Source organism: Jeotgalibacillus soli, assembly GCF_000829435.1.
GTDB lineage: Bacteria > Bacillota > Bacilli > Bacillales > Jeotgalibacillaceae > Jeotgalibacillus > Jeotgalibacillus soli.
Genome location: NZ_JXRP01000020.1, coordinates 1 through 115,343, shown reverse-complemented (window position 1 = coordinate 115,343; position 115,343 = coordinate 1). Strand labels below are relative to the sequence as shown.

Below are 115,343 nucleotides of genomic sequence, written 5' to 3'. Positions count from 1 at the left end.
AATGAGCTTCAAAAATATTCAGATGAGATTATTCAAGATGGATTAGGGAGTATTTTTGGCTTGAAAAAGGGTCCGCAGGATGGTCCAGTTGTCATGGCTGCAGGTCATATGGACGAAGTAGGGTTCATGGTTACGGGCATCACTGAAAACGGCATGCTGCGCTTTCAAACGCTTGGCGGCTGGTGGAGCCAGGTGCTTCTTGCCCAGCGCGTTGAAATTATCACAGAAAAGGGATCAGTGATGGGTGTGATTGGCTCGATTCCTCCGCATTTGCTTAGTGAAGAAAAACGAGCAAAGCCGATGGATATTAAAAATATGCTCATTGATATTGGGGCAGATGATCGAAGCGACGCTGTATCAATCGGCATTAAGCCTGGGCAGCAGGTGGTTCCGATCTGTCCATTTACACCAATGGCGAATGAAAAGAAAATTCTTGCAAAGGCATGGGACAATCGTTATGGCTGCGGTTTATCCATTGAGCTGTTAAAGGAGCTGCAGGGAGAAACGTTAGGCAATACATTATATAGCGGGGCGACCGTACAGGAAGAAGTGGGCCTAAGAGGAGCACAGACGGCAGCAAATCTTATAAAACCAGATATTTTCTTTGCGATGGATGCAAGTCCCGCAAATGACATGTCCGGTGACAAAAATGAATTTGGCCAGCTTGGACAGGGTACCCTTCTTCGAATTCTGGACCGAAGCATGGTAACGCACCGCGGAATGAGAGAATTTATACTGGATACAGCTGAATCAAACAACATTCCTTACCAATATTTTGTTTCACAAGGCGGTACGGATGCCGGCCGTGTTCATATGTCCAATGAAGGGGTTCCTAGTGCAGTGGTGGGCATTTGCTCACGCTATATTCATACACACGCATCCATGATTCATATTGAAGACTATGCAGCGGCGAAAGAACTGCTTGTGAAGCTGGTAAAAGCAAGCGACCGTTCTACGGTTGAATCTATTCGTCAGCAATCATAAGGTGAGAAAATGGATCATGTAGTTCATATTGCTGTTGGGACCCATAATAAAGCAAAGATTCAAGCAGTGAAGGAAGCTTTTTCTGCTTCTCCTGAGTATTCAGTTCATATTGAGGGCATGAGTGTTGCTTCTGGAGTAGCGGAACAGCCTTTTTCTGATGAAGAGACCATAAGCGGCGCTATTCATCGTGCGAGAGCAGCAAAGGATGCTTTACAAGCGTCTATAGGCATTGGTCTTGAGGGAGGAGTGACGGATACTTCTGCTGGCTTGTTTATCTGCAATTGGGGAGCGCTTCTTGATAGAAATGATGAACCCTTTGTGGCGGGCGGCGCGCGTATTTTATTGCCGCAAGCCATTGCAGATCGTCTGCGTAATGGAGAAGAGCTCGGTCCGGTGATGGATGACGTTCGTCAGCGGCAAAATATACGCCATCATGAAGGAGCGGTTGGGATCTTTACAAATGGTCGAATTAACCGTATTCAAATGTTTACTCATGTTGTCCAGTTGTTAATTGGACAATGGGAATTTCGGAACAAATAAAAGAATCGGCACCTTCAATTGTTGCGGTGCCGATTCTTTTTATTCCTCTTCAAAAATATAGGATATTACTTGGAGTGCTTGTTCAGTTGTTTCGACTGTTACGTTTGCTTTTCTAGAGAGTTCTTTTAAAGCATGGTGCAGCTTTTCAGGTCGAACAAGAATGAGCGGCTTATTCAGTGTGATGGCTGTGCTTGCATCCATTGCCGTATTCCATTGTTTGTATTTTTCTCCAAAAAGTGCGATAACTACATCAGACTTTTGCATCAGCACCTGTGTACGCAAATTATTCATTGCAGAAGCTGCATCGTCTTTAAATATAGTATTGGGCTGATTTCCGAGAATTTCTTCTCCAATGTTATCAGAGCGTTCGTGGTTTTCCATGGGCCCTACAAAGTTCAAATGAAAGGGCAGGGAATTAGCCTGTTCTTTTATTGTTTGCCGCCAATTACTGTGAATTTCACCTGCTAAATAAATGATTAGCTCCATTATAATACCTCCTTTAAAAAGTTTAATTATTGGTAGTATAGCACTTAGTAGAGTCAAACTTAAAAAACCACGTCTATTAAAAGGGTTGTCAAATTGATGGATGTACAGGTATCATGAAATCTGAACGTTCTTTCATAATTTAGGGGGAAGTATCATGAAGAAAGCAAGTCTTTTTCCAGTGTTTCTACTATTGTGTACATTCTTGTTTGCATGCAGTACGACAATCGAAGATGAAAAAGAGAAAACATTGGAAGAGGTTGAACAGCTATTTACTGATGAACCGAAGCGAACAAATGAAGATACTGAAGCATTATCGCTGCGATTGCCTTTTGGTGTATCCATGGTGGAAGAATCAGATCACAATATCATTCTTGAAAAAAGCAATGCTACGTTTGTGCTGTTTCACCATTTCAATGAACAAGCAGGAAATGATGTAATTTATACGATGACAGTGAATCATGTAGATGATCCATGGCTTATTAATGAAACGTTTGAAGAGGATGACCGTTTCGGCTATGTACTCGTTCGTCAAATGGATGAAGAGCATTATGAGCTAGTGACAGGAATCAATCATGCGAAAATAACAACCATCTCGGATCTTGATTCATTATCCAGTAATGCAAAATGGATGATGGAAACGGTTAGCTCTGTAAAATGGGAAGATACAACAGAATAATTTCTAAATAAAAAGCTATGTTAAAATTTTCGCACAGCGTTGATTGTAGCGGGTGTGCGAGACTCCTGCGTGCTGCAATCAACAGACCTGTTTAACGAAGCTAAATAAAAAAAGTTTTCAAACTATGAAAACTTTTTTTTATTGTTTACTTTTTTGTCACCTGTCTTTACGCTAGTAATATTGACTGCGATGAGGAGGATCATTCGATGAATTGGCTTAAAAAAAAAGGAATTGCACCGTCTCTAAAATCTTATTTCATTGACGCACTCAGTTTTATGGCTTTAGGACTTTTTGGCTCTTTAATTATTGGTTTGATTATTAAAACACTTGGGGAGCAAATTGAAATTTTCTTTTCAATTAATATGGGGTTTTTTATTGAAATGGGAACTTTATCAATGAGTTTAATGGGTCCGGCAATTGGTGTCGCAATTGCATATGGATTGAAGGCACCGCCGCTTGTATTATTTGCGGCAGCTGTAACAGGGGCGGCCGGAGCAGCTCTTGGCGGTCCTGCTGGAGCTTATATCGCAGCTCTTATTTCAACAGAGATCGGAAAAATGGTTAGTCAATCTACAAGGGTGGATATTATCATCACACCGTTTGTGACAATTGCTGCAGGCTACGGTGTTGCAGCATTCATTGGACCATATATGGCAGAATTTATGACCATGTTTGGCAGCTGGATTGGCTGGGCGACAGAACAGCAACCGGTTGTGATGGGGATGCTCGTTGCCGCGCTTATGGGGCTGGCTTTGACAGCACCCATTTCCAGTCTGGCGATTGCGTTAATGCTCGATTTAAACGGTGTCGCTGCAGGTGCCGCAACCATTGGATGCAGTGCTCAAATGGTTGGCTTTGCCGTGGCGAGCTACCGCGAAAATAAATTTGGCGGGCTGATCGCTCAAGGGATTGGCACGTCCATGCTGCAGGTTCCCAACATATTACGAAATCCGCTTATCTTAATCCCGCCTACGTTAGCCGGTATGTTATTAGCTCCAATTGGTACAACGATCTGGGCAATGGAAAATAATGCTGCTGGAGCAGGAATGGGGACGAGTGGATTAGTTGGTCAAATTATGACCTTTCAAACGATGGGATTCACAATGGATGTTTTAATTAAGATGGCCGTGTTGCATTTCATTGGACCGGCAGTCATTACACTGTTACTATCTTCTTATATGAGAAAAATAGGCTTGATTAAAAATGGCCAAATGCTTATTCATACAGGAGGAAAGTAAATCATGAAAAACCTTGAATCAGTCGAACAGTTTCATTCATTTAAAAATGAAGGTAACTATGTTTTTATGTTCTCTGCAGGCTGGTGTCCAGATTGCCGTGTAATCGAACCATTTATGCCGGAAGTTGAAAAAAAATTTTCCAACTATACATTTATTCATGTGGACCGTGATGAATTTTTAGATCTTTGCATTGAACTGAATGTATTTGGTATCCCAAGCTTTTTGGCCTACCATAGCGGTGAAGAGGCCGGTCGATTTGTCAGCAAGGATCGTAAAACGCAAGAGGAAATTGAAGCGTTTATGACTAAACTGCCAGCCTAATTTCTTCTATTTAAAATAATCATTTATGGGGAATAGCAATGACCTGGCCGAGGGGAAAAGGTTAACCTTTAGGACCAGGTCATTTTCATGTACAATAGAGTCGGAGATATTTCAGGACACTCCTGGTCAGGAGGAAAAAAATGAGTAAAAAAATGAATATGGATTCGATAAAAATGAAGCGATTATTAGAGGAGAGGCTAAGCGCTCCTAATCGCAAAATCAGCTATGATAAGAAAAAAGATCAGCTTCGTTTTGAAAATAGTGACACGGGCAAAGGGATAGAGGTATCAGTCCCAAGCATCATCGGCAAGTGGAGTAATAAGAAGGATGAAGCAATTGATGAAGTTGTGTATTATGTAGAGGAAGCTCTTTCGGTTATGGGGACAGAGACAGTGGTTGAAGCCCCTGAGAAGCAAGTATTTCCTGTTATTCGTTCGACATCCTTTCCTTCAGAAGCACAAGAAGGCATACCATTTATTTTTGATGACCACACGGCGGAAACAAGAATTTATTACGCTGTTGACCTTGGTACAACCTATCGCCTTATTGATACTGCTTTTCTTGAAAAACAAAAGTGGACAAAGGTCCAGGTTAAAGAGATGGCCTTATTTAATGTACGCTCACTCTCTACGAGGGTAAAAGCGGATGAAGTTGCCGGAAACGTCTTTTATTTCTTAAATTCAAACGATGGCTACGATGCAAGCCGCATCTTAAACGAATCATTTTTACAGGAAATAAATGCGAAAGTCGAAGGGGAAATGACGATAGCAGTTCCTCATCAGGATGTATTAATTATTGGGGATATCCGCAATGAAACAGGCTATGATATTTTAGCCCAAATGGCCATGGAGTTCTTTGCGAATGGTAAAGTCCCGATCACGGCACTATCGTTTATTTATGAAGATGGAGAGCTTGAACCTGTCTTTATCCTTGGTAAAAATAAAAGAAGAGAATAAGGAGAATAAAGAATGAACGTATTTTACAACCGTCAAGGCGTAGGTGATACGCTGTTAATTACACTTCAGGGTGTCAGCTTTGAACAGCGCACGTTTGAAAGAAAAGGTGATGTGGCAAAAATTATCAACAGTGAAACACGCGAAGCAGCGGGATATAACCTATTTAATGCATCAAATTATCTTGATCTTAGTGAAAATGGTGTTGTTAGCATGGATGAAGATCGTTTGACAAAAATCAATGAAGCGCTGCATCAAAATGGATTTGATGATGTCATTAACGCTGATTTTTCACCTAAATTTGTAGTGGGCTATGTCAAGTCAATGGAGAAGCATCCAAATGCGGACAAACTGAATGTATGTCAGGTTGATGTTGGACAAGAAATAGTACAAATTGTTTGTGGTGCGCCGAATATTGCTGCGGATCAAAAGGTGGTTGTGGCGAAGGTAGGTGCGGTGATGCCAAGCGGTCTGCTTATAAAAGATGCAGAACTAAGAGGCGTTGCATCCAGCGGAATGATCTGTTCGGCAAGAGAACTTGCGCTGCCAAATGCGCCGCAAGAAAAAGGAATTTTAATACTTGAGGATTCTTTTGAAGCAGGGGATGCATTTCCTCTTTCATAAAAGGTTTATTATGATAGGTTGCTCCGTTTATTTCTTATTAAAAATGGGAAATAAGAGGGGCAGTCTTTTTTTATGGGTGAATTCATTCCCTGGACCATATAACCATTTCACGGTTTTTACTCGATATTACATAAAAAACTGATAAAATGAAGAGGAACATACAGAAATGAGTGATTATAATGAGTTGGATTAAAAAAGCATTGGCTTTTTTAAAAACGGAAGATGAAACAAAAGATGAGCCTAAACCATTACAGCAAAAACCTGTACCCGTACATAGAAAAAGTGATTTGGATACGAAAATGATCTATCACTACCCTAAAGTAGAATTTCGATTTCCGCTAATTCCTGATGAACGACTAGATCAAGAGCAAGATCAAAAGGAAGATCCAAAGCCAAAGTATACAAAGGAACGGCAAGAAAGCACCAAGCCTAAAAATCATACGCATTCGAATGAAAGTCACACTAAAACAAAAGACAAACCGTCCTATAAACCACAGATGTCTAATCGTCCATTTACACCGACTGAGGTGCCATCGCCTATATACGGCTTTAACCGGCCAAAGCCAAATACAGTGGAAAATTCAGTAGATCGGATAGAAAAAGTTGAATATGAATTAACAAGCAATTCTACTAAAAAAGTATATACCCAATTTGGAGGAATTACCTCTCTCGTAAGTATAGATGAGCTTTCACATAAGCAGTCAGCAGAGCAAGAAACGGATCACCCGATTCAATTTAGCAAGGATAATGGAAATGTGACAGAGCAAGAAGCCGTTTCCGCTTATAATAATTTAACTATAACTAAAAATGATAAAGAAAGCTTTTTAGAGAACATTGCTTCTGATCAGGATCAATTAGCAGTAAAAATCGAACAGCCTGAAATTGAGCAAAAAATAAATGTGATTCGAATGAGCGAGTATGAAGGAAATACGACTGAGCAAATAGTATTGAAAGAAGAAGTCAATTCACTTGTTGAAGTTTCCTCTCTCTTAAAAAATGAATCTAAGAAAAAAGATCTCATGCAGGGTATTTCTGTTGGTGAGGATAAGGCAACTGAGAAGAAAACGGGTCAACCATCTATTTTACAGTCATTGAGTCAAAGTGATGTAATCAATGATCAACAAACGCTATCTCAGGATGAAGCCAACCAAGCTCCAGAAGTAATTTCGATTCGAACTCAAGAACTAGTCGAAGAAGAAACTTTATTACAAATCGTTCCATTCAAAGAGACTGAGTCAGAAGAAATGCCGATTGCAGTGGAGGGATTGATGTCTCCATCAACAGAAGTCGAACAATTTAGTGGAAAAATGGATGCTTCTGATGATTTACAGACAATACAAATTGACCAGAATAGTAATAGCGATCAAAATGATGAAGGTTTAATAGAGGAAATTGCAGAAGCGAGTATTAAAGAAGAGCAGCGAATAGAACCAGAACAAGTTGCCGAGCGAAAGCCAAGACAAATTCCGTTCAATGTGATGATGCTAAAGCAGGATCGTCGGAATTTGAAAAAAACTGACGTGTCTCCTAAGAGAGTAAATCAATCGGAACAAATCAAGGCATCTGTTTCCGACAGCATAGAGCCGCCTGCTGTAACACTCATTTCAGGGGAGGAAGAGCCTCCTTATTATGCTTTTCCATCTATGAACCTGTTGAACGCGCCGGTGCATGCAGAGCCTGATCATCACTGGTTGGAGGAACAGGCTGAACTGCTAAATGAAACATTGTTTCACTTTAACGTAAATGCAAAGGTGAAACATGTTACACAAGGGCCTTCTGTAACCCGTTTTGAGCTGTTGCCTGAAAAAGGTGTAAAGGTCAGTAAAATTACGAGCCTGACGGATGATATTAAGCTAAGTCTTGCTGCTCGTGATATTCGCATGGAGGCTCCTATTCCAGGTAAGAATGCCATTGGAATTGAGATCCCGAATCCGATGAGCCGTCCAGTTGGGATAAAGGAAATTTTGGATCATCCATCCTTTAAGGAGTCAACGGCTACATTACCGGTTGCACTTGGTCTTGATATTGAAGGAAACCCCGTGGTAACGGATATTGGCAAAATGCCTCACGGATTGATCGCTGGTGCCACAGGCTCGGGGAAAAGCGTTTGTATAAACTCAATACTGGTGAGTCTGCTTTATCATTCAACACCTGACGAATTAAGGCTGCTTCTAATCGATCCGAAGATGGTTGAGCTTGCTCCATATAATCATATTCCTCATCTTGTCAGTCCTGTAATAACAAATGTAAAGGCTGCGACCGCTGCATTAAAATGGGCGGTGGAGGAAATGGAAAGACGTTATCAGCTTTTTGCCCACGCGGGTGTTCGTGATATTGGACGCTACAATCAAAAAGCGACTGAAGCACGCCAATTTGCTCAAAAGCTGCCTTATCTGGTTATCGTAATCGATGAATTAGCAGATTTAATGATGATGTCACCGGCAGATGTGGAAGAAGCGATCTGCAGGATTGCTCAAAAAGCCCGTGCATGCGGTATTCATTTGCTTATTGCCACACAGCGTCCTTCCGTTGATGTGATCACGGGTCTCATCAAAGCGAATGTACCGACACGAGTGGCTTTTGCTGTGAGCTCCCAAGTGGATTCACGTACAATTATTGATACTTCTGGTGCCGATCGTTTATTAGGAAGAGGGGACATGCTATTTTTAGGAAATGGGGCTTCCAAGCCTGTTCGTCTTCAAGGAACCTTTGTGTCAGATGAGGAAATCGACGCAGTTGTTTCGCATGTCAGACAAGAACGAGAGGTCAAGTATCTTTTCCATCAGGAAGAGCTTTTGGCGAAGGTAGAACTTCAGGATGAGGAAGATGAGCTCCTCTTAGAAGCCTGTGAATTTGTTATGTCACAAGGTGGAGCATCTACCTCTTTGCTGCAGCGTAAATTTCGAATTGGCTACAACAGGGCGGCACGACTGATTGATATGATGGAACAGCAAGGGTGGATTTCAGAGGCAAAAGGAAGTAAACCAAGAGATGTTTTAATGACATCAGATGAATTACAATCCATGCAGGAGACAGGGACAAGCCTTTAAGCAGCACAAATGGCTCTGCCTTGAATTATTTCATTTTGTCCAAGTAAGATTTCATGATATAATCAAAAAATATTTGTGTACAAAAGATGTTCATTACACACTATCATCTGCCTATCATATAATGCAAACAGACAGAGAATCGTTGGAGGTTCAATTATGACAAGTTATCATTTTGTTGGAATTAAGGGTTCTGGTATGAGCTCTCTTGCACAGATCCTTCATGATATGAATTTTGAAGTACAAGGTTCAGACATAGAAAAGCGTTTTTTTACTCAAACCGCTCTTGAAGAGAGAGGAATAAAGATCTTACCCTTTGATCGAAATAATATTCGTCCGGGACTTACGATCATTGCCGGCAATGCGTTTCCTGATACACATGAAGAAATTGATGAGGCAATAAAACAAGGCCTCGAGGTAATACGATATCACAAATTTCTTGGTGCCTTCATGCAGCGCTATATTTCCATTGGGATTTCTGGTGCTCATGGAAAGACATCCACCACTGGGTTGCTTGCCCATGTTATGCAGGGTGGAGACCGTACATCCTATTTAATTGGGGACGGTACGGGTCAAGGTGTAGAAGGCAGTAAATATTTTGTTTTTGAGGCATGTGAATATCGCCGACATTTTCTGTCCTACTCTCCTGACTATGCAATTATGACAAACATTGATTTTGATCATCCAGATTATTTTACGGATATTGATGATGTTTTTTCTGCTTTTCAAGAAATGGCCATGCAGGTCAATAAAGGGATCATTGCATGCGGTGATGATGAACAGCTTCAAAAGATACAGGCAAAAGTGCCCGTATTATTTTATGGTTTTAATGAAGAGAACGATTTTCAAGCCCGCAATGTTGTGACAGGTACGGATGGAACAACATTTGATGTGCATGTACGCAATGAATATTATGCGACGTTTTCCATTCCAATGTTTGGCGATCATACAATTTTAAATTCATTGGCTGTTATTGCTCTTTGTCACTATGAAGGCTTTAGCACGGACATCATTCAGGCGCAGCTTAAGACCTTTACAGGCGTGAAAAGACGCTTTACAGAAAAAGTGGTGAGTAAGCAGGTATTAATTGATGATTATGCTCATCACCCGACAGAAATTAGAGCAACGCTTGATTCAGCTGCTAAGAAATATCCAAACCGGGAAATCGTGGCCATCTTTCAGCCGCATACATTTTCAAGGACACAAGCGTTTTTAGAAGAATTTGCAGATTGTTTGAAAATGGCTGATAAAGTGTATTTATGCGACATTTTCGGATCTGCTCGTGAGAATCACGGTAAGCTGTCGATTCGTGATCTGCAGGACAAAATTGATGGGGCAGAATTATTAAATCCTGAGGATCCATCAGCGCTTGCTCAGCATTCAAATGCAGTTCTTATCTTTATGGGTGCTGGAGATGTTCAAAAATTCCAGGAATCCTATGAGCAATGGCTATTGTTAAAAAGTGAATAAAATAAAAGAGGCAGCCTAGGTCTAGGCTGCCTCTTTTGATACTTATTTCAGATTTTCTGGATTTAGTACTTCAAGCTCTGACAACACAAAACGTCCATCTTTACGAATTAAAACGTCATCAAAGTAAATTTCTCCTCCGCCATACTCCGGACGCTGAATGCAGACCATATCCCAGTGAATAGTTGAATCATTTCCGTTTGATGCCTCTTCATAGCATTGGCCTGGCGTGAAGTGGAAGCTGCCATCAATCTTTTCATCGAAAAGTATATCCTGCATTGGATGCAGGATATAGGGGTTAACACCGATAGCGAATTCTCCTACATAACGTGCTCCTTCATCTGTATCAAATACACGATTTATTCGCTCTGTATCATTTGCGGCTGCATTGACAATTTTCCCATTTTCAAATGTCAGAGATACATGCTCAAAGGTAAAGCCCTGGTAGGGTGATGGCGTGTTGTATGTAATGGTGCCATTAACTGAATCACGTACTGGCGCAGTAAATACTTCTCCGTCAGGAATATTTTTATTTCCTGCACACTTAATGGACGGAATATCTTTGATTGAAAAGGATAAATCGGTGCCTTCTCCTACCAGTCTTACTTTATCTGTACGGTCCATCAGCGAGACGAGCGAATCCATCGCTTTGTCCATTTTTCCATAATCCAAGTTGCAGACATCAAAATAGAAGTCTTCAAAGGCTTCAGTACTCATTTTAGCGAGCTGAGCCATCGAAGAGGATGGGTAGCGCAATACACACCATTTTGTTTTTGGTACTCGAATATCACGATGCACCTTTTTACCGATTGTCGAACCATGAATATTCATTTTGTTTGCAGGGACGTCAGCATGTTCGTTTATGTTATCGCCAGCACGCAAACCGATATAAGCATCCATTTTACTCATTACCTGTGCTTCAAAATCAGCGATCAAGCTGAAATGATCTTCCGTAGCCCCAAGCAATAAAGCACGCTCTATCTGATGATCCTTTAACGAAACAAAAGGCTTACCTCCTGCATCATAAGCGGCTTTGACAAGAGCGTTCACAAGCTCGCGCTGCAAACCAAAGTTTTCAATTAAAACTTTTTCTCCCGGCTGCAGATCAACTGAGTAATTAATCAAGTTATATGCAAGCTTTTCAATTCGTGGATCTTTCATTAAAAAATCCCCTTTCATTTTGCATTATGTACCTTTTTTATTGTACATGATTTAAGTGAATTTATAAAAAACAATATTGAGATTATTCATTTTGAAATAAAGGAGTTTTCGTGTATCATATCGAAATATGAGGTTATGCGTTTAATAAGTATTTCTAAAGGGTAAATTCATTATATGAAATTATAGAAGGGAGTCGAGCTTATGGAAATTATTTTGTATATTAGTGCAGCTCTTGCAGCAATTGGATTTCTAATCCTGTGCATCAGTCTTGCAGCAACATTGAAATCATTGCGTACAACACTGGATAATGTTGCTGGAACGGTGGATGGTCTGCAAAAGCAACTGGACGGTGTTACGAAGGAGACAACAGATTTATTACATAAAACCAATAATCTTGCTGAAGATATTCAAGACAAGTCAGAAAAACTAAACTCTGTTGTTGATGCGGTTAAGGGTGTTGGAACAAATGTACAGCAGCTTAATCACTCAATTGGTAAAATCACTCATTCTATCAGCCGATCTGTTGAAAATAATGAAGAAAAAATTGCTCAAGTGGTGCAATGGAGTAATGTAGCCATGGAAATTCGTGATAAGTGGAAGGCGCGCAAAGCAAAGGAAACAACATCCTATCCAGAACCGCAGAGAGCGCTGCCTCCAGTGGAATAGTTGGGGAGTCTTTATATTAATAGAGAACAAAAAAATGTTTATAATATAGAGGAGGAAATGTAGTGGCTCAAATCGATAAGCAAGAAACAACGACAAGTACAAGGGATTTTGTTTTAGGAGCATTAATAGGAGGAGCGGTTGGTGCAGCAACTGCACTATTTTTAGCACCGAAATCAGGTAAAGAGTTTAGAGATGATCTAACTTTACAGGCAGAACTGCTGAAGGAACGCTCAGCAGAGTGGAAAGAGCAAGCAATTGATAAAAGTTCAGAGCTTGCGAATGCGGCAAAAGAAAAGACAGCTGTGTTGTCACAAACTGTTCAAGATCAGTCTTCTGGTCTTGTTGAAAAGGTTAAATCTATTAAAGGAGAGGCGGCGACTCCAGCACTAGAGGACGCGGTTGATCAAACTGCTGATACAGTTGAAAAAGCTACGGACATTGCGGCGGCTAAACTAAACGAGGTAGAAGAAGCCATTGATTCTACTGAGAAAACGATTAGCGAAAATGCGCCTAAAGAAGAACCAGTGACAAAAAACTAAATGATTGTCCTCAAAAAACGATGAAGGAATTTCTTCATCGTTTTTGAGAATATAAGAAAATTTTTTTACCAAAAAAGGAGAATAACAATGAAAAAAATTCATTCAATTGATCAATTTAAAGAGCTGGCATCTTCTGAGGAGTCTTTTTTCTTCTTGAAGCATAGTTTAACCTGTCCAATCAGTGCAGCAGCCTATCAAGAATTCGAAGGGTTTGTGAATAATGGGAATGCAAAGGGCTACTATTTGGCAGTACAGGATTCCCGTGAACTATCTAGCCATATTGCGGAAACATTTAATGTACGTCATGAGTCTCCACAAGCCTTCTTTATTCAAAATGGTAAGCCTGTATGGCATGCTTCTCACTCCAAAATTTCAGAAGAATCACTGCAATCTCAGCTATAAGATATGGATTTAAAATAAGACACCGGATTTTTTGTCTGCAGAGGCAGATTTAAGATCAGATGTCCTTTTTTTATTTTATATACAACTCCAGTTGATCGCCTGTTTGGATGGTCTCATTAAGAGAAGACTTTTCTCCGTTTTTCAAAATAATAATTTCCCCGGACTGCACATTGGGCAGCTCCCAATCAACAAACCTAAAAACGTCTTGAAAGGTGTAGGAATTTGTCTTATTTTGTACGCTGGTTAGTTCATCTTCAAAGTGGATTATACTGTCAATGGATAAGAGATCGTTGTTGCGCCGCAGTGAATATCTTGAATCCTCTAATTTTACTGTTTTATGGTTAAACGTAACCTCGGCTTTTAGATTGATATGTTTTTCTGTTTGCTCCAGCAGCATGGCTGCAGTTGGCACAACGCCTTGTTGGACCGTCAGGCGGTCACCATCTTTTAAAAGGGTAGTGAAATTTTCTATTTTTAAGCTTCGCCCATTTAATTTTACTTGTCCTGACCATTGAGGATAAAAGGTTCTTTTTCCATCTAGCTGAATCATAAATGGACGCAATTGCTGAAGATCGTTGATTAGGCTATATTTCTTGCAAAGATCATCTACCGTATATGAATGTTGTACTTCAATTGTATCACGATCACATATTTTCGCATCTGGAAAGGCAGGTTTTCCATTTTGAAGCAAGGATTTCGTTAACTGAACCGGCTCATCATTTATATAGACCGTTATTTGCAGCCCTTCTTCAATCATATCTTGAATGGCAACTGAAGAAGACTGCCCCTCTATACCTGGTATAATCGTTATGGTATCCCCTGGGAGGAGCGGATCGTCCAAAGTACAGACCGTATTGTTCTTTTGTAAAATGGGTGGCTCCCCATGCTTTCCAGGGATGGTCACCATTTTTCCGTTAATGGTGGTTATAATGGCTAAGCCAGGCCTGCCATAGAGTTTAGAAAGCTTTATACCAGCAGTTATAAGTGCATCGCCAACAGATAGGTTTTTCACGTCAAATAATTGAATGTCACGTTCATTCACCTTAGCGGTTACATAATTTACAGGAGATTGATCTGCAGCGATGGCAATGCCAATTGGTGTTACGAGCTCAGGACCTTGATGGATCGATTCATCAATCGTCATTTTTTGAATAGCATCAATTCCTCTAACGGCTACTCGGTTAGGTGGAAGCTCCAGTTCTTTTGCAAGCATTTCAGGCAATAAAGGCGTTTGACTGCCACCCCCTACCAGCATGATTGCTTTCGGAGGGCTTCCATTGTTTAAACGTAATATTTCCTCGGAAATGGAGGCAGCTAATTGCTGAACTGAAGGGGATAATACTTCTACTATTTCCTCCTGTGGAATTTCGGTTTCAATTCCAAGGATATCAGCAATTGTAATAACCGAGGAAAATTGAACGGCTCTTTTTGCCGTTTCTGCCTGATGAAAATCCAGCAAATAATGATCACTTAGGCATTCCGTTATTTCGTCGCCTGCAAAAGGAACCATACCATATGCGATAACGGTGCCATGATTGGTAATAGCAATATCAGAAGTGCCAGCTCCAATATCTACAAGGGCAACATTCAGGCGTCGCATGGAGGCAGGGATTAAGACATTTATAGCGGCTATCGGTTCTAACGTTAGGGCGCCCATTTCAAGTCCAGCCCGGTTAAGTGATGAGATAAGTGATTCTATAACGATTCTTGGAAGGAAGGTAGCGATGATCTCCACAGCTGCCACTTCACTTTGCTGATCTTCTAAACTGCCGATTGCTTGTCCATCAAGTGTATAACGAAGAACAGAATAACCGACACAGTGATAGTAATGACTTTTCTCATCGCTTTCTGCAGTGTCTGATTGAGCTTGCTGAACAGCACTTAGTTCCATATGAAGAATATCCTGCTTTGTGAGCTTTGGCCTCCCGGCTATGGGCAACTCGAAGCTTGCCTGCTGTGTTTTTAATGCTCTGCCCGCAGCAGCTACAGATACATACTTCAATTTTCCATGTTTTTTCTCCAGTTCAAGTTTTATCTTCGTAATTAGAGCGGCGACAGCCGGAACGTTATGAATTTGTCCATCCAGCATAGAGCGTTCAGTATGTTCACGCTGTATTAAATCTTCTACATGAAAATGATCTTCTTGTTTGGAAAGAATTAAACCAACAATGGATCGTGTACCAATGTCCAGCGCAAAAATTTTTTCATGATCCATAGAAATATTCACCGTCTTTCAATGTTTTAAGGCTTTAACGCTTAAAAGCGTTTAATAAATAAAGTTTTTTAGTGACATTTAGTTTATGTTCTATTATAATAATGAATAATCAATAAAATAGAAAATGAGTTAACCAGTTGAAGGGGATGATTAAATTCATTTCAACCGTTAATGGTATCATGGATTCTCTTATTCAAAATGTATCATACTTACGTTAAAAGTTGAATTCAATTACAGATGAATACGATTTCTGAAAAGGAAAGGAATGTTTTGAATGAGCAATGTGGAATTGGATCAGTTGAGAAAGCAAGTAGACGAGATGAACTTGCAGCTGCTTGATATTATTAATAAGCGTGCTGAGTTAGTTCAAGAGATTGGCCGAGTGAAGGAAAAACAAGGCGTTAATCGCTATGAGCCAGTTAGGGAAAGAGCGATGCTGGATTTATTGAAGGAACATAATAATGGACCTTTTCTCAATTCCACGATTGAGCATATTTTTAAAGAAGTCTTTAAAGCAGGACTTGAACTGCAAAAAGATGATCACCGTAAAGCACTGCTTGTATCGCGTAAGAAAAAGGCAGAAGATACAATTATCGAATTAAATGGTGAGAAGATTGGCAATAGTAAGCCACAATTCATTTTCGGGCCTTGTGCAGTTGAATCTTACGAGCAGGTTGCTGCAGTAGCTGAGCAGATTCAGGCAAAAGGATTAAAACTTATGCGTGGCGGAGCTTATAAGCCAAGAACCTCTCCTTATGATTTCCAAGGTCTTGGATTGGAGGGTCTTCAAATATTGAAACGAGTAGCGGATGAATACGGTCTTGCTGTTATTAGTGAAATCGTAAATCCCGCACATATTGAAGAAGCGGTTGATTACATCGATGTGATTCAAATTGGTGCACGTAATATGCAGAACTTTGAATTATTAAAAGCAGCTGGGTCTGCTAATAAGCCAGTTCTTTTAAAAAGAGGATTAGCTGCAACGATTGATGAGTTTATCAATGCAGCAGAATACATTATGGCACAAGGAAACGGTCAAATTATCTTATGTGAGCGGGGAATTCGTACGTACGAAAGAGCTACACGTAACACACTTGATATCTCAGCTGTTCCGATCCTTAAGCAGGAAACGCATTTGCCTGTATTCGTTGATGTCACACACTCAACAGGCCGCAGAGACCTATTGCTTCCAACAGCAAAAGCTGCACTAGCAATCGGTGCTGATGGTGTTATGGCAGAGGTACATCCGGATCCTGCCGTTGCTTTGTCTGATTCAGCACAGCAAATGGACTTCCAGCAATTTGATGCATTTTACGATGCGATTCAGGGATTCCTGAATGTTCACGCGAAATAATTAAGCACTTAATATAGAGCTTCTCGGGTCTTTCGCTGTTGCTTTTTGACAGTGAAAAGAATCCGGGAAGCTTTTTTAGTCAGGAAAAAAGAAACTTTTGTGTGGATCCTGATGAAAACGTTGAAAGCAGTAGAACACTAGCGTATGATTATGTACATATGTGAGCAAAACATTCAAAAGTGGACAATGATTTTCTTTTTAGAATGAACATGTTAGTGTAAAATGAAAATAAATGAAAACAAGAATGACTGAAGGAGTGTCAGCGTTGAATATCACAATTTATGACGTGGCCAGAGAAGCGAATGTATCCATGGCAACGGTTTCTCGTGTAGTGAACGGAAACCCAAATGTAAAACCAGCTACCAGAAAAAAGGTGCTCGAGGTAATCGAACGATTAGGTTATCGACCAAATGCCGTGGCAAGAGGGCTAGCAAGTAAAAAAACAACTACTGTTGGCGTTGTAATCCCTGATATTTCAAATATCTTTTTTGCTGAATTAGCACGTGGAATTGAAGATATCGCTACAATGTACAAATATAATATTATTTTAAGTAACTCTGATCAAAATGAGGAAAAGGAACTTCATTTACTTAACACAATGCTTGGTAAACAAGTAGATGGAATTGTTTTTATGGGCGGGAATATTAACGAAACACTCGTAACTGAATTTAAACGATCTCCTGTACCGATTGTTATTGCAGGGTCAGTGGAGGAGACAAATCAAACTCCTTCAGTTAACATCAACTATTTTCAGGCCTCAGTTGATGCGGTGAACTGTTTAATTGAAAAAGGTCACAAGGATATCGCTTTTGTTAGCGGTCCGTTCCATGATACTATTAACCGTACGTTAAAGCTTGAGGGATACAGAGAGGCGCTAAAGCAGGCTGGTATCGATTACAGAGAAGAATTGGTGATCGAAGGGGATTACACATATGATAGCGGTCTTGAAGCATGGTCACGTCTTAGTGAGCTGGCTTCTAAGCCAACAGCTGTATTTGTAGGAAACGATGAAATGTCATTGGGAGTTGTACACGGTGCGCTAGATCAAGGCTTGGCACTGCCTGAAGAATTGGAAGTGATCAGCTTTGACAGCACAAAGCTTGCGCTTATGGTTCGTCCACAGCTGACAGCAGTTGTTCAGCCTTTATACGATATAGGCGCAGTTGCTATGCGTCTCTTGACAAAGCTCATGAATAAAGAATCGATTGATGATCAAACGGTCGTCCTTCCGCATCGCATTGAGGAAAGACAGTCTACAAAAAAATAATAATTTGACTTTGTTAAATGTGTCTGTTGATTGCAGCACACCCGCTCCAATCAATGCAGTGCAATAATCAACAATGGACTTTAACATAGCTAAAAACAGGAGTGAACCCTTAATTTAAAAGGATTCACTCTTTTTTTATATAGATGATGAAAATCAGAATTAAAGAAACGCCTTACTTTTTATTCTTTGAAAGAATAGGATAAAGTGCTTTTTCAAGCGTCTGCCTATTTTTTTCTGTAATATCTTTTTTTCTCGGTATTTTTTCATATAGCGCAGCAGGGTCATCCCATGTTTCAATAAGCGGAACAGGTGATTCCGGCTGCCAACGCTCAAGCCATTCCTTAGGCAGCTTAAGATCTGTTAGCTGAAAATTAGTCATTTCCATCCAAATATGCGACCATGCTCTTGGTACAACTCTCCATATATCATAGCCTCCACCCCCGACAGCGATCCAGCGGCCTTCACAATATTCATGGGCCAATTTGTGGGCAAGCTTTGGAATCTCCCTGTATATATTGATGGTAGAGGATAAATGAGTTAATGGATCCAGGCAATGAGCGTCAGCGCCATTTTGTGTCAAGATCACGTCGGGCTTAAAAAAAGCAATGACTTCACGTAAAGACAGTTCGTACGCTTCGAGAAAAGATTCATCCTCTGTAAATGCATCTAAGGGAATATTAAAGGAAAACCCGTATCCTTTTCCATGGCCACGTTCATTGACTGCCCCTGTCCCGGGAAATAGGTATCGGCCGGTCTCATGGATAGAGAGTGTACATACATCTGGATCGTCGTAAAAGGACCACTGGACACCGTCTCCATGGTGAGCGTCTGTGTCGACATACAATACTTTTCCCCCGTATTTTTCCTGGATATATTTGATGGCTACAGAGCTGTCATTATAGATGCAGAAGCCAGAAGCTTTCCCTCGAAAGCCGTGATGTAAACCACCACCAAGGTTTACAGCATGTTTTGCCTTTCCGGACATCACCCAATCCACTGCAGTTAATGTACCGCCAACTAAACGTGCACTCGCTTCATGCATTCCTTTAAAAATCGGTGTATCTTCAGTGCCGAGTCCGTAGCTTTCTGCTTTACTTTGAGAAAGAGTTCCTGATCCAGCTTGTTTCACCGCGTTTATATAGGCGGGATCATGAACAAGCTGAAGCTCCTCATCTGTAGCAATGCGAGGTGGAATGATATCCTCGTATGTAACCGCATTCATTTTTGTTAATAAATCCACTGTTAATTGCAAACGTTTTTGATTAAACGGATGATCGTTAGAAAATCGATAGTTTAATAGTTCTTCTGAAAAAATAAATACTGCTTCTTTTGTCATAACTGATGTGTTGGCAAATTCGGCCATAGGACATCATGCCCTTCCTCACGTAAGTCTCGAATCACAGTCATCGGGTTCATGGTTTGGACGCGGAATACTAGAATTTTATAACGATCATCTTTTTTATAAGGATACACGAGAACACTGTGAATATTTGAGTGATTTTTTCGAATAATCCCTGCCACCTCATAAAGCATGCCAGCACGGTTAGGTACCTTTACTTCAATCTGTGATCCTGGCTGTCTAACTCCAGTAAGCTGTGTCAGTGTGTAAAGCAGGTCGGTTTCAGTAATCATGCCAATCAGCTTATCGTTACTGACAATGGGAAGACAGCCGATTCGATGGTCCATAAAGAGTACTGCCACCTCTTCTACAAAGTCTAATGGATGTCCCGTAATAACAGGGGTTTTCATTATGTCTTTTAGTTTTGTTGTAAATAATTTTGCAGATGGCTGAGTTTGAAAAGGGGAGGGGGAAACTTCTTTAATATCTCGATCTGTAATAATTCCTACCACTTTTCGTTTAGCATCGACGATGGGGATGTGTCTGATGCGATGCACTCTCATCGTTTCGATTGAATCAGCAAGTGTAGCTTCAGGCAATAAGGTATGAACGTCAGTCTTCATCATTTCTTCTATGATCATGAAAGTACCTCCCGCATAGATCTAGTACATAAACCGGTTCATAAAACGCAATTGGTCAAACTTTTGAATGGATTCAGGTGTAATTCGGCTTCCTATTCTAGCCATTAAACAGTTTGCCGGGTGAGAGCTGATCTCTGGATCGTCAGTAGCGAAGTATTCTAAGCTCCCTGCATTCATCATTTTTTCCATTACCTTTCGATACTCCCATACATTTAAGCCTGTTCCTTTTAAGTCCCAGTGCCAATAGTATTCTGTTGTAATAATAATGTAATCCTCAACAGCGTCATCCATCATCGATACACGAAGGAGATTCTTTCCAACAGAGGCACCCCGGAAACGAGGTATGACTTCAATTGCACCTAATTCAATTAAATTTTCCATGTTTCCCTGAGACCAGCGTTCTAAAGGATCAGGATATAAATAAGTAACATATCCAACTACAGTATTATGCTCTCTTGCGATAATAATGCGTCCTTCTGGCAGCGCAGCGATTTCAATAAGTGCTTTGTGTTGCTGTTCAGGCGGACGAAACGCAACTAAATGTTCATGAAATTCAAGAGAAGCGAGCTGGCTGGATGAAATGGGACCTTCTATGACGATCGAACCTTCCGTGGTTCTTAGTTCTTTTGCATTGTATATTTTTTTGTGCTCCATTTTCTTTATCACCCACATTTCCTTAGTAGTTCTATTATATAGCATAATGGAAATTGTAAAGCGCTTTCAACTAAAAATAGAATGAAATTATAAGAGAGACAAATTTTACAAGCTATCTGTATTAGTATTTTTAAAAAATTGAGAAAAATTAAAAGTTGTACTATAATAGAGAAGACATTTCTTACATAAGGGGGACAACGGCATGAAATTGGAAGCGTTACCATCGATTAAAGGGAAGTACAATCTAGAAAGCTATGAGGAAACAGCAGCCTCATTTGATTGGAAAGAAGCTGAAAAAAACTTTTCATGGCATGAAACTGGAAAAGTGAATATGGCTTATGAGGCGATTGATCGTCATGCAGAGTCAGACAAAAAGAACAAAGTCGCATTATACTACCGCGATGCGGAGAGAAATGAAAAATACACGTTTAAAGAAATGAAAGAACTAACGAACAAAGCAGCTAATGTACTTAAAAGCCATGGGGACGTTGAAAAAGGGGACCGCGTCTTCATCTTTATGCCTCGTTCACCTGAGCTGTATTTTGCACTTCTGGGCGCTCTAAAAATTGGTGCCATTGTTGGACCTTTATTTGAAGCGTTTATGGAAGGTGCTGTCAGAGACCGGCTGGAAGATAGTGAAGCCAAGGTGATCATCACTACACCGGACTTGCTGGAACGTATACCTGTAAATGAACTTCCGCATTTAAAACATGTTTTTCTTATCGGTAAAAACATCGAAGAGAATGGGAAGAATATTGATTTCTTAAAGCATTTTGAAATGGCCGATCGTTCATTTTCTGTTGAATGGCTCGAACGTGATGATGGCTTGATCCTACACTATACATCCGGATCAACAGGTAAGCCAAAAGGAGTATTGCATGTGCAAAATGCGATGCTGCAACACTATCAAACGGCCAAATGGGTACTGGATCTGCAAGATAATGATGTTTATTGGTGCACGGCCGATCCTGGATGGGTTACAGGTACGTCATATGGAATCTTTGGTCCGTGGCTTACAGGGACATCGTCAGTTATTGTGGGGGGTCGTTTTAGCCCAGAGGCTTGGTATAAAACGATACAAGACTATAATGTTACGGTTTGGTATAGTGCACCTACAGCCTTTAGAATGCTGATGGGAGCCGGAGATGAGCTTGTAAAGCAATATGACCTTTCTTCTCTTCGTCACGTATTGAGTGTAGGAGAACCATTAAATCCAGAGGTTATTCGATGGGGAATGAAAGTGTTCGGGCACCGCATCCATGATACATGGTGGATGACGGAAACAGGCGGGCAAATGATCTGTAACTATCCTAGCTTGGAAATCCGTCCTGGATCAATGGGTAAGCCTTTCCCTGGAGTGGAAGCAGCCATTGTCGATGATCAAGGAAATGAGCTTCCTGCAAATCGAATGGGAAATCTCGCATTGAAAAAGGGATGGCCGTCTATGATGCAGACGATTTGGAATAATGAACAAAAATACGAATCCTACTTTATGCCAAACGACTGGTATGTATCAGGAGATTCTGCTTATAAAGATGAAGATGGGTATTACTGGTTCCAAGGAAGAATTGACGATGTAATCATGACATCTGGTGAGCGTGTCGGACCTTTTGAAGTAGAAAGTAAATTGGTAGAGCATCCTGCCGTTGCAGAAGCTGGCGTCATCGGGAAGCCGGATCCAGTAAGAGGAGAAATTATTAAAGCGTTTATCGCTCTGCGTGAAGGCTATGAACAATCAGATGAACTAAAAGAGGCAATTCGTCAGCATGTGAAGAAAGGCTTAGCGGCTCACGCAGCTCCTAGAGAAATTGAATTTAGAGACAAGCTTCCAAAAACACGCAGCGGAAAAATTATGCGCCGAGTGTTGAAAGCATGGGAACTTGATCTGCCAACTGGTGACTTGTCAACAATGGAAGATTAATAAAGTAAAAACGTGCCGGATTCCGGCACGTTTTTTTGTATCTATTTTTATTCTCCATTTCCTTCATCTGGAGGAGGAGTTTCTTCCGGTGGCGTTTCCTCTGCAGGCTGCTCTTCCTCTGCAGGCTCTGTTACTTCAGGAGGCTCCGTTTCTTCAGGAGGATCTTCTTCATTTCCTCCATTGCCACTTGATGGTGGCGGTGTGGTTGGAGGAACTGGTGTCGCAGGTGCATCATTTTCTTCCTTTTCCTGGGCAGGAGGAGGAAGAGTGGGGGCTCCAATTTGAATTTCATTTGATGGCGTCGATTCTTTTCCTGCTACATCAACTGCCACAACATAATAAGTACCGTTTGGAAGGGAGGCTGTTAAATTCTCGTCTGCTTTACGAGAGACGATCGTACTGCCGCCAGTATTTTTAACACGGTAGCCTACAACATCACCGCTGCCGGAAGGCGTCCATGTAATACCGCTGCCAGTAGCTGTTGCTGTAACCCCTGCTGGATTGCTTCCATCATCCTCTAAACGATTTTGAGCGACAAGTAAATTATCAAAGAATGAATTTCCTTCAGGGAAAAGTCCTGCCGCGTTTCCACCATATGGAGCCAGCATCTGCTCCGCATAATCAGGACTGAGCAGTGCCCCGTTTGATGAAAATTCAGCTGGTGTTGAATCAAGAGCCACATAACGTACACCGTTAAGAGTTACATATCTGCTGACCAATAACGCATCACTTGCACCAGAGAATGCAAAGCTGCTAGGGAACAAGTCAGAAGTAACAAGCCCTGCTTGTGAACATGCATCGGTTGCTGCTTGTCCAGTAAATGAACAGAATGCGCGATTTACAACTCCATCAGGCTGCTGAAATGAATTCGGCGGATCGATGAGTTCTGGCCGAAGCTCATTTGCCCGGTTCATCATATTTGCCCATAGATTAATCGTGCGTGTATTGTATTGTCCATTATCATAAAGTGATTCAGGTTCACCATAGCCAAACCACATACCAAATGTAATATTTGGATTCGTTGCAATAAACCAGTTATCATGGAAATCTTGGGATGTTCCTGATTTTGCTGCCCAGTCCGTCGTAAAGTTTAAGAAACGGGGAGCTGAACGTCCTGTCCCAATTGGTGTCATTGTATCCCGCATCATATCAAGCGTAATATAAGCCGTTGCAGGAGAGTATACTTGGATAGACTCAGTCTTATGTTCATAAATTACTTCGCCATTTTTATCCACAATTTTCTCAATCATGTAAGGTTCAACATATTGACCCATATTACCGAGTGTCGCGTAAGCTGCTGTATTTTCTTCTACAGAGATCCCTGTTGCCATTCCTCCAAGCGAAAAGGATGGGTTCTCATATTCAGCACTAGAAATTTTTTCCGGGTTCATCTTTTCTAAAAACTCTCCAGGATTTAGTCCTTGGCTCTGCATTTTCCCATATAGACGTGCAGCTGATAGATTATGAGATGCAGCTAAAGCTGTTCTTGCAGGGACAAGCCCGTATTCCCGATATGAGTAGTTATCTGGATTCCATCCACGGTAAGAGAACTTTACATCTGCAAGAGGCGTACCTGCACCGATTAGACCAAATTCAATTGCAGGGGCGTACACTGCGATTGGCTTAATGGTTGACCCGGAAGAGCGGTAGGATTGAGTAGCATGGTTAAGCTGCTCCTGATCAAAATCTCTTCCACCAGTAAAGCTTATAATACGCCCAGTACCATTTTCTAGAAGGATACCTCCTACTTGAACAGGCTCAGAGACAATTACTTCTTCTTCCGTTTCTAAATTTGTTCTGGTTACGTTATGGTTTGGACCGAAGTCATTAAAGTTATTTTTCACTTCTTCCATTGCATCATATAATTCTTTATCAATAGTTGAATGGATTTTATATCCGTTTTGGCGAATGTCTCGATCTGCCAATTGCTCATACTCGTCTTTTAATGGCTTACTGTCTTCTAATTGCTGCTCACTATAGCCATCCCGCTCTGCAAGTACAACCGCTATAATTTCAGTCGCACGGCTTTCAAGCTCTCGTGTAACCCACGGGTATTCATCAATCGAACTTGAAGAAGCAGGAATAAAATCAGCTGTAATATCATAAGCCAGCGCTTGGTCGTATTCTTCTTGTGTTATGCTCTCTTCACGAAGCATGCGTGATAATACTTCCTGCATGCGCTGAAGCCCAGGCTGAAGTCCAGCTTCATCTTTGCGTTCACCTACGTTCGTGAATGGAGTATAACCAAAAGGGGCTTGAGGCAGGCCGGCAATAAATGCTGCTTGAGGCAGTGTTAAATCCTTTGCCTCCACACCAAAAATCCCCTTTGCAGCGGTTTGAACTCCCGCAATATTACGTCCTGAGGAGTTTCTTCCCATATCGGCGACATTTAAATAAGCTTCTATAATTTCATCTTTTTCAAAAAATCGCTCTAAACGAAGTGCGAGTAAAATTTCTTTTGCCTTTCGGTCAAAGGAAACTTCATTCGTCAAAATCTGATTTTTAATTAATTGCTGTGTAAGCGTACTTCCCCCAGTTTGAACAGCAGAATTGGTCACCTCTTGAAATAACGCCCGCATAATTGCTTTTGGCACCACGCCATCATGTTCCATGAAATATTCATCTTCTGTTGCAATGACAGCATTAATTAAATAAGGGGAGACGTTTTCTAGCACAACTTCTTCACGCTCAAGGTCAGTTCTTAATTTCCCGAGGTATACATCATTTGCGAAGTATAGATCTGACGTTTCTGTGTAGTCATAAATATTGCTTTCCATCATTTCAAATGGAATGATTTCTTCATCTTTTACAAGTGAAGCAAAATAACCTGCTCCAACACCGCCTGCAAAAGCACCGCCCATCACACCTAATATAATGAGAATTAAACATATATTCCAAAATACTTGATAAGAAATTCGTGTGTTTTTTCTCCAGCTGCCAGAATTAAATCTAGTAAAAAAGGAAGTTGCACGCTTTCGTAAGTCTTTTATACGTTCATTCAATAAGTATCAGCCTCCTTAGAACATCGTTCTTATTATAGCACAAAATGATATGTACTTCTTGGGGAAATTTCCTCTTTTAATAGATGCTTGACAGGGATATATGTCATATGATAAAAATAATCTTAACTTAAAGTGAATAGGTTAAAAGCATTGAAAGGAATAAGTAGAGGGTCCTCCCTGTTTTGTAGAGAGTCAGTGGCTGCTGGAAACTGACACAAAGGGCCATTCGAATTACACTCCTGGAGCTGTTCTCTGCATGAGTATAAGTGGAGAATCGGAGCAATCCGTTAGTAAATGAAGGCGAAGAGATTACATTCTCTTAAGCTGGGTGGTACCGCGCATAAAAGCGTCCCTGCAATTGATAGGGGCTTTTTTTATGCGCTTTTTTATTATGACTCAGTTAAGCGTCTCTGTTGATTGCAGCACACAGGCGCTCGCTTTCCGCGGGGCGGTGAACCTCACAGGTAGCAGATGTACCTGCTTGAGTCTCATCTGTCCCGCTTCAGCCCGCAGGAGTCTCCCGTATCCGCTGCAATCAACGCTGTGTGAAAATCTATAATCAATTTTTACAAAGCTTTTATTATAAGGAGGAATAGCAATGGATTTATTAAAGGATTTGGCATGGAGAGGCATTATTTATCAGCAAACGGATGAAGAGGGTACGAAAGAGCTTCTTGATAAAGAATCTATTTCTCTATACTGCGGTGTAGATCCGACTGCTGATAGTATGCATATTGGCCACTTGCTCCCGTTTTTGACATTAAGACGCTTTCAGGAGCATGGGCATCGTCCGGTGGTTTTAGTAGGTGGAGCTACAGGGTTAATCGGTGACCCAAGCGGTAAAAAGGAAGAGCGTTCTTTACAGACGATGGAGCAGGTACAGCATAATGTTCGCTCGATCCAGGGCCAGCTGGAAAGAATTTTTGATTTTGACGGTAAAAATGGTGCGGTCATGGTCAATAATTATGACTGGATCGGAGCCATTGATATGGTAACCTTCCTGCGTGACTACGGAAAGTATATTGGTGTGAATTACATGCTTGCAAAGGATACCATCTCCTCACGGCTTGAAACAGGGATTTCCTACACAGAGTTTACGTACACCATTTTACAAGCAATGGATTTTAATCATTTATATAATCATTACAATTGCAAAATGCAAATAGGCGGAAGCGATCAGTGGGGAAATATCACCACAGGGCTTGAGCTGATCAGAAAAATGAATGAAGATGCAAAAGCATACGGTCTGACCATTCCACTTGTAACCAAAGCGGATGGAACAAAATTTGGTAAAACGGAAAGCGGAGCGATTTGGTTAGATCCTGAAAAAACGTCACCGTATGATTTCTACCAGTTCTGGATCAACACAGCAGATGCGGACGTTGTGAAATACTTAAAGTTCTTCACTTTCTTAGAGCAAGATACAATCATTCATTTTGAAAAGGCAGTAGAAGAAGCGCCTCATTTACGTGAAGCTCAGAAAGCACTAGCGGAAGAAATGACGAAAATGATTCATGGAGAAAAAGCTCTTCAGCAAGCTCAAAAAATCACAGCTGCTCTTTTCACTGGAGACATTAAGGCGTTGAGCGCGAGTGAAATCAAACAAGGCTTCAAGGATGTGTCAGCGTATAAAGTGGAGGAAGGGGAGTCGGTTTCATTAGTAGACGTGCTTGTTGCAGCTAAAATCGCTCCCTCAAAACGACAGGCTAGAGAAGATATCCAAAATGGTGCCGTTTATGTAAATGGAGATCGCGTGACGGATTTAACCCACGTATTAGAAGGCGAAGACCGAATTGAAGGTGCGTTTACCATTATACGAAGAGGGAAAAAGAAATACTTTATGATTCAGTATGCATAAGTTTTTGTTTATATAGGAGCTTGCCCCGTAAGTAAATGATCTTATGACTTACGGGGCAAGCCTTTATATTTTCTGATGCAGGAGAGAATAAAGGGGAATTTCTTGTAAATGTTTAAGCATGGCTTGTAAATTATTTTGACGGCCTGCAAATGTTCATCCACCGCCAGTAAATGATTATTCTATGTATTCTCCAAATCGCAAGGCAAGTAAATGCTTATTATTTATATAAGTGAATGAGATGAAAAAAAAATCTCTCCATTTGTCATTCAAGTCAGGGTGGTTATAGTCGACACCAGAATTAATGATGGCGATCTCCTGGCTGCCGCCACGCGTAATGTCCCATACAGCTTCTGTATTGGTGTTCTGTGGGCCGGATTGGTATTATAGTAAGGATCATTTGGCGTCCATGTAGCTAGCGTCGAAAAGGTAGTTCAGCTCTGCATATTCTACATTAGGGTTGTTATTTTAGAGCTTTTACAACTGCTTCAGCGTTTCCAATCTTAAGTACTTTGACCTTTGAATCTGCGACCTCACTTTCCTCTAACGCTTCAGCGTCAAGTTTCTCGAACTGTTTATCACTCAGGGATTTGCCGCATTTGAACTTAACGACTACTTCCCTTTTAGCGATGAGATTGTACAACCGGTATAAACGGAAGAAGACAAGTCAAGGGCGGAAGTTTCCAGCCATAAGAACATAACTAGATAAAAACGATCACAGAAAATTAAAATGGATATGAATCTTAAATTTAATGAGAGATATAGACGAGCGATCCCCAGGAGATGTAGACGATTCTAGTCTGCAATCCTAGGGGGTTTTTTTGTGTGAAAGGAAGAATAGGTAAATTTTACACTATAAGGAATAACTATGCTATAATGGGTAGAAAATATTTTAATGTTAAGGACTGATAAAAATGGATAGAGAAAGGATAGAGTCTATATACTTTTTGCGACTTTTCGCCATGATGATGGTCGTATTGGTTCACGTAACAGCAGCTTTTAATTCTGTCCTTCCTAAGGGAAGCGATGCTTTTACTGCTTACCATTTTATTAATCGAATCATCAGAGTAGAAGCTGGCATCTTCCTCATGCTCACTGCCATGGTATTTTTCTATAAGTATATCGAGCAAAAGATGGATGGGGCAGAACTAAAGGTTTATTATAAAAAACGAGCGATGTATATTGTAATGCCTTATCTTGTCTGGGCGCTATTCTACGAGGCTTTTTCCATATACACGGGAGCTGTTTCTCTGAATTTCAATGAGATAGGTTTGCGTATTTTGCAGGGGCAATCATTTTATCAACTTCATTTTATCTTTTTGATTGTGCAATTTTATTTGTTTTTCCCTATTATTCTATTTATTGCCCAGAAATTTTCATTCTTCAAAAAGCATATGTGGTTATTCGGTATTGGAATCGAAATCGCCTATTACTTCTTGAATCGTGAATTGCAATTGATTCCATTCAATGCTTTCTTGAGCAGTATGGGACCGTATTTATTAGGGGCATGGATTGGGACGTATTATAATGAACAAAAAGGTAAAATCTTTAATAAATCAACCATGACTTGGGCTAGTTTAGCGGTGGTTTCTGGAATATCTACTGTTTATTTGCACTATCACTTGTATACGATTCCGTCGATGCAATTGCCAGGATGGGTTTATTTGATCGTCAATATACTTTATATTATAATTGGCAGTTATGCGATGTTCCGTTTAACGGAGATCATCTGTAATAAGTGGCCGGGAATTATCCCTTATGTACAGAATGTAGCTATTTATTCTTTCGGTTTTTATTTGTTGCATCCATTCATTTTGAGAGTGGTCGCACAATTCATCCCTGTTCCTGGAGGATATTGGTTCCATGTAGGGATACTCCTTAGGTTCGTAAGCACTTTGGCTTTATGTTACCTGACCATTTGGTTGACTCACCGTTACTTCCCGTTATCAGGGCTTTTGTTCGGTAAGTTACCTAAAAAAACGCCTGCATTTCTTGGTATCAAGCACCGCGAGAAGAACTACAAAAAAACGGGTACGTCTGTGTAATGAATTAATATGGATATTATTTAAGAGAAGCGCGCTCTTTTGGAGTGGGCTTCTCTTTTTTTATGTGCGCCCGACATGGGTGCAATCTCTAGGATATAAGTCCCGATCGATGAAGACAGAAGTAACAGTTAGCTTAACGTAAGGGTGTCCGAGGTGACGTGGAATTTGAAGGAAGCGAGCGGCAAACTTTCGGTCTGAGGAACACGAACTTCATATGAGGTTAGGTATCATTGGATGAATTTCCATAACAAAACGAAGTCCTTTCTGCCGAAGGTGATACTGAGTAAATGAAGTTGATAGATGGAAGGAAAGATTGCAATCTTACCCGGGGAGATCTGATTAACACCCCAAAAATTTTTTCAAACAGAAGCCTATCATAAGTTGGCCCAATTTGTGAGAGGCTTTTTTCAGTTCCTTTGGATGAGACCTACCAAAACTACATTGTCCTGCTCCGAAATAATTCTAACAGTTATTTAGATACAAGCGGTGAGTAGGGTGAAAAACTTATTTCTGATAGCAGCTTATCATGAAACAGCAATTAAAATCTTTTCTATATAAAGGACGGTTCCAATACCTTCCTATTTTAAGAAGTATCAGACCCGTCCTATGCTTATTAGGTACTCAAAATGTGGTGTTATCATTAATGTGATAACTGACACATTTTTTATTATTTATCTGGAGCGCCGCCCAAAGCTTCTGGAATCATCGTGAAGCCTTCGATCACGGTATCTTCTTCCACTTCGATCATGAGGTAGCGTTTACCGTTAAAAAGAATTTGTTTCACATATCTTAAATCTTGTGGACTAATAGAAATGTTAGCTGCTTTCGTATTGATTTTAATCGATTTTGAAGTATATTTCGGCAGAATGCTGCTGGCTTTGATCTCATATTTGTCATCATCAATTATTTTTTGGTAAGCTGATTCAATCTTTTCCGAATTTATATCTTCAAGGCCGCTCATCTTTAAAACCCGTTCTACGTCTTTGGAATCTAATTTTGGCGGTTCTTCCTCTTCATTTTCCTCGATCATTCGGTTAATCTCTTCATATACATTGGAGAGTGTAGACGTGCTTAGCTGATCTCCTGTTACGTCTTTAATAATTTCCTCAAAAATGATTTTATCATCTTGAGCAGTCAACGTTTCTTCCCCATTTAATACTTCTTCTATGAACTGGTGATCGGGCTCATGAACCTTTCCTGCTGAATATAGAATGTGATTGACATCTGCTGCATTTTCGGTGAAGCAGGGAAACAGAAACCCTGAAATAGGAGCCTGGAGGTTGATAATTGGATCAACGACAAAATGATATTTAAATTCTTTTTCGACATAGTCAAAAAGCAGTTCTTTTTTCGGCTCTTGTGTGTTATTTATGCTGCATAAAATAAACGAATAAGAATAAACTTTATCCCGCCCGCTTTCTTCAGCCTCTTCATTTCGGCGTTTCAATGGCTTAAAATATTCTCCACGAATGAATGATACGACAATATCCTTCTCATATTGCCGAAGTACAAGCATTTTGCTGACGATTTGAAGCATTTGCTCTTTCCAGCCTTCTACATCACTGCTTAGTAATCCTTGATGCAAAATGAGCTGACTATTATTTTCAGCTTCCCGTTGAAACTTTAACTCAAAGAGCTTCTCATCCAATTGGCCGGCAAGTAATTTTTTGAAGTTATTCATAAATAACTCCTGCTGATCTTGGTCAAGCATTTCAAAAGGTTGACTTTGATGATGATAGATGTCACTTGATTCCTTCATAATATAGACATTAAAGATGTCGGAGATTTTGAGTAAATCGTTACCTAATTTAAATTGTTTTCGAATATGTGCTATGTCTTTTTTGTTCATGGTTAAATCCGCTCCTAAGCTGCCCTGATTTGCATCTTTACTAGAATAACAAATAAATTTTGCCCTTTAAATTATTCATTTGTTTTCTCTATTGAATAAAAACCTGCCCCAAAATTAATGATTATCTTGACTAAATCGAGAAACCAGTAAAAAAAGAAAAGTCCAGAAACCTTGATATATCAGGGTTTCTGGACTTTTGATTGAACTCTGATCTCTGTTAAAATTAACGAGAGTAGAACTCAACGATAAGTGATTCATTAATTTCAGCAGATACTTCAGCGCGCTCTGGAAGACGAGTGAACGTTCCTTCAAGCTTCTCAGCATCAAATGTTAAGTAATCAGGTACGAAGCTGCTTAGCTCAGTAGCTTCTTTCACGATGCTTAGGTTACGAGACTTTTCGCGAACAGCGATTACTTGTCCTGGTTTTACGCTGAAAGAAGGGATATCAACGCGAGAACCATTTACAGTAACGTGACCGTGGTTTACAAGCTGACGAGCTTGGCGACGAGTACGAGCAAGACCAAGGCGGTAAACAAGATTGTCAAGGCGAGTTTCAAGAAGGATAATGAAGTTATCACCGTGTTTACCTTTTAGTTTACCTGCTTTGTCGAACAAGTTGCGGAATTGACGCTCAGTTACGCCATAAGAATGACGAAGCTTTTGCTTTTCTTGCAACTGTAAACCATATTCAGATAATTTTTTACGCTGATTTGGGCCGTGTTGACCTGGAGCGTAAGGACGCTTTTCTAATTCTTTACCAGTACCGCTTAGGGAAATACCTAAACGACGGGAAACTTTCCAAGATGGACCTGTATAACGAGCCATAATTGACTCCTCCTCGTGTTTTTATTTTGTTGTAAAATAAAAACAGTAAACGTGATAAATCATTTATTGTCATATTGTTGTCCTGTACCATCGCCCTGCAGCAAAGGGTTACTCGATACACCTATAAATTAAGGAACAATATGAAGCAATCAATGCGTTCACTTAGGCTGCATTATTTTACACAACTATCATCATATAATGCTAAGGCAGCGATGTCAACTTTTTTTACCGCCAAATGAATAATGTTAAGGGAATGATCTTCGGCTGATGTATCATTTTTGCTCAATAAAATAAACCTGTTAAAAGAGGTGGACGATTGACGTTACGTTATTTTAAAGAATGGCTATGTTAAAGATCATGGCTCTTACTTTCTATGGGTGAAAAGGCAGATGATTACCCAGAATGAAGAAGTATTTGTTCCAATTCTATTGTTAGTAAAGAATTATAAAATGAAATTCATTACAAATAAATGGAAGTGATGAATGTTTTTTATGACTTCACTTACTTTGCGTAAGAGTCAAGATCATGGTTGATTATTGCACGATGTTGATTGGAGTGAACGCCCTTCGCTGCAATCAACAGGCAAGTTTAACAGAGCCTAAAGAATAAGTGATTCCCTTTTCTTGGCTGGATAAATAGCATAGAATATTAATGAAAGCGATTACATTTTAAGGGGGGACTTTTATGGGGAATGGAAAAAAGCGCTTTGAGACGCGTGTGATCCATGACGGGTATGATGCACAACAACACTTTGGTGCCCTTGCACCGCCATTATATCAAACATCGACTTTTACTTTTAGCAGTGCCGAGCAAGGAGAAGCAAGGTTTGCAGGTGAAGAGGAAGGGAATATTTATTCAAGGTTAGGTAATCCAACTGTTCGGATTCTAGAAGAAAAAATGACCTCCCTTGAAAATGGTAAGGCTGCTCTGGCGTTTGGTTCAGGAATGGCGGCGGTATCTGCTGTACTTTTACATTTGGTAAAGACCGGTGATCATATCATTTGTTCAAGGGGTGTATATGGATGTACGTTTGGACTGCTTGAAATACTTGATGAGAAATTTCATATTTCACATAACTTTGTGGATATGTCCACAGAGGAAGGGATTCGTCACGCCATTACAAATGATACAGCTTGTATATACGTAGAATCGCCGATTAATCCCACGATGGAGCTAATCGATCTTGCGCTTGTTACCCGGGTAGCAAAGGAATATGCCATTCCGGTGGTGGTTGATAACACCTTTTGTACTCCGTATTTGCAGCAGCCCTTAACGCTGGGTGCAAACTATATTGTTCATAGTGCAACCAAATATATCGGAGGGCATGGAGACGTAGTCGGCGGGTTAATTGTTGGGGATTCACAGGAACAGATCAAGCTGATCAGTATGTCCACCCAAAAAGATATTGGAGGTATTATGTCTCCATTTGACGCCTGGCTCCTGAATCGGGGATTAAAAACGCTTGCGATTCGTATGGACCGGCACTGTCTAAATGCAGAGAAGATCGCTTCTTATCTCCGTGATCAGTCTTTAATAAAAAATATATATTTCCCTGGATTAAAAGACCATCCAAGTCATCCAATCGCTGCTTCGCAAATGAAAAACTACGGTGGAATGATTTCCTTTGAGATGAACGGAACAAAAGAAACGGCTCAAGCGTTTATGAATGAGCTCAAGCTTATAAAAATTGCGGTGAGCCTTGGGGATGCGGAAACGCTTATTCAGCACCCCGCCAGTATGACACATGCCATCGTGCCAAAAAAAGTGAAAGAACAAATGGGGATTAGTGACACGCTGCTGAGATTGTCAGTAGGATTAGAGGCTTGGGAAGATGTTTGTGAGGACATTGACCAGGCATTGAAGAAAATCGATACGATGGCCGTGTTTTAAGTCAATAAAAAGGAGGGCGCATATGCGTCCTCCTTTTTATTACAAGAATTCGGTCAATATGTGGACAAATGTTTCTAGCTGCTCCTGATCAACACGATCAAATCGTGCTAATTCAGGGCTATCAATATCAAGCACACCAATGATCTTATCGTCTTTAATTATAGGTACCACGATCTCGGAGCGGGATGCTGCATCACACGCGATATGGCCAGGAAACTGATGCACATTTTCAACGAGCATTGTTTCTTTTCTTTGAACTGCCGCACCGCATACTCCTTTGCCAAAAGGAATGCGCACACATGCAGGAAGTCCTTGGAACGGTCCCAGTACGAGCTCTTCTTCAACGTTTAAGTAAAAACCTACCCAGTTTACACGGTCAAGAAATTGATTCAGTAATGATGAAGCGTTGCTCAGGTTGGCAACTTGATTGGTTTCTCCATCTAACAGAGCACGGAGCTGTTTATGAAGAAGCGCATACTTTTCTTCTTTTGTCCCTTTATAGGATTCGACACTAAACAAGCTGTTCACCTTCTTTGTGAGTTAATATTCTGTCAGGTTTGTTTTGCCACTCGATATTTGAGGACAAGTTTATGCAGGGATCACAGGTATAAAATGCGAATGTAGTAAATGACAGTAAATTAGTTTTAGCATAAAAGAATCATGTAAGCAACCATTATGGAAGGGGCAAATAAAATGGCCATCAAAGAACAACGTGAGACGAAATCAGAAGTAATGGTAGCGGCAGTTGACTTGTTTTATACGAAGGGATATCACGCAACAAGTATTCGGGAAATATCTGCAAAAGCGGGAGTAAATATCGCGACCGTTTCTTATTATTTTTCAGGTAAGCAAGGATTGTTGGAGGAGTGCTTGATTGCCTTTTTTGAACCGTATTTAAATGTACTGGAAAAGGAAGTGCAGCCTGTTCGTCTGGTGGGACCTTCAGAATCATCCAGTACGATGAAAGCAGCACTTGCAGCACTAGAATATCAGCAGAAGCACCATCGCTTTGCACGTTTTGCGTGGAGAGAGGTAACAATGGACAGTCAGATGGTAAGAGAGATGATGACCTGCTATTTAAGAAAAGAACAGTATTTATGGAAAGTGCTTTTAGCCCAGGACATCGAAAAAGGTATTTCATTGAAAATATCTCCATCCTTTTTTCTGATGCAGCTGACCTTTATGATTTCTATGCCATTCTTACAAAGTCAATCGCTAAGGGAAATTTGGAATATGAATCCAGGAGAGAAGCTATTCACACGTAATTATAGCTCCATTATGATGGAATGGTTTCGCAGCATTACGTGTGAATCTTCAACCATGCTAAGTTAATTTATTCCATGCTATAGAAAAATCAGCTGTGAGTGTCCTTGCGCTAAGTCTTTTGCTTGATGGGCGTCAGAGCCATAAATAAGCGGAATTCCAAGGAATTGCGCTTTTTTGGCAATGTCCTCAGGTGGATACACTTCCCCGCAATCTGGTTTAACAGAGCCGGCCCCATTATAATCCAGCTCATACCCTCGTTCATTAATAGCGCGCAAAATAGCGTCAATTTCTTCCTCATGAGAAAGAGTCCATGGATATCTTTTTTGGAATTTACGGGCAAGAGTTATGTGGCCAATTCGTTCAGGCTTTTCTTTGCCCAGGTCTGAAGTGATGGACTTTAATACTGTTTGGTAGTAATGAGAATGGACGTGGTCAACAGTTCCATAACGAGCGGCCATCCGACTAAAAACCTCGTGACTAAAATCAATGCATTCATATTCTCCTTTATGCAGCAAGAAATGAACAGATAGAATGGCATCGTCTAATGCTGGTCCATATTGATTCAAAAATTTAGCCGTCTCGTTCTCATATCCCTCAATAAAGTCGACTTCAAGCCCTATCTTTATAACCAGTTCATTTTCATAGATCTTTTTTACCTTCTGAAGGTCGTAAAGATATTGTTCCAAATGACCAAGTTCCATTCCGCTGTCTTGATCTGGAGTAGGATCAATAAACCCCTCCGGCAATGGAGCGTGCTCGGTAAATGTAATCTCTTCATAGCCCAATGCAATTGCTTTTTCAATATATTGTTCGAATGTATCTTTTGACCCGTGTGGACAATAAGGTGTATGGATGTGTCCATCTCTCTTCATATATAAACTCCTTTCAAAATGCATAATTACTGTCTTTTGCAAGAAAAAAAAGGACTTTCGTAGAATGTTAGACAAACATGTCAAAAAAAATAGAAAAAATCAAGAAAAATCGCTGATAACATGGTATCATAAAGTCAATATCGTTTACATCCAATGATTGTTAATCATAGGGGTGGGCTGCTTGGACAGGGGGCGTAAGATGGAGTACATAATCGGTTCCGTCATATTGATCATTATTATTGTAGCCATTGCTTTTTATTGGCGTAAAAAACATTACAAAGAAATAGATCGGCTCGAGACTTTGAAGCTTGAGATTCAGCACCGTCCTATTTTAGAGGAAATGACAAAAGTTAAACAGCTAAACATGAACGGACAAACGGAAGAATTATTTGAAAGATGGCGTCAAGCCTGGACGGGGATTGTTGATGTTAAGCTTCCTCAAGTAGATTCTCTGTTATTTGATGCGGAGGAATACATTGACAAGCTTAGGTTTCGCAAATCTATTGAAATACAAGCAACTATTAAAGTTATGTTAAAGCAGGCTGAAGAAGAAATGAATAAAATCCTTGTTGAACTTGAAGAATTAATGGGCAGTGATGAAAAAAACCGCTCTGAAATGGAAGTTATTCAAGGGCAATATAAGGAGGCTAAGCAGACATTATTTGCTCAACGTCACACATATGGAAAGGCTGCGGAGGGAATCGATCTAAAAATTGAAGCCTTAGCACCTAAATTGATGCAATACGAGGAAATGACAAAGCAGGGGGATTATCTGGAAGCTCGTGAGCTGGTGATGAAGCTATCCAATGAAATTGAACATATCACAACACTTCTTGATACTGTCCCTGAAACTTATAATGAAGCATACTATTCGCTCCCGGCACAGTTAATGGAGGTAAAGGAAGGCTTTGAGGAAATGAATCAAAGCGGTTATCCATTGACTCATATCAAGATGGAAGAGGAAATGGAGCTGCTTCATGAATCAATCGAACTGGCCAGGACCCATACAAATCATCTGGAAATGGATGAAGCAGAGGGACAGGTCAAATTAATTCATGAACATCTGGATGTACTTTATGATTTGCTTGAAACAGAAGTCGAGGCAAGAACCCATCTTAAAGAACACTATGAACATACGGATGTTTGGCTTGATGAAGTACAGGAACAGAATATCAATCTTCAAATAGAAACAGAATTTGTCCGACAAAGCTATCAATTGGATCAAGAAGATTTAAACATTCCGAAAGAGCTTGATAACAAACTGAATCAAGCAGCTAAAAAATATTCCGCGCTAAAAGAAAGAATCGCGGCTAATGATGTTGCTTTTTCTACCCTTTGGGAGGATTTGCGGGCGATTCGGGATGAGTTGGATGCTATTGTACCTGCACAGCAAGCGTTTAAAGAACAGCTTCAGCGTTTGAGGCAGGAAGAAGTAGAGGTACAAGAGTCTGGACTTGCCTTAAAGCAGACACTTAAAGATCAAAAACGTATGCTGCGTCATGCAAACCTGCCTGTCATTCCTGACTATATAAAAGCGCAAACAGAGGAAGCGCAGGATCAGCTGGAACAGCTTGAGCAAAGCTTGCGTGAAAAGCCATTGAATATCGTGACCATTCAACAGCACGCAGATTCAGCAGACGCCATGGTTCAGTTGGTGTACAATGACACTGAGAACATGATTCAAACTGCCCGATCCGTGGAACGTGTCATTCAATATGGAAATCGTTACCGAAGCAAACACGAAACCGTTTATATTGGATTAAATGAAGCGGAGTTACTGTTTAGAAAAGGTCATTATCAAAAAGCTTTAGAAGAGGCTGCAGAAGCAATTGAATCTGTTGAGCCAGGCGCACTGAAAAAAATCGAAGAACTGTCACAAGAACGCTCAACAGAAAATCAGTATGCTTAAGTTACTGAATAATAAAAAGTTTGGCTCCGGAAAACGGAGCCAAACTTTTTTTATGCATTATGAGGAAACATTGGATGCATTTGGAACATGCTTAAATATAGAAGCTATTCCATATCCAATCATTCCACCGATAATCGCAGGTACGATCCATCCTACACCTTGTTCCATAAGTGGAAGGAAGTGAAGGGAGGAAGCTAAACCACTGATATCCAGCCCGGCAGCTGTAAGTCCATCAACGATTCCTATAAAAAACGTAGGAATAAGCGAACCAACATATACGGCACGATAGCCTGAGAACAATGAGTCAAGGAATGACAATAATATAAGCACAATCGCGAGTGGATAGATGATCACAAGTACTGGTACTGAGATCGAAATCAACTGGGTTAAACCTAGGTTTGACACTAGCATACTGAAGCCTGAGAAAATGATAACAAATGACTTGTATGATATAGACGGTACTAACTGAGCAAAATAACTTGAAGTTGAAACGATCAATCCGATCGCCGTTGTTAAACAAGCGGCTGCAATGGCTAGTCCTAAAATGATGGCACCGCCAGAACCAAACATGTAAGCAGAAGCTGCCGATAACAATCCCCCGCCATTTTCATGTACACCGACTGCATCTATACTTGTTGCTCCAAGATAGCTTAGCCCTATATAAACCAATGCTAAGCATGTTACAGCAATCAAACTGGAATAGATCGTTATTTTCACAATAGTAGTTCGGTCCGTGATGCCCCTCTCTTTTACAGCTGATATGACGACAATAGCAAATACGAGTGCCGCAAGGGCATCAAGCGTCAAATACCCTTCAATAAATCCTTTGAAAAATGAACTGTTTTCAAAATCACCAATTGGCGCAGCTGGTTCTCCCATAGGCGTAATAAATGCTCCTGCAATTAGTGCGGCCAGCACTACCAATAGCGCTGGTGTTAAAAGCTTCCCAACTCGATCAACAATTTTAGACGGATTAAGAGATAGCCATGCTGAAATGGTGAAAAACAAAATTGAGAATAAAAGCAGTGGCCAATCGGATGAAATTAAATTTTCTGGTAAGAACGGTAAAATCCCTATTTCATAAGTTACGGTGCCCGTTCTAGGAAGTGCAAAAAATGGTCCGATAGCTAAATAAAGTGTGATTGTAAAGATTATTCCGAAAATTGGGTGCGCACGACTTGCCAATTTTTGCGGATCCCCGCCAGTGTAAGCGATCGCGATAACGCCTAGCAATGGTAAGCCTACGCCTGTCAATAAAAACCCAAAAATGGCAATCCACATATGTTCTCCAGCTTGTTGTCCAAGCAACGGAGGAAAAATCATGTTTCCTGCCCCGAAGAAAAGTGCAAAGAGCATTAATCCAATCGCAAAAATGCTCCCAAATGATAATGGTTGCTGTTTCATATCTATTAAACCCTCCAACTAAACTTTAACCAAAAATGGCTATGAGATATCTTAACACAGTTTTCGCGAAAATTGTCGAAAATTGAAATAGTTTAAATATAAAGAAAATTTAATACGTAGTTTTGAGCTAATTATATGGAATTATTTTTATTTGATAAGCTATGTTATAGCCCATTGTTGATTTTTGCACAGCGTTGATTGGAGCGAATGTGCGAGACTCCTGCTGACTGAAGCGGAAAGCGAGCGCCTGCGTGCAGCAATCAACAAACACTTTTAACAAAGCCGAATGATAAAAACAAGGGATTGCATTTTTAAAACAAATGAGCATTTTATGTTATGATTAACGTGTTTTGAATTAATTATTAGCGATCATAGAAATTGAATTATGCATAAAAGGGTGGCTAACATGATTTATTTAGATAATAGTGCAACGACGAGACCCTATGAGGAAGTACTCTCTTCCTTTTTAACGGTTAGTCAGGAGTTTTTTGGCAACCCTTCCTCTTTACATCAATTAGGAGAAAAAGCATCATCTCTGCTGGAAAAATCAAGAGAGCAGGCGGCTTCCATTTTAGAAGTAGATCGTGAAGAAATCCTCTTTACATCTGGTGGAACAGAATCAAATAATTTAGCGATCAAAGGAATTGCACGTGCAAATCGTCATCGTGGGAACCATATTATTACAACTGCTGTTGAACATCCATCTGTCTATAATGCAGTTTTGCAGCTTAAAGATGAAGGGTTTGACATTACCATTTTACCGGTTGATCGCAATGGAATGATCGACACGGAATATTTAAAAAATGCACTGACACAGAAAACAATTCTTGTTTCGATTATGCATGTGAACAACGAGGTTGGAACCGTGCAGCCGATTAAAGAAGCAGGTGCGATCATAAAGGAATACTCCCGTGCATTTTTTCATGTGGATCATATTCAAGGGTTTGGTAAAGTACCATTAAATATACGCCAAGCGAAAATCGATCTTCTTTCCCTATCTGCTCATAAATTTCACGGATTGAAGGGGACGGGCCTGTTATTTATAAAAAAAGGGTTGTTGTTACGAGAAGAGCTTGCGGGCGGTGATCAGGAAGCTGCTAAGAGAAGCGGAACTGAGAATGTAGCAGGCATTGTTTCAATGGCTAAAGCAATGCGTATGACGGTGGAACAGGCTCATCGCATTCCTGCACTATCTGCTTTAAGACAACAGCTTATAAAAACGCTGACGTCCCATAAAAAGGTAACATTAGTAAGCCCAATGGAAAATGGAGCGCCGCATATTATCTGTGTATCGGTCCCGGGACTCCGGGGAGAGGTAATTGTTCAAGCACTTCAAAAGGAAAGTATTTATCTTTCCACGACAAGTGCATGCTCTTCCAAAAAACAGACAATTAGCCGGACAATTGAAGCGATGGCATGTCCATCGCCAACTGGAAAGGGCTCAGTTCGCATTAGCTTCTCTTTATCCACAACAGCCAAGGAGATAGAAATGTTAATGGAAGCCTGGAACCGGACGATTTTACCATTAATGGAGGTTATTAAATCATCATGATACAGTATGAACGTATTTTAATTCGTTATGGAGAAATATCGACAAAGGGAAAAAACCGACATCGATTTATTGATCAGCTGAAGCGAAATATAAAACAATCGTTAAGCGGACTGTCGCCTGTTCATATAGAAGCAGGAAGAGACCGAATGCATTTAGTACTTGAGAATCATTCAGAAGCTGAACAAGTATTAAAAAGAATTGAGCCTATTTTTGGTATCCAATCATTTAGTCCTGTTGTAAAAACCTCGAAGGATCTGGATGAGATTAAATCAGCTTCAACAGTTCTTGTAGCTGAGCTGGTTGATGGACCAACGACATTTAAGATCGCAGCCAGAAGAGCGGATAAATCATTTCCTTTAGAGACAAATGAGTTAAATCGAGAAGTCGGTTCTCATGTAATGCAGACGGTAGATCAGTTGATTATCGAAATGAAAAAACCAACCATTGAGCTGACGGTAGAAGTACGAGAAGAGGGTGTCTACCTCTCAGCGGAAACTATTCAAGGAGCAGGCGGTATGCCGATTGGAACAGGTAACAAGGCGGTGTTAATGCTATCAGGAGGATTAGATAGTCCGGTCGCCGGTTATTATATGTTAAAAAGAGGTGTTCAAATAGAAGCCATTCATTTTCATAGTCCACCTTATACAAGTGTCCAGGCAAAAGAAAAGGTCATGCGTCTTGCTTCAAAGCTAGCTTGCTTCTCTGGGATGGTAAGACTGCATATAGTCCCGTTTACTGCTATTCAACAAGCCATTCATCAACAGGTTCCAGAGAATTATACGATGACCTCAACAAGACGAATGATGCTGAAAATAGCCGATCAGATCGTAGAGAAAATAGGAGCTCGTGCAATTATTACAGGTGAAAGCCTGGGGCAGGTAGCAAGCCAAACGCTTGAAAGTATGCAGGCTATTAACGCTGTGACAAGTACACCTGTGCTTCGTCCACTCATTGCGATGGATAAAACAGACATTATTGAAGTAGCAAAAAAAATCGATACATATGATGTCTCGATTTTGCCATATGAGGATTGCTGTACAATCTTTACTCCAACTGCTCCAAAAACAAAGCCTAAGCTAGAAAAAGTAGCTTTTTATGAAAGCTTTTTGGATTTTGATACCATGATTACTGAAGCAGTTGAAGGGGTAGAGGTGATTGATTTAACGCCGGATTCAGTTGATCAAAAGAAAGACGACGAGCTTTCTCATCTTTTCTAATCAACCCTTAGAAATTGGTAATTTGAATTAGGAACAATTACCAGTGTTAAGCCATGTGTTTTTGCACAATCTATAGTCACAAGGAGGTGAGAAACACATGCCAAGTAACAGAAGCAACTCACGTAATCAACTACTTGTACCTGGAGTAGAACAAGCATTGGATCAAATGAAATACGAAATCGCTACAGAATTTGGAGTGCAGCTAGGAGCTGATTCTACTTCTCGCTCTAACGGCTCTGTAGGTGGGGAAATCACTAAACGTCTTGTTCAGATGGCTGAACAGCAACTAGGCGGTTACTCACAACAATCTTAATTTATATAAGATCGGCTGCCAGCATTAGCTGGGAGCCGGTTTTTTATTGATTAGCAAACAGCATGAAAGAATAATCGGACCTTCCTTGATTTATTTTATTCAGAACATTTTGTATAATGGGTATGACTGAAGGAAGAAAAGGGGGATACGATGAAACGTGAAGATTTACTTGCACCCGTTCAATATAATGTCATTGAAGAAATAGAAAAATACACAGGGCAGCAAAGAACGGCATTATATTGGGAGGATGAAGCAGGAAATACAAAAGAAATTACATATGATCAGCTCCTTTCAAATGTAAATAAAATTGGGAATGTGTTTAAACATGCAGGGTTAAATCAAGGGGATGTGGTTTTAATTATGATTCCTCGATTGATAGAAGCCTATGAGGTTTATTTGGCTGCACTGAAAATTGGATTGGTTGTAATTCCAAGCTCCGAAATGCTAAGACCAAAGGATATCATTTATCGACTTACCCATGGAGAAGTGAGAGCCGTGGTTTCCTTTGCACCGTTTATTTCTCAGTTCGATCATATTGATGAAATGAAAAATCTTCACAAATTTATTATTGGAGCGAATTACGATGGATGGGTGAATATAGAAGAGGCGATGTCAGAAGAAACGAATTTGTTGCAGGCAGCCGCAACCAGACAGGATGATATGGCGTTTTTATCCTATACTTCAGGTACAACGGGACTTCCGAAAGGGGTTGTACACACGCACGGATGGGCCTATGCTCATCTTCGTACAACAGCCCCAAACTGGTTGGGCATCCAGGATGGGGATGTTGTATGGGCTACTGCAGCACCAGGGTGGCAAAAATGGATTTGGAGTCCCTTTTTATCTGTTTTAGGTTCAGGTGCTGCAGGCTTGGTTTATACGGGCAAGTTTGATCCGGAAACCTATTTGCATCTGCTGAAAAAATACCAAGTCAATGTGCTTTGCTGTACACCGACAGAATATCGCATTATGGCAAAAGTAAATGAGCTTGAAAAATTTGATTTGTCTTCACTCAGAAATGCTGTATCAGCGGGCGAACCGTTAAACCGTGAAGTGATAGAGACGTTCCAGCGTTATTTTAATATCAATGTAAGAGATGGGTATGGACAAACCGAAAATACACTGCTCGTAGGTATTATGAATGGCATGGAGCTAAGACCGGGATCTATGGGGAAACCCACCCCGGGAAATCGTGTGGAAATTATTGATGATGAAGGGCAGCCATGTGAACCCGGAGTCGTTGGAGAAATTGCTGTACATGTTGATACGCCAGCTTTATTTAAAGCGTATTTTAAGGATCCTGAACGAACATCTATGCAATTTAGGGGGGAATACTATATAACTGGTGATAGGGCAAAAAAAGATGAAGACGGATATTTTTGGTTTGAAGGTCGTGCAGATGACATTATCATTAGCTCTGGCTACACAATTGGACCTTTTGAAGTTGAGGATGCGCTAATCAAGCATCCGCTTGTACGCGAGTGTGCAGTAGTGGCAAGCCCTGATGAAATCAGAGGCAATGTTGTTAAAGCGTTTGTTATTCTTAGAGAAGAGTCGCGGGATAAAAACGAGGAGTTAGTGACTGTGCTTCAAGAACATGTGAAGCAGCTAACCGCTCCTTATAAATATCCACGGAAGATCGAGTTCGTACAAGAGCTTCCAAAGACTCCTTCAGGTAAAATACGACGTGTTGAATTAAGGAAGAAAGAACAGGAGAATTCATCTCTGTTATAATTTGTATAGATGTGTTTTATAAAATAAATGCCTGACGCTGACGAATCGATTCTTCTGAATAAAGAAAGAAAATTATTCAGAAGAATCCTCTTTGGACGTCTGGCTTTTTATTTGGGGTTAAATGTAGGAGGGAATAATGAATGAGAAGGCTTTGGACAAATGGCACCATATACACGATGCAAAAGGAAAATCATACAGTAGAAGCAATCTTAACACAACATGGGAAAATTATTGATGTGGGAAGGAAAGAAGAGATCGAGCAGCGTTTAGCTGAGACAGTAGACGAAATCATAGATCTAAAAGGACAAATATTATTTCCTGGCTTTGTTGACAGCCATCTACATTTGATCGGCGTTGGAGAAACCTTAATGCAATTAGATTTATCATTTATGACCTCTAAGAATGAGGTGCTCAGGGCAGTAAAACAGAAGGCTGATCATCTGCCAAAGGGCAAGTGGATCTTAGGGGATGGCTGGAATGAAAATCAATGGCATGAATCAGAGGTCATAACCGCTTCGGAGCTGGATCAAATTGCACCTCATCACCCAGTACTATTAAAAAGAATTTGCCGGCATGTAACGGCGGTCAACTCATTGGGACTTGAAAAAGCGAAAATTAACGAATTGACACCGAATCCCGAGGGCGGCGTGCTTGAACGTGATGAAAGCGGATCGCTAACGGGTTTGCTAAAGGACCAGGCGCAGGATTTGATGATTCCTGCGCTTCCACCTATTGAAGATGAATATATTCAGCGAGCGCTTCGTGAAGGTGTCCGCTATGCATGGTCCCTTGGTTTAACAGGAGGTCATACAGAAGATTTAAGTTATTATGGAGATTTTACACGTACATATCGGGCTTTTCAAAAGGTGATCGAAGAGGAAGGCCATCTCTTCAGAGCCCATTTGCTTGTTCATCATGCAGTGATTGAGGATTGGTATCGTCAGGGACATTCATTTTTATCCGGCTCGCGTTATGTGGAGTTCGGTGCAATGAAAATCTTTGCTGACGGTGCGTTAGGCGGACGAACAGCATTGCTGCGTCAGCCGTATGCGGATGAACCATCAACACAAGGAGTAGCGATCCACAGCTATAACAAGTTAAAGCAGCTAGTATATAAGGCACGACAATATGAAATGCCCATTGCGGTTCACACCATAGGAGATTTAGCGTATGAGTATGTGTTGGATGCGATAGAACAATATCCTGCGGAAAATGGACAAAGAGACCGTTTAATTCACGCACAAATTTTAGAGAAGGATTTGGTTGAACGTTCTGAAAAGCTCCCTGTTGTTCTGGATATACAGCCTCGTTTTGTCGTGTCGGATTTTCCATGGGTGGAGGAGCGAATTGGCAAAGACAGAATGAAATGGAATTATGCATGGAAAACACTGCTTGACAGAGGGATTGCCTGTGCGGGCGGCTCGGATGCACCGATTGAACCACTTGGGCCGCTGCTAGGTATTCATGCTGCGGTTACTAGAAGAAAACCGGATGATTCCGAAAAGACTGTTTATGGAGCAGGTCAATGCTTAACCTTGTATGAGGCTATAGCCCTTTTTACAAAAGGAAGTGCATTTGCTTGTCATCATGAACACGATAGAGGAATAATTGAGAAAGGCTTTGCAGCAGATTTTACGATTCTAGAAAAGAATCCTTTTAATGAACCTATCGATCAGCTCTTAACTATGAATGTAACAAAGACGGTTGTTAATGGCAAAATCGTTTATGAGAAGTAGGAGAAACCTGCTTCTTTATTTTGTTTAAAAGGAGTTGCCGCTTCCAATAAGCGGGAGTATAATAAATTTTGTTTCGATTCTCAAAAGATTGGAGATTTATATGGAAAGAGAAGAAAGACAAGAAAGACAAGGGATGCTGTATGCAATATCAGCTTATTTAATTTGGGGGTTACTCCCAATATACTGGAAATTCCTGCACCATATAAGTGCAGAGGAAATCCTCGCAAATCGAATATTTTGGTCATTTTGGTTTATGTTTGTTTTGCTTTTAGCTACCGGGAATTTACGGGCACTGAAAAGAGAAGGACTTACCCTTCAAAAAAATAAAAAACGATTGGCTGCATTAGTTGCTGCATCACTTTTAATAACAGGAAACTGGTTTCTTTACATATGGGCAGTAAATTCAAACCAGATTGTTGAAGCGAGTCTCGGATATTACATTAACCCACTTGTTTCGGTGCTGCTTGGTGTAGTGGTTTTAAAAGAAACACTTTCTCGCGCACAGATTGTGTCGTTTATTTTGGCATTAATTGGCGTAATGATTATTACCATTTCATATGGAAACTTTCCTTGGATTGCCTTTACGTTAGCACTGTCATTCGGCCTTTATGGACTTGTTAAAAAAATGCTTCAAGTTGATGCAGCGATTGGACTGACGCTGGAAACCCTCGTAACCATGCCTATTGCACTTATTTATATAACGTATTTATTTATTAATGGGACATCTGTATTGTTTTCGGGTGACATACAAATTGATCTACTCCTTATTGGAGCAGGTGCTGCTACTGCATTGCCGCTGCTGTTTTTTGCAAAAGGAGCACAGCGAATACCGCTTTACATGATGGGCTTTTTACAATATATCGCTCCGACCATTATGTTGATACTTGGCGTTTTAGTATATCAAGAAGCTTTTACCTTTATTGATTTTATATCCTTTTTCTTTATTTGGTCAGGCTTGACACTGTTTAGTGTATCCAGATCAAAGTGGTATGTTAAAAGGGTACAGCGCAATGCAATGTAAAAAGCTGCATGGACGTTCATGTCCATGCAGCTTTTAGGTATATATGCTGGTTATAAAAAGCTTCGTTTTACTTTTTCCCAGAAGGAATTATCCTTAAGCTTTACAGTCTTGACAACCTGGTCGCTCATCATTAAATCCACTGTTTTAACATGACTGACTCCTAGTGCTTCGTTATCTAGACCCATAACAGGATAGTCGTTTCCATCCTGTGTAATTTCCAATCGCAATTTACGCTCTTCGCTTAAGATAAAGGAAGAACCAAGAGTTCGGAAGCGGTTATTATTTAATGATGCCAGTTCGCTTACCTGCATACATGACAGCATCGGATCAACAACTGCACCGCCAACAGATTTATTGTAGGCTGTACTCCCTGTTGGAGTGGAAATAATCATGCCGTCACCACGAAACGCCTCGAAATGAAGTTCGTCGATATAGACATCCATAACAAATGTTTTAATGATACCGGAACGGATACTGAATTCATTCAAGCAAAGAAAGCTTGCTTCGTTATCGACAGATACCTGAATAGTTGGAAAGCGTCTAACTTCAATTTTTTCCTTTGTCATTGCTTCAATCATGCTAGAGAGATCATCAATGTGAAAATCGCAATAAAGGCTGCGTCTGCCGGAAGTTGATACACCCGCATACAAACAATCTTGGCGGAAGCCTGTTTTGCGAACAGCCTGCAAGAAAGCCCCATCCCCTCCAACACTAACAATAATATTAGCAGCCGATGAATCCCTAACAATCGTAAAACCGTAGCGCTCTGCTAAATCACTAAGCGTACTTATCTGTTCCTTTGTTTGATCATCTTTACGAGCATAAAAATACATGTTTCGACGGTTGTCCACTACTATTCCCTCCATTTTCATTGTCCTGAAGCTGTTTAGTTTGGTACAATATGTAAGGTTCATCTTGTATAAAAGCAACAGGGAAGAAGAAGCTGTCTTTCTTCATTCATCATCTGTACATACAAGGGATACAATATAAATTGTATCATGAAATGAAACATTTCTGAAGCTCCACCGTAAGTAAAGGATAGGCTTCGAAGGAGGGAACAGCGAATGACAGTAAAAAGATGGATAGCATTGGGTGTTGCGGCAGCACTTTTAGTCGTATCTACTGTAATTAATGCTGCAACGTTTATGTTTTCGACGAATATTGAAGAAAGTCTAAGTGGTTTTGGTACAACAGAAGGACTTCCTGAGGCTATTATTGAGGAAGGCAGTGCAATGGAAAGAATTGCTGTGCTTGATCTGCACGGAACAATTCAAGATACCGGTGAGCAAGGCAGCTTACTGGGAGGGGTTGGCTACAATCATTCACAATTTATGAATCAGCTGGACCAGGTAAAAGATGATGATACGGTTAAAGCAATCGTTTTAAGTGTGAATACACCTGGTGGAGGCGTGGTAGAAAGCGCACAAATCCACGATAAAATTGTTGAAATCAAAGAGGAAGCTAGAAAACCAGTGTATGTTTCGATGGGAGCACAGGCAACTTCGGGAGGCTATTATGTATCAGCTCCAGCAGATAAAATTTTCGCCAGCAAAGAAACATTAACCGGGTCGCTGGGCGTTATTATGCAAAGCATCAATTTTAGCGAGCTGGCAGAAAGATACGGGGTTGAATTTGTCACGATTACATCTGGAGAGTTTAAGGATATGCTTAATCCTGCTGAAGAGGTATCTGAAGCAGATCTTGCCATTATTCAAAGTATGTTAGAAGATTCTTACCAAGGGTTTGTAGACGTTATCGCAAATGGGCGTGAAATGCCGGAGGAACGAGTCCGCGAGATCGCTGATGGTCGTATTTATAATGGAATACAGGCGCTTGAGTTAGGCTTAATTGATGACTACGGATACGAAGAGGATGTCATTAACGCAGTAAAAGAAGATTATGATTTGCAGGGAGCAAGTGTAATTGAATACACAACACCATCTGATTTTTCGTCGTTATTATCTTTACAAGCGCATAAAGTTTTTGGCGGACTTGAGGGAGATGTATTGTCACAAGTAATCAATCGTGTCGGTGGACCACGTCCGATGTACTTATACGCTGAATAGGGGGTGGAGACATGGATAGAAAAGATGAGAATTTACTCGGTTCAAATGAGCAGCAGAAAACGTCGAGTTCCAGTGAACAAGAATTATTGTATGAGCATGAAAAGCACGTCCCATCCGGCAATAGTGAGAGTATAGTGGACAGCGATTTTTCTGTTTTTCAAGAAAGAGCCCAAACCTATACGCCTCATTACGGAGGATTTTGGATGCGCTTATGGGCATATTTGTTTGATGCCCTTGTTATCGCAGCTGTAAACGGTATTCTTGTATATCCTGTATTCCGTATGGCTGGGTGGGCCTCAAATGATGGTTGGTTCAGTGTACTTGGCATTGTAACGGGAATTACGTACTTTACCTACTTTGTTTTGATGACAAAATTCTTTGGTCAAACACTTGGTAAAATGGTATTTGGACTAAAAGTAATTTCATTAAAAGATAAATCCCTTGGTTGGATGCAGGTGCTATTCCGGGAGTTAATCGGGCGTTATATTCATGGTGCACTTGTGATTTTTGCCATTCCTTTGCTTTATATTTTATATATAGTCGTTGCTTTTACACCCAGAAAACAAGGGATTCATGACCTTTTTGCAGATACAACTGTAGTGCATGAAAGAACGGCTGTCACCAAATCTGCCTCTTTTTAGAGAGGCAGATTTTTTTTGTTCATGTTGGGGGATAATAGGGAAAACAGTAAAGGGGAATATCCGTGTGGTTAATTATCAGCATCCTGATCATCATTTTCCTGATCATATATTGTTGCTTTTCAAAAATGGTTGTACATATTCGTTTTAATAAAACAGGAGAAAAAGATTTTCTTAAAATAAAGCTAAAGCTTTTTAATGGGTTATACCGCAAGCGAGTAGAGATCCCGCTAATAAAAAGCAAAAGGATTTCATTGTCATATGAAAAACGGAGTGACAAAGGGGAAGAAAATAAAAAGTTTACTTATGATGATGTTCAGCATATCCAATCAAAGTACGAGGAATATTTACAAATAATGAAAAATGGCAGGAGGCTTATGGAAACGCTCATTCGGAAGGTTTCAGTGGATAAGCTTCAAACAGAGATTCGTTTTGGTGTTAATGAGGCAGATTGGACAGCTTATATCACTTCCTTTATATGGACGTTTCACAGTTGGTTAAGATTGTTTTTCGAAAAAAAAATGATCATGACATGCACGCCGCAGCATTCTGTATATCCACTGTTTGGAGGAAGTGTTTTTCAGATGCAGCTATCATGTATGTTTTCAATTCGTTTAGGACATCTTATAAAAATCGGCATTCTGTATTTAATCGAAAAAAGGGTGTCAAACCATCGAAAGGCAGGCGGCGTTTATGGAACATCCAATTGAAGGGCTTATGTCAACAGCTATGGAACAGTTAAAGGAAATGGTCGATGTAAATACGATAATAGGAGATCCAGTTGAGACACCAGACGGCAGCATGATCATGACAGTCTCCAAAGTACGATTCGGCTTTGCCACCGGGGGAAGCGAATTTCATTCAGACTATCATCACGTAGGGGAAGGACAAACAGGTCACCCATTTGGTGGAGGAAGCGGTGGAGGCGTCTCCATCACACCGATTGCTTTTTTAATTGTTGGAAAAGATGGTGTTAAAATGCATCATATGAATGAACAAACTCATTTGCTTGAAAAACTGATGGATCTTGCTCCTGCTGCATTTAATCGTGTTAAAGAGCAATGGTCTTCTTCAAACAACAATCCTAATCAGCAAGGATCAAAAAATACAGGGGAACCCCCAATTTAATAAAATCCTTATACATCGAAACAGTTGCTCTTTCATGCTTCCTTTCAGTATGATAAATAGTGAATAAACGTTTTATACATATTTGAGGAGGAAGCATAATGGCAGTAATTACGTTTAAAGAAAACCAAGTAACACTTCTTGGATCAGAAGTAAAAGTAGGGGATAAAGCCCCTGATTTTACAGTACTGGCCAACGATCTATCTTCAGTCACACTGGGTGATTCAAAAGGAACCGTTCGTTTAATCAGTGTTGTTCCATCCCTAGATACGGGGGTTTGTGATGCACAAACTCGTCGCTTTAACGAAGAAGCAGCAGAACTTGGAAATGTAAAGATTCTTACTATTTCTGTAGATCTTCCATTTGCTCAGCGCCGCTGGTGTGGAGCGAACGGAATTGAAAACGTTCAGACACTTTCCGATCACCGTGATCTATCATTCGGAAAAGCATTTGGAGTTGCTATTGAAGAACTTCGATTGCTTGCTCGTGCAGTATTCGTCGTTGATAGCAATGATGTCGTTACATATACTGAATATGTAAGTGAGGCAACAGATCATCCTGACTACGCAGCGGCAATCGAAGCAGCTAAAGCAGCAGAATAACGAACAGACAGTATCGACAAAAACCGCGTCCATATACGCGGTTTTTGTGTTGGAACGAAAGTGTCCATCGCGGTGGTCTTTTCTTTTCTTTTTTTATGTATAAGGGTAAAATGGGTTGTTGATATTATGGACAGGAGGAATACTAGTGATGAATCATTCTCCCGTTGAATCGATTTTTACGATGTTGAATGAAACGACAACTGCTCTTCAGGATGCAGTGGCGTCTACTTATTTAGAGGCGCTTGCAGAAAGCGGTGAAAACTGGTTTCGTGATGAAGTTGGCCAGGATGTCGATGTTCTATTAAAGAAGCGTTTATTGAAATGGTATGGCGAGCATCCGCTTGAGAAGTACGAGAAAGAAGATATTCGAAAAGCCTATCAGCTTTCTATTTTAAAAGGTATGAAAGAGCATATTCAGCCAAACCATCAAATGACGCCTGACTCCATTGCAATGGTTATTGGATTTCTACTTGATAAGTTTACGTCGAAGGAAAATGAGCTTACGCTGCTCGATCCAGCGCTTGGAACAGGAAATCTTGCGCTTGCCATCATGAATCAGCTTGCTGGAAAAGTGGTCGTTACACATGGAGTTGAGATTGACGAGGTACTCGTTCGCCTTGCTTATGTAGGAGCAAATTTAACGGAACAGCCTCTTCATCTTTATACCCAGGACGCACTGGAGCCGCTGTTTATTGATCCTGTCGATGCGGTGGTGAGTGATTTACCAGTAGGCTATTATCCCAATGATGTACGTGCAGCAGATTATGATTTGAAGGCATCTGTTGGTCATTCCTATGCCCATCATTTGTTTATTGAGCAAAGCATTCAGCACGTAAGGGAAGGCGGCTACCTGTTTTTCCTTGTGCCGAATGGACTGTTTGAATCTCCTTTGTCAAGCCAACTGCATGAGTATTTACAAAAGCATGTTCATATACAAGGACTTTTAAAGCTGCCAACCTCCTTGTTTAAAAATGAGCAATCAGGTAAAAGTGTGTTGATTCTGCAGCGTCAGCATCAGGATGTTAAACCTCCGAAACAAGTACTCCTTGCAGAGATGCCAAAACTCAGTAATGGACAGGCAGTTGAATCCATGATGGCAAAAATTCAATTATGGATGCAAGAAAATAAGTAAAGAAAGCGTGTATCGAAATTGAAATCGATACACGCTTTTTCTGAAAATAAACACTTCTTGATGTAAACGTTACCACGATAAGCTTTCTCTTGAAGTGTAAAGTATTCAGTGATTAAATGAGAAATGAATGTGATTTATTACGAATTTAACCATGGGTTTGCTTCTTAGTACGTTAATCCATTTTCTAGAGAATAAAGAATATAAAAGGAGCGGTACCAGTGACTAAAGTTATTGCTATTAATGCGGGCAGCTCGTCTTTAAAATTCCAGCTGTTTGAAATGCCAGAAGAAACAGTCATTACAAAAGGAATTATTGAACGCATTGGTTTAAAAGATTCAGTCTTTATGATTACGGTAAACGGAGAAAAACAAACAGAAGTAACCGATATTCCCAATCATGATGTTGCAGTAAAATTATTGCTTGGCAAACTAACATCTGCTGGAATTATTTCTTCATTAGATGAGATTGATGGAATTGGACACCGTGTTGTTCATGGGGGAGAAGTGTTTAATGATTCTGTGCTGATTAATGAAGAAACGATTGCTAAGTTTGAAGAACTCTCAGAACTTGCTCCGCTTCATAATCCGGCGAACATTACCGGAATCCGTGCTTTCCAAAGCGTACTGCCTAACGTACCTGCAGTTGCCGTTTTTGATACTGCGTTCCACCAAACGATGCCAGAAAGTTCGTATTTATACAGTCTGCCGTACGAGTATTACAAAGATTATGGGATTCGTAAATACGGTTTCCATGGTACTTCTCATAAATATGTATCACAGCGTGCTTCAGATATGCTGGGGCGTCCATTAGAACAGCTTCGTCTGATCTCATGTCATTTAGGCAATGGAGCCAGTATCGCGGCAATTGAAGGCGGATGTTCAATTGATACATCAATGGGCTTTACACCGCTTGCTGGTGTAACGATGGGGACTCGAAGCGGAAACATTGACCCTGCTTTGATGCCTTTCATCATGGAGAAAACAGGTAAAACAGCTGACGAAGTGCTTGATGTGTTGAACAAGCAGTCTGGTATGCTTGGTGTATCCGGTTTTTCAAGTGATCTGCGTGATATTGTACAACAATCAGACGAAGGAAATGAGCGTGCACAATTAGCATTGGACTTATTCGCCAACCGCATCCATAAATATATCGGATCTTATGCTGCTCGTATGAACGGTGTAGATGCGATTATTTTCACAGCAGGTATTGGTGAAAATAGCGATGTAATTCGTGCAGAAGTTCTTAAAGGTCTTGAGTTTATGGGCGTATACTGGGACCCTGCATTAAACAAAACACGTGGAGAAGAAGCGTTCATTAACTATCCGCATTCTCCAGTGAAAGTAATGGTTATCCCAACTGATGAAGAAGTAATGATTGCACGTGACGTTACGCGTTTAGCCTAACATCAACATAGCAGAGAAAATAATACGAAAACAACAACCTTTTTCTATGGTAATAACACATGGAAAGAGGTTGTTTGTTGTTTTATAGAAAGAATTTAATAGTACATAATGAAAAACAGGAAATAAGAAACATTATGTATCCAAAGTATTGATTACTATTAAAAAATGGTAAAATAATAGTCTTAATGACTGATATTATGGGGAGGTGAAAATAGAATGGAGAAAAAAATCAAGGTATTAGCAATCGTGGCAATAATACTGACGGTTGTTTTTATTAGTTTGAGCTATACGAATTATCAATTAAAAACACAATCTATTGTGGATGATGCTTTGAATCAGCAAGATCAAAATCGAATCGAAGAATAGAATGAAGGATTAAAGATTGCCATAACTTCAGTGCAAGCACAGAAGAATGAATAACAACTATGGTTTCGGTGACTAACAGTTTCTCGAAATTATGGATAGGATGTTTACTAACATGTGTTTTCAGTTCATATGCAAAAGCAGATCGATCCAAATAGGTTATACCATAGCGGGGTCGCCCACGTAGAATGGACCCGCTTTACTGTCATACATAGTGTTCAATTTTGTTCGCGCTGTGCTCCAATACTCTTTCAGCCAACGCTTATCTTCGCATAAGATAAGACTGAAAAATTCCGCAGTTCCCTCCATCGTTTGAGATTATAATATGTCTCAGAGGGATTTAAAGATTTATTCTTAATCATCCCTTTATTAAAGGAAAAAAAGAAGGGGTTACTTGTAAAACAATTTGAATTGATGTCATATTTTTTATATTGTAAAAATAAATATACTTGTTCTATAATAAGTCAGCACGTGAAGAAGTATGATCGAGCAATACTCAGTGATCGTTTCTTTTTTTAGTAATTTTGAAAAAGTCAAAGCTGAAAAAAACCATTATACAAATCGGGGAATAGCCCGCAATACACTGTTAAAGACTCATTAAGACGAGGTGTTGGTTAGATCAAATGGGGATAGAAGTATTTATAGGGGTGAAAAACATTATGATTTCGTTATCCAGCCATGAATTTGAAAAAGCTGCTAAGGATTTAATTGAACTTACAAGTTCGTATTTAGAAGAAAAATTCGTCTTTTTAGGAAGAACGACTGAAACCACCTTCTCTATTCTAAAAATACAAAAAAACGATGTGGATTGTGAACTAGGTGAGGGAATAAAAATTGATTTAACCGATTCATTATGTCACCTTATCTTCAATAGTAAAAAACCTGTAATCCTTAATGATATAGACAAGGATGAGGCAGCAAAACAAATACCTGTCGTTTCAGAAGCAAATATTCGCTCATATCTTGGTGTCCCTATTTTTCTAAAAGATGGTGAATTATTTGGTACGCTTTGTGCTGTAGATTCAAAATTATCGAGTTTTAGTGAAAAAGATGTTCAAATACTTGAAAAACTTGCTTATTTTTTTTCCTATGTTTTAGAGTTAGAAAAACTCGCCATGCATGATGGATTAACAGAGTTATATAATCGAAACTTTTTTGAATCAGTGATAGCACAATCAATTCAATATGGAACAATCATGTTGCTCGATTTAGATGGTTTTAAAAGCGTTAATGACCAATATGGACATGAAACTGGTGATGAAGTGATCAAAAAAGTTGCTGATTGCATTAAAAAGATCGTCTTTGAAGATGATTATGCCATTAGAATGGGCGGGGATGAATTTGTAATATTTTTCTCTAACGTATATTCAATGGAAAAAATTAACGAAATGGCAGAGCAGCTATTATACGGGATAATGTCTGTAAGTGTTCCGAATACGAATGTATCAATTACTGCAAGTATAGGAATAGTTATAAATATAAATAGTGAAGAAGATTTAAGTGTAATATTACGGCATGCCGATATTGCTCTTTATCAAGCAAAGGAAAAAGGAAAGAATAATTATCAACTTTTCCAAGAATAAGTTTATTTGATTTGGTTCAGCAAATTATTTGCCCGTGAAATAGGGGAGCTCTAAATGAGGACGTATAATTATAGCGTATTAATCATAAATGATATTTCTATCCTTCGATTGCAAAAACAGTGGTCCAGCTTCGTGTTACATGCTACCCCTTTAAATAAACCAAAAAGACTTGCTGAGCCGTTCTATTGATGATGGTTCTGCCAAGTCTTTTTATATTGAAATCTGCTTGAAAATTCGTGCTTTTTAATTCCAAAAGCAAACAAGGGATATTTAGGAAATGTGCTATACTAATGAAAAAAGTAGCTGGGGTGATGCATGATGGCATGGACAGCACGTGATGTGGTAGTACATAACCAAATTAAGGAGTGGAGGGCTGAAATAGGAAACTACGGGGGACATGATGTTGCTCACACTTTTTCTAGATGGTTAGATTCATCATTCTTGGCTATTCCGGAGCAGGTGAAGGAAGAATTCTTCTCCCGTCTAGATATCAGTCTGTTTCATCTGCATAATGTTATTCAAGACACTCATCTTCATCGTGATGCGAGGGAGCGGCTGATCACAACTGCTAAAACATTCGAGGAGTCGATCGCCACGCTTCAGGATTTTCATCAGCTGCGTATCGATCAGCTTCATTATATGGCTCTACAGCAAAGTGGAAGGCATAAGCTTTATTCATTTGTACAAGGTGGGATTGCAGGTACAGGCGGCTTACTTGCTTTTAGTACGGATTTTCTTGCAATGGCGCTGTTAAATATACGAGCGATTCAATTTATCGCGGCTGCTTATGGAAGGGATGTTCAAATGCCGTATGAAATGACATTATCGCTAAAAGTTTTTCACGCTGCTACGATGCCTCCGCGGTTTCAAGCAAAGGCGTGGGACGATCTGGTTCAAGCACTCGATCGTCAGGAGCTTAATTATTTTTATAGTGGTGATGATCGATTAACCGACGAAAAATGGCTGGAGGAACTAATCAAGCAGTTAATGAAGTCCTATGCAATCAGCATTTTCAGAAAAAAGAAAGTCTCCGATCTGCCCATTCTTTCAATGGCAATAGGTGCTGGCGTAAATTATCTGCTGACAAGACGAGTAACAGAATTTGCTGAACGTTTTTATCAATATCGCTATTTGCTCGATAAACAATAATAGAGCAAACACCCCTTCATAGGCTAGAAGGGGGTGTTTTACATGGCGGGGTGCAATTGCCAAGGAATTCGATACCAGATCCACAAATCGTTTATGATGGAGGCTAAATCCGCAATTTCTTCGTTAAGCCTGCATGATTTATCAAAGTCGCTTTCGTCGGAAAGGTCTCGCTGCTTTTTCATAATTTGCTGATCTAACTCCATAATTTTATCCGGTATACGTCCTCTTGTTTTTTCCCAATGAAAAAGAATCAGTTGCTTTTCTTCCTGTGAACGAGCTTCCCATTCTCTGATACTTCCAGGCAACTCAATTTGTAGGCGGTCATCCCAATGAAAAAAACTGGTTCGCATTCGTTTCACCTCATAATGCATTGTACAGAAAATATGGCTATATTGCGAACTAAATAGATAGAATATTTAAACTATAAATATTTTAGTGAATAAGTATTGAAACGTGATTTAAATCCTGTTAGTATGTATACATTATATAAGAATAAATATACATGTATATAAATAAAAATACGAAAGAGGTTATACTCATGACAAATCATCAAAAGAAAGTTGTACTTGCATATTCAGGTGGACTTGATACATCCGTTGCCATTCAATGGCTAAAAGATAAAGGATATGCAGTCGTTGCATGCTGCTTAGATGTTGGTGAAGGAAAAGATCTAGCGTTCATCAAAGAAAAAGCCCTAACAGTGGGAGCGATTGAAAGTCACGTGATTGATGCGAAAGATGAGTATGCTGAAGATTTTGCTCTTATTGCACTTCAAGCACATACGCTTTACGAAGGTAAATATCCATTAATTTCTGCATTATCTCGTCCTTTAATTGCAAAGAAGCTTGTTGAAGTAGCGGGAAAAACAGGTGCAACCGCTGTTGCTCACGGCTGTACTGGTAAAGGAAACGACCAAGTTCGCTTTGAAGTGGCGATCCAAGCACTTAATCCGGATTTGGAAGTCCTAGCACCGGTTCGTGAGTGGGGATGGTCCAGAGAACAAGAAATCGAATATGCGAAACAGCATAATATCCCGATTCCGATCAATTTAGACAGCCCATACTCGATTGACCAAAATCTATGGGGAAGAAGTAATGAGTGCGGAATCTTGGAAGATCCATGGGCAGCGCCGCCAGAGGGTGCTTATGATCTAACTGCGCCGCTTGAAGCAACTCCTGATGTGCCGGAAACGATTGAGATTACCTTTGAACAAGGGGTTCCTGTTGCCCTTAATGGCCAAACGATGAAATTATCAACGATGATCTTGACACTGAATGAAGTAGCTGGTAAACATGGTGTCGGCAGAATCGATCACGTTGAAAATCGTCTTGTAGGAATTAAATCAAGAGAAGTTTACGAGTGCCCAGGTGCTATGACGTTAATTAAAGCGCACAAAGAACTTGAAGATTTAACATTGGTTAAAGAAATGGCTCATTTCAAACCAGTCATCGAAAAGAAAATAACAGAAATGATTTATGAAGGTTTATGGTTCTCACCATTAACTCCTGCCCTTCAAGCATTCTTAAAAGAAACACAGCAATATGTAAATGGTGTTGTTCGCGTAAAACTTTTCAAGGGCCATGCGATTGTAGAAGGAAGAAAATCTCCTAACTCACTTTACGATGAAAAGCTTGCAACCTATACATCTGATGACGAATTTGATCACAGTGCAGCAGTAGGATTTATCAAGCTTTGGGGTCTTCCAACTAAAGTTCACTCAATGGTTCAAAATAAAAAAGGCGAGCCTGTGTCATGAGTAAGCTCTGGGGAGGACGCTTTGCTCAGTCCCCTGAAGAATGGGTAGATGAATTTAACGCTTCAATCGGCTTTGATCAGGAACTTGTGATGGAGGATTTACAAGGCTCAATCGCACATGTGACAATGCTTGGCGAATGCGGGATTTTAACAGCTGATGAGGTTGCCCAGATTCAAGAGGGACTTGCAGGCTTAACAGAAAAAGCGATTAAAGGAGAATTATCTTTTTCAGTCGCAAATGAGGATATTCATTTAAATCTTGAACATATGCTGATACAAGAAATCGGTCAGGTGGGTGGAAAGCTTCATACGGGAAGAAGCCGAAACGACCAGGTTGCAACGGATATGCATCTTTATTTAAAAAAAAGAGTGGAAGAGATCCAATTATTAATTCGATCTGTGCAAAAAGCACTTTTGAAGCAAGCCTCTGAGCACATTGAAACAGTTGCACCAGGCTACACTCATTTGCAGCGTGCACAGCCCATCTCTTTCGCTCATCACCTGTTAGCCTATTTCTGGATGCTTGAACGAGATTATGGACGTTTTGAAGATTCCATGAAACGTATCGATCTCTCACCACTCGGTGCCGGTGCGCTTGCTGGAACAACATTTCCAATCGATCGCTATCGTTCAGCAGAGCTTCTAGGATTCGCTAATATCTATGAAAATAGCATGGATGCAGTGAGTGATCGTGATTTTATCATCGAATTTCTGTCAAATGCATCCATGACGATCATGCATTTATCTCGATTTGCTGAAGAAATGATTATTTGGTCTAGCCAAGAGTTTCAATTTATTGAATTGGCCGATGCTTTCTCCACGGGCAGCAGTATTATGCCGCAAAAGAAAAATCCAGATATGGCAGAGCTGGTGCGTGGGAAAACGGGACGTGTATTTGGCCATTTAATGTCGCTGTTAACGGTATTAAAAGGACTTCCGCTTGCCTATAACAAAGACATGCAGGAAGACAAGGAAGGTATGTTTGATACAGTGCATACCCTTTTAGGATCACTGAAGATTTTTGCAGGCATGGTCGATACCATGAAGATAAAAACGGAGCGACTGGAACAGGCGGTAAATGAGGATTTTTCAAATGCGACAGAACTTGCGGATTATTTAGCAGCAAAGGGTGTGCCATTCCGTCAAGCACATGAAATTGTTGGGAAGCTCGTATTGGCTTGCATTAACAAAGGAATCTATCTAAAAGACCTTTCATTAGACGAATTACAGGAAGCTGCATCCGTCATTGAAGCGGATATATACGAAGTGCTGACTCCATTCCAAGCAGTAAAACGCCGTGAATCAGCGGGAGGTACAGGTTTTACGCAAGTGAAAAAGCAGCTTGATAAGGCACAGGAGATCCTTTCCGCTGTGTCTGTAGAATAATAATAAATAAGAGAGAAGGCTTAATTTTTCAGCCTTCTCTCTTTGTTGTTATCCGATTAAATTGTAAAGTTATGATCCTCATTTTTTTGTTCAGCTTCAACTGGCTTCTGTTTTTTATCTGGAATATGATCTGTTCTTACAACCAGTACATCACACTTTGCTGCTCGGACGATATGCTCTGAAATGCTGCCGATTAAAAATCGTTCCATAGCATTTAATCCTGTAGCACCGCAAATAATCAGATCAGCTTCTACCTTTCTAGCCATTTCTTTTGGTACAAGAACCTTTGGAGAGCCATATTCAACGAAGGTATTTACCTTGTTCACGCCTTGCTGTTCAGCTTCCTTTTTGTACTCTTCCAGCATTTCTTCAGCGAATGTCTGGGCACGCTTGGCTACACTTCGATCGTACGCTTCAACAACGGCAAATGAACGGGTGTCAATGACATGCAGCAAATTGAGCGTCGCATCATTCCTTTTCGCAATATCAATCGATTTTTTAAATGCCCATTCTGCCTCTTTTGAACCGTCAACTGCGACTAATATGTGATCGTAGCTTAGTGCCATCATCTATCCCCTCCTTCTGTTCATTGTACACTTATTGTCTGAAAATTGCTGTAATGAAGAAGATTATAATAGAGCTATTTAAGCGAAGTATGTAATCAGCTGTTATACAAACGTCGTGAGTTTGAATAGACATAAACAATAGATTATATAAAGAGAAAAATAGCGAAAACAAAAATAAGAATAATCAGAATTTTTACATTTAAGGAAATAGTTAAGACAGTAGTTCTTTCATTTGGTAAAATAGAACTGATTATGACAACCATTCCAGCCTAAGGATATCGGTTTTCGTAACAAAGCTTTGCTGACGGTAAGGAGACTTTATTAGGAGGGGCTTTACGATGCAAATTGGGATTCCGAGAGAAATAAAGAATAATGAAAACCGTGTTGCGATTACACCATCCGGAGTATATCACTTAGTGAATAACGGGCACGAGGTGTTTGTTGAGGTCGATGCGGGGATTGGATCTGGGTTTACAAACCAGGATTACATAAACGCAGGGGCAAAAATGGCTGATTCCGCTGCTGAAGCATGGTCATATGATATGGTCATGAAGGTGAAAGAGCCGATTGCAAGCGAATATCCTTTTTTTCGTGAAGGACTCATTTTATTTACATATCTTCATTTAGCACCTGAACCTGAATTAACAAAGGCGCTCATTGATAGCAAGGTGATTGCGATTGCTTATGAAACAGTACAATTACCGAATGGTTCTTTGCCGCTTCTTACACCAATGAGCGAAGTTGCAGGCCGAATGGCAACACAAATCGGAGCACAGTTTTTAGAAAAAATTCATGGTGGAATGGGGATCCTCCTTGCAGGTGTTCCCGGCGTTGCGCGAGGTAAAGTTACGGTCGTTGGAGGCGGAGTTGCTGGAACCAATGCCGCGAAGATGGCCATTGGTCTAGGGGCGGATGTGACGATTTTGGATTTAAATCCTGACCGCTTGCGCCAGCTTGACGATCTTTTTGGAAAGGATGTTACTACCCTGATGTCCAACCCATTAAATCTAGCAGAAAGTGTGGCAGAAGCCGATTTGGTCATCGGTGCTGTATTGATTCCAGGTGCAAAAGCACCAAAGCTTGTAACGGAAGCCATGATTCAATCGATGAAGCCGGGTGCTGTCGTGGTGGATATTGCGATCGATCAAGGCGGAATTTTTGAAACAACCGATCGTATTACCACACATGATGCCCCAACCTACACCAAACATGGAGTGGTGCATTATGCAGTAGCAAATATGCCAGGAGCCGTTCCTCGTACATCTACTCTAGCGTTAACGAATGTTACAGTTCCATACGCAGTACAAATTGCGAATAAAGGGTACCGTCAAGCTTGTTTGGATAACGAAGCATTGAGAAAAGGCATTAACTGTTTGGATGGCTATGTTACTTACAGTGCTGTAGCGGAAGCACACAGTCTTGAGTATGCCGATGTGCTGGATTTGCTTGTTCGATAAATTAAATGATAAGACAGTTGAGACGTTGATCTTAACTGTCTTTTTTGAGCAGAGAATTTTGACTCGGACAAAAGGTGTAGATGTCAATAAAGTTTGATTAAATTGAAGCTATTAATCTTGAAAAACGAACAAAAAAAGAGCGTGTTTTGAAAAAATATTGATCATTTTTGTTCCCCTTATTGAACTGGCATTACTTAAAGAAGATTTTTCTACAATAATCTTCTCAAATATACCTGTTAGTCGTGTCTTTAACATTTTCCAAAATTTCATCGTGTATCATTTTATAAAAAAGTTCTGGTTCTTCAATATAGGGAGTATGGGAGGAATTGCTGAGGATATCCATTTTTATGAAAGAAGCTTTATTGATTCGAAAAAGCGTTTAGCTAGACTGTATGTTGTTTGGAAATCATGCTGTCCATGAAGTCTAAAAACTGGGAGGTTGATTGATGGTACAAGCTCTACTAAATCAGTCGCTGCTATAACATGACCTCATGGCTGGTAGGTATAAATACTTCCCCAAAAAATATTAATTCGCTCTTTGTAAGTATAATTTGGACAAGCCAAAACATGTCTAAGAGTAGTACTCGATACGTTTAAAACCGACTCCATACTTGTTTGTAAATTTTGCTCTAATTCACCATATGAACGATTCTTATAGTAATTTTCATCAGTTGTTCATTTTCTATTTGATAAAGGGTTTTTGATCAAACTTTATTCCAAATTCACAAAAAGGCTCTTAATAGTGTGAAAAAAGTGAGAGACATTAAGCCTCTCACTTAAAATAGTTATTTGATTATCTGCAGTGTTTTTGGAAAAGTTGTCAACGTTTCAAAACCATTTGCAGTTACAAGGACATCATCCTCGATTCTTACACCTGCTACATTCGGTACATAAATCCCAGGCTCAATGGTAAAGGTCATGCCTTCTTGCAATACTAGATCACTCGTTGAGGTAATGGATGGATATTCATGCACATTTAAACCAAGCCCATGTCCTAACCGATGAGGAAAAAATTCTCCATATCCAGCATTCTTGATAATTTTACGTGCCGTTTGGTCTAATGTACCAGCAATTGCACCAGGTTTTACTAATTGGAGAGCAGCTTGTTCAGCCTCAAGAACTGTCTCATAGATTTTTTGCTGTTCGGCGCTGATCTCTCCGAAAGCAACAGTTCTTGTAATGTCTGAACAGTATCCGTGGCAAACAACACCCAGGTCGAATAAAACTAAATCACCTTTTTGGATTTTTGTTAAGCCCGGAGTTCCGTGAGGGGAAGCGGCATTTTTACCCGTTAACACCATCGTTGAAAAAGACATTTCAGTAATGCCTTTTCGTTTTAATTCAAACTCAATGGCTGCAAGAATGTCCAGCTCTGTTTTTCCCTCTGCTAACTCCGCGCAGCCTACTTCAATAGCAAAATCAGCGAGCTTGGCTGCGGCCTTTAAATGCGTCAGCTCTTCTTTTGACTTGATGATCCGAAGATCGTGCATTTTTTGCTCAATCGACTTTGTTTCAATTTTTCCAAATGTATGTTGTAGAATATGCAGGCGATCAACGGTTAAATGGGCTGTTTCGATAGCTAGCATACGGTTTGGATATTTATGTTCTTCTATATATGAGTGCAGTAACTCCATCGGCAATTCAATATCAGTGTATCCGATAATCGGGCCATTCCATCCGGAGTGAACGGCATCTTCTTTTTCCATTCCTGGACAAATTAACACCGCTTCTCCTTGAATGGGGATATAGACAGCGAGCCATCTCTCGTGAGGGTTGCTTCTAAACCCAGTCACATAAAAAATATTTTCAGTTGATGTTAATAATGCGGCATCTGCATTCTGAGCTGATAACCACCCTTGGATGTTTTGGATATTTGTATTCAATTTCTTTCCCCCTTGAAATGTGCTCTAGCTATTTATTAGATCGTAGCAATTTTTAAATTGCTTGTAAAACGGATTATATGATATATAGCGAATATAAAGGAAATAAAGACGTTTTTATTTTATTTGTGAAGGGAAATAGTATGAAGATATCGAATTTTTAGCGTATGAACTTATTATTAAGGAGGAATTTATATTATGAAAGTTTCGTATCACGGTCATTCTATTGTCAAAATCGAGACAAATGGAAAAACAATTTTATTTGATCCTTTTATTAACGGAAATGAACTGACGGATCTTGTTGCAGCGGACGAAAAACCAGATGTGATTATTTTAACTCATGGGCACAATGATCACGTAGGAGATACGGTTGAGATTGCGAAGCAAAGCGATGCACTTGTGATTGCTCCAAACGAGCTGGCTGTCTATTTAGGATGGCAGGGACTTAATACACATCCCATGCATATTGGCGGGGCATACGAGTTTGATTTTGGCAGAGTGAAGCTTACACAGGCTTTTCATGGATCCGCCTATACAACGAATGATCAGCAGATTATTTATACAGGAATGCCAGCAGGAGTTCTCTTAATGGTGGAAGGGAAAACCATTTATCATGCAGGAGATACAGCGCTATTTGGTGATATGAAACTAATCGGTGAACGTCATCCGATCGATCTTGCCTTTTTGCCAATTGGAGATAATTTTACGATGGGACCAGAGGATGCCGCTTATGCAGCAGAGCTGTTAAAGCCAAAAATGGTCGTGCCAATCCATTATAATACGTTTCCCCCAATCAAGCAGGACCCTGAAGCATTTGTTAATCTGTTAACGACAGGAGAAGGAAAAGTGATGCAAGCAGGTGAAGTGATCAAGCTGTAATGGATATGATTGCCGTTTATTGGTTCATCCGATAAACGGCTTTGTTTTTTCCTTCTATCTTAAATTCTTCCATAAAAAGCGGGATTCAGTGCCATTAAACCATATTACTTTTTCCTGTATGGAAGATTAGGCTACAATGGTAGCAGGAGGAGTGTGAAATGTTGAGACGATTATTTCTTTTTATATTGCTGCTCGTTGGTGTATTTATTTCAAGGCCGATGTGGGAGGGATATTTGAATGATTATGTAGATTTATCCTTCATGGATTCAATTTCCTCGAGCGTTGATTCAGTAAAAGAAAACCCTGCTGTTATTGTAGCTATAGACACAGCACAGGATACCTTACATTCTTTATTTGTCCAAATAGATCAAGCCATTGAACAAACCCCTGTACTGCAAACACAAGAGAGTGAAGAGATAGAAAGACCGGATTTATCCCCACCGACAGATCAAACCTTTTCTGTTTATAACATTCAAGTGGGGGATTCAAAAGAACATGTAGAACAGCAGCTTGGCGAACCTGTGCGTCAGTCGCAAAATGAATATGGAGTAGATTGGTACACCTATCATGAAAACTATCAAAATTTTATGATGGTCTCTTATGATGAAGGTAATTTGGTGAATGGTCTTTATACTAATCAGGAACTGATCTCTTCATCTGTTGGCATTGAGCTAAACAGTTCTAAAGAAGCTGTTCGCGAGCAGCTTGGAGAGCCTTTAACAGGTATTCGTAAAGGAATGATTGTGTATCAAATTCAGAGTAACGAAGAATATGACGTGTACCAATTGGACGGAAGCTATGCAACGATTTTCTATGATATTCACGAAGAAAATAGTGTGACTGCTCTTCAGATCATCAGTGAAGAATTAGAGAAAAACAAAAACCATCTTTATGCAGAAGAAAGCAGGGCATTGAAAGAAGGTTTTGAATATCAATTGTTTGATTTTACAAATGCGTCTCGAGTGAATCACGGCTTACCTATTCTAAACTGGGATGATCATGTGCGGGAAACAGCACGTGAGCATAGCTTGGATATGGCAGAAAACCTTTACTTTGATCATACAAATCTAGAAGGACAGTCTCCTTTTGATCGTATGGAGGAGGATGGTGTCCGATTTACCGTTGCGGGAGAAAATCTTGCTTATGGTCAATCTAGCAGTATTTTTGCCCATGAAGGACTTATGAATTCCCTTGGGCATAGAGAAAACATTCTTAAGTCGGATTTTCGCTTTTTAGGTATTGGAGTTGCCTTTAATGCAGAATCGCAGCCATATTATACAGAGAATTTTTATAATCAATAAACGCAGATGTTTGATCTAAACAAAAGGCATTAACTGGTGGGACCTTCAATATTGAAGGTCCTTTCCTATTGTTAACGTGGTTCCCTCTGTTGAATTAGTCATTCTTTAGTATACATTAATGTTTAGCGTCAGGATGTGATGGATTGAACGGAGAGGCAGTTAACGCGTATAATGATAGAGCGAATACATGATCGGACCGAAAGAGAGGGACAAACGGTGGCTACAAAGCACGAGCTTATATTAAAATATATCGAAGCATTGCCCGTTGGAGATAAAATATCTGTACGGCAAATTGCAAAAGCTCTTGATGTAAGCGAAGGAACAGCCTATCGCGCCATTAAAGAGGCAGAAAATCAAGGATTGGTCAGCACGATTGAGAGAGTCGGAACCATTCGTATTGAGAAAAAGAAGAAAGAAAATATTGAACGCCTTACATATGCGGAAGTGGTTAATATTGTTGATGGGCAGGTTGTGGGAGGTCGAGCCGGTTTACATAAAACACTAAATAAATTTGTGATCGGGGCTATGCAGCTAGAAGCGATGATGCGCTATACGGAAGCGGGTAACCTATTGATCGTTGGTAATCGAACAAAAGCCCACGAATATGCACTTCAAACAGGGGCGGCTGTTTTAATTACAGGAGGGTTCGATGCAGATGAATCTGTAAAAAAATTAGCTGACGAACTTGAATTACCTGTTATTTCAACAAGTTATGATACATTTACCGTAGCCGCTATGATCAATCGGGCGATTTATGACCAGTTGATTAAAAAAGAAATTGTGCTTGTAGAGGATATTTTAATCCCATTTAGCAACACTCACTTTTTAACCTCAAGAGATACGGTTCGTGAATGGTCTTTATTAAACGGGGAAACACAGCATAGTCGTTTTCCGGTCGTTGATCCCCACTCATTAAAGGTTGTTGGGATGGTAACGTCGAAGGATATATTAGGAAAAAGTGAGTCGGAGCTTTTAGAGAGAGTCATGACGAAATCTCCGCTGACAGTCAGTATCAAAACAAGTGTGGCTTCTGCTGCACATATTATGATCTGGGAAGGCATTGAACTGTTGCCAGTTGTAAATGATCAGCATCGTCTGGAAGGGGTTATAAGCCGTCAGGATGTGCTGAAAGCATTGCAAATGATTCAGCGTCAGCCCCAGGTAGGAGAAACCATTGATGACCTTGTTTTTAAGGAGATGACGGTAGAATCTTCTTCCTCACCAACCTATACCTTTCATGTAACACCACAAATGACGAACCAGCTTGGGGCGATCTCATACGGGGTATTCACATCGCTTGTCACGGAGGCGGCGAATCGCACATTGCGCGATTTTAAGCGCGGAGATCTTGTTATTGAAAATATTACGATCTATTTTATCAAGCCTGTACAAATGGAAAGCATGATTGAGATTTGTCCGAGACTCCTCGATGTAGGTCGGAAATTTGGGAAAGTGGATGTTGAGGTATACAGCGAGGGCAACCTTGTTGGTAAAGCGATGATGATGTGTCAGCTTCTTGACCGATAAAAAAATGACTGGCGGCCAGCCAGTCTACTACTTTGGATTAGATTGATCTTTTTTAAATTTATCCCATTCAACTGCTTCCTTTTCAAGAAGGAGAGTAAAGTGTTTATAAGCCTTCCATCTTATCCAGCCGCTGATAAAGCCGACCAATACAAAGGCTGCAGCGATGATATAGGTAATGATAAGGTCTGATGACATTTCAAAATTAAAAAGAAAAAACTGATTAAGCCCAAAGAAGCCCATACCTAACCCGAGTGCGATTCCGGCACGGCTTGCCTGCCATTGTTTTTCAACCACTCTCGGGGTACGTATTTGTTTCGTTTTAAAATATAAATAAGCAACTCCAGATAAGATAATCAAAAAGACTAAAATTGGCATTTCTACTCCTCCTATATCATTGATCAAACGATCAAATATCATCTTATTGTAACGATAAATAAGGGGAAATGCCACCACTTGATAACGAAAGGGAAGAGTATAATGAAACTTCAAATAATCGACACAATTAAACAATACAATACAATCATCCTGCATCGCCACATTCGACCAGATCCAGATGCTTACGGTTCTCAAGGCGGATTGGCTGAAATCATTAAATGCTCGTTCCCTGATAAAAATGTCTATACCGTTGGAGAGCCTGAAGCTTCATTGACTTTTTTACGTACATTAGACGAAATTTCAGATGAAACCTATAAGGGTGCCCTTGTCATCGTATGCGACACAGCAAACCAGGAAAGAGTGGACGATAAAAGGTATACGCAGGGAGATCGACTGATTAAGATTGATCACCATCCGAACGAAGATCCATACGGTGATCTTTTGTGGGTTGACACTTCTGCAAGCTCGGTCAGTGAAATGATCTATGAGCTTTATCTGGAAGGGAAAGATCACGGTTTAAAGATGAATGATGAAGCAGCAAAATTAATTTTCGCAGGAATTGTAGGAGATACAGGAAGATTTATCTTTCCTAGCACCTCACAAAAGACATTTGATTTTGCAGGAGAATTAATCCGCTATAACTTTGATCGCACCGAGCTATTTAACTCACTTTACGAGATGGAGAAACCGTTGTTAAAGCTACAAGGCTATGTTTTGCAGAATTTTTCAATAAACGAGGATGGTGCTGCCTATATGAAGCTTCCTCTTAGTGTGTTAGATGAATTTAACGTCACAGCCTCTGAAGCATCACTCCTTGTTGGAACACTAGGAAGCGTAAAAGGAATGAAAGCATGGGTCTTTTTCATTGAAGAAGAGGAAGAAATTCGCGTTAGATTACGTTCAAAAGGACCGATTGTGAATGAACTAGCCAAGCAATATAATGGCGGCGGTCATCCAATGGCAGCTGGTGCTTCCATCAAGGATTGGGTAAAATCGAGTGAAGTAATCGAGAAGCTTCAATTACTTTGCAAGGATGTATAGGTAAGTAGAATTTCTATAAAGGAGGAAAGCAGAATGTCGTTTGTTCATCTGCAGTTAACGAGCTCATTTGATCTTTTATCTAGCACGATCACGCTTTCTGCCCTCATGGATAAAGCTCAGAAAGAAAGATATGAAGCGGTTGCGCTTACAGACCGCAACGTTTTATATGGCGTTGTTCCGTTTTACAAGGCATGTAAAAAAGCTGGAATTAAGCCTATCATCGGCATGACCGCAGATGTACGGATTGAAGAAGATGAGAAGGCATTTCCACTCGTTTTGCTGGCGCGAAATCAACAGGGATATAAAAATTTAATTAAAATATCCAGCGTACTGCAGACAAAATCAACGGAGGGGATCCCTCATAAATGGCTGAAATCATATGCGAACGGCTTAATCGCTCTTACGCCCGGTGTAAATGGGGAGATTGAACAGCTGATTGAGAAAGGCCTTGTCGATCAGGCCATTCAGTGTGTGAGAGTGTACCAGCAAATGTTTGGAGATGATTCCTTTTTTCTATCTCTGCAGAATCATGGACTTCAACGTGAGCGTGAACGGATGGAACAGCTGACCGTTTTTGCGAATGAATATAATCTTCGAGTCGTCGCGACACATGATGTCCGTTATCTAGAAGAAGATGATGCATTTCCATATCGTGTTGCAACAGCTATACGTGACGGTGAAAAAATTGAAGATGATGATTCGGATGGGGGAATATATTCCTTTGCTTCAAAAGGCCAAATGGTTGAGCGCTTTTCCTCTATTCCGGAAGCTCTTCAAACGACGATAGAAATTGCTGAGCGCTGTCAAGTTGAGCTTGCGTTTGGAGAGATGCAGCTGCCTAAATTCCCTGTTCCTGATGATGTATCAGCAGGTGAAGTGCTGGAGCATCTTTGCCGGGAAGGACTGCAGAAGCGATTGGGGCAAGTACCACCTGCCTATGAACAGCGGATAGTGCATGAGCTTACCATTATTGACCGCATGTCATTTAGCGATTATTTCTTAATTGTCTGGGATTTCATGAAGTTTGCCAGAGAGAATAAGATTCTGACAGGCCCTGGGAGAGGGTCTGCAGCTGGTTCCCTCGTTGCCTATGCGTTATTTATTACACAGGTAGACCCGATTGAACATGATCTACTATTCGAGCGGTTCTTAAATCCAGAACGTGTGACGATGCCGGATATTGACATCGATTTTCCAGATCATAGACGTGATGAAGTCATACATTATGTAGCAGAAAAGTATGGAGCGCTGCATGTGGCACAAATTCTTACATTTGGGACACTCTCTGCAAAAGCGGTTGCCAGAGATACTGCGCGTGTATTTGGATTCTCGAATGGAGAGCTTGAAGTCATTTCCCGTTCCATCCCTGGACGCACTGGCATTGTATTAGGAGATGCATTGAAGGAATCAAGCAAGCTGCGTCAGTTTGTTGAGCAATCTGCAAGACACCAGCTGTGGTTTGAGGTTGCACAAAAGCTTGAGGGATTGCCGCGCCACACTTCTACTCATGCTGCTGGAGTCATTATTAGCGATCGACCATTAATTGAGATCGTACCGCTGCAAAAAGGACATGATCAAGTCCATATGACACAATGGCCGATGGATATTCTTGAAGCAATTGGTTTGTTGAAAATGGATTTTCTTGGTTTGAGAAATTTGACGATTTTAGAAAGAATTGTCCAATCTGTCAAACAGAAAGAAAATAGAAATTTTCAGCTCGAAGACATGCCAAGTAATGATTCGAAAACCTTTGAGCTTTTAAGCAAAGGCTGGACAACAGGTGTCTTTCAGCTGGAATCTGATGGTATGAAAAATGTTCTTTCTACGCTAAAACCAACTTCTTTTGAGGATATCGTGGCGGTTAATGCGTTATATCGTCCAGGACCAATGGATCACATTCCTTCATTTGTTAACCGTAAGCATGGTAAAGAAAAAGTGAATTACATTCATGAGGATTTGCGTCCGATTCTCTCAAGAACATACGGTATTTTGGTTTATCAGGAGCAAATTATGGAGATTGCTGCAGTTATGGCCGGCTTTTCACTTGGTCAGGCAGACTTACTGAGGCGAGCGGTGAGCAAAAAGAAAAAAGAAGATCTGGATCGTGAGCGTGCAAGGTTTGTTGAAGGCTCAATCGAAAGAGGATACGATGAAAAAACCGCTCACATTGTGTATGACTTAATTGTTCGCTTTGCTGATTACGGTTTTAACCGCAGTCATGCGGTAGCTTATAGCTTAATAGGTTATCAGCTTGCCTTTTTAAAGACACATTATCCAACACACTTTATGGCTGCACTTATGACCTCCGTAACCGGAAATGAAGATAAGCTTCGATTGTACATAAGAGAATCCAAGCGGCTAGGGCTAAACATACTGCCGCCGTCTATTCAGTCCAGTCACCGGTATTTTGCTGTCGAGAAGGACAGTGTCCGTTTTAGCATTAGTGCGATTAAAGGCATTGGAGCGGCTACTGCGAGGGACCTCCTCGAAGCAAGGAAAAAAGGTCCGTTTAAAGATCTGTTTGACCTTTGTGTACGTGTTCCGGCCAAATCAATGAATCGTAAAATCTTGGAATCGCTTGTGCTTTCAGGAGCGCTCGATGATTTTTCAAAGGATAGGGCGACATTATTGGCCACGATCGATGTTGCCATTGAACACGCCTCGCTTATGAACCCCTCTGAAGAAAGCTTTTTCGATGATATCTTTAATATTAGTCCCAAATATATTGAAAAAGCCCCAATGCCAACAGAAGTAAAGCTGACCTATGAAAAGGAAGTGCTGGGGGTGTATTTAACCGCTCATCCTGTTACCTCGATCCAAGAAAAACTGAATAGTATTGGCGCCACTTCGATTGACCAGCTAAAAGCGGGGCAAAGGTCGGTTATTATAGGAGCTCTTATTACTGATATTCGCATGATACGAACAAAAAAGGGAGAGTCTATGGCATTTGTTGTTTGCAGTGATGATACAGGAGATTTGGATGCAGTTGCTTTTCCTGAAACATACCGTCACGCTTCAGGGATTTTAAAGGAAGGCCTGCTTGTAATTTTCCGAGGCAAGATTGAAGAGAGAAATGGGAAGCATCAGCTAGTCATTCAGGAAATAAAGCTACCAGAAGATTGGATAAATAACGAAAGTAACAGCAAGCTATTTATCAGGATTCCGAGTCAGGTAGATCAAGAAGCAACAATACGGTCGGTCAGGGAATTGTGCCGAAAGCACAAAGGTGAAACGGCGGTCATTATTCACATAGAAGAATCAGGCCGGACGCTTCAGCTTCAGCGTTCGGAATGGGTCAACCCGCATGCTGTACTGCCTTCTCAGCTCAAAAGGCTGCTCGGTGATAAGAATGTGATCATTCAATGAAAATCTTTTATGCAGGTTTTCTTTGTGATATAGTGGAAAAGAGATTTATGTGGTCTGACCAATTGTTAAAAAGGGGCAATCCTTAATTTAATCAAGGAGTGAAACGATTTGTCATTACGTGATGAAGCACTACATATGCACAAAGTTAATCAAGGGAAATTAGAAACAACATCCAAGGTTTCAGTTCGAAATGCAGAGGATTTGAGTTTAGCTTATTCACCTGGGGTTGCTGAACCGTGTAAAGAAATCTACGACAAGCCCGAGACTGTCTATGATTATACGATGAAAGGAAATATGGTTGCAGTCGTATCGGACGGAACGGCTGTACTTGGTCTGGGGAATATTGGACCTGAAGCCGCACTTCCTGTTATGGAAGGAAAAGCTGTATTGTTTAAGAGCTTTGCGGGAGTCGATGCATTTCCAATCTGTTTAAATACAACAGATATCGATAAAATTGTTGAAACGGTTAAGCTTATGGAGCCGACATTTGGCGGAGTGAACTTAGAAGATATTGCTGCCCCTAACTGCTTTGAGATTGAAGAAAGATTAAAAAAAGAAACCAATATCCCAGTCTTTCACGATGACCAGCACGGAACAGCTATTGTTACTGTAGCAGGATTAGTGAATGCACTGAAGCTTGTAAATAAAGAAATCTCAAGCATTAAAGTTGTGATGAATGGAGCGGGTGCTGCTGGAATCGCCATTATTAAATTGCTATATAGCTATGGTGTTCGCGATATCATTATGTGTGATTCAAAAGGTGCTATTTATGAAGGTCGTCCTAAAGGCATGAATGCTATTAAAAATGAAGTAGCAAAAATCACGAACAAAGAGCGTATTGATGGCACTCTTGCCGATGCCATTCAAGGAGCAGATGTATTTATAGGTGTATCAGTAGCGGGCGCATTAACAGAAGAAATGGTTCGTACAATGAATGAGGATGCTATTATTTTTGCAATGGCAAATCCAGTGCCAGAAATTATGCCCGAGATCGCCAAGCTTGCGGGAGCTAAAGTGATTGGAACGGGTCGATCTGATTATCCAAACCAGGTTAATAATGTATTAGCCTTCCCGGGGATTTTTCGTGGTGCATTGGATGTTCGCGCTACGCACATCAATGAAAGAATGAAGCGTGCTGCCGTGGAGGCGATTGCTTCACTTATTCATGATGATGAACTGGATGCGAGTTATGTCATTCCGGCACCTTTTGATCCGCGTGTCGCCCCTGCTGTAGCTGCTGCAGTTGCGAAGGCTGCAATGGAAACTGGCGTTGCAAGACGTAAAGTAGATCCTGAAGAGATACGGGCAAAAACTGAACGTCTTTCATTAATTGGAAAAAGTGAGTGATGCATCTGTGGAGCGCTCTAAGCCACATTCGAAGATTTATATTTCAATTGTCCATCAATTAAATGAAATGATTTTACGCGACGGGCTTTCGACCGGGGATCGTTTACCTTCGGAGCGAGAGCTCTCGGAGCGTCTTGGTGTTGGACGCTCTTCTGTCCGAGAAGCATTTCGTGCCCTTGAGCTGCTTGGTTTGATTGAAACCAGACACGGTGAAGGAACTTTTTTGAGAGACTTCAGAGACCATCGCCTTGTAGAGCTTCTAGGGATGTTTGTGATTCAAGACAGACAGGCCGAGCATGATATTATGGAGCTGAAGAGCTGGATTGAATCAGAAAGTATTCATCGGATGTTTATTCATTCAGAGGAGAAATTAAATTTGCTGTTTGAAGACATTATTTCACGTTTTAATAATGGTGATTTAACATCAATTAGCGATGTTATGGCGGAATTGGTTCAAGCCTCTGGAAATCGGTTGTCCTACAAAGTATGGCTTGTGCTGCATGAATTTGATTCCAACACACAACAGCCGGCTAACATGCCATTTGACGAAATGACCATTCGATCAATTCAGCAGGCGATAATATCGAAAAATCACCAGCTGATTCATACTTTATGCAAAAAGCCACAATACGAATAAAATGGTGGCGTAATCTACGAGCAAGCGTAGAAATTACAGCTTGTTCCTGCTAATAAGGGAGGTTTAACGTTGCTAAAAGACATATTTACAAAATCTAAGAAAAAAAAATATGCAACGATCCCTTCTGAGAATGCCAAACATGATGTCCCAGAAGGAATAATGACAAAGTGTCCTAATTGTAAAAAAATCATGTATACAAAAGAACTAGTTAAAAACGAAAAAGTGTGTTCCCATTGCGGTTTTCATCATACAATGAACTCCGCTGAACGTGTTAAAAGCATAGCTGATCCTGGATCTTTTATTGAATTCAATCAGGAAATGCGCTCTGTTAATCCGCTTAACTTTCCAGATTATATGGAAAAAGTTGAAAAGGATAGAAAGAAAACAGGCATGAATGAAGCGATCGTTACTGGCACTGCGACGATAGAAGGTCATAGTGTCGTCTTGGCCATTATGGATTCCAATTTCAGAATGGGGAGTATGGGCTCGGTAGTAGGAGAAAAAATTTCAAGAGCTATTGCCCGGGCAGAGGAATTGGATGTGCCATTTTTAATTTTCACGGCAAGCGGAGGTGCCCGCATGCAAGAAGGGGTTCTCTCATTAATGCAGATGGCTAAGACTAGTACGGCCTTAAAAAAGTTCAGCAATACAGGAGGACTTATTATATCTGTTATGACTCACCCAACGACTGGTGGGGTTTCAGCCAGCTTCGCATCTTTAGGCGATTATAATTTTGCAGAGCCGGGAGCTCTTATTGGTTTTGCAGGAAGAAGAATTATTGAGCAGACGATTCGAGAAAAGCTGCCAGATGACTTTCAAACAGCCGAATTCCTGCTTGAACATGGCCAGCTTGATGCGGTTATTCCTAGAACTGCGCTGAGACAGCAGCTTGCGATCATTCTTTCCATTCATGATAGGGGGCTGCGACATGGTAAATGAACTAGAGTTTGAAAAGCCGCTTATTCAATTAAAAGAAAAAATTAACGAACTAAAAGCTTTTACAGCAGCCTCTGAGGTTGATTTGTCAATCGAAATTGATAAGCTTGAGCAAAGACTGGCTCGCCTTGAAGATGATATCTATTTAAATATGAAGCCATGGGATCGCGTTCAAGTAGCAAGACACCCAGCGAGACCAACTACTTTAGATTATATTGGCGAGCTATTTGATCAGTTTATCGAAATGCATGGTGATCGTCTTTACGGTGATGACCACGCAATTGTCGGAGGAATCGCTTTTTATCACGGCAAGCCTGTAACGGTTATTGGACACCAAAGAGGTAAAGATACAAAGGAAAACATTCGACGGAATTTTGGAATGCCTCATCCAGAAGGGTATCGGAAGGCTTTACGTTTAATGAAACAGGCTGAAAAATTTAACCGTCCGATCATTTGCTTTATTGATACAAAAGGTGCTTATCCTGGGAAAGCTGCTGAGGAGCGCGGACAAAGCGAAGCCATTGCAAGAAATTTATTTGAAATGGCGGGCTTAACGGTCCCTGTGGTGTGTATCGTGATCGGAGAAGGAGGAAGTGGCGGAGCATTGGCTCTTGGAATTGGAAACTATATGCATATGCTTGAAAACGCTACTTATTCCGTTATTTCTCCAGAAGGAGCTGCATCGATTCTATGGAAAGATGCGAGTCTTGCAAAAAAAGCAGCTGAATCAATGAAAATTACCGCTCCGGATTTAAAAGAGCTGGGAATAATCGATCATATCGTGACTGAAGTGAAGGGCGGCGCTCACCATGATGTCAAAGCCCAAGCTGCTTTTATTGATAAGGTGCTGCTTCAATCATTAAAGGAGCTTTCAAAAATGTCTGCCGAGGAACTTGTGCAGCATCGGCATGAAAAATTCCAACAAATTGGATCTCATACCCTTTTAAGTGAAACGCTATAGGGGATAAGAACGTGTACTCGTTTATGGTGCACGTTTTTTTGTAATAATACCTATATAATCCATTTTGATAGTTTATTGTAAAATAAAACGGTTTCACTATGCGGATTATTTCGTCTATTGATGAACCTTCCTTATACCAGTTGAGAACAAACACTCTTCATGGTATTTTTAATAAGATAGAGTTACGGTTTGATGATTTACAATGAAATAGGATTTTGCTAAATAGACAAAAGCTGTGTGAAATTCTTAACATATTTTACATTTTGATAAAAGGTGGGAATACTTAGATGAAACGAATTGGTGTTTTAACAAGTGGCGGCGACGCACCTGGTATGAACCCTGCGGTTCGTGCGGTAGTTAGAAAAGCAATTTTTCATGGATTAGAGGTATATGGAATTTACCAAGGCTACCAAGGCTTAATCTCTGGAAATATTAAAAAATTAGAGCTTGGCTCTGTAGGTGACATTATTCATCGTGGTGGAACAACTCTTTATTCTGCCCGCTGTGAAGAATTTAAGACAAAAGAAGGTCAGCAAAAAGGAATTGAGCAATTAAAGAGGCATGGAATTGAAGGGCTGGTTGTCATTGGAGGAGACGGTTCTTACATGGGAGCCAAAGCATTGACTGAACAAGGCTTTCCTTGTATTGGGGTTCCTGGTACGATCGATAATGATATTCCCGGAACGGATTTTACGATCGGTTTCGATACAGCGTTAAATACTGTTATTCATGCAATCGATAAAATTCGTGACACAGCAACCTCACATGAACGCACATTTATTATAGAAGTAATGGGACGCGATGCTGGTGATCTTGCTTTATGGGCAGGACTATCTGGCGGAGCGGAAACAATCCTAATCCCAGAAGATCCTTACGATATTGATTTAATTGCAGAGAGAATTAAAAAAGGTCATGCACGAGGAAAGAAACACAGCATTATTATCGTAGCTGAAGGCGTTATGTCTGGAACAGACTTTTCGAATTTGCTAAAAGAGAAAACGTCCATTGAAACAAGAGTTTCTGTTTTGGGTCACATGCAGCGCGGAGGTTCACCGACTGCAGCAGACCGTGTATTAGCGAGTCGCTTAGGAGCAAGAGCAGTTGAACTCTTGATGGATGGAAAAGGCGGACGTTCTGTAGGGATTGAAAAGAATGTACTTGTTGATTATGACATCATAGAAATCCTGAAAAAGCCTCATAAATGTGATTTGGACTTGTATCGTTTGTCACAGGAACTATCTATTTAATTTTCATTTATAAAATAGCCTATTGGAGGTATTTAGAAAATATGAGAAAAACGAAAATTGTTTGTACGATTGGACCGGCAAGTGAGAGTGTTGAAAAATTAACGCAGCTTATGGAAGCAGGTATGAATGTTGCGCGCTTGAACTTTTCTCACGGAGATTTTGATGAGCATGGTGCTCGTATTACTAACATTCGTGAAGCTGCTGGTAAACTTGGTAAAAATGTAGGGATTCTTCTTGATACGAAAGGACCTGAAATCCGTACAAATACAATGGAAAATGGTGCAATTGAGTTAGTAGCTGGAAACACCATTACACTTTCAGTAGAAGAAGTAATTGGAACAACTGAAAAATTTTCCATTACGTATGAAGGTCTTATTGATGATGTAGAAACGGGTTCTAGAATTCTGCTTGATGATGGACTAATTGGTCTTGAGGTTCTGTCTATTGATAAAGCGGCTGGTGAGATTGAAACGAAAATTTTAAACAGTGGAACACTGAAAAACAAAAAGGGCGTAAACGTGCCTGGTGTTTCTGTGAAACTTCCTGGTATTACAGAAAAAGATGCCAATGATATTCTTTTTGGTATTGAACAAGGAGTAGACTTTATCGCGGCATCGTTCGTAAGACGTGCATCAGATGTGCTTGAAATTCGTGAGCTTTTAGAAAAAAATAATGCAAATCATATTCATATTATTCCTAAGATTGAAAATCAAGAGGGTGTCGATAATATCGACGAAATTTTAGCTGTATCAGATGGATTAATGGTAGCACGCGGTGACCTTGGTGTGGAAATTCCAGCTGAAGAGGTTCCACTTGTTCAAAAAGAGTTGATTAAAAAATGTAATGCATTGGGTCTGCCTGTTATTACAGCAACACAAATGCTTGATTCTATGCAGCGCAACCCTCGTCCAACCCGTGCTGAAGCGAGTGACGTAGCTAATGCAATCTTTGATGGTACAGACGCGATCATGCTATCAGGAGAAACAGCGGCTGGAACATACCCAGTAGAAGCTGTTCAAACAATGAACAATATTGCTTCACGTGCAGAAGAAGCGCTAGACTTTAAAGCAATTCTTTCAAAGCACAGCAAAAAATCAGATAAAAACATGACGGATGCCATTGGACAAGCAGTAGCACATACAGCACTCAATTTGGAAGTGAATGCGATTATTGCTCCAACGGAAAGTGGACATACTGCGCGTGTGATCTCGAAATATCGTCCAGAGGCACCGATTGTTGCTGTGACAGCAAATGAGGGAGTTTCACGTCGTCTAGCACTAGTATGGGGCGTATATCCTCAAGGCGGGCACCAAACGTCTACTACGGACGAAATGCTGGACATGGCTGTATCTGAAAGCTTAAACAGCGGTTGTGTAAAACATGGTGACCTTGTAGTAATTACAGCAGGAGTACCGGTTGGAGAATCAGGTACAACCAATATGATGAAAGTTCATATTGTTGGTGATGTGTTAGCGAAGGGTCAAGGAATTGGACGTAAATCAGGCTTTGGCCGCGTAGTGTTGGCGTCTGATGCTGCAGAAGCAAATACAAAGGTAACAGATGGTGCTGTACTCGTTACTATTGGCACAGACAAAGATATGATTTCTGCGCTTGAAAAATGTTCTGCGCTGATCGTTGAAGAAGGCGGTCTAACAAGCCATGCGGCAGTAGTTGGATTAAATCTTGGCCTTCCGGTTATTGTAGGTGTTGACAATGCTACTTCTCTATTCGAAGAAGGACAGGAAGTAACGGTAGATGCTGAGCGTGGAGTCGTGTATAACGGACATGCAAGTGTACTATAAATAAAAAATAAGAGACTGCATTATACTTAGCTTATTTTCCTCTCCTTATGCATGCATTAAATAGGGGGGCAAAGTGCTTGAGATAATGCAGTCTCTTTTTTTATGAGCTAAATTATTCTTATGATATAATAAAGCTATTATTTAGAAAAAAGCTATATTAAAATTCATTGTTGATTTTGCACAGCGTTGATTGCAGCGAGCACCTGGGTGCTGCAATCAACAGACACGTTTAACAATGCCAAGAAATAAGGGAGGATATCCACTATTGAGATGGATTTTGCTTTTTCTCATTGCTATTCCAGCGCTTGAGATTGCTTTAATCATCCTGTCGGGTCAAGCGATCGGAATTGTACCTACCATTTTCTTTATTTTCCTTACAGGGATTTTGGGGGCTTTTTTTGCTAAAAAACAAGGACTTCGTACATTGCGAAATCTTCAAACTCAAATGGGGAGCCAACAGCCGCCGGGAGATGCAGTTGTAGATGGTGTATGTATTCTAATTGGTGGTATTTTCCTTTTGATACCTGGATTTTTTACAGATCTGCTAGGACTTGTTCTGCTGCTTCCTTTTACAAGAAAGTGGATAAAGCCGCTTATTTATCGCTGGATTCGCCGACGAATGAATAATGGCAGTGTCATCATTTATCGTTAAGGGTTAGTTAATATGAATAATCTGGAGGGACTATGGACTGGATTCAGGAAATAGTTCCTTTTTTTATATAGATCCATAGGAGCTGAAACGCTTCTGCACGCTTTAGTGCACTGATACTTAACAATAGGATCGGCGTCAAAACAACCCCTGCGAAACCGAATAACTGGAAGCATACATACATCAAAAGAAATGTGAGAAAAGGATGCAGCCCGAGTTTTGTTCCAAGAACACGAGGTTCGAGCAGCTGCCTAAGCAAGATAATCATAATCTGTATAATTGCTAATCCTAAAGCAAGCTTATTAAAGCCATTTATCCAGCTGTAAAAAATCCAGGGGATAAATAATATTCCAGTTCCTATAAGAGGGATTAAATCCAATAGTCCGGCGATCAGAGCGAGTGCAGGAGCTCCTTCAACGTTTAGTTGTAATAAGCCGATTAAAACAATAACAACTGTGACTAATAGAAGAAGCATCTGTGCTTGTATATAAGACCAGATATAATGCTTTAACGACCTTTTTAGGCGTTTACAGTAGCGAATTGTTTTTTGGGGAAACCATGATTTTAATTTTTGATCGATGAACGTTTTTTCTTTAACGAAAAAATAAGCAGACAGCAAGGTGATGACTGTAGAAATTAAGGTGTTGGGCAAAAGTCCAACGATAGTAGAGAGCTCGATCATCACTGTTTTTCCTACTCCTTCAATAAAGGAAACAGCCTGTTGTTCGATAGATGCTACAATGGTTAGAGCCGTTTCCTTATTCAAAAGACCTTTGCTTATAAGCCAGTTCTCGGCATTATCAACGTTTTCAACGATGATTGTCGAAAAAAAAGATTGAAGTGCTTCGGCAAGTTGGGCAGAATAAGCAGGCAGTGCTCTTAAAATCCTTTGAATATCTGGCCAAAAGAGGATTCCACATCCTATGGCTGTGCCAGATAAAAGAGTAAAGAAAGCTGCCATAGAAGCAATAATACTGACGGAAAATGGTATCTTAGCCACCCGTTCAATTATTCTTGAAGGTCGATAAAAGATAAGGGAAATAACCCACCCGATCACAACGGGGAAAATGAAACGGACAATAAGGATTACAGCGATGACTGAAAGCGTTATGATTCCAAGTACAAGAACAAGTCTTGCCGCGATTGATTTTAGTTCATCCATTTTTTCACCATCTTTTTAACGTATCGTGACTTATGTATATGATGAGCTCAACAGTTGAATGATGGACAGGCTTAAAACATTTCAATAAGGAGAGAAAATCTTTGTTTGATCAATCATTCTTTTTTTTATTACTTTTATTGACAATTGGTATATTGGCAAAAAACAGTTCACTTCTTTTGGCAGTGGCTGTATTGCTTGTTATGAAACTGGCAGGTCTCGACGAAAAAATTTTTGACATCATTCAGTCAAAGGGAATTAATTGGGGGGTTACAATTATCACCATTGCCGTTCTTGCCCCCATCGCCAGTGGTGCAATTGGCTTTAAGGATTTATTGGATGCCATGAAGTCTCCTTATGCTTGGATTGCGCTTATAGCTGGGATGCTGGTTGCTTTGATTGCAAAGGGCGGGATCACGCTCTTACAGGATGATCCCCATATAACGACGGCTCTAGTTTTAGGGACTGTAATAGCAGTTGCCTTATTCAAGGGGATTGCAGTAGGGCCGCTGGTTGGAGCAGGAATTGCCTTTATGGCCATGAAGATTTACGAATGGATTAGCGCGATTTAAAGTTTCTGGAAAAAAATCATAGTAATTTTATGCGTTTTCATTCACAAAGTTCAGATTATTGATTATAATGAGAGATGTAAGCGCATCCTTTGCGGCGTTTTGATGAATAAGCTCGACTTTTTTTATTGTCACCAATCTGAGCAAGCGCTCAGCACACAGGGGAGCAGATCATGAAATAGTGAATTTATCTTGATTAGGCATATCAAGCTTATGATGGAGCAGAAAATACACGAACAAAGGAGAGATAGGTATGACAGCAACAAGAGGACTAGAAGGCGTGGTTGCGACAACTTCTTCTATTAGTTCAATCATTGACGACACGCTTACATATGTTGGATATGATATTGACGATCTAACAGAAAATGCAAGTTTCGAGGAAGTTATTTACTTATTATGGCATTTGCGTTTGCCAACAAAAGATGAATTGCAGGAGCTGAAAACTCAGTTAGCTGAAAATATGTCTTTACCTGATGAGGTTATTAACGAATTAAAAGCAATTCCAATTAAAAAAGTGCATCCAATGGCTGCTCTGCGTTCTGCTGTTTCGCTGCTAGGTCTTTTTGATGATGAGGCAGATGTAATGGAAGATGATGCAAATTATCGCAAAGCCATTCGTCTTCAAGCAAAGATGCCTTCTATTGTGACAGCTTTTTCACGTATTCGTCAGGGCAAAGAACCGATTGCTCCTAGAACTGACTTAAGCTTTGCAGCGAACTTCATGTATATGCTGACAGGTAAAGAACCTGAACCAATCGAAGAAGAAGCATTTAATAAGGCATTGGTTTTACATGCTGACCATGAGTTAAACGCTTCAACGTTTACAGCACGTGTATGTGTTGCCACGTTGTCAGATGTCTATTCTGGTGTTACGGCGGCAATTGGTGCACTTAAGGGACCGCTTCACGGTGGTGCAAATGAACAAGTGATGAAAATGCTTACTGAGATTGGTTCGCCCGAAAAAGCAGAATCCATCATTAGAGAAAAACTCGCTAATAAAGAAAAAATTATGGGCTTTGGCCACCGTGTTTATCGTAAAGGAGACCCGCGTGCGAAACATTTAAGAGAAATGTCGAAAAAATTGACGGAACTCAGCGGAGAATCCGAATGGTATGATATGTCAATCAAGATTGAGGATATCGTGACTTCCGAGAAGCAGCTTCCGCCAAATGTTGATTTCTATTCTGCTTCTGTATACCACAGTCTTGGAATCGACCATGACCTATTCACACCAATTTTTGCTGTAAGCCGAGTATCAGGCTGGCTGGCTCATATTCTTGAGCAGTATTCAAACAATCGTCTGATCCGTCCTAGAGCAGATTACGTTGGACCTGGCATGCAGCAGTATGTGCCGGTAAATGAACGTAGATAATTAACTGCTACAGGTTTACAAATTTCACAATAACTGCTGTAATTAGATAGAACTAATGAACGGGGTCTGACCCAGTATAGGAAGTCAGTCCCTCGATACTGAATTTGGAGGGAATACATAATGTCGCAAGGTGAAAAAATTACTGTTAGCAATGGAGTACTTAATGTACCAAACAATCCGATCATACCTTTTATTGAAGGTGACGGAACTGGCCCGGACATCTGGGCATCAGCATCCCGTGTGTTGGATGCTGCCGTTGATAAAGCTTACAACGGAGAGAAAAAAGTTGTTTGGAAAGAAGTTCTTGCAGGTGAAAAAGCATTCAACGAAACGGGAGAGTGGCTTCCTCAAGCAACGCTTGATGATATTAATGAATACTTCATTGCCATTAAAGGCCCATTAACTACTCCTGTAGGAGGAGGAATTCGTTCACTTAACGTAGCGCTTCGCCAGCAGTTGGATCTCTTCACTTGCTTGCGTCCAGTACGTTACTTCGAAGGTGTTCCATCACCAGTAAAACGTCCAGAAGATACTGATATGGTTATCTTCCGTGAGAATACTGAAGATATTTATGCGGGAATCGAGTATGCTGAAGGTACCGATGAAGTCAATAAGCTAATCGACTTCCTTAAAAATGTAATGGGCGTTAAAAACATTCGTTTCCCTGAAACTTCTGGTATTGGTATTAAACCTGTCTCAAAAGAAGGTACTAATCGTCTAGTACGTTCTGCAATCAATTATGCAATTACAGAAGGCAGAAAGTCTGTAACGCTTGTACACAAAGGGAATATTATGAAATTTACTGAAGGTGCATTTAAAAACTGGGGATATGAATTAGCCGAGCAAGAATTCGGCGATAAAGTATTTACTTGGGCACAATATGACAAAATTAAAGATGAGCAAGGCGCAGAAGCTGCAAACAAAGCACAAGCGGATGCAGAAGTTGCTGGCAAGATCATCATCAAGGATTCAATTGCCGATATTTTCTTGCAGCAAATTCTTACTCGTCCTGCTGAATTTGATGTAGTGGCTACAATGAACTTAAACGGTGACTATATTTCAGATGCACTTGCTGCTCAAGTTGGCGGTATTGGAATTGCCCCTGGAGCTAACATTAATTACGAAACAGGACATGCCATCTTTGAAGCAACACACGGTACCGCACCGAAATACGCTGGGCAAGATAAGGTAAATCCTTCATCTGTTATCCTCTCAGGCGTTCTTTTACTTGAGCACCTAGGCTGGCATGAAGCTGCAAAGCTTGTTTTGACTTCAATGGAAAAAACAATTGCTTCCAAAGTGGTGACATATGACTTTGCTCGTCTAATGGACGGTGCGACAGAAGTAAAATGCTCTGAGTTTGGATCTGCATTGATTGAAAACATGTAATTAGCTTTCCTTTTAGGAGTCAGTATGCAAAGTGGACTGGCTCCTTCTTTACATAAATCGTTTTCATTATTATAAATGATGAGGAGGAATAAAAATGGGATTCAAACGCAATAAAATTTCAATTATTGGTTCAGGTTTTACTGGAGCCACAACAGCGTTATTTCTTGCACAAAAAGAGCTTGGTGATATCGTATTGGTGGACATTCCCCAAAATGAAAACCCAACAAAAGGAAAAGCACTTGATATGCTTGAAGCTGGACCTGTGTTGAAATTTGATGTCAATATAACAGGTACTTCTGACTATGCAGATACCCGCGATTCAGATGTGGTGATTATTACTGCTGGTCTTCCTCGTAAACCGGGAATGAGCCGCGATGATCTTGTTCAAACAAATGAAAAAATCATGAAATCCGTAACAAAAGAAATCGCGGAATACTCTCCGAATAGTACAATTATCGTATTGTCAAACCCAGTTGACGCAATGACCTATACAGTATTTAAGGAATCCGGTTTTCCGAAAGAACGAGTTATTGGACAATCAGGTGTACTTGATACGGCAAGATTCTGTACATTTGTTGCACAGGAGCTTAACCTTTCTGTAAAGGATATTCAAGGATTTGTGCTTGGTGGTCACGGAGATGATATGGTTCCGTTAACTCGCTATTCTAATGCAGGCGGTATTCCGCTTGAAACACTGATTCCGAAAGATCGTCTTGATGCCATTATTGAACGCACTCGTAAAGGCGGCGGTGAGATTGTAAACCTGCTTGGTAACGGTTCTGCTTATTATGCGCCTGCAGCTTCTTTAATGGAAATGACAGAAGCAATTCTAAACGATCAAAAGCGTGTCCTTCCTACTGTTGCGTACCTTGAGGGTGAGTACGGCTTTGAAGGTATTTACCTTGGTGTCCCAACAGTGCTTGGCGGTGGCGGAATCGAAAAGATTGTTGAACTTGAATTGACAAGCGATGAAAAAGAACAGCTTCAAAAATCAGCAGATTCAGTGAAGAGTGTGATGGGTGCACTTTCGAACTGATTTTATAAGGAATCGCCTATTTGGTGGCGATTCCTTTTTCTGCTGATGAAAGCGCTGACCTTAACTAAAATAAATGAAAAACATTAATCAACTGATCAGTGAGGGGGTAAAATCAATGTTACTATGGAAAAAACGAAAATTAGGCCGAAACATTGAAGATATGACAATTGGTGAAAAGCTTACCTTGACTGAAAAGATTGAAGATAAAGATTTACTGTTGTTTTTGGGATTAACAAACGACGCAAATCCGCTTTATATTCAACATGATTATGCTGCTCAAACACCGCATAAACGTCCAATCGTCCCCACGATCATGCTGACTGGAATTGTGACGGCCGCAATATCCAAATACTTACCGGGACCTGGCTCACATATCATCGCCCAGCAGCTATCGTTTCCTAAAGCCTTGCCACACTATGCGACAGTAGAATTCTTATTTGAGGTCACCTCGATTGATCAGCGTAAAGCAGAGGTTGATATTGCAGTAACGGCAACAGATGAAGATGGAGCAGAGATTGTGATAGGGCACGTAACGGTTTGTCCACCTCATAAGCTGGAGAAATTAGATAGTACAGCTTTAGAAAACTTTTAATTTTATGAAAGCGTGCCCAGGCGCGCTTTTTTTAATGTTATCAACCGTCACTTGAGATACACTATACTTATAACAAAAATGGCGATATGGATGAACATGGGGTAATTTGAGCTTGGAGGTACAACATGAGTAAAAAAATATTGGTTGTAGATGACGAACAATCGATCGTCACATTATTGAAATACAATTTGGAACAGGCTGGTTACAAGGTAATAACTGCACTTGATGGAGAAGAGGGAAAGTATAAAGCAATTACAGAACATCCTGATTTGATCGTTCTTGATTTAATGCTGCCCAAAATGGATGGTATTGAAGTGTGCAAGCAGCTTCGTCAGGAACAAGTACAGACACCTATTATCATGCTGACGGCGAAAGACGATGAATTCGATAAGGTACTGGGCCTTGAATTAGGTGCAGATGACTATATGACAAAGCCATTCAGCCCTCGTGAGGTAGTGGCAAGAGTTAAAGCGATTTTAAGAAGAACACGTCAGATTGAAATAAGGGCAACATCTGCAATAGACGAGATGCAATTTATTGTAGGAGAAGTAAAGGTGTACCCTGAACAATATGAAGCTTACTTTCAAGATAAGCGGTTAGAGCTTACACCAAAAGAATTTGAACTGCTAGTATACTTAATAGAAAATAAAAGCCGCGTATTAACACGTGACCAGCTTTTAAGTGCGGTATGGAACTATGATTTTGCTGGTGATACGAGAATTGTAGATGTTCATATTAGCCATCTTCGTGAAAAAATTGAAGAGAATACAAAAAAGCCGGTCTATATTAAAACGATTCGCGGACTTGGCTATAAGTTGGAAGAGCCTAAAGGAGAGTGAGGATGACTAGCTTTAGAAGTCGTCTGCTATTTGCCTTAATCTCGCTTATTGCGATCGTGCTGGTTGGATTAGGGGTACTGCTCGGTGAATTATTTAAATCCTATTATTTAAACACTCTTCACTCCAGGTTGGAAAAAGAAGTAGCGATTGTAGCGAATCAGGTAGAAACACTTCCTTCCTTTAGATCAATTAATGAATTATTACTGAACGAAACAAGCAATATCCTGGATGTAAGGATTTCAATTTTATCAGATGATGGCTCAACGATTTTTGAGAATGATGATGTAAATCATGATGAAGAATATGAACAGGTAATGAGTACACTGCTATCAGAATACCTGCAGCATGGTAAAGCGAAAACTCGTTATCAGGGCGAAGGAAACAGAATGTATTATTCCTATCCAGTATCAGCAGGCTCATCATCAGGTATCATTGTTTTAAGTACTGAATATACAGAGCTTGAAAATGTACATCAGCAGATTTGGCTGATATTATCGATTTCTTTAGGCCTTGCTCTTGTGATCATTATTCTGCTTGGTTATCGTATTACAAGCCGATACACTCGTCCAATTGAATCGGCAACAAAGGTAGCAATTGAGCTTGCTAAAGGTAACTATCGTGCCAGAACTTTTGAGGATCGTGTGGATGAAACGGGAATGTTAAGCAATGCGATCAATGTTCTGGCTCGAAATCTTCAGGAAATGGTGGCGCACCAAGAAATTCAGCGGGACCGTCTTCAAACCTTGATTGAAAATATGGGTAGCGGTCTCGTTATGATTGATAAGCAAGGATATATTGTTCTTGTTAACCGCACGTACCATGAATTTTTCTACCAGGAAGAAGAAAAAATTTTAAATCGGCGTTATATGGATGTTTTTCAAGAAAAGAAAATAAGAATGATTGCAGAAGAGGTTTTTATGACAGAGCGCAGAGTGCGTAAGCAGCTGCATCTCTCAATAAACCAGGAGAAGCGTCATTTGGATGTGTATGGAGCTCCGATTATAGGAGAAGGAAGTGCGTGGCAAGGAATCGTTCTTGTGTTTCACGATATTACAGAGTTAAAAAAACTAGAGCAAATGAGAAAAGATTTTGTAGCAAATGTATCTCATGAAGTGAAAACGCCTATTACCTCCATCAAGGGTTTTTCGGAAACGCTTTTAGATGGAGCAATGCATGACCAGGAGGCATTGGAGTCCTTTTTGAGGATTATTTTAACAGAAAGTGATCGTCTTCAGGCATTAATACAAGACTTACTTGATCTTTCTAAAGTAGAGCAGCAAGGATTTCAGCTTCAGCTTGCTAAGATGGATATGAAACAGCTCCTTGAGGATGTAATTGTGATGGTCGAACAAAAAGCAGCTCAAAAAGAGATGAAGATTTCTTTGAACGGAAGTGATGCCAGCTTCCTAGAAGGGGACTATAACCGCCTCAAGCAAGTTTTTATTAACTTAATGAGTAATGGAATCACGTATTCGCAGCCTGGCGGTGAGCTAAGAATCGTGTTAGAAGACACACCTCAAGAAACACGGGTGAAAATTGAAGATGATGGTATTGGTATGGAGGAGACAGAAATTCCGCGTATATTTGAACGATTTTATCGTATAGATAAAGCGAGGAGTCGTAATTCAGGAGGAACAGGGCTCGGGCTTGCAATCGTTAAACATATTATCGAAGTTCACCACGGTGAAGTACAAGTTCAAAGCTCTGTGAATGAAGGCACAACCTTTACCATTATTTTACCTAAAAAACACCTGGATCGGATGTGAAAGGGATCTTTACATTATTTTTACAATTACTATATATTAACTTAAAATAGTGGTGGTAATATACATAGTGTAAACCCCTTCATCCAAGGAGCCAGAAAAAAGACGTGAACAGACCCCGTTCACGTTTTTTTTCGTTTGGTTATGTAAAGATCATTGTTGATTTCGGCACGATGTTGATTGGAGCGGATGTGTGACACTCCTGCTTAGAATAGCGAGTCAAAGGGAGACCCCGCAGGCGAGTCATGAGCCGAGGAGCGTCGAACCGCTCGCGGAAAGCGAAAGCCTGAATCGGAAATCAACAGGCAATTTTAACAGAGTCTTTCATTTAATGATACTTTTAACATAATGTGAACGTACATAAAGTAAAGAATGAAAAGAGAAAGGATGGTTTACTTGAGCATTAAAAGGATACTATCTGGTATCGGGATCGTACTTGGTTCAGCTATTTTATTATTAGTATTGTTCACTTCCTGGTATACAGTAGACGAATCAGAACAAGCGCTCGTTATTACATTCGGTGAAGCGAGTGAAACTGTTGTGGATGCTGGTTTGAAATTAAAGATGCCTTGGCCGATTCAGAAAGTAGAGAAGTTATCAAAAGAAACATTCAGTCTTCAATTTGGCTATGAACAGGAAGGGGGAGAAGTGCAATCCTTTCCTGAAGAAACAAAGATGATCACCGGTGACGAGAACATTGTGTTAGCAGATCTTGTTGTCCAATGGAAGATTACAGAGCCAAGAGATTATTTATTTAACGCAGAAGATCCTCGGAAAATTCTATATGATGCCACAGCTGCTTCCATTCGCAGTATTATTGGAAGTTCCAATATCGATGATGCGTTAACATCAGGTAAAGCAGAGATCGAAGCGGAAGTGAGAGAGCTTTTATCTTCACTTATCGAAAAATATAACATCGGGATGTCCATTCAAGCAGTCCAGCTGCAGGATGTCGAGCTTCCAAATCAAGAGGTGCGACAAGCGTTTACCGAAGTAACCGATGCGCGTGAAACGATGAATACAAAAAGAAATGAAGCAAATAAATATCGTAATCAGATGATCAATGAAGCACAAGGTGAAAAAGATGCGATTATTTCACGTGCAGAAGGGGAACGGGCAGCAAGAATTGAACAAGCTCGTGGTGATGTGGCTATTTTTGATAAGTTGTATACCGAGTATCAATCGAATCCAGAAGTAACCCGGCAGCGCTTAATTCTTGAGACGCTTGAAGAAGTATTGCCTGGAGCTGAAATCTATATCATGAATGATGATGGGGGAACAGTAAAATATTTGCCGCTGCAGCCGCTTGATCGTCAGCAGTCTGTTCCTGAAGCAGATCAAGAGAGTGGAGGCGGTCAGTAATGAGCGAAGGAAAAATATTTGAGTTTGAAAAAAGCAAAAAGCCTGATTTTGCATGGAGAAAATATAAACGTGCAGGCCTATTGCTAATTGTCCTCATTGTATTGCTGATTGTTGCGCTAATGAGTGTTTTTGTCACAAAAGAGGGTGAATACAGAGTGGTTCGTCAATTTGGAGAGGTGGTTCGAATTATTGATGAACCGGGCTTAAATGCTAGAATACCTTTCATTCAAACAGTTAGTACCCTCCCAAAATACCAAATGACCTACGATGTGTCTGAAGCAGAAATTAATACGCAGGATAAAAAGAGAATTATTATTGATAATTTTGCTGTATGGAGAATCACCAGTCCAATCAGCCTGATTTCAAATGCAGGTACGCTTGTGAACGCAGAATCCAGAATGGAAGAATATATATACTCAGTGGTTCGAACAGAGCTTGGTCAGCTTAATTATGATGAGATCATCAATGATGAAAAATCATCACGTGGAAGCTTAAATGATCGTGTCACGGAACGGGTGAATGCTCTTTTGGATCAAGAGGAATTTGGAATCGAAGTAGTTGATGTACGTATGAAACAGACAGACCTGCCTGAGGAAAACGAGCAGTCGGTGTTTACAAGAATGGTATCTGAGCGACAGTCAACCGCACAAGAGTATTTATCCAAGGGTGATGCGGACAAAAATCGGATCGAAGCTCAAACAGACAGAGAAGTAAGTGAGCTTCTTGCAACAGCGAGAGCAGATGCGGATGTGATTCGAGCAGACGGTGAAGCATCAGCTGCACGTACTTATAACGAGTCGTTTTCAAAGGATTCAGAATTTTATGAGCTATTCCGTACGCTAGAATCCTATAAGAAAACCATTGATGAGAAAACGATGATTATTTTACCATCAGACTCACCATATGCAAGTTTGTTGTCAGGTTACTTAGAGTAGTTTATTGAATCTTCATAACTGCTAATGAATGCCGTTGTTTTCTCTTTTATTTTGGTCATGCTAAAATAAGGAGAGAATAGCGGTTTTTTGTGCGAGAAGACAGCACCAGCTGCTGGTGAATAAATAGGAGGTTATAATTATGAGTCAAAAACTCATGCTAATCGATGGGAACAGTATTGCCTATCGCGCTTTTTTTGCCTTGCCATTATTAAATAATGAAAAAGGGATACATACAAATGCCATCTATGGCTTTACGACAATGCTGATGAAGATGTTGGAGGACGAAGCGCCAACACATGTGCTTGTTGCGTTTGATGCAGGTAAAACAACCTTTAGGCATAAAACCTTCTCTGAATATAAAGGAGGACGTCAAAAAACCCCTTCAGAGCTTTCGGAGCAATTCCCTTTTATTCGAGAACTTCTGGATGCCTATGCCATCAAGCGGTTTGAGCTTGATCAGTATGAAGCCGATGATATTATTGGCACTCTTTCAAAAAAAGCGGAGGAAGAAGGATTTGAAGTGGTTATCATCTCCGGTGATAAAGATATGACCCAGCTATCTTCTGAGAAAACGCGTGTAGAGATTACGCGAAAAGGAATTACAGATATGGAATCCTACACACCTGAACATATTAATGAAAAGTATGGACTGACACCGGATCAAATTATTGATATGAAGGGGCTTATGGGGGATTCATCTGATAATATTCCGGGTGTACCGGGAGTGGGAGAGAAAACAGCGATAAAATTATTGAAGCAATTTGGTTCACTCGAAGCCATTTTAGCTTCAGCGGGCGAGGTTAGCGGGGCAAAACTTAAAGAAAAGCTTATTGAATTCGCGGATCAGGCTAAAATGAGCAAGGAACTGGCGACGATTACGAGGGAAGCGCCGGTTGATCTCAAACTCGAAGACCTTACTCGTAATGATCCAAATGAAGAACAGCTTCGCACACTATATAAAGAACTTGCTTTTAACACCTTGCTTGAAAAATTAGGGGACAGTACACAGGAGGCTGAAGCGATTGAACTGAAGAATCTTGAATGGGAAGAGGTTAGTGAAATAACGGATGACATGCTTCCGTCAAGCGCTGAGGTATATGTAGAGCTGTTCGATGTAAACTATCATACAGCTGAAATTTTGGGGATTGGTCTTCATCATAACGACACCACCTACTTTGTTCCGATTGAAGTGGCCTCTGCATCAAAGCGGTTTAAAGAATGGATTGAGGACGAAACCAAGCTGAAGTCTGTTTACGATGCTAAGCAATCCATTGTGGCATTTAACCGATTGGGCATGGAGCTGAAAGGAATTGATTTTGACCTATTGATTGCATCCTATGTGATCAATGCGTCAGAAGCAGCAGATGATTTTGCTTCCATCGCCAAGCGTTACGGAGCAGATGCCGTAAAATCGGATGAAGAGGTGTTTGGAAAAGGGGTGAAAAAGAGCATCCCTTCTTCCGCTATTCTTGGGGAGCATATTGCGAGAAAGGCTGCGGCAATCCGCAAAATTAAGGTAACCTGTATTGAAGAACTTAATAAGAATGAACAGCTGCAGTTATTTGAAGACCTTGAGCTTCCATTAGCGCAAGTACTGGCAGACATGGAGATCAAAGGGATTGTTGTAAACACAAACCGCTTAAAGGAAATGGGAGCTGAGCTTGCGGCAAAGCTTAATGAAATCGAAGAAAATATTCACCGGCTAGCTGATGAAAAATTCAATATTAACTCGCCAAAGCAGCTTGGTGTTATTTTATTTGAAAAGTTAGGTTTACCTGCTTTAAAGAAAACAAAGACTGGCTATTCCACTTCTGCAGATGTGCTAGAAAAGCTGCAGCCGGAACACGAAATCATTGATTATATTTTACATTACCGGCAGCTTGGAAAGCTTCAATCAACCTATATTGAAGGTCTTCTTAAGGTTGTTCATGAAAATACGAATAAAGTTCATACCCGTTATAATCAGGTTTTGACTCAAACGGGAAGGCTTAGCTCGATCGATCCCAATCTGCAAAATATTCCGGTCCGTCTTGAAGAGGGACGGAAAATAAGACAGGCGTTTGTTCCATCTCAAAAAGATTGGGTCATGTTTGCAGCGGATTATTCCCAAATTGAACTCCGAGTACTTGCTCATATATCAGGAGATGAAGGGTTAATCGAGGCATTCCGTCAGGACCTGGACATCCATACGAAAACAGCCATGGACGTGTTTGGCGTCAATAAGGATGAGGTTACATCAGCGATGAGAAGACATGCGAAAGCAGTAAACTTTGGTATTGTTTATGGCATTAGTGATTACGGGCTGTCACAAAGTCTTGATATTACTCGTAAGGAAGCTGCCGCATTTATTGATACCTACCTTAAGAGCTTTCCGAAGGTTAAGGAATATATGGATGATATTATTCAGGAAGCAAAGCAAAAGGGATATGTGACGACACTTCTCCAGCGCCGCCGTTATATTCCAGAAATTACGAGCCGGAATTTTAATGTTCGCGGATTTGCTGAACGTACAGCCATGAATACCCCAATCCAAGGATCTGCAGCTGATATTATTAAAAAAGCAATGATTGAAATGGCGATTCGTCTTCAGGAAGAAGGCTTGCAAGCAAGAATGCTGCTGCAGGTGCACGATGAATTAATTTTTGAATGTCCAAAAGATGAGGTAGAGCGTCTAGAGAAAATCGTTCCAGATGTAATGGAGCATGCGCTTGAGCTTGTTGTTCCCTTGAAGGTGGATTATTCATACGGCAATACATGGTATGATGCAAAATAATCAACCATTAGGTGCGAGTGAAGTTAGGGGTGTCTGTAATGCCTGAATTACCGGAAGTTGAACATGTAAAAAGAGGATTAGAACCGTTTGTATTAAGTGAAACAATAGAATCAGTAACGTTTTCAGAGACAATCCATGTTTCGCACGAAAATGGGCGGCAAGCCATTTTAAAAGGAATGTCAATTGAACAATTCAGCTATGAAATAAGAGGGCTGACCATTCAGCGTATTGGCCGAAGAAGTAAATATCTTCTATTTACATTGTCAGATGATCATCGAGAATTTTTGATGCTGTCTCATTTGGGGATGTCGGGAGCTTGGTTTGCAGTCGATACAGTCGACACAATCGCTGAACCAAAATTCAGAGCCCATATTCATGTGATCTTTCAAATGGAAAGCGGCCGCATGCTTGTATATGCCGACATACGACGTTTTGGAGAGCTTAGATTACTCCATCATATCGAAGATCATCCGCCCCTTGGACTAATTGGTCCAGAACCATTCGATGAAGGGGCAGAGGAACTGTTTTTAGCGGCATTAGATGCCCCGCGATTTTTGCAAAAACCTATTAAGGAAGTCATTATGAATCATCAGGTGATTGCTGGCTGCGGCAATATCTATGCGACTGAGGCTTTGTTTAGAGGCAAGATTCATCCAAAGCGCCGGGTGAATCGGATGAGTCTTCAGAAAAGGAAGGAGCTTTTTCACCATATTGTTGAAGTTTTACGAGAAGGGATTGAAAAAGGCGGCAGCAGTATATCCGACTACCGCAATGTAAATGGGCAGGCAGGAGAAATGCAGGATCGTCTGCAAATGTACGGAAGAAAAGTTTGTCCTGCTTGCGGCTCGGCGATCAAACAGGCGGTTATTGGCGGAAGGAATTCTCATTACTGTACGACATGCCAGCATTAAGAGAGGAAAGGGATTGTTCATTTATGATTATTGGTTTAACAGGTGGAATTGCGAGTGGTAAAAGCACTGTAGCGAATTGGTTGAAGGAGCAACAATATACGGTTATTGATGCAGACATCTCTGCCCGGACAGTGGTCGAACCAGGGAAGCCTGCTTTTAATCAAATTATTAAAACCTTTGGTCAAGATATTCTTTCTGCTGAAGGTGGTCTTGACCGGGCAAAGCTTGGTGCCGTGATCTTTAATGATGAGGATAAAAGAAAGCAGCTGAATGAAATTGTCCATCCTGCCGTACGAGCAGACATGCTTGCTCAAAAGGAACAGTTATTGAATGCCGGCAAACAGACCATTATCATGGACATCCCTTTACTTTTTGAAAGCAAGCTGCAATGGATGGTCGATAAGATCATCGTAGTATTCGTTGAGGCTGAAACACAAAAAGAGAGATTGATGAAACGAAATCAATATACAGAGGAAGAAGCGCAGGCAAGAATTTCTTCACAACTTTCTCTCGCTGAAAAAGCCAAGCAAGGAGATGCTGTTATAAATAATGGTGGAACCATTGAGGAATCAATTGAACAGCTTATAAAGCTATTGAAAGAATGGAAAGCAAAACCATAAACAAATAGTGTTAAAAAACAGTCAAAAGGACAGAATGTATATCTGTCGTGCTTTTGGCTGTTTTTTTTATCTGTAAAAGCTTTGTTATAGTCCATTGTTGCTTTTGTACAGCGTTGATTGCCTGGTTGCTGCAATCAATAGACACGTTTAAACAAAGCCTGTATATGATAAATCAAGTAATTATGTAAAAGTAACAATTATGGGGTTTCATTATCGATAGTATGTGTTATACTATTTTTAGATATCCATATCATAAGTATAACATTATTAGGGGGATCCGTATGAAACGAACAAACATTGCTATTAACGGTTTTGGTCGAATTGGTAGAATGGTATTCAGAAAAGCGGTAATGCAGCCCAGCTTAAATATTGTTGCTGTGAATGCGAGCTATCCAGCTGAAACATTAGCTCATCTGATAAAATACGATTCAACTCATGGCATTTTTGACGCCGATATCCAAACAGAAGAGAATGCTTTGATTGTCAATGGACATCGGATTGCCCTTGTGAGCGAAAGAGATCCAAGCAAACTTCCATGGAAATTAATGAATATAGATATCGTGATAGAGGCTACCGGGAAATTTAATGCTCGTGCTGGTGCAGCACTGCATTTAGATGCCGGTGCAAAGAAAGTAATTCTAACAGCTCCTGGCAAGCAAGAAGACGTCATGATCGTTATGGGTGTAAATGAAAACGCTTTAGACATTGAAAAGCATGATATCATTTCCAACGCTTCCTGCACAACGAATTGCCTAGCTCCAGTGGCAAAAATTCTTGATGAGTCCTTCGGGATTGTCAACGGTTTAATGACAACGGTACACGCCTATACAAATGATCAAAAAAATATAGATAATCCTCATAAGGATCTTCGCAGAGCACGTTCTTGCGGACAGTCTATCATTCCGACTTCAACAGGAGCTGCTAAAGCCTTAGGGAAGGTGCTTCCAAATCTGCAAGGAAAGCTCCATGGAATTGCACTTCGAGTGCCTACACCGAATGTATCCCTTGTTGACCTGGTGGTTGATGTAAAGAGGGAAGTCACCATTGATGAAGTGAATGAAGTGTTTAAGCAAGCGTCTAAGCAATCTCTTCAAGGAATTTTGTCCTTTACAACAGATCCGCTCGTTTCGATCGATTTTAATACCAATCCGCATTCTGCCATCATTGATGGATTATCTACAATGGTGATGGGAGCAACAAAAGTAAAAGTACTAGCTTGGTATGATAATGAGTGGGGATATTCTTGTCGAGTAGTGGATCTGGTTCAGCACGTAGCAAACAAGCTACAGGTGGCGCCCTCCAACTTAACAACTGTATCTTAATCAAGAAAACGGCTGCGTTTAATTAGCGCAGCCGTTTTCGGTTTGAATAAAATATGAAATGGATCAACTTTTTTTATTAAATTTGTTCTTTGTATTTGAAGAATTGAAAAGAATGTGATAGACTAAAAATTACGTTTTTAAAGGGTATAAAAAAATTGTACGAACAATGTTGATTATTTTTATATTACTTTGTTGCCAAACGTGTAAAAAGAACGTATACTTTTTTTCGTGATCTTACTTTAATATTGAGTATCACATATATCTACTTAAAGGGTTAGGACCTCATCGGACTAACTTTCCCCCGTGGTAGATGTACATCGTACAATTTGATTTGCTTAACAAATTTTACTTAAAGGGGGAAACGATCAATGGAAACAATGGGTCGTCATGTAATTGCGGAATTATGGGGTTGTGACTTTGATAAATTAAACAGTATGGAACTGATTGAACAAGTGTTTGTGGATGCAGCCCTTAAGTCTGGAGCAGAGGTAAGAGAAGTAGCGTTTCATAAATTTGCGCCGCAGGGTGTGAGTGGGGTAGTGATTATCTCTGAATCACATTTAACTATTCACAGTTTTCCAGAGCACGGTTATGCAAGTATAGATGTATATACATGCGGTGATTTAGATCCAACAATTGCTGCCAATTATATAGCTGAATCGCTTGGCGCTAAAACGCGCGAAACTATTGAGGTTCCGCGTGGTATGGGTCCTGTCAGAGTTGGGCAATCTACTGTGAGTGCGCTATAATAAAAGAAAAAGAGGGATGCGACAAGCATCCCTTTTTCATTTGTTTAAAATATTGATAGAATAGAGAAAAAGGTTCTGGGGGAGATAGCAGTGGCAGGTTTACGTACAATGTTTAAACGATTTAGTTCAGAATGCGAAACGAAAGACGATCATCTGGATGAAGAACTGCAAACGCATTATTATAAAACATCCTTTGATAAAGTATTTGATGAAGTAGAACAGCTTTTTTCTTCGTCCTCCTATACAATATCGTCTGCTTCAAAGGAACACGGTGAAATAATGGTGCAAAAAAAAGGGAAGCCTGGAATATTTATTATTGCAACAATCCTTACAGTCCGACCATTTCAGACAGCGGTCGATTTTAAAATGTCGACTGATCATTCGGTTATAAGCGGGGCTTATCCTATACTGAAAAAAGAAATCGTTTCCAACTATAAAGGATTAGATCAGCATTTGAGACGCGCTGATAAGTAATGTCAGCTTGTGCTTTTGGTCCATTTTTTATATGATGAAAGAAATAAAACATTGTGGAGCTGGTTAAATGAAATGTCCGTCCTGTCATGAAAATACGACCAGAGTCATTGATTCCAGGCAAATCGATGAAGGGAAAGCCATTCGTAGACGGAGAGAATGCGAATCCTGCAATTATCGTTTCACTACGTTTGAAAAAATTGAAGAAATTCCACTGATTGTCGTGAAAAAAGACGGGATTCGTGAGGAATTTAGTAGAGATAAAATTTTGCGCGGTTTAATTAGAGCATGTGAAAAACGGCCGGTCCCATTTGAAGAACTTGAGAAAATTGCTTCATCGATCGAACGAGAGCTTCGTAATCAAGGCGTATCTGAAGTACTGTCTGTGGATATCGGTGAAATGGTGATGAATCGCTTATCTGCTGTGGATGAAGTGGCGTATGTTCGATTTGCTTCCGTTTATCGGCAATTTAAAGATATCAATGTTTTTATCGATGAACTAAAAGAATTAATGAACAAGGAACGAGCATAAGGGAGCCAGGGGATACCTTAGCTCTTTTTTTGTCGAATAACGCTGAAACAGCATTGGAATGGAAGGGTAGATTGGTTATGACGAATATGTGGAAGGAAGTACAGCCGACAGATGAATATATTGTTCAGTTAAACGGACTGCTGCATGAGGCGGATCGGGATGTGCTTCAGTTTTTGTATCAGCCGCTTGTAGGCTCCTCTTCTATCAGCCTTTATTCATTACTGTGGGGGGAGGTGGAGCGGCATCAGCTTGAAAGTGAAAACTTTATGCATGCCTCCTTGCTCTCCATGCTGTCCACAAATGTTAACCAGCTTTTTGAAGCCAGGCTTCGTCTTGAAGGGATGGGATTGTTAAAGACCTTTGTGAGAGGAACTGATAAGAAAGAATTTCTTTATCAATTACAGCCTCCTTTACGGCCCAATGAATTCTTCGAGGACCCCATGCTCAGCGTTTTTTTGTATCGACAGGTTGGAAGCGGACAATTTCAACGATTAAAACAGCGTTATGCTGTACGTTTTTCAACGAACGATACGTATCGTGAGGTCACACGCTCTTTTCAAGACGTATATTCCTCTGAGGCGCTGACAAATGCTTCAATGCCACCATCTGCAAAGGCGCCAAATGATGGGAAAATACTGTTCGAGTCTCAAAATGAAGGGATTACGACGGATTTCGCGTCATTTGATTTTCACCTGCTTCTCGCGGGGCTGTCAGAGGCGATGGTACCAAGAAGTGCATTCACTTATCATGTGAAAAATATGATTGCGAAGCTGTCCATTCTCTATGGATTAAATGTTCTTGATATGAAGAGCGTCGTACTAAGTGCGGTCAATGAAGAAAATACGATTGAAATTGATGCACTGCGAAAAGCAGCACGTGACTATTACCAGCTTCATCGCAGTCCATCATTACCGAAAATTCAGCATGTACGGATTACAGCAGATGAACAAATGGCGCCAACAATTGAGCAATCAAATGAGCAGGAATTATTAACTTACCTTGAATCTTCATCTCCTGTACAAGTGTTAAAAGATGCTTCTAACGGCGGTGAGCCTACAAAATCTGAGCTTGCCATGATAGAGGAGCTTTTGTATCATCAAAAGCTACCTGCTGGTGTTGTCAACGTCCTGCTGCAGTATGTTCTGCTTCGGACTGATATGAAGCTGACAAAGGGGTATGTTGAGAAAATTGCAGCACACTGGGCAAGAAAAAAGATCACCACTGCAAAAGATGCGATGGAGCTCGCCAAAAACGAACACAAGCAATATAGCGAGTGGAAAGAAGAAACGAACAACGGTACGAAGAAGCGCCGTACAAATAAGACGATTCGTAAAGAAAAGCTCCCTGACTGGTTTAAAGCAAGGCAGGAAGCGAAAAATACAGCAAAGCCTTCAGAAACTGAAAAAGGTGATGATCTTGAATTTGAAGAGAAGAAACGAAAATTGCAAGAGAAGCTAAGAAAAAGAAGCTTGAGGCAGGTGAATAATGATGGAGCGGATTAATCGGACGCTTAAACAGCTTTCAGGATCCGGACGTTTTCAAGAACGATATGAAATGATGAAAAAAGAAATAATGAACAATCAAGATGTGCAAGCATTTATACAAGAGCATAAAGAAGAACTGGCATCCAATGCTATTGATCAAGGTCTTATGAAGCTGTATGAATACACCACTCAATCAAAGTCATGTGATAGCTGTCCGAGTCTTGAAGGGTGTATTAATATCATGCAAGGATATGAGCCGGAGCTTTTGCTGTCAGGTGCATTAATGGATATAGAATATCACCGTTGTCCGCGTAAGGTAGTCTACGATGAAAAGCAGCGTACTGAGAAACTGATTCAAAGTGTTTACGTACCGAAAGACGTTCTTCGTGCTACTTTGGCAGACGTTGATCTTGATAAATTATCAAATCGAGTTCACGTTGTAGATATGGCTACTGATATTGTCGACAGACTAGTTGAAGAAAAGAACTTTTACAAAGGATTATTCATCCATGGGGATTTTGGAGTTGGGAAATCCTATATACTTGGTGCGATAGCCAATGAACTGAAAGAAAAAAATATGGCTGTTTTTATTCTCTATTTTCCTGAATTTTTGCGTGAAATGAAACAGTCGCTTGGTGATCAATCGTTCCATGGTAAAATCGAAGCCGCCAAGAAAGCGTCCATATTAATGATTGATGATATTGGAGCAGAAACTTTATCGAGCTGGGCACGTGATGAGGTGCTCGGAACCATTCTGCAATATCGCATGGCAGAAGAGCTGCCAACATTTTTCACTTCAAATTTTGACTATGATGGATTGGAACATCATCTCACCTACTCACAGCGTGGAGAAGAAGAACCCATTAAAGCAGCAAGAATCATGGAGCGAATCCGCTATTTAACACTTCCAGTAAAAATGGAAGGGGAAAATAAAAGAAATTCATAATTTAAAAAATCAGCTTGCTTTTGTTATATATACAATTTATAATGACTCGTAACGAACCACCCATATCTGAATAAAGCAGAATAGTGTCGATAAGGACATGGATCATTATTACGGATTTTAGAGAGAAGGGCCTTGGCTGCAAGCCTTTTATTACGAATAATGCATTTACCCCCTTTGAACTGTATGCGTGAAATAGCAGTAGCGCGTATCGGATGCAGCCCGTTAGCTGAACCAGAGATTCTGATTATCTTTTTTAATCAGAAAGAAGGGTGGAACCACGAGTTTGCTTACTAAGCCTCGTCCCTTTCCTAGGGATGGGGCTTTTTTGTATTTATTTTGCGCATTAGGTACACGATACGCGTACATTTAAGGAGTGAGAGCTATGTCAGAAGTTATTCAAATTACTTTTCCAGACGGTGCATCAAAAGAATATCCAAAAGGAATTTCCATTGAAGAGATTGCTCAATCCATTAGCCCTGGATTAAAGAAAAAAGCGATTGCTGGAAAATGGAACGGAGATGCGATTGATCTTCGTACGCCGCTTGAGGCAGACGGTGCCATTGAAATTTTGACACCTGAAAGCAATGAATCCCTTGAGATTATGCGCCACAGTACTGCCCATCTTCTTGCCCAGGCGATCAAACGTCTATACCCAGATGCAAAGCTTGGAGTTGGTCCGGTTATTGAAGGTGGTTTCTACTACGATATTGATACAGCTTCATCGATTTCAACAGAAGATCTTCCGAGAATTGAAAAAGAAATGAAAAAAATTATCGGCGACAATATCAACGTTGTACGTGAGGTTGTCAGTCGTGATGAGGCAATTGCGCGCTTTAAGGCAATTGATGACGAATATAAGCTTGAATTGATTGATGCGATTCCTGAACATGAGAATGTAACTATTTATACGCAGGGTGATTTTTTTGACCTTTGCCGTGGTATTCACGTTCCATCCACTAAGCATATAAAAGAATTTAAGCTGTTAAGCGTAGCGGGTGCCTATTGGAGAGGAAATAGCGATAACAAAATGCTTCAGCGAATTTACGGTACGGCCTTCTTCAAAAAAGAAGATCTTGATCATCATCTTAAAATGATCGAAGAAGCGAAAGAGCGTGATCACCGTAAAATTGGGAAAGAATTAGATCTTTTTGCAAACTCTCAGCTCGTTGGGCAAGGTTTACCGCTATGGCTGCCAAAGGGTGCAACGATTCGCCGGACGATTGAGCGATATATTGTAGATAAGGAAATCTCCATGGGCTACGACCATGTTTATACACCTGTTATGGGAAGTGTTGACCTTTACAAAACAAGCGGACATTGGGAGCACTATCAGGATGGCATGTTCCCGCCTATGGAAATGGACAACGAAACATTGGTTCTGCGTCCAATGAACTGCCCGCATCATATGATGATCTACAAGCAGGATATTCACAGCTATCGCGAGCTGCCAATCAGAATTGCTGAGCTTGGATTAATGCATCGCTACGAAATGTCCGGAGCATTGTCTGGACTTCAGCGTGTGCGAGGCATGACATTAAATGATGCGCACATCTTTGTTCGTCCAGACCAGATTAAAGAGGAGTTTAAGCGCGTTGTTAAGCTTATGCTTGAAGTCTATAAAGACTTTGGAATAGAAGATTACAAATTTCGTCTTTCCTACCGTGATCCACAGGATACAGAGAAATATTTTGATGACGATGAAATGTGGAACAGGGCTCAGTCTATGTTGAAAGAAGCAATGGATGAAATGGGTCATGACTATTTTGAAGCAGACGGTGAAGCCGCGTTTTACGGTCCGAAGCTTGACGTACAAGTGAAAACAGCCATCGGAAAAGAAGAAACACTCTCCACTGTTCAGCTTGATTTCTTGCTTCCTGAGCGATTTGATTTGAACTATATTGGAGAAGACGGCAAACAGCATCGCCCAGTTGTTATTCACCGTGGTATTGTATCAACAATGGAGCGTTTTGTTGCTTTCTTGATCGAGGAATATAAAGGGGCGCTTCCAACATGGTTAGCACCAGTGCAGGTACAAGTAATTCCTGTATCACCATCAATTCACCTTGACTATGCAAAAGAAGTACAGGAGCTTCTTCGTGCAAACGGCGTCCGTGTTGAGGTCGACCTTCGCGATGAAAAAATGGGCTATAAAATCCGTGAAGCTCAAATGAAGAAAATTCCGTATATGCTTGTCGTTGGAGATCAAGAGGTTGAAGATAAAGGGGTCAACGTTCGGAAATACGGTGAACAGAAATCAGAAACCATTTCACTTGAACAATTTATTGAACAGATTAAAGCAGAAGTGAAAAAATAATCAAATCAAAGAGGCTGACTCAAAAGATCGTTGAACGACGACTCTTTTGAATCAGTTTTTTTGTCTTGTAAGCATTTTTTCTGTTTTCAGGTTATTTATAGAAAGTTTGAGGAGAGATTCCCCTCAAACTTTCACTATCTTAACTTTGTTTTGTCTATGTCCATCCCATTTGAAACGGACAGCCTTGACACTCCATACAGATATAGGTTCTTTTAATTGATTCATACCCATTGTCAGATTTTCTTCGGGAAGCATATTGAAAAGTTAGGCGCTTGCCATTCTTACAAATTCATTCATCAAGCTCATCATCGTAACTCATGTTATCAACTCGTCGGACTTGCTCTTTCCATTTCTTCGTGGATTCTTTATCAAACGTGCTGTGCTTAATATAGGCCTTGATTTCTTCCTTTTCACGGAAGACGTAGTTTTCCTCACTGCCATAACCAGAATCAGCCATAACAGACTTAGGCTTTGGACGGTCATATCTATGCTGATATTGATTCTTGCACCCTGTTGATTGAAGTGGAAGGGGCGAGACTCCTGCGGGAGAAGCGAGTCAACGGGAGACCCCGCAGGCGCAAATGCGCCGAGGCGGCTCCCGGACCGCCCGCGGAAAGCGAGTCCCTGGAGCGGAAATCAACAGGCCAACTTTATAGAGCTATTTTCTTGGAAAAAAGAGGGTGCCCAAAAGCTTTATACTTTTGGGACACCCTCTTTCTATTATCGTGTGTATACTTTTTCGGTTCCGTCTGGATATTTTACTTCTAATTCAAACGACTGATAGTTTTCTTCTAAGCTAAAAGCGTCCATTACGACTTGAACGACTTCGTCATCAGGCGTGTCGGCTGTGAAATCAAATCCAGTCAAGATTGGCTCCAGTTCGCTGTAGGCATCATTACCAGTTAAATTTATGCCTTCGCGTTCATCTTCATACGATGCCTCAATGTTTTCTTCTGACTCATAGGACACGTCAACGTCATTATTATCTCCTTCGTAATCCACATCCAAGTCAAATTCCAAGTAGGAAACAGCAGTATTATCAGATGCACTGTTTGTCGGTGTTCCAACAGCTTCTGAATCTTGATTTGCAGTGTCAGGTGCCGATTCTGTTTCTGTTACTGTGTCATCATTGCCGCATGCAGCGGTTAGAACGATTGAGGCAGCAATTAATGCTGCTAACCATTTATTCATGTGAATTCCTCCCTTGCAATTATGATTCTAGTTTAGGTATATCCATAATTTTATACGATTAAACAAAATGTTCTTGCATTCGACAAGTGGTTCTGATATCATCAACCATGTTAGTTAAACCAGAGGGATTGACAAACTATTGTTAGAGTGATACAATAGCAAGAGTGAATTGAATACAAGTTTGAGGTGAAAGAAGAGGCACCCGCTTCTCACCTGATTGGCGCAACTGTAGCTGACAGGTAACACGTGATCCAGATATACATCTATGTATGTTGACACAAGAGTGCGGGAGACTTTCAGTTTCCGGCACTCTTTTCTTTTATATCACTTGTTGCGGGTAATCAATAACTTGAGCCCAAATCGTGTATTCGCGACATCAATCCGGAGGTGGATTACTATTAGCAAAGACATGTTATTAAATGAAGGTATTCGTGCGCGTGAAGTACGTCTGATCGATCAAAACGGTGAACAGCTTGGTATTAAAACCAAGGTTGAAGCGTTGGAAATTGCAGCTCGTGCGAACCTTGATGTAGTTCTTGTTGCTCCGACTGCAAAACCACCAGTCGCTCGTATTATGGACTATGGTAAGTTTCGATTTGAGCAACAAAAGAAAGACAAAGAAGCGCGTAAGAATCAAAAAATCATCAATTTGAAGGAAGTGCGACTTAGCCCGACTATCGAAGAACATGATTTCAATACAAAGCTTCGCAATGCGATTAAGTTCCTTGAAAAAGGAGATAAAGTGAAAGCATCCATTCGCTTCCGCGGACGTGCCATCACGCATAAGGAAATTGGACAGCGTGTGCTTGAGCGTTTTGCTGAAGCATGCAAAGACGTTTCCACGGTTGAGACGAAGCCGAAGATGGATGGACGCAGCATGTTTCTCATGCTAGCACCAACTAACGAAAAGTAACGTTTTAAGGAGGACAAAACTCATGCCAAAAATGAAAACTCACCGCGGTTCAGCTAAGCGTTTCAAAAAGACAGGTTCTGGAAAGCTTAAGCGTTCACGCGCATTCACAAGTCACCTTTTCGCTAACAAATCAACTAAAGGAAAGCGTAAACTACGCAAAGCATCTTTGGTTTCTTCTGGTGATTACAAACGCATCAAACACATGATCTAATCAAACAAAACTATTTCGAACAACGATTTATTAGGAGGTAATGAATATGCCACGTGTTAAAGGTGGAATCGTTTCACGTAAACGTAGAAAAAGAGTTCTTAAACTAGCAAAAGGTTATTATGGTTCAAAACATACTCTTTACAAGGTAGCGAACCAACAAGTAATGAAGTCAGGAAACTATGCTTTCCGTGACCGTCGTCAAAAGAAACGTGATTTCCGTAAGCTTTGGATCACTCGTATCAACGCAGCTGCTCGTATTAACGGTCTTTCTTACAGCCGTTTAATGCACGGACTTAAGCTTGCGGGTATCGAAGTAAACCGCAAAATGCTTGCTGACCTTGCAGTTTCTGATGATCAAGCATTTGCTCAATTGGCAGATGCAGCAAAAGCTCAACTAAACAAGTAAGTTATACAGGCTGTCCTCTATAGGACAGCTTTTTGCATATAAGGAGGAAAACCATGAGCCTTGAACAATGGGGATTAATTTATATTGGAATCATCTCGATCATTGGGTTTTACGTAATGGGGTTAGACAAAAAGAAAGCCCGAAAAAATGAATACAGAATATCTGAAAAAACACTTTGGATACTATCATTTTTAGGAGGCGCAATGGGAACCTACTGGGGGATGAAGCACTTTCGTCATAAAACGAAGCATACTTCCTTTCGTGAGGGCTTGCCCTTGTTAGCGATCATTTACCTTGTTATTGTAATTATTCTATGGACAAGGTAATTTCGATTTTTGGGGTTACAATTGTATGCACACCATTACAGTTAAGGTCACCCTGCATAAAAAACACTATGGAAAATACAAAAAAAGGAAGTGTCGCTCGTATCAAGTGTGCACTTCCTCTTTTTTGGCTTTAGACATCAGTTCCTTGATCGGACTTTTCCAGTCAATATGAGCCTTCGGATAGCTGCTTTTGATATCGGTTTCAATAAAACGAAAATCATTCACGGAGAAGCCTTGAAGCTTTGAAGGATCCTTTGTCCACACAAAAATGGAGACAACTTCAAATGACCGTTCGGACTCTCCCAAATACTTTTCCCCTTGAAACAGGACTCCTTTATACGTTAAGAAAAAATTCTTTCGAACATTTTTTGCATCATCATAAAAAAAATATTCTTCTTTTTCGTGGGCAAGCTCGAGCTTGCGTTTTGGATCAAATAAATATTTTACTCCTCGATAGAGCAAATAGATGATAAGTGCTGTAATCACGAATCGAAGAATGATTAGTACCAAGGCTTCTCCCTCCTAGAAAAATATCCGTCCTTTCATGCTTTACGTATTGGTTTATATAAAGGTTTCACTTTTTTAATTATTTTTTGCTACAATGAATCAGGAAGGAAGTGAGCAATTTGTTACAATGGGAAACACTTTATTTCATGCAGGAAAAACTTGATCGATTTATTGAAAAAGAAAAAAATGTGAAAGGCGAATCCCTCTTTTCACGCAAAATTATGGCACTTCTTGTTGAACTGGGAGAGCTGGCAAATGAAACGCGCTGCTTTAAATTTTGGAGCGGCAAAGGTCCATCAGCTAACGAGGTGATTCTGGAGGAATACGTGGATGGTATTCATTTTATTCTATCTCTTGGACTTGAAAGAGAATTAAAGTATATTCCTCAATCATCCATTAATCCTGAAGCTGATTTAACAGAACAATTTCTACAAACCTATGGCTTGATTCATAACTTTGCGCAGCATCCAACGAAAGACAACTATGAAAAGTTATGGGATGCTTATTTAGCAATCGGAAAAAGCTTAGGTTTTTCAGGTGAGGACATTATGAATGCTTATATTGAAAAAAATAAAGTCAATGTTCAGCGCCAGGAACAAGGATATTAATCCAATTTTTGTGAATAAGAAAACGAGATGATATAATTTAAAGGACCTAATCTAGGGAGGCGAAGCGAATGACAGCACTAAATGAACAATTGACGATGCTAAAGGATTTGACGGATGCTAAAGGAATTCCCGGCAACGAGCGCGAGCCGAGAGAAGTTATGAAAAAATACATAAGCCCATTTGCAGACGAAATTACGACAGACGGGATTGGCAGTCTAATTGCCAAAAAAACAGGTCAAGAAGGCGGGCCTCGAGTAATGGTGGCTGGCCACTTGGATGAAGTTGGATTCATGATTACAAGGATTGACGATAAAGGATTTTTACGCTTTCAAACAGTTGGGGGCTGGTGGTCTCAAGTAATGCTTGCTCAGCGCGTGACCATCGTGACCAAAAAAGGAGATATTATTGGTGTCATTGGCTCTAAGCCGCCGCATATTCTGCCTCCTGAAGCGAGAAAAAAACCGGTTGATATTAAGGATATGTTTATTGATATCGGCGCTTCCTCAAAAGAAGAGGCAATGGAGTGGGGCATACTGCCTGGTGATATGGCAGTACCTTACTTTGAGTTTACCGTGATGAACAATGATAAAATGCTGCTTGCGAAAGCGTGGGATAACCGTATTGGCTGTGCGATTGCCATCGATGTAATGAAAGAACTGAAAGGACAGGCTCATCCAAATGAGGTTTATGGCGTCGGTACCGTGCAGGAAGAGGTAGGCCTTCGCGGAGCAAAAACAGCTGCTGCAACAATCAAGCCGGATATCGGCATCGCTGTTGATGTTGGCATTGCAGGCGATACGCCAGGCATTACATCCCGTGAGGCAAACAGTAAAATGGGTGATGGCCCGCAAATTATTTTGTATGATGCATCGATGGTTTCTCATAAAGGCCTTCGCGACTTTATTACCGGCATTGCCGATGAACATGGAATTCCGTATCAGTTTGATGCGATTGCCGGTGGAGGAACGGATGCAGGGTCCATTCATTTGGCCGCAAACGGTGCCCCGTCCATCGCCATTACAGTGGCATCAAGATACATCCATTCTCACGCAGCGATGATTCATAAAGATGATTACGAAAATGCTGTTAAATTAATTGTAGAGGTCATTAAAAAGCTGGATCGTGATCAAGTAAATAAGATTACGTTTGAATAGCATCAGTATTTGCGGCTCAGGTGCCGTCTTCATAGGACGGTGCTGAGCCGTTTTTTGGGATGGGTGTTAATCTATTACTCTAATATATATAGATTAAAGAGTCGGATTATCAATTATGGAAACATGGTTTTATTGGTACGAATTAAGTGCATATTTATTTTCTATTGAATAACAGGATAAACGGGAGGATTTATATATGATTTTTTTGGAATATTTTCTTATTTTTTTAGCGGCTGCAATTCCTTGGCTTGAAATTGGGCTTGTTATACCGCTGGGGATCATTCGCGGACATTCACCGTTTCTTGTAATGCTAGTTGCTTTTATTGGAAATATGGTTACAGTAGTTTTGTTAATTGTTATGTTCCAGAAAGTGAAGGAGTACTTTGCTAAACGATCAAATAAAGAAAAGAAGGAAGGCAAGCGGCAGGAGCGAGCAAAGAGAATAATGAATAAATATGGGATGCCTGGGCTTGCATTGCTCGGACCTATTCTAATTGGTACACATATTGCTGCTTTTATTGGGATGAGCCTTGGAGCAAATAAAACATGGACTCTCGCTTGGTTAACAATCAGTATTGCACTATGGACGCTGGTCTTTGGCATCGGTACAATGATGGGCTTTGATTTTATCGTTCAAAATGCAGCTGACGAAGAGCTGAATTAAAATAAGATACGATCCTAGTGCTTCTTAAGTAAAGAATTTGTAAACTCAAATCAGGAGCTCGTTAGCTGACTCACTATTTGGTACTTGGTTATTTAAGCTAGAATGGCTATCTGCTTTTAATTGTGATCGAAAGAAGATTTACAAGAGCGATCTTCTTTCGATCACAGACCGTATCAATAAGAGAATAGTGCAGATCCCTGTGTAGGTGCAGGCTTTGTCATTTGCGGTATTCTCTGCTTGGCATTTTGTAAATTCATCACAGCATGCTCCTGCCAGCGTAAAATATTTTCCATAAACGGTTTATATGAAGCTGTTGCTTCATCTCTCATTAGCTGTAAGCCAGCCGTAACATCTTTATCTTTGCCATCAGCTTTTTGGATGCAGTAAACAAGTGCTTCGATAATGGAAGGTGCGTTCTCGCCGTGTAATAGCCTTATGGCTGAGCCGTTTGCTGTTACACGGTGATAGGACGCTGGAACGAGCGCGGCATGCATTTCGTTATTTCCTTTTTAATTTTTTGTTTCAGGAATGTAGTACAGTTGTGTGCTCATGGAACAAACCATTTGTTCTGCATATAAGCTATAGGACAAGTATGTTGTAACTGGCAGCCAAGCTTCAAATTGTCTCAAAAAAAAACACTCCTTTTTCCAGAGGATTTAAGCAAAAATCCTGCCATATTGTATGCAGCAGTCGTTGGTTTGTTCCACAGTTTATGACGAAGGATGGATTTCACATACTGTTTTCCATGCTATTACATCATGCAAAATGGCTGTCAACGAATTCGTCGACAGCCATTTATAATTCATTTAATTTAGCTATGCTAAAGTACATTGTTGATTGTAGCGGAAGGCGCGAGACTCCTGCGTGCTGCAATCAACAGACACGTTTAACAAAGCCTTTAATTTAAGCAGTTGTCAAACCGCTCTCAAGTGTTTTAATCATTTGATCGCGATCTTCACGTGAGCTCTTTTGCCAAATCATTTCAAATAAAACACCCAGCCCTGGAAGAAGTGTTTCTTCTTTCCCTTCAATTGCGTCTTCAATGGTTGCCTCCAGCTGGGCAGGAGTATTTTCTTTCACATTTTGAATGACAGTTCCTCGTATGTTTAGATTCATTTTTATTCCTCCTTAAAAATAGAATACGTTTATTTTTCCCTGTAAATTCTTTTTTATCCGATGAACCTTCTATATAATGAAAGAATCGAGTTTGAAGGAGAGATGAAGTTTCATGAAGTTTTTGCAGTCAACACAAAACGTCCAGGTGAAGCAATGGAAAAAGCTATCCACTAAAAAAGGGAGAGATCAATCCGGTTTATTTTTGGTGGAAGGCTTTCATCTTGTGGAGGAAGCATTGCGTACACTGTTTATTGTAGAAGAAGTGATCATTCAAGAAGGTGTGGACATTCCGCATAGCTTTCAAACAGATGAGGTCGACATCACGATGGTAACGCGTGAAATTGTTGATATTATTGCTGAAACGGAGTATTCCCAAGGGATTTTTGCTGTATGTAAACAGGAGAATAAAGAAATCACGACGGCTGGCTTTGAACGGGTTCTTATTATCGATTCCGTTCAGGATCCGGGAAATATTGGCACCATGATTCGTACGGCTGATGCTGTTGGGATGGATGCAGTCGTTCTTGGGAAAGGTTCCGCCGATCCATACAATGCGAAGGTTCTGCGTTCTGCTCAGGGCAGCCATTTTCATCTGCCAATCATAAAAGCAGCGATTCAAGAGGTGCTGACAGAATTAAAGGAGCGAGATATACCAGTCTATGGGACTGCTCTTGAAGGAGGAAAGCCCTTTAAGGACGTGCCGTCTGGCGGGTCCTTTGCACTCATCATGGGCAATGAAGGGGCAGGGGTGCAGGATGAATGGCTCAAGCAATCGGATCAAAATCTCTATATCCCGATCTATGGTAAAAGTGAATCGCTTAACGTAGCAGTTGCAACAGGTGTCCTGCTGTATCATTTAAAAGGCTGATTCATTGAAAAAAGGTTTAAAACCTTGTCAAAGTAGTTTATAATAATAACGCATAATTAAAAACATTGACGGAGAAAAGTAACTTGTACAAGCCAATTAGGGAGAGTATGTCTTAGACTGAAAACATACTTTTGGTAAATACAAATGAAGTTCACCTCCTGAGTTGGCATCGGGACCACAATTGGTGTAAAGATGCATCGGTGTTATAAGCCGTTATCGATTTCATGAGTGAGCTAGGGACAATTATGTCCTTGCTAACTAGGGTGGTACCACGGATTCCAGCGCTTCGTCCCTATGTATAGGGAGGGCGCTTTTTTGTGTTCAAATCGATCTATCGAACCGTTTTGTAAGAAAGAGAAGATAAAGGAGGAATTCCAATATGGAAGAGAGACTCAAACAACTGCAGCAGGAAGCAATCGGGCGTGTTGAAGATGCACAAGCGCTTAAAGCGTTGAATGAAGTACGCGTAGCGTATCTTGGGAAAAAAGGTCCGATCACTGAGGTATTAAAAGGAATGGGTAAGCTTTCAGCTGAGGAACGGCCAAAAATAGGCGCAATGGCAAATGACGTGCGTGACGCTATTGCTTCTGCGATTGAAGAAAAACAGCAAAAGCTTGAGGCAGAAGCGATTCAAGCGCAGCTGGCTGAAGAAGGAATCGACGTAACGCTCCCTGGACGTTCTGTTAAAGCAGGAAACCATCATCCGCTGACAAATGTAGTTGAAGAAATAGAAAATCTGTTTATCAGTATGGGTTATAAAGTGGAAGAGGGTCCTGAGGTAGAGCAGGATTATTATAATTTTGAGGCGCTGAACCTTCCAAAGGGGCACCCTGCTAGAGATATGCAGGATTCGTTTTATATAACAGAAGAAATTTTATTGCGTACGCAAACCTCTCCAGTGCAAGTAAGAACGATGGAGCGTCATGCCGGGAATGGACCGGTTAAAATTATTTGCCCGGGAAAAGTATATCGCCGTGACAATGATGATGCGACGCATTCCCATCAGTTTATGCAAATTGAAGGATTGGTTGTCGATGAAAATATCCGTATGAGTGATCTAAAAGGAACGCTTGATATTTTTGCGAAGAAAATGTTCGGTGCGGACAGAGAAATTCGTCTTCGTCCTAGCTTCTTCCCGTTTACAGAGCCTTCAGTAGAGATGGATCTTTCATGTAAAATTTGTGGAGGAAAAGGCTGTAATGTATGTAAAGCAACTGGCTGGATTGAGATTTTAGGAGCGGGAATGGTTCATCCTAACGTTCTTGAAATGGCTGGCTTTGATTCTAAAAAATATACAGGCTTTGCTTTTGGCATGGGAGTTGAGCGGATTGCTATGCTGAAGTATGGTGTTGATGATATCCGCCATTTCTATACGAATGACCACCGTTTCTTAAACCAATTTAACCGAAGCGAAATTAACTAAGTTTAGGGAGGTAAAAAGATGTTTGTATCTTATAAATGGCTTCAGGATTATGTTGATTTATCCGGCATCACTCCTGAAGAGCTGGCAGAAAAAATTACACGCTCCGGAATTGAGGTTGAAGGCGTTGAAGTTCCGGGAAAAGGCCTTGAAAATGTAGTAGTTGGCCATGTATTGTCATGTGAAAAGCATCCGGAAGCGGATAAACTAAATAAATGCCTTGTGGACGTTGGTGAAGAAGAGCCGGTTCAAATTATTTGTGGTGCGGCCAATGTTGCAAAAGGTCAAAAGGTAGCTGTTGCAAAGGTAGGAGCGGTGCTTCCTGGCAATTTTAAAATAAAAAAAGCGAAGCTTCGCGGCGAGGTTTCGATGGGCATGATTTGCTCCTTGCAGGAAATTGGAGTTGAAGGCAAGCTTGTGCCGAAGGAATTCGCTGATGGCATTTATAACTTCCCGAACAATGCCATTGTAGGGACAAGTGCGATTGAAGCGTTAAATTTGGATGATTCCATTCTGGAGCTAAGTTTAACACCTAACCGCTCTGATGCGATGAGTATGCTAGGCGTTGCGTATGAGGTAGCAGCCATTCTTGATCGTGAAGTGAAGCTTCCGGAGCTGGAGTACAAAACAGTTTCAGAGGAAGCATCAAGCGTAGTATCTGTTGATGTTGAGGCAAAGGAAGAAAATCCGCTTTATCTTGCAAAGGTGATTCGTAATGTGCGCATTGCTCATTCACCTCTTTGGATACAAAACCGATTAATGGCTGCTGGTATTCGACCTCATAATAATGTAGTCGATATTACAAATTATGTATTGCTTGAATACGGACAGCCGCTTCATGCATTTGATTTGGACCGATTGGAAACGAATAAGCTCGTGATTCGTTTAGCGAATGAAGGAGAAACAATCGAAACACTTGATGATGCGAAGAGAGTGCTAGAACCTCATCAGCTTGTGATCACAAATGGAAAAACACCAGTCGCACTTGCAGGTGTAATGGGTGGTGCCAACAGTGAAGTGACAGATCAAACAACAAATGTCATACTCGAGTCCGCATACTTTTTACCATCCTCTGTTCGTCAAACATCAAAAGATCATGGCTTACGGAGTGAAGCAAGCTCACGCTTTGAAAAAGGTGTCGACCCAAATCGGGTGAAGCTTGCAGCAGAGCGTGCAGCACAGCTTCTTGCATTGTATGCTGATGGCGAAGTGCTAAACGGAACGGTTGCATTTGATCAGCTAGATAAAAATGAGAAATCAATCTCCATTGAGCTTGAAAAGATTAATCGTGTGCTCGGCATGTCGTTAACAACGGATGAAGTTCTTGATTTATTCCGACGTTTACAATTTGATGCTAAAGCAAAAGATGAAATGATTACGGTCTCTGCACCGACACGCCGCGGTGATCTTGTGATTGAAGAGGATCTAATTGAAGAGGTGGCACGTCTTTATGGCTATGATCACATCCCAATGACTCTTCCTGTCCATTCCAGCAATCCTGGGGGGTTAACACCTCATCAGCAAAAACGACGTCTTGTACGTCAGGTGCTTGAAGGTGCAGGCATGATGCAAACGATCACGTATTCACTGACTAATGATGCAAAAGCAAAAGAGTTTGCGCTGGATGTGCGCGAACCGGTTAAGCTGTTAATGCCAATGAGTGAAGAGCGCAGCAACCTTCGTCTAAGCATTGTTCCGCAGCTATTGGAGAGCGTTACTTATAATGCAGCTAGACAGCTTGATTCCGTTGCTTATTATGAAACAGGATCTGTCTTTTTGCAGGAGGAAGGTGTGGTTCTTCCAAGAGAAGAAGAACATCTGGCAGGAGCACTAACCGGCCTTTGGCAGTACCATGCTTGGCAGGGGGAGAAAAAGCCAGTTGATTTTTACGTGGCAAAAGGACTTTTAGATGCGCTGTGGGAACGATTAGATCTGGCAGATCATATTCGCTACGAAAAAAGCACAGAAGAAAATCTGCATCCAGGGCGTACGGCCGCAATTATGTTAAATGGAAAGAAAATTGGCTTTGTCGGTCAAGTGCACCCATTTAAACAAAAAGAGCTCGATTTAAAAGAAACATATGTGTTTGAAGTGAATCTAGAGCCTGTATTTAATACCGAGATAGGTGAATTGAGATATCAAACCATCCCGCGTTTCCCTTCTGTAACGCGAGATATTGCCCTTGTGGTGGATCGTGAAGTTCTTGGAGGAACACTGGAATCAATCATTAAAGAAGCGGGTGGATCTTTATTAAAATCCGTGAAGCTGTTTGATTTATATGAGGGTGAACATATGGAAAACGACAAGAAGTCCCTAGCCTTCTCACTCATATATATGGATCCGGAAAGAACACTTACAGATGAAGAAGTTGTCAAAACGCATGATAAAGTCCTATCAGCTGTAAAAGAACAAGTAAACGCTGAACTAAGAGGATAAACAAAATAATCGTTACGAATAAAAAACCCACCTCGGAATGATATGCTCCCCTTTAGGTAGACAGATTTAAAAATAAAATCTGCTACTTTAAAGGGGCGTATTTTTTTTGCCTAAAAGAACTTACTCTGCGGAGGATAAATTAGAAATCCTGAATGCATGTGAGATTGGAACCTATTCAATCAATGAAATCACCCAAATGTACAAGGTGCATAGATCTAGCATTATG

The 115,343-nt window shown here is 40.5% G+C and carries 106 protein-coding genes and 4 other annotated features (1 of these 110 running past the window's edge); of the genes, 80 read left to right on the top strand and 26 right to left on the bottom strand.

Annotation, left to right across the window (positions count from 1 at the left end; translation table 11 throughout):
* Both KP78_RS17300 and KP78_RS17295 read left to right on the top strand, forming a co-directional pair.
* On the top strand, window positions 1–984 hold the 3' portion of the coding sequence (locus tag KP78_RS17300; RefSeq protein ID WP_041090838.1) for a M42 family metallopeptidase. 90 nt of this gene lie to the left of the window's left edge; the window shows 984 of its 1,074 coding nt (coding positions 91–1,074); its start codon lies beyond the left edge, outside the window; the stop codon is at window positions 982–984.
* Between the two features lie 9 nt (window positions 985–993).
* Window positions 994–1,524, top strand: coding sequence for a DUF84 family protein (locus KP78_RS17295; RefSeq protein WP_041090837.1), 531 nt, complete (start codon window positions 994–996; stop codon window positions 1,522–1,524).
* A gap of 39 nt (window positions 1,525–1,563) precedes the next feature.
* Here the strand turns inward: KP78_RS17295 and KP78_RS17290 are convergent, their stop codons facing one another.
* Window positions 1,564–2,010 (bottom strand): YtoQ family protein, encoded by a 447-nt coding sequence (locus KP78_RS17290; RefSeq protein WP_041090835.1) that lies wholly within the window; start codon window positions 2,008–2,010, stop codon window positions 1,564–1,566.
* A gap of 154 nt (window positions 2,011–2,164) precedes the next feature.
* Here KP78_RS17290 and KP78_RS17285 point away from each other — a divergent pair, with 154 nt between their 5' ends.
* The 7 genes from KP78_RS17285 to murC all read left to right on the top strand — a co-directional run bounded on the left by KP78_RS17285 (window position 2,165) and on the right by murC (window position 10,339).
* Window positions 2,165–2,686 (top strand): hypothetical protein, encoded by a 522-nt coding sequence (locus tag KP78_RS17285; protein WP_041090834.1) that lies wholly within the window; start codon window positions 2,165–2,167, stop codon window positions 2,684–2,686.
* Window positions 2,687–2,892: 206 nt separating this feature from the next.
* The gene (locus KP78_RS17280; protein ID WP_041090833.1) at window positions 2,893–3,924 is read left to right on the top strand and encodes a PTS sugar transporter subunit IIC; all 1,032 of its coding nucleotides are present in this window, start codon (window positions 2,893–2,895) and stop codon (window positions 3,922–3,924) included.
* 3 nt (window positions 3,925–3,927) lie between these two features.
* Complete coding sequence (locus KP78_RS17275; RefSeq protein WP_041090831.1) at window positions 3,928–4,245, top strand: thioredoxin family protein; 318 nt, start codon at window positions 3,928–3,930, stop codon at window positions 4,243–4,245.
* A gap of 158 nt (window positions 4,246–4,403) precedes the next feature.
* Complete coding sequence (locus KP78_RS17270) at window positions 4,404–5,201, top strand: DUF1444 domain-containing protein (protein WP_041090947.1); 798 nt, start codon at window positions 4,404–4,406, stop codon at window positions 5,199–5,201.
* A 12-nt stretch (window positions 5,202–5,213) separates the two neighbouring features.
* On the top strand, window positions 5,214–5,822 hold the full coding sequence (ytpR, locus tag KP78_RS17265; protein WP_041090829.1) for a YtpR family tRNA-binding protein: 609 nt from the start codon (window positions 5,214–5,216) through the stop codon (window positions 5,820–5,822).
* Between the two features lie 179 nt (window positions 5,823–6,001).
* Entirely contained in the window at window positions 6,002–8,872 is a 2,871-nt protein-coding gene (locus KP78_RS17260) for a DNA translocase FtsK (protein ID WP_052474919.1), read from the top strand.
* A 156-nt stretch (window positions 8,873–9,028) separates the two neighbouring features.
* Window positions 9,029–10,339 carry a UDP-N-acetylmuramate--L-alanine ligase gene (murC, locus tag KP78_RS17255; protein WP_041090827.1) on the top strand — a complete coding sequence of 437 codons (1,311 nt, stop codon included), beginning with the start codon at window positions 9,029–9,031 and terminating at the stop codon, window positions 10,337–10,339.
* 42 nt (window positions 10,340–10,381) lie between these two features.
* Here the strand turns inward: murC and KP78_RS17250 are convergent, their stop codons facing one another.
* Window positions 10,382–11,497 carry an aminopeptidase gene (locus KP78_RS17250; RefSeq protein ID WP_041090826.1) on the bottom strand — a complete coding sequence of 372 codons (1,116 nt, stop codon included), beginning with the start codon at window positions 11,495–11,497 and terminating at the stop codon, window positions 10,382–10,384.
* Window positions 11,498–11,698: 201 nt separating this feature from the next.
* On the opposite strand from KP78_RS17250, the gene KP78_RS17245 reads away from it, so the two are divergent.
* The 3 genes from KP78_RS17245 (at window position 11,699) to ytxJ (ending at window position 13,104) form a co-directional block, all read left to right on the top strand.
* Complete coding sequence (locus tag KP78_RS17245; RefSeq protein WP_041090825.1) at window positions 11,699–12,163, top strand: DUF948 domain-containing protein; 465 nt, start codon at window positions 11,699–11,701, stop codon at window positions 12,161–12,163.
* A 62-nt stretch (window positions 12,164–12,225) separates the two neighbouring features.
* A complete protein-coding gene (locus KP78_RS17240) occupies window positions 12,226–12,702 on the top strand; it encodes a YtxH domain-containing protein (RefSeq protein WP_041090823.1) in 477 nt (158 codons plus the stop codon).
* Between the two features lie 81 nt (window positions 12,703–12,783).
* Window positions 12,784–13,104: a bacillithiol system redox-active protein YtxJ gene (gene ytxJ / locus KP78_RS17235; protein ID WP_106388594.1), complete on the top strand. Its 321-nt coding sequence runs from the start codon at window positions 12,784–12,786 to the stop codon at window positions 13,102–13,104.
* A 70-nt stretch (window positions 13,105–13,174) separates the two neighbouring features.
* On the opposite strand, the gene pilM is transcribed toward ytxJ, so the two are convergent.
* Window positions 13,175–15,319, bottom strand: coding sequence for a pilus assembly protein PilM (gene pilM / locus KP78_RS17230; protein ID WP_041090819.1), 2,145 nt, complete (start codon window positions 15,317–15,319; stop codon window positions 13,175–13,177).
* Between the two features lie 274 nt (window positions 15,320–15,593).
* Between pilM and KP78_RS17225 the strand changes: the two genes are divergently transcribed.
* Together KP78_RS17225 and ccpA are read left to right on the top strand one after the other, a co-directional pair.
* The gene (locus KP78_RS17225; RefSeq protein WP_041090817.1) at window positions 15,594–16,673 is read left to right on the top strand and encodes a bifunctional 3-deoxy-7-phosphoheptulonate synthase/chorismate mutase; all 1,080 of its coding nucleotides are present in this window, start codon (window positions 15,594–15,596) and stop codon (window positions 16,671–16,673) included.
* Window positions 16,674–16,938: 265 nt separating this feature from the next.
* Window positions 16,939–17,940: a catabolite control protein A gene (gene ccpA / locus KP78_RS17220; RefSeq protein WP_041090815.1), complete on the top strand. Its 1,002-nt coding sequence runs from the start codon at window positions 16,939–16,941 to the stop codon at window positions 17,938–17,940.
* A 172-nt stretch (window positions 17,941–18,112) separates the two neighbouring features.
* Here ccpA and KP78_RS17215 read toward each other — a convergent pair whose 3' ends face one another.
* Genes KP78_RS17215 through KP78_RS17205 form a run of 3 tightly spaced genes read right to left on the bottom strand, consistent with a single transcriptional unit; the run spans window position 18,113 to window position 20,574 of the window.
* Window positions 18,113–19,276, bottom strand: a complete 1,164-nt coding sequence (locus KP78_RS17215) for an acetoin utilization protein AcuC (protein WP_041090943.1) — start codon at window positions 19,274–19,276, stop codon at window positions 18,113–18,115.
* Window positions 19,273–19,920 (bottom strand): acetoin utilization AcuB family protein, encoded by a 648-nt coding sequence (locus KP78_RS17210; protein ID WP_041090813.1) that lies wholly within the window; start codon window positions 19,918–19,920, stop codon window positions 19,273–19,275. Before KP78_RS17210 ends, KP78_RS17215 begins: the two co-directional genes overlap by 4 nt.
* A gap of 21 nt (window positions 19,921–19,941) precedes the next feature.
* The gene (locus KP78_RS17205; protein WP_041090811.1) at window positions 19,942–20,574 is read right to left on the bottom strand and encodes a GNAT family N-acetyltransferase; all 633 of its coding nucleotides are present in this window, start codon (window positions 20,572–20,574) and stop codon (window positions 19,942–19,944) included.
* Between the two features lie 202 nt (window positions 20,575–20,776).
* Between KP78_RS17205 and acsA the strand changes: the two genes are divergently transcribed.
* On the top strand, window positions 20,777–22,495 hold the full coding sequence (acsA, locus tag KP78_RS17200) for an acetate--CoA ligase (RefSeq protein ID WP_041090809.1): 1,719 nt from the start codon (window positions 20,777–20,779) through the stop codon (window positions 22,493–22,495).
* 47 nt (window positions 22,496–22,542) lie between these two features.
* Here acsA and KP78_RS17195 read toward each other — a convergent pair whose 3' ends face one another.
* Window positions 22,543–25,497 (bottom strand): transglycosylase domain-containing protein, encoded by a 2,955-nt coding sequence (locus KP78_RS17195; RefSeq protein ID WP_084220140.1) that lies wholly within the window; start codon window positions 25,495–25,497, stop codon window positions 22,543–22,545.
* 141 nt (window positions 25,498–25,638) lie between these two features.
* Window positions 25,639–25,854, top strand: a binding site (T-box leader).
* A gap of 241 nt (window positions 25,855–26,095) precedes the next feature.
* Here KP78_RS17195 and tyrS point away from each other — a divergent pair.
* Entirely contained in the window at window positions 26,096–27,355 is a 1,260-nt protein-coding gene (gene tyrS, locus KP78_RS17190; RefSeq protein ID WP_041090807.1) for a tyrosine--tRNA ligase, read from the top strand.
* 460 nt (window positions 27,356–27,815) lie between these two features.
* Here tyrS and KP78_RS21275 read toward each other — a convergent pair whose 3' ends face one another.
* Window positions 27,816–27,995, bottom strand: a complete 180-nt coding sequence (locus KP78_RS21275; RefSeq protein ID WP_422723720.1) for a S8 family serine peptidase — start codon at window positions 27,993–27,995, stop codon at window positions 27,816–27,818.
* Between the two features lie 271 nt (window positions 27,996–28,266).
* Here KP78_RS21275 and KP78_RS17185 point away from each other — a divergent pair, with 271 nt between their 5' ends.
* The gene (locus tag KP78_RS17185; RefSeq protein ID WP_052474918.1) at window positions 28,267–29,397 is read left to right on the top strand and encodes an acyltransferase; all 1,131 of its coding nucleotides are present in this window, start codon (window positions 28,267–28,269) and stop codon (window positions 29,395–29,397) included.
* Window positions 29,398–30,064: 667 nt separating this feature from the next.
* Here KP78_RS17185 and KP78_RS17180 read toward each other — a convergent pair.
* A complete protein-coding gene (locus tag KP78_RS17180) occupies window positions 30,065–31,246 on the bottom strand; it encodes a DUF4317 domain-containing protein (protein ID WP_041090805.1) in 1,182 nt (393 codons plus the stop codon).
* Between the two features lie 223 nt (window positions 31,247–31,469).
* A complete protein-coding gene (gene rpsD, locus KP78_RS17175; protein WP_041090804.1) occupies window positions 31,470–32,072 on the bottom strand; it encodes a 30S ribosomal protein S4 in 603 nt (200 codons plus the stop codon).
* A gap of 684 nt (window positions 32,073–32,756) precedes the next feature.
* Between rpsD and megL the strand changes: the two genes are divergently transcribed.
* On the top strand, window positions 32,757–33,962 hold the full coding sequence (gene megL, locus KP78_RS17170; protein WP_041090803.1) for a methionine gamma-lyase: 1,206 nt from the start codon (window positions 32,757–32,759) through the stop codon (window positions 33,960–33,962).
* 39 nt (window positions 33,963–34,001) lie between these two features.
* On the opposite strand, the gene KP78_RS17165 is transcribed toward megL, so the two are convergent.
* Entirely contained in the window at window positions 34,002–34,481 is a 480-nt protein-coding gene (locus tag KP78_RS17165) for a GAF domain-containing protein (RefSeq protein ID WP_041090802.1), read from the bottom strand.
* Window positions 34,482–34,655: 174 nt separating this feature from the next.
* Between KP78_RS17165 and refZ the strand changes: the two genes are divergently transcribed.
* Window positions 34,656–35,294: a forespore capture DNA-binding protein RefZ gene (gene refZ / locus KP78_RS17160; protein WP_041090801.1), complete on the top strand. Its 639-nt coding sequence runs from the start codon at window positions 34,656–34,658 to the stop codon at window positions 35,292–35,294.
* A gap of 11 nt (window positions 35,295–35,305) precedes the next feature.
* On the opposite strand, the gene hisJ is transcribed toward refZ, so the two are convergent.
* Window positions 35,306–36,100, bottom strand: a complete 795-nt coding sequence (gene hisJ, locus KP78_RS17155) for a histidinol-phosphatase HisJ (RefSeq protein WP_041090800.1) — start codon at window positions 36,098–36,100, stop codon at window positions 35,306–35,308.
* 199 nt (window positions 36,101–36,299) lie between these two features.
* On the opposite strand from hisJ, the gene ezrA reads away from it, so the two are divergent.
* Window positions 36,300–38,009: a septation ring formation regulator EzrA gene (ezrA, locus tag KP78_RS17150; protein WP_041090799.1), complete on the top strand. Its 1,710-nt coding sequence runs from the start codon at window positions 36,300–36,302 to the stop codon at window positions 38,007–38,009.
* 57 nt (window positions 38,010–38,066) lie between these two features.
* Here the strand turns inward: ezrA and brnQ are convergent, their stop codons facing one another.
* Window positions 38,067–39,413 (bottom strand): branched-chain amino acid transport system II carrier protein, encoded by a 1,347-nt coding sequence (brnQ, locus tag KP78_RS17145; RefSeq protein WP_041090798.1) that lies wholly within the window; start codon window positions 39,411–39,413, stop codon window positions 38,067–38,069.
* Between the two features lie 127 nt (window positions 39,414–39,540).
* Window positions 39,541–39,693, bottom strand: coding sequence for a hypothetical protein (locus KP78_RS20835; RefSeq protein ID WP_235420975.1), 153 nt, complete (start codon window positions 39,691–39,693; stop codon window positions 39,541–39,543).
* 126 nt (window positions 39,694–39,819) lie between these two features.
* Between KP78_RS20835 and KP78_RS17140 the strand changes: the two genes are divergently transcribed.
* The 6 genes from KP78_RS17140 to rarD all read left to right on the top strand — a co-directional run bounded on the left by KP78_RS17140 (window position 39,820) and on the right by rarD (window position 46,986).
* Window positions 39,820–40,965, top strand: a complete 1,146-nt coding sequence (locus KP78_RS17140; protein WP_041090797.1) for a cysteine desulfurase family protein — start codon at window positions 39,820–39,822, stop codon at window positions 40,963–40,965.
* Window positions 40,965–42,182 carry a tRNA uracil 4-sulfurtransferase ThiI gene (gene thiI, locus KP78_RS17135; protein ID WP_106388600.1) on the top strand — a complete coding sequence of 406 codons (1,218 nt, stop codon included), beginning with the start codon at window positions 40,965–40,967 and terminating at the stop codon, window positions 42,180–42,182. Before KP78_RS17140 ends, thiI begins: the two co-directional genes overlap by 1 nt.
* A 97-nt stretch (window positions 42,183–42,279) precedes the next feature.
* On the top strand, window positions 42,280–42,495 hold the full coding sequence (locus tag KP78_RS17130; protein WP_041090793.1) for an alpha/beta-type small acid-soluble spore protein: 216 nt from the start codon (window positions 42,280–42,282) through the stop codon (window positions 42,493–42,495).
* Window positions 42,496–42,645: 150 nt separating this feature from the next.
* A complete protein-coding gene (gene mbcS, locus KP78_RS17125; RefSeq protein ID WP_041090791.1) occupies window positions 42,646–44,229 on the top strand; it encodes an acyl-CoA synthetase MbcS in 1,584 nt (527 codons plus the stop codon).
* 140 nt (window positions 44,230–44,369) lie between these two features.
* Window positions 44,370–45,965, top strand: a complete 1,596-nt coding sequence (locus KP78_RS17120; protein WP_041090789.1) for an amidohydrolase — start codon at window positions 44,370–44,372, stop codon at window positions 45,963–45,965.
* A 100-nt stretch (window positions 45,966–46,065) separates the two neighbouring features.
* Window positions 46,066–46,986 (top strand): EamA family transporter RarD, encoded by a 921-nt coding sequence (rarD, locus tag KP78_RS17115; RefSeq protein ID WP_041090787.1) that lies wholly within the window; start codon window positions 46,066–46,068, stop codon window positions 46,984–46,986.
* Between the two features lie 50 nt (window positions 46,987–47,036).
* On the opposite strand, the gene KP78_RS17110 is transcribed toward rarD, so the two are convergent.
* Window positions 47,037–47,852: an NAD kinase gene (locus tag KP78_RS17110; protein WP_268747536.1), complete on the bottom strand. Its 816-nt coding sequence runs from the start codon at window positions 47,850–47,852 to the stop codon at window positions 47,037–47,039.
* Window positions 47,853–48,050: 198 nt separating this feature from the next.
* On the opposite strand from KP78_RS17110, the gene sppA reads away from it, so the two are divergent.
* The 10 genes from sppA to KP78_RS17065 all read left to right on the top strand — a co-directional run bounded on the left by sppA (window position 48,051) and on the right by KP78_RS17065 (window position 57,047).
* Window positions 48,051–49,052 carry a signal peptide peptidase SppA gene (gene sppA, locus KP78_RS17105; protein ID WP_041090786.1) on the top strand — a complete coding sequence of 334 codons (1,002 nt, stop codon included), beginning with the start codon at window positions 48,051–48,053 and terminating at the stop codon, window positions 49,050–49,052.
* An 11-nt stretch (window positions 49,053–49,063) separates the two neighbouring features.
* Window positions 49,064–49,693, top strand: a complete 630-nt coding sequence (locus KP78_RS17100) for an RDD family protein (protein WP_084220138.1) — start codon at window positions 49,064–49,066, stop codon at window positions 49,691–49,693.
* A gap of 125 nt (window positions 49,694–49,818) precedes the next feature.
* The gene (locus tag KP78_RS17095; protein ID WP_157841524.1) at window positions 49,819–50,400 is read left to right on the top strand and encodes a DUF2953 domain-containing protein; all 582 of its coding nucleotides are present in this window, start codon (window positions 49,819–49,821) and stop codon (window positions 50,398–50,400) included.
* Window positions 50,384–50,818 carry a GerW family sporulation protein gene (gene ytfJ / locus KP78_RS17090; protein ID WP_041090782.1) on the top strand — a complete coding sequence of 145 codons (435 nt, stop codon included), beginning with the start codon at window positions 50,384–50,386 and terminating at the stop codon, window positions 50,816–50,818. The genes KP78_RS17095 and ytfJ overlap by 17 nt, the downstream gene beginning before the upstream one ends.
* A 98-nt stretch (window positions 50,819–50,916) precedes the next feature.
* Window positions 50,917–51,417 carry a thiol peroxidase gene (gene tpx, locus KP78_RS17085; RefSeq protein ID WP_041090780.1) on the top strand — a complete coding sequence of 167 codons (501 nt, stop codon included), beginning with the start codon at window positions 50,917–50,919 and terminating at the stop codon, window positions 51,415–51,417.
* Between the two features lie 148 nt (window positions 51,418–51,565).
* The gene (locus tag KP78_RS17080) at window positions 51,566–52,549 is read left to right on the top strand and encodes a class I SAM-dependent methyltransferase (protein ID WP_041090778.1); all 984 of its coding nucleotides are present in this window, start codon (window positions 51,566–51,568) and stop codon (window positions 52,547–52,549) included.
* A gap of 218 nt (window positions 52,550–52,767) precedes the next feature.
* On the top strand, window positions 52,768–53,952 hold the full coding sequence (locus KP78_RS17075) for an acetate kinase (RefSeq protein WP_041090776.1): 1,185 nt from the start codon (window positions 52,768–52,770) through the stop codon (window positions 53,950–53,952).
* Window positions 53,953–54,168: 216 nt separating this feature from the next.
* Window positions 54,169–54,318: a hypothetical protein gene (locus KP78_RS20180; RefSeq protein ID WP_157841523.1), complete on the top strand. Its 150-nt coding sequence runs from the start codon at window positions 54,169–54,171 to the stop codon at window positions 54,316–54,318.
* A 620-nt stretch (window positions 54,319–54,938) separates the two neighbouring features.
* Window positions 54,939–55,898 (top strand): sensor domain-containing diguanylate cyclase, encoded by a 960-nt coding sequence (locus KP78_RS17070; RefSeq protein ID WP_052474917.1) that lies wholly within the window; start codon window positions 54,939–54,941, stop codon window positions 55,896–55,898.
* Window positions 55,899–56,216: 318 nt separating this feature from the next.
* Window positions 56,217–57,047 (top strand): EcsC family protein, encoded by an 831-nt coding sequence (locus tag KP78_RS17065; RefSeq protein WP_041090774.1) that lies wholly within the window; start codon window positions 56,217–56,219, stop codon window positions 57,045–57,047.
* Window positions 57,048–57,085: 38 nt separating this feature from the next.
* Here the strand turns inward: KP78_RS17065 and KP78_RS17060 are convergent, their stop codons facing one another.
* The gene (locus KP78_RS17060; RefSeq protein ID WP_041090772.1) at window positions 57,086–57,397 is read right to left on the bottom strand and encodes a hypothetical protein; all 312 of its coding nucleotides are present in this window, start codon (window positions 57,395–57,397) and stop codon (window positions 57,086–57,088) included.
* A gap of 188 nt (window positions 57,398–57,585) precedes the next feature.
* Here KP78_RS17060 and KP78_RS17055 point away from each other — a divergent pair, with 188 nt between their 5' ends.
* Window positions 57,586–58,803 carry an argininosuccinate synthase gene (locus KP78_RS17055; RefSeq protein WP_041090770.1) on the top strand — a complete coding sequence of 406 codons (1,218 nt, stop codon included), beginning with the start codon at window positions 57,586–57,588 and terminating at the stop codon, window positions 58,801–58,803.
* A complete protein-coding gene (gene argH, locus KP78_RS17050; protein ID WP_041090768.1) occupies window positions 58,800–60,188 on the top strand; it encodes an argininosuccinate lyase in 1,389 nt (462 codons plus the stop codon). Before KP78_RS17055 ends, argH begins: the two co-directional genes overlap by 4 nt.
* A 56-nt stretch (window positions 60,189–60,244) precedes the next feature.
* Here argH and KP78_RS17045 read toward each other — a convergent pair whose 3' ends face one another.
* Window positions 60,245–60,754, bottom strand: coding sequence for a universal stress protein (locus KP78_RS17045; RefSeq protein ID WP_041090933.1), 510 nt, complete (start codon window positions 60,752–60,754; stop codon window positions 60,245–60,247).
* 338 nt (window positions 60,755–61,092) lie between these two features.
* Here KP78_RS17045 and ald point away from each other — a divergent pair, with 338 nt between their 5' ends.
* Entirely contained in the window at window positions 61,093–62,211 is a 1,119-nt protein-coding gene (ald, locus tag KP78_RS17040; protein WP_041090766.1) for an alanine dehydrogenase, read from the top strand.
* Between the two features lie 785 nt (window positions 62,212–62,996).
* Here ald and KP78_RS17035 read toward each other — a convergent pair.
* On the bottom strand, window positions 62,997–64,094 hold the full coding sequence (locus KP78_RS17035) for a M24 family metallopeptidase (RefSeq protein WP_041090764.1): 1,098 nt from the start codon (window positions 64,092–64,094) through the stop codon (window positions 62,997–62,999).
* A 195-nt stretch (window positions 64,095–64,289) separates the two neighbouring features.
* Here KP78_RS17035 and KP78_RS17030 point away from each other — a divergent pair, with 195 nt between their 5' ends.
* From KP78_RS17030 to KP78_RS17020, 3 genes are all read left to right on the top strand, one after another.
* A complete protein-coding gene (locus KP78_RS17030; RefSeq protein WP_041090762.1) occupies window positions 64,290–64,970 on the top strand; it encodes a metal-dependent hydrolase in 681 nt (226 codons plus the stop codon).
* A gap of 158 nt (window positions 64,971–65,128) precedes the next feature.
* A complete protein-coding gene (locus tag KP78_RS17025; protein WP_084220137.1) occupies window positions 65,129–66,271 on the top strand; it encodes a CAP domain-containing protein in 1,143 nt (380 codons plus the stop codon).
* A gap of 216 nt (window positions 66,272–66,487) precedes the next feature.
* Window positions 66,488–67,798 carry a CBS domain-containing protein gene (locus KP78_RS17020; RefSeq protein WP_041090760.1) on the top strand — a complete coding sequence of 437 codons (1,311 nt, stop codon included), beginning with the start codon at window positions 66,488–66,490 and terminating at the stop codon, window positions 67,796–67,798.
* Window positions 67,799–67,825: 27 nt separating this feature from the next.
* On the opposite strand, the gene KP78_RS17015 is transcribed toward KP78_RS17020, so the two are convergent.
* On the bottom strand, window positions 67,826–68,173 hold the full coding sequence (locus KP78_RS17015; protein ID WP_041090758.1) for a YtpI family protein: 348 nt from the start codon (window positions 68,171–68,173) through the stop codon (window positions 67,826–67,828).
* A 102-nt stretch (window positions 68,174–68,275) separates the two neighbouring features.
* On the opposite strand from KP78_RS17015, the gene KP78_RS17010 reads away from it, so the two are divergent.
* From KP78_RS17010 to KP78_RS16970, 9 genes are all read left to right on the top strand, one after another.
* Window positions 68,276–69,214: a DHH family phosphoesterase gene (locus tag KP78_RS17010; RefSeq protein WP_041090756.1), complete on the top strand. Its 939-nt coding sequence runs from the start codon at window positions 68,276–68,278 to the stop codon at window positions 69,212–69,214.
* A gap of 33 nt (window positions 69,215–69,247) precedes the next feature.
* Window positions 69,248–72,580 carry a DNA polymerase III subunit alpha gene (dnaE, locus tag KP78_RS17005; RefSeq protein ID WP_041090754.1) on the top strand — a complete coding sequence of 1,111 codons (3,333 nt, stop codon included), beginning with the start codon at window positions 69,248–69,250 and terminating at the stop codon, window positions 72,578–72,580.
* Between the two features lie 135 nt (window positions 72,581–72,715).
* Window positions 72,716–73,927 (top strand): NADP-dependent malic enzyme, encoded by a 1,212-nt coding sequence (ystJ, locus tag KP78_RS17000; protein ID WP_106388599.1) that lies wholly within the window; start codon window positions 72,716–72,718, stop codon window positions 73,925–73,927.
* Complete coding sequence (locus KP78_RS16995) at window positions 73,920–74,564, top strand: FadR/GntR family transcriptional regulator (RefSeq protein ID WP_235420974.1); 645 nt, start codon at window positions 73,920–73,922, stop codon at window positions 74,562–74,564. The genes ystJ and KP78_RS16995 overlap by 8 nt, the downstream gene beginning before the upstream one ends.
* A 69-nt stretch (window positions 74,565–74,633) precedes the next feature.
* Window positions 74,634–75,503 (top strand): acetyl-CoA carboxylase, carboxyltransferase subunit beta, encoded by an 870-nt coding sequence (accD, locus tag KP78_RS16990; protein ID WP_041090751.1) that lies wholly within the window; start codon window positions 74,634–74,636, stop codon window positions 75,501–75,503.
* Window positions 75,493–76,461, top strand: a complete 969-nt coding sequence (accA, locus tag KP78_RS16985) for an acetyl-CoA carboxylase carboxyl transferase subunit alpha (RefSeq protein ID WP_041090748.1) — start codon at window positions 75,493–75,495, stop codon at window positions 76,459–76,461. The genes accD and accA overlap by 11 nt, the downstream gene beginning before the upstream one ends.
* A gap of 287 nt (window positions 76,462–76,748) precedes the next feature.
* The gene (gene pfkA, locus KP78_RS16980; protein WP_041090745.1) at window positions 76,749–77,708 is read left to right on the top strand and encodes a 6-phosphofructokinase; all 960 of its coding nucleotides are present in this window, start codon (window positions 76,749–76,751) and stop codon (window positions 77,706–77,708) included.
* A 41-nt stretch (window positions 77,709–77,749) separates the two neighbouring features.
* On the top strand, window positions 77,750–79,510 hold the full coding sequence (pyk, locus tag KP78_RS16975; RefSeq protein ID WP_041090742.1) for a pyruvate kinase: 1,761 nt from the start codon (window positions 77,750–77,752) through the stop codon (window positions 79,508–79,510).
* A 265-nt stretch (window positions 79,511–79,775) separates the two neighbouring features.
* Window positions 79,776–80,162: an FxsA family protein gene (locus KP78_RS16970; RefSeq protein ID WP_041090740.1), complete on the top strand. Its 387-nt coding sequence runs from the start codon at window positions 79,776–79,778 to the stop codon at window positions 80,160–80,162.
* Between the two features lie 43 nt (window positions 80,163–80,205).
* Here the strand turns inward: KP78_RS16970 and ytvI are convergent, their stop codons facing one another.
* Window positions 80,206–81,321: a sporulation integral membrane protein YtvI gene (gene ytvI / locus KP78_RS16965; protein ID WP_041090738.1), complete on the bottom strand. Its 1,116-nt coding sequence runs from the start codon at window positions 81,319–81,321 to the stop codon at window positions 80,206–80,208.
* Between the two features lie 101 nt (window positions 81,322–81,422).
* Between ytvI and KP78_RS16960 the strand changes: the two genes are divergently transcribed.
* From KP78_RS16960 to thrS, 19 genes are all read left to right on the top strand, one after another.
* Complete coding sequence (locus KP78_RS16960) at window positions 81,423–81,890, top strand: DUF441 domain-containing protein (RefSeq protein ID WP_041090736.1); 468 nt, start codon at window positions 81,423–81,425, stop codon at window positions 81,888–81,890.
* A 250-nt stretch (window positions 81,891–82,140) separates the two neighbouring features.
* Complete coding sequence (citZ, locus tag KP78_RS16955; RefSeq protein ID WP_041090734.1) at window positions 82,141–83,259, top strand: citrate synthase; 1,119 nt, start codon at window positions 82,141–82,143, stop codon at window positions 83,257–83,259.
* A 120-nt stretch (window positions 83,260–83,379) separates the two neighbouring features.
* On the top strand, window positions 83,380–84,648 hold the full coding sequence (icd, locus tag KP78_RS16950; protein WP_041090732.1) for an NADP-dependent isocitrate dehydrogenase: 1,269 nt from the start codon (window positions 83,380–83,382) through the stop codon (window positions 84,646–84,648).
* 94 nt (window positions 84,649–84,742) lie between these two features.
* Window positions 84,743–85,684, top strand: coding sequence for a malate dehydrogenase (gene mdh, locus KP78_RS16945; protein ID WP_041090730.1), 942 nt, complete (start codon window positions 84,743–84,745; stop codon window positions 85,682–85,684).
* Window positions 85,685–85,799: 115 nt separating this feature from the next.
* Window positions 85,800–86,276, top strand: a complete 477-nt coding sequence (locus KP78_RS16940) for a MaoC family dehydratase (RefSeq protein ID WP_041090728.1) — start codon at window positions 85,800–85,802, stop codon at window positions 86,274–86,276.
* A 125-nt stretch (window positions 86,277–86,401) separates the two neighbouring features.
* Window positions 86,402–87,115 carry a response regulator transcription factor gene (locus tag KP78_RS16935; RefSeq protein WP_041090727.1) on the top strand — a complete coding sequence of 238 codons (714 nt, stop codon included), beginning with the start codon at window positions 86,402–86,404 and terminating at the stop codon, window positions 87,113–87,115.
* A 2-nt stretch (window positions 87,116–87,117) separates the two neighbouring features.
* The gene (gene pnpS, locus KP78_RS16930) at window positions 87,118–88,881 is read left to right on the top strand and encodes a two-component system histidine kinase PnpS (protein ID WP_041090726.1); all 1,764 of its coding nucleotides are present in this window, start codon (window positions 87,118–87,120) and stop codon (window positions 88,879–88,881) included.
* 384 nt (window positions 88,882–89,265) lie between these two features.
* Window positions 89,266–90,240 (top strand): FtsH protease activity modulator HflK, encoded by a 975-nt coding sequence (gene hflK, locus KP78_RS16925; protein ID WP_041090724.1) that lies wholly within the window; start codon window positions 89,266–89,268, stop codon window positions 90,238–90,240.
* Entirely contained in the window at window positions 90,240–91,175 is a 936-nt protein-coding gene (gene hflC, locus KP78_RS16920) for a protease modulator HflC (protein ID WP_041090722.1), read from the top strand. Before hflK ends, hflC begins: the two co-directional genes overlap by 1 nt.
* A 133-nt stretch (window positions 91,176–91,308) precedes the next feature.
* Complete coding sequence (gene polA, locus KP78_RS16915) at window positions 91,309–93,948, top strand: DNA polymerase I (RefSeq protein WP_235420981.1); 2,640 nt, start codon at window positions 91,309–91,311, stop codon at window positions 93,946–93,948.
* A gap of 38 nt (window positions 93,949–93,986) precedes the next feature.
* Entirely contained in the window at window positions 93,987–94,859 is an 873-nt protein-coding gene (gene mutM, locus KP78_RS16910) for a bifunctional DNA-formamidopyrimidine glycosylase/DNA-(apurinic or apyrimidinic site) lyase (RefSeq protein ID WP_041090717.1), read from the top strand.
* 23 nt (window positions 94,860–94,882) lie between these two features.
* Entirely contained in the window at window positions 94,883–95,479 is a 597-nt protein-coding gene (coaE, locus tag KP78_RS16905) for a dephospho-CoA kinase (RefSeq protein WP_041090928.1), read from the top strand.
* A gap of 281 nt (window positions 95,480–95,760) precedes the next feature.
* Window positions 95,761–96,801: a glyceraldehyde-3-phosphate dehydrogenase gene (locus tag KP78_RS16900; protein ID WP_041090714.1), complete on the top strand. Its 1,041-nt coding sequence runs from the start codon at window positions 95,761–95,763 to the stop codon at window positions 96,799–96,801.
* A 368-nt stretch (window positions 96,802–97,169) separates the two neighbouring features.
* Entirely contained in the window at window positions 97,170–97,550 is a 381-nt protein-coding gene (gene speD, locus KP78_RS16895) for an adenosylmethionine decarboxylase (protein ID WP_041090711.1), read from the top strand.
* A gap of 90 nt (window positions 97,551–97,640) precedes the next feature.
* Window positions 97,641–98,024 carry a hypothetical protein gene (locus KP78_RS16890; RefSeq protein ID WP_052474915.1) on the top strand — a complete coding sequence of 128 codons (384 nt, stop codon included), beginning with the start codon at window positions 97,641–97,643 and terminating at the stop codon, window positions 98,022–98,024.
* A gap of 67 nt (window positions 98,025–98,091) precedes the next feature.
* The gene (gene nrdR / locus KP78_RS16885; protein ID WP_041090708.1) at window positions 98,092–98,553 is read left to right on the top strand and encodes a transcriptional regulator NrdR; all 462 of its coding nucleotides are present in this window, start codon (window positions 98,092–98,094) and stop codon (window positions 98,551–98,553) included.
* A gap of 77 nt (window positions 98,554–98,630) precedes the next feature.
* Complete coding sequence (locus KP78_RS16880) at window positions 98,631–100,055, top strand: replication initiation and membrane attachment family protein (RefSeq protein WP_041090924.1); 1,425 nt, start codon at window positions 98,631–98,633, stop codon at window positions 100,053–100,055.
* Window positions 100,042–100,983 carry a primosomal protein DnaI gene (gene dnaI / locus KP78_RS16875; protein WP_041090706.1) on the top strand — a complete coding sequence of 314 codons (942 nt, stop codon included), beginning with the start codon at window positions 100,042–100,044 and terminating at the stop codon, window positions 100,981–100,983. The genes KP78_RS16880 and dnaI overlap by 14 nt, the downstream gene beginning before the upstream one ends.
* A 77-nt stretch (window positions 100,984–101,060) precedes the next feature.
* Window positions 101,061–101,291 (top strand) — a binding site (T-box leader).
* Between the two features lie 74 nt (window positions 101,292–101,365).
* On the top strand, window positions 101,366–103,297 hold the full coding sequence (thrS, locus tag KP78_RS16870) for a threonine--tRNA ligase (protein ID WP_041090704.1): 1,932 nt from the start codon (window positions 101,366–101,368) through the stop codon (window positions 103,295–103,297).
* A gap of 154 nt (window positions 103,298–103,451) precedes the next feature.
* Here the strand turns inward: thrS and KP78_RS19790 are convergent, their stop codons facing one another.
* From KP78_RS19790 to KP78_RS18800, 3 genes are all read right to left on the bottom strand, one after another.
* Complete coding sequence (locus KP78_RS19790; RefSeq protein WP_131272641.1) at window positions 103,452–103,586, bottom strand: transposase; 135 nt, start codon at window positions 103,584–103,586, stop codon at window positions 103,452–103,454.
* Window positions 103,587–103,754, bottom strand: a complete 168-nt coding sequence (locus KP78_RS20175) for a hypothetical protein (protein ID WP_157841522.1) — start codon at window positions 103,752–103,754, stop codon at window positions 103,587–103,589.
* Window positions 103,755–104,017: 263 nt separating this feature from the next.
* A complete protein-coding gene (locus KP78_RS18800; protein WP_052474913.1) occupies window positions 104,018–104,488 on the bottom strand; it encodes a YusW family protein in 471 nt (156 codons plus the stop codon).
* A 184-nt stretch (window positions 104,489–104,672) separates the two neighbouring features.
* Window positions 104,673–104,810, top strand: a sequence feature (ribosomal protein L20 leader region).
* Window positions 104,811–104,897: 87 nt separating this feature from the next.
* On the opposite strand from KP78_RS18800, the gene infC reads away from it, so the two are divergent.
* The 4 genes from infC to KP78_RS16845 are packed head-to-tail and all read left to right on the top strand — an operon-like array spanning window position 104,898 to window position 106,344.
* Window positions 104,898–105,401: a translation initiation factor IF-3 gene (infC, locus tag KP78_RS16860; protein WP_041090703.1), complete on the top strand. Its 504-nt coding sequence runs from the start codon at window positions 104,898–104,900 to the stop codon at window positions 105,399–105,401.
* Window positions 105,402–105,423: 22 nt separating this feature from the next.
* Window positions 105,424–105,612 (top strand): 50S ribosomal protein L35, encoded by a 189-nt coding sequence (rpmI, locus tag KP78_RS16855; protein WP_041090701.1) that lies wholly within the window; start codon window positions 105,424–105,426, stop codon window positions 105,610–105,612.
* 46 nt (window positions 105,613–105,658) lie between these two features.
* On the top strand, window positions 105,659–106,018 hold the full coding sequence (rplT, locus tag KP78_RS16850; RefSeq protein ID WP_041090699.1) for a 50S ribosomal protein L20: 360 nt from the start codon (window positions 105,659–105,661) through the stop codon (window positions 106,016–106,018).
* Window positions 106,019–106,071: 53 nt separating this feature from the next.
* Entirely contained in the window at window positions 106,072–106,344 is a 273-nt protein-coding gene (locus KP78_RS16845) for a DUF1294 domain-containing protein (protein ID WP_041090697.1), read from the top strand.
* Between the two features lie 102 nt (window positions 106,345–106,446).
* On the opposite strand, the gene KP78_RS16840 is transcribed toward KP78_RS16845, so the two are convergent.
* On the bottom strand, window positions 106,447–106,854 hold the full coding sequence (locus tag KP78_RS16840) for a hypothetical protein (RefSeq protein WP_041090694.1): 408 nt from the start codon (window positions 106,852–106,854) through the stop codon (window positions 106,447–106,449).
* Window positions 106,855–106,970: 116 nt separating this feature from the next.
* Here KP78_RS16840 and KP78_RS16835 point away from each other — a divergent pair, with 116 nt between their 5' ends.
* From KP78_RS16835 to KP78_RS16825, 3 genes are all read left to right on the top strand, one after another.
* A complete protein-coding gene (locus tag KP78_RS16835; RefSeq protein WP_235420973.1) occupies window positions 106,971–107,459 on the top strand; it encodes a dUTP diphosphatase in 489 nt (162 codons plus the stop codon).
* Window positions 107,460–107,527: 68 nt separating this feature from the next.
* The gene (locus KP78_RS16830; protein WP_041090691.1) at window positions 107,528–108,613 is read left to right on the top strand and encodes a M42 family metallopeptidase; all 1,086 of its coding nucleotides are present in this window, start codon (window positions 107,528–107,530) and stop codon (window positions 108,611–108,613) included.
* Between the two features lie 196 nt (window positions 108,614–108,809).
* Window positions 108,810–109,277 (top strand): small multi-drug export protein, encoded by a 468-nt coding sequence (locus KP78_RS16825; protein WP_041090689.1) that lies wholly within the window; start codon window positions 108,810–108,812, stop codon window positions 109,275–109,277.
* A gap of 173 nt (window positions 109,278–109,450) precedes the next feature.
* Here the strand turns inward: KP78_RS16825 and KP78_RS16820 are convergent, their stop codons facing one another.
* Together KP78_RS16820 and sspI are read right to left on the bottom strand one after the other, a co-directional pair.
* Window positions 109,451–109,771: a hypothetical protein gene (locus tag KP78_RS16820; protein WP_235420972.1), complete on the bottom strand. Its 321-nt coding sequence runs from the start codon at window positions 109,769–109,771 to the stop codon at window positions 109,451–109,453.
* A gap of 409 nt (window positions 109,772–110,180) precedes the next feature.
* Entirely contained in the window at window positions 110,181–110,393 is a 213-nt protein-coding gene (gene sspI / locus KP78_RS16815; protein WP_041090688.1) for a small acid-soluble spore protein SspI, read from the bottom strand.
* 112 nt (window positions 110,394–110,505) lie between these two features.
* Here sspI and KP78_RS16810 point away from each other — a divergent pair, with 112 nt between their 5' ends.
* The 3 genes from KP78_RS16810 (at window position 110,506) to pheT (ending at window position 115,117) form a co-directional block, all read left to right on the top strand.
* On the top strand, window positions 110,506–111,261 hold the full coding sequence (locus KP78_RS16810) for a TrmH family RNA methyltransferase (protein ID WP_041090686.1): 756 nt from the start codon (window positions 110,506–110,508) through the stop codon (window positions 111,259–111,261).
* A 56-nt stretch (window positions 111,262–111,317) separates the two neighbouring features.
* Window positions 111,318–111,558 (top strand) — a binding site (T-box leader).
* An 82-nt stretch (window positions 111,559–111,640) separates the two neighbouring features.
* Entirely contained in the window at window positions 111,641–112,684 is a 1,044-nt protein-coding gene (gene pheS / locus KP78_RS16805; RefSeq protein ID WP_041090683.1) for a phenylalanine--tRNA ligase subunit alpha, read from the top strand.
* Window positions 112,685–112,702: 18 nt separating this feature from the next.
* A complete protein-coding gene (gene pheT / locus KP78_RS16800) occupies window positions 112,703–115,117 on the top strand; it encodes a phenylalanine--tRNA ligase subunit beta (RefSeq protein ID WP_041090681.1) in 2,415 nt (804 codons plus the stop codon).
* Window positions 115,118–115,343 lie beyond the last annotated feature (226 nt).

Excerpts from the sequence above, each read along its gene's own strand:
- KP78_RS17295 (WP_041090837.1), top strand. The coding sequence starts at position 994 with ATGGATCATGTAGTTCATATTGCTGTTGGGACCCATAATAAAGCAAAG.
- KP78_RS17290 (WP_041090835.1), bottom strand. The coding sequence starts at position 2,010 with ATGGAGCTAATCATTTATTTAGCAGGTGAAATTCACAGTAATTGGCGG.
- KP78_RS17285 (WP_041090834.1), top strand. The coding sequence starts at position 2,165 with ATGAAGAAAGCAAGTCTTTTTCCAGTGTTTCTACTATTGTGTACATTC.
- KP78_RS17280 (WP_041090833.1), top strand. The coding sequence starts at position 2,893 with ATGAATTGGCTTAAAAAAAAAGGAATTGCACCGTCTCTAAAATCTTAT.
- KP78_RS17275 (WP_041090831.1), top strand. The coding sequence starts at position 3,928 with ATGAAAAACCTTGAATCAGTCGAACAGTTTCATTCATTTAAAAATGAA.
- KP78_RS17270 (WP_041090947.1), top strand. The coding sequence starts at position 4,404 with ATGGATTCGATAAAAATGAAGCGATTATTAGAGGAGAGGCTAAGCGCT.
- ytpR (WP_041090829.1), top strand. The coding sequence starts at position 5,214 with ATGAACGTATTTTACAACCGTCAAGGCGTAGGTGATACGCTGTTAATT.
- KP78_RS17260 (WP_052474919.1), top strand. The coding sequence starts at position 6,002 with ATGAGTTGGATTAAAAAAGCATTGGCTTTTTTAAAAACGGAAGATGAA.
- murC (WP_041090827.1), top strand. The coding sequence starts at position 9,029 with ATGACAAGTTATCATTTTGTTGGAATTAAGGGTTCTGGTATGAGCTCT.
- KP78_RS17250 (WP_041090826.1), bottom strand. The coding sequence starts at position 11,497 with ATGAAAGATCCACGAATTGAAAAGCTTGCATATAACTTGATTAATTAC.
- KP78_RS17245 (WP_041090825.1), top strand. The coding sequence starts at position 11,699 with ATGGAAATTATTTTGTATATTAGTGCAGCTCTTGCAGCAATTGGATTT.
- pilM (WP_041090819.1), bottom strand. The coding sequence starts at position 15,319 with ATGGATCATGAAAAAATTTTTGCGCTGGACATTGGTACACGATCCATT.
- KP78_RS17225 (WP_041090817.1), top strand. The coding sequence starts at position 15,594 with ATGAGCAATGTGGAATTGGATCAGTTGAGAAAGCAAGTAGACGAGATG.
- KP78_RS17215 (WP_041090943.1), bottom strand. The coding sequence starts at position 19,276 with ATGACAAAAGAAGCAGTATTTATTTTTTCAGAAGAACTATTAAACTAT.
- KP78_RS17210 (WP_041090813.1), bottom strand. The coding sequence starts at position 19,920 with ATGATCATAGAAGAAATGATGAAGACTGACGTTCATACCTTATTGCCT.
- KP78_RS17205 (WP_041090811.1), bottom strand. The coding sequence starts at position 20,574 with ATGGAGCACAAAAAAATATACAATGCAAAAGAACTAAGAACCACGGAA.
- acsA (WP_041090809.1), top strand. The coding sequence starts at position 20,777 with ATGAAATTGGAAGCGTTACCATCGATTAAAGGGAAGTACAATCTAGAA.
- tyrS (WP_041090807.1), top strand. The coding sequence starts at position 26,096 with ATGGATTTATTAAAGGATTTGGCATGGAGAGGCATTATTTATCAGCAA.
- KP78_RS17185 (WP_052474918.1), top strand. The coding sequence starts at position 28,267 with ATGGATAGAGAAAGGATAGAGTCTATATACTTTTTGCGACTTTTCGCC.
- KP78_RS17180 (WP_041090805.1), bottom strand. The coding sequence starts at position 31,246 with ATGAACAAAAAAGACATAGCACATATTCGAAAACAATTTAAATTAGGT.
- rpsD (WP_041090804.1), bottom strand. The coding sequence starts at position 32,072 with ATGGCTCGTTATACAGGTCCATCTTGGAAAGTTTCCCGTCGTTTAGGT.
- megL (WP_041090803.1), top strand. The coding sequence starts at position 32,757 with ATGGGGAATGGAAAAAAGCGCTTTGAGACGCGTGTGATCCATGACGGG.
- refZ (WP_041090801.1), top strand. The coding sequence starts at position 34,656 with ATGGCCATCAAAGAACAACGTGAGACGAAATCAGAAGTAATGGTAGCG.
- hisJ (WP_041090800.1), bottom strand. The coding sequence starts at position 36,100 with ATGAAGAGAGATGGACACATCCATACACCTTATTGTCCACACGGGTCA.
- ezrA (WP_041090799.1), top strand. The coding sequence starts at position 36,300 with ATGGAGTACATAATCGGTTCCGTCATATTGATCATTATTATTGTAGCC.
- brnQ (WP_041090798.1), bottom strand. The coding sequence starts at position 39,413 with ATGAAACAGCAACCATTATCATTTGGGAGCATTTTTGCGATTGGATTA.
- KP78_RS17140 (WP_041090797.1), top strand. The coding sequence starts at position 39,820 with ATGATTTATTTAGATAATAGTGCAACGACGAGACCCTATGAGGAAGTA.
- KP78_RS17130 (WP_041090793.1), top strand. The coding sequence starts at position 42,280 with ATGCCAAGTAACAGAAGCAACTCACGTAATCAACTACTTGTACCTGGA.
- mbcS (WP_041090791.1), top strand. The coding sequence starts at position 42,646 with ATGAAACGTGAAGATTTACTTGCACCCGTTCAATATAATGTCATTGAA.
- KP78_RS17120 (WP_041090789.1), top strand. The coding sequence starts at position 44,370 with ATGAGAAGGCTTTGGACAAATGGCACCATATACACGATGCAAAAGGAA.
- rarD (WP_041090787.1), top strand. The coding sequence starts at position 46,066 with ATGGAAAGAGAAGAAAGACAAGAAAGACAAGGGATGCTGTATGCAATA.
- KP78_RS17110 (WP_268747536.1), bottom strand. The coding sequence starts at position 47,852 with ATGGAGGGAATAGTAGTGGACAACCGTCGAAACATGTATTTTTATGCT.
- sppA (WP_041090786.1), top strand. The coding sequence starts at position 48,051 with ATGACAGTAAAAAGATGGATAGCATTGGGTGTTGCGGCAGCACTTTTA.
- KP78_RS17100 (WP_084220138.1), top strand. The coding sequence starts at position 49,064 with ATGGATAGAAAAGATGAGAATTTACTCGGTTCAAATGAGCAGCAGAAA.
- KP78_RS17095 (WP_157841524.1), top strand. The coding sequence starts at position 49,819 with ATGGTTGTACATATTCGTTTTAATAAAACAGGAGAAAAAGATTTTCTT.
- ytfJ (WP_041090782.1), top strand. The coding sequence starts at position 50,384 with ATGGAACATCCAATTGAAGGGCTTATGTCAACAGCTATGGAACAGTTA.
- tpx (WP_041090780.1), top strand. The coding sequence starts at position 50,917 with ATGGCAGTAATTACGTTTAAAGAAAACCAAGTAACACTTCTTGGATCA.
- KP78_RS17080 (WP_041090778.1), top strand. The coding sequence starts at position 51,566 with ATGAATCATTCTCCCGTTGAATCGATTTTTACGATGTTGAATGAAACG.
- KP78_RS20180 (WP_157841523.1), top strand. The coding sequence starts at position 54,169 with ATGGAGAAAAAAATCAAGGTATTAGCAATCGTGGCAATAATACTGACG.
- KP78_RS17070 (WP_052474917.1), top strand. The coding sequence starts at position 54,939 with ATGGGGATAGAAGTATTTATAGGGGTGAAAAACATTATGATTTCGTTA.
- KP78_RS17065 (WP_041090774.1), top strand. The coding sequence starts at position 56,217 with ATGGCATGGACAGCACGTGATGTGGTAGTACATAACCAAATTAAGGAG.
- KP78_RS17060 (WP_041090772.1), bottom strand. The coding sequence starts at position 57,397 with ATGCGAACCAGTTTTTTTCATTGGGATGACCGCCTACAAATTGAGTTG.
- KP78_RS17055 (WP_041090770.1), top strand. The coding sequence starts at position 57,586 with ATGACAAATCATCAAAAGAAAGTTGTACTTGCATATTCAGGTGGACTT.
- argH (WP_041090768.1), top strand. The coding sequence starts at position 58,800 with ATGAGTAAGCTCTGGGGAGGACGCTTTGCTCAGTCCCCTGAAGAATGG.
- KP78_RS17045 (WP_041090933.1), bottom strand. The coding sequence starts at position 60,754 with ATGGCACTAAGCTACGATCACATATTAGTCGCAGTTGACGGTTCAAAA.
- ald (WP_041090766.1), top strand. The coding sequence starts at position 61,093 with ATGCAAATTGGGATTCCGAGAGAAATAAAGAATAATGAAAACCGTGTT.
- KP78_RS17030 (WP_041090762.1), top strand. The coding sequence starts at position 64,290 with ATGAAAGTTTCGTATCACGGTCATTCTATTGTCAAAATCGAGACAAAT.
- KP78_RS17025 (WP_084220137.1), top strand. The coding sequence starts at position 65,129 with ATGTTGAGACGATTATTTCTTTTTATATTGCTGCTCGTTGGTGTATTT.
- KP78_RS17015 (WP_041090758.1), bottom strand. The coding sequence starts at position 68,173 with ATGCCAATTTTAGTCTTTTTGATTATCTTATCTGGAGTTGCTTATTTA.
- KP78_RS17010 (WP_041090756.1), top strand. The coding sequence starts at position 68,276 with ATGAAACTTCAAATAATCGACACAATTAAACAATACAATACAATCATC.
- dnaE (WP_041090754.1), top strand. The coding sequence starts at position 69,248 with ATGTCGTTTGTTCATCTGCAGTTAACGAGCTCATTTGATCTTTTATCT.
- ystJ (WP_106388599.1), top strand. The coding sequence starts at position 72,716 with ATGCACAAAGTTAATCAAGGGAAATTAGAAACAACATCCAAGGTTTCA.
- accA (WP_041090748.1), top strand. The coding sequence starts at position 75,493 with ATGGTAAATGAACTAGAGTTTGAAAAGCCGCTTATTCAATTAAAAGAA.
- pfkA (WP_041090745.1), top strand. The coding sequence starts at position 76,749 with ATGAAACGAATTGGTGTTTTAACAAGTGGCGGCGACGCACCTGGTATG.
- pyk (WP_041090742.1), top strand. The coding sequence starts at position 77,750 with ATGAGAAAAACGAAAATTGTTTGTACGATTGGACCGGCAAGTGAGAGT.
- ytvI (WP_041090738.1), bottom strand. The coding sequence starts at position 81,321 with ATGGATGAACTAAAATCAATCGCGGCAAGACTTGTTCTTGTACTTGGA.
- citZ (WP_041090734.1), top strand. The coding sequence starts at position 82,141 with ATGACAGCAACAAGAGGACTAGAAGGCGTGGTTGCGACAACTTCTTCT.
- icd (WP_041090732.1), top strand. The coding sequence starts at position 83,380 with ATGTCGCAAGGTGAAAAAATTACTGTTAGCAATGGAGTACTTAATGTA.
- mdh (WP_041090730.1), top strand. The coding sequence starts at position 84,743 with ATGGGATTCAAACGCAATAAAATTTCAATTATTGGTTCAGGTTTTACT.
- KP78_RS16940 (WP_041090728.1), top strand. The coding sequence starts at position 85,800 with ATGTTACTATGGAAAAAACGAAAATTAGGCCGAAACATTGAAGATATG.
- KP78_RS16935 (WP_041090727.1), top strand. The coding sequence starts at position 86,402 with ATGAGTAAAAAAATATTGGTTGTAGATGACGAACAATCGATCGTCACA.
- pnpS (WP_041090726.1), top strand. The coding sequence starts at position 87,118 with ATGACTAGCTTTAGAAGTCGTCTGCTATTTGCCTTAATCTCGCTTATT.
- hflK (WP_041090724.1), top strand. The coding sequence starts at position 89,266 with ATGGTTTACTTGAGCATTAAAAGGATACTATCTGGTATCGGGATCGTA.
- hflC (WP_041090722.1), top strand. The coding sequence starts at position 90,240 with ATGAGCGAAGGAAAAATATTTGAGTTTGAAAAAAGCAAAAAGCCTGAT.
- mutM (WP_041090717.1), top strand. The coding sequence starts at position 93,987 with ATGCCTGAATTACCGGAAGTTGAACATGTAAAAAGAGGATTAGAACCG.
- coaE (WP_041090928.1), top strand. The coding sequence starts at position 94,883 with ATGATTATTGGTTTAACAGGTGGAATTGCGAGTGGTAAAAGCACTGTA.
- KP78_RS16900 (WP_041090714.1), top strand. The coding sequence starts at position 95,761 with ATGAAACGAACAAACATTGCTATTAACGGTTTTGGTCGAATTGGTAGA.
- speD (WP_041090711.1), top strand. The coding sequence starts at position 97,170 with ATGGAAACAATGGGTCGTCATGTAATTGCGGAATTATGGGGTTGTGAC.
- nrdR (WP_041090708.1), top strand. The coding sequence starts at position 98,092 with ATGAAATGTCCGTCCTGTCATGAAAATACGACCAGAGTCATTGATTCC.
- KP78_RS16880 (WP_041090924.1), top strand. The coding sequence starts at position 98,631 with ATGACGAATATGTGGAAGGAAGTACAGCCGACAGATGAATATATTGTT.
- dnaI (WP_041090706.1), top strand. The coding sequence starts at position 100,042 with ATGGAGCGGATTAATCGGACGCTTAAACAGCTTTCAGGATCCGGACGT.
- thrS (WP_041090704.1), top strand. The coding sequence starts at position 101,366 with ATGTCAGAAGTTATTCAAATTACTTTTCCAGACGGTGCATCAAAAGAA.
- KP78_RS20175 (WP_157841522.1), bottom strand. The coding sequence starts at position 103,754 with ATGGCTGATTCTGGTTATGGCAGTGAGGAAAACTACGTCTTCCGTGAA.
- KP78_RS18800 (WP_052474913.1), bottom strand. The coding sequence starts at position 104,488 with ATGAATAAATGGTTAGCAGCATTAATTGCTGCCTCAATCGTTCTAACC.
- infC (WP_041090703.1), top strand. The coding sequence starts at position 104,898 with ATGTTATTAAATGAAGGTATTCGTGCGCGTGAAGTACGTCTGATCGAT.
- rpmI (WP_041090701.1), top strand. The coding sequence starts at position 105,424 with ATGCCAAAAATGAAAACTCACCGCGGTTCAGCTAAGCGTTTCAAAAAG.
- rplT (WP_041090699.1), top strand. The coding sequence starts at position 105,659 with ATGCCACGTGTTAAAGGTGGAATCGTTTCACGTAAACGTAGAAAAAGA.
- KP78_RS16845 (WP_041090697.1), top strand. The coding sequence starts at position 106,072 with ATGAGCCTTGAACAATGGGGATTAATTTATATTGGAATCATCTCGATC.
- KP78_RS16830 (WP_041090691.1), top strand. The coding sequence starts at position 107,528 with ATGACAGCACTAAATGAACAATTGACGATGCTAAAGGATTTGACGGAT.
- KP78_RS16825 (WP_041090689.1), top strand. The coding sequence starts at position 108,810 with ATGATTTTTTTGGAATATTTTCTTATTTTTTTAGCGGCTGCAATTCCT.
- KP78_RS16820 (WP_235420972.1), bottom strand. The coding sequence starts at position 109,771 with ATGCATGCCGCGCTCGTTCCAGCGTCCTATCACCGTGTAACAGCAAAC.
- sspI (WP_041090688.1), bottom strand. The coding sequence starts at position 110,393 with ATGAATCTAAACATACGAGGAACTGTCATTCAAAATGTGAAAGAAAAT.
- KP78_RS16810 (WP_041090686.1), top strand. The coding sequence starts at position 110,506 with ATGAAGTTTTTGCAGTCAACACAAAACGTCCAGGTGAAGCAATGGAAA.
- pheS (WP_041090683.1), top strand. The coding sequence starts at position 111,641 with ATGGAAGAGAGACTCAAACAACTGCAGCAGGAAGCAATCGGGCGTGTT.
- pheT (WP_041090681.1), top strand. The coding sequence starts at position 112,703 with ATGTTTGTATCTTATAAATGGCTTCAGGATTATGTTGATTTATCCGGC.